Raw genomic sequence first — 112,828 nt, 5'->3', positions numbered from 1 at the left:
GCCAGGCCCGCGACCTCGTCGTTGACGTTCAGGAAGCGGGTGATGCGGCCGGTGGGCGGGGCGTCCATCACGACGGCGTCGTAGACGAACCGGCCGCGCTTGTCCTTGCGGCGCACCGCCTCGCACGCCTTGCCGGTCAGCAGGACGTCCCGCAGTCCGGGCGCGATGGTCGTGGCGAAGTCGATCGCGCCGAGCTTCTTCAGGGCGCGGCCCGCGCCGCCGAGTTTGTAGAACATCTGGAGGTAGTCCAGGAGCGCCCGCTCGGCGTCGATGGCGAGGGCGTACACACCTCCTCCGTCGGGCCCGGGGGCCACCGCGATCTTGCGCTCCTCGTACGGGAGCGCCTCGGTCTCGAACACCTGGGCAATGCCCTGCCGGCCCTCGACCTCGACCAGGAGGGTACGGCGTCCCTCGGTGGCCAGGGCGAGGGCGAGGGCAGCGGCGACCGTGGTCTTGCCGGTACCGCCCTTGCCGCTGACGACATGGAGCCTGCTCACGCCAAGGAGCCTAACCAGTCCGGTGGCGGGCTACGCACGGGACCGGCGTCGGGTTGTGCGCCGGGGGCGCGCGACCGGCGCGTACCGGCCGCGCGCCCGGGGCGCCCCGCCGCGTCCGCGCGCCACCGGTACAGGCATTACGCTCGGCCCCATGACCAAGTGGGAATACGTGACCGTGCCGCTGCTCGTGCACGCGACCAAGCAGATCCTGGACACCTGGGGCGAGGACGGCTGGGAGCTGGTCCAGGTCGTGCCGGGGCCCAACAACCCCGAGCAGTTGGTGGCCTACCTGAAGCGGGAGAAGCAGGCATGAGCGCGGTGGAGGACAGGCTCGCCGAGCTCGGCCTGAAGCTGCCGCAGGTCGTGCCGCCGCTGGCGGCGTACCAGCCCGCGGTGCGCTCGGGCGCGTACGTCCACACCTCCGGCCAGTTGCCGATGGTGGACGGCGCGCTGCCGGTCACCGGCAAGGTGGGCGCCGAGGTCAGCCCCGAGCAGGCCAAGGAACTGGCCGCGACCTGCGCGCTCAACGCGCTGGCCGCCGTGAAGTCCGTCGTCGGCGACCTCGACAAGATCGTGCGGGTCGTCAAGGTCGTCGGCTTCGTCGCCTCGGCCCCCGACTTCACCGGCCAGCCGGGCGTCGTCAACGGCGCCAGCGAGCTGCTGGGTGAGGTGCTGGGCGACAAGGGCGTGCACGCCCGTTCCGCGGTCGGTGTGGCCGTGCTGCCGATCGACGCGCCGGTCGAGGTCGAGATGCAGGTCGAGGTCGCGGACTGACGTTCCGCGCAGGGCTGCGTATGACCGCGCATGACTTCGTACGGGTCGCGTACGACCGGGTGTGACCGGATACGAACGGGGCGGGGCCGGGGAACCGGGCCCGCCCCGTTTCCGTGCCCGCGGCTCCGTATCCGCGGCCCCGTAGGACGACCCCGCACCCGGCCCCCGCGCACAGTGGCCGAAGAAGCGCCCCCTCGAACATCCGCGCGCCAGCGCATAACATCCGGCCATGTCGTCGACCCCCAATGGCCAGTGGTACCCGCCGGAATGGCCGGCCCGAATCCGGGCCCTCGCGCACGGCGAGCTGACCCCGGCGGCGCCCCGCCGGGCCGCGACCGTTCTGCTGCTGCGGGACACCGACGCGGGCGGTCCCGCCGTCCACATGCTGCGCAGACGTACCTCCATGGCCTTCGCCGGCGGCGCGTACGCCTACCCGGGCGGGTCCGTCGACCCGCGCGACGAGCGGCCGGTGGCCTGGGCCGGGCCCTCGCTCACCGAGTGGGCCGGGCGGCTCGGCTTCGGGGCGGGCGAGGAGGCCGCGGCGCAGGCCGTGGTCTGCGCGGCCGTCCGGGAGACCTTCGAGGAGGCGGGCGTACTGCTCGCCGGCACCTCCGCCGGGACCGTGGTCGCCGACACCACCGGCGACGACTGGGACGCGGACCGCGCGGCGCTGGTCGCCCACGAACTGTCCTTCGCGGACTTCCTGGACCGCCGCGGCCTGGTCCTGCGCAGCGACCTCCTGGGGGCGTGGGCCCGCTGGATCACCCCGGAGTTCGAACCCCGCCGCTACGACACCTGGTTCTTCGCGGCGGTGCTGCCCGAGGGCCAGCGCACCCGGAACGTCTCCACGGAGGCCGACCGTACGGTGTGGATCCGCCCCGCCGAGGCCGCCGCGGGCTACGACCGCGGCGAGCTCTTGATGATGCCGCCGACGATCTCGACGCTGCGCGGCCTGGAGGCGTACGGGACGGCCGCCGAAGCCCTCGCGGCGGCCGCCGGCCGGGACCTGACGCCGGTGCTCGCGCGGGCGGAGCTGAAGGACGGGGAGATCGTCCTGAGCTGGCCGGGGCACGAGGAGTTCACCAAGCACCTCACCCGGCCGCCGCGCCCGCGCCCGGAAGTTCCGCCGCCGGACCGTCCGCGACCGGGAGCCCGGCCGCCACGCCGCCCCCGAGCCCGCCCACGACCACGGGAGAGTCCACCGCATGACGTACGCAGCCGCCCTGCCCGGCCGGCCCCGCGCCGGGGACATCGCCGGACCCGCCACCGACCGCGCCCGGTGCGTGCTCGCCCCGAACCCGTCCCCGATGACCCTGGACGGCACCAACACCTGGATCGTCGCCGAGCCGGACGCCGACGTGGCCGTCGTCATCGACCCCGGGCCGCTGGACGAGACCCACCTCAAGGCGGTCGTGGACGCCGCCGAGCAGGCCGGGAAGCGGGTCGCCCTCACCCTGCTGACGCACGGTCACCCGGACCACGCCGAGGGAGCGGAACGTTTCGCCGAGCTGACCGGCTCCCCGGTACGGGCCCTGGACCCGGCGCTGCGCCTGGGCGACGAGGGGCTGGCCGCCGGGGACGTGATCACCACCGGTGGCCTGGAGCTGCGGGTCGTACCGACCCCCGGGCACACCGCCGACTCGCTCTCCTTCCACCTCCCGGCCGACGCCGCCGTGCTGACCGGCGACACGATCCTGGGCCGCGGGACCACCGTCGTCGCGCACCCGGACGGCCGGCTGGGCGACTACCTGGACTCGCTGCGGCGGCTGCGGTCCCTGACCGTCGACGACGGCGTCACGACCGTCCTCCCCGGCCACGGGCCCGTACTGAGCGACGCCCAGGGCGCGATCGAGTTCTACCTCGCGCACCGCGCCAACCGGCTGGCGCAGGTCGAGACGGCGGTCGAGGCGGGGTACCGCACGCCCTCGGAGGTCGTCGCGAGCGTGTACGCGGACGTGGACCGCATGCTGTGGCCCGCGGCCGAGCTGTCCGTACGGGCGCAGTTGGACTGTCTCGGGGAGCACGGGCTGATCGAGGGCTGATTCGGGGGAGCCCGGTTCAGGGGGCGATCCAGGGGGCCGGTCCAGAGGAGTACGGGCCCGGGGGCGGTGCCCGGCCCCCGGGCCGCTGCCGCCTCAGTCCGTTTCCGCCGCCGGGCCCAGTTCGCGTTCGATGCCGCCGCGCAACAGCTCGCGGGCGCGCTCCAAGGGGACCGAGCCGCTGAGCCAGCGCGTGCTGAGCCCTTCCACCAGCGCGGTCAGCCGCTCGGCGGCGTCGGCCGCCGGGACGTTCCGGTCGGCCGTACCGGCGGCCTGCGCCTCCCGTACGAGGTCGGCCACGTCGTCCGTCCACTGCCGGGTCGCCTCGCGCAGTTGCTCCCGCAGTCCGGGGTCGAAGACGGCGCTGGACTGGAACTCGCCCCAGGCGGTGCTGTTCTCCACCAGCTCCGGGGTGCCCTGGAGCTCGCGCAGCAGCATCTCCTCCAACTGCGCGCGCGGGCCCGCCGTGCGGACGGTCTCCGGGTCCGGCGCCGTGCAGCGTTCGGCGCGTTCGCCGATGAAGTCCAGGGTGCGGCGGAGCAGCTCGGCCCGGCCGCCGAAGTGGTAGTAGATCAGCCCGGTGGAGACGCCGGCCGCGGCCGCGATCTCCTCCACCCGCAGGCCGCGTACGCCGCTCCGCGCGATGGTGCGGGTCGCGGCTTCCAGGATCTGCAGTCGGCGCTCGGACACAGTCGCCCACCGTACTCCGTACCCGGTCGCGGCCGGGCCCGCCCGGTGCTACCGTCGGAAAGTGGCTGACTGAAATTTCAGTCAGGAATGGAGGAGCGATCGGCCATGCGCATGCCTGCCGAATGGGAGCCGCACGACGGCATATATCTCGCGTGGCCGCCCTCGGGCTCCCTCTGGGGCGACCTGGCGCCCGCCGTGCAGCGCGACATCGCGCGGCTGGCACGCACCCTCGCCGAGTACGAGCCGGTCGTCCTGCTGGCCGGCCCCGAGGAGGAGGTACGGGCCCGCCGGGCCTGCGGTACGTCGGTCGGGATCGTGCCGGTGCCGGTCGACGACCTGTGGATACGGGACACCGGGCCGGTCTTCGTGACCCGGCCGGACGCGCCGGAGGGCGCCGCCGCCCGGATGGGCGTCGACTTCCACTTCAACGGCTGGGGCGGCAAGCAGCGCCACCCGAACGACGCGCTCGTCGCCCGGAACCTGCTGCGCCACGAGGGCATCCCCCGGGTCGACGCCGCCCTCACGGCCGAGGGCGGCTCCTTCGAGGTGGACGGCGAAGGCACGCTGCTCGCCGCCGAGAGTTCCCTGGTCAACCCCAACCGCAACCCCGGCAGCACCCGGGCGGGGATCGAGCGCGAGCTGCGCCGCGTGCTGGGCGTCTCCCGGGTGATCTGGGTCGACGGCGTACGGGGCGAAGACGTCACGGACTGCCACATCGACGGTCTCGCGCGCTTCGCGGCACCCGGTGTCGTGCTGCTGAACCGTCCTTGGCACGGGGACGGCCCGGATGTCTGGACCCGGGCGTACGAGCAGGCCCGCGGCGTCCTGGCGGAGGCCCGCGACGCCCGGGGCAGGCGCCTGGAGATCGTCGAGATCGCGGAGCCCGACCCGTACGCCATCGGGGAGCGCGGCCCGGAGTTCCTCACCTCGTACCTGAACCACGTCGTGGCGAACGGCGTGGTGGTCCTGCCGCGGTTCGGTGACCGCCGGGCCGACGACCGGGCGGCCGGGGTGCTGCGCGACCTGCACCCGGGCCGCGACATCCGGCAGATCCCGATCGACGCGGCCGGTGAGGGCGGGGGCGGCATCCACTGCGCCACGCAGCAGCGGCCGAGGGTGCCGTAGGGCCGTTCGGCCGGTTTCACGCGAAAGGGTCCCGCTCCCGCAGGAGAAGGACCCTTTCGTGCTGCCCTGTGCTGTGCAGCCGGTACGCGTCAGCGCGAGCGCTTCGCCAGGCGCTCCACGTCCAGCAGGATCACCGCGCGCGCCTCCAGGCGCAGCCAGCCGCGGCCCGCGAAGTCCGCGAGGGCCTTGTTGACCGTCTCGCGCGAGGCGCCGACGAGCTGGGCCAGCTCCTCCTGCGTGAGGTCGTGCACGACGTGGATGCCCTCCTCGGACTGCACGCCGAAGCGGCGCGACAGGTCCAGGAGCGCGCGGGCCACGCGGCCCGGCACGTCGGAGAAGACCAGGTCGGACATCTGGTCGTTGGTCTTGCGCAGGCGGCGCGCGACGGCGCGCAGCAGCGCCGTGGCGACCTCCGGGCGGGCGTTGAGCCAGGGCTGCAGGTCGCCGTGGCCCAGGCCCAGCAGTTTGACCTCGGTCAGTGCGGTGGCGGTGGCGGTACGCGGGCCCGGGTCGAACAGGGAGAGCTCGCCGATCAGCTCACCGGGGCCGAGCACCGCGAGCATGTTCTCCCGTCCGTCCGGGGAGGTGCGGTGCAGCTTCACCTTGCCCTCGGTGACCACGTACAGGCGGTCGCCCGGGTCCCCTTCGTGGAACAGGGCGTCGCCGCGGGCGAGCGTGACCTCTCCCATCGAGGCGCGCAGCTCGGCCGCCTGCTCATCGTCGAGCGCCGCGAAGAGCGGTGCGCGCCGCAGAACGTCGTCCACGAGATCTCTCCTTGTCGACATGCTCAAAGGGACCTTGGTCCCCATCATGCCGGAATGCAAAACAGTGCGATCAATCACAAGGATGCCGGACCCGTGGCGCAAGCCATACGGCAGGGGGCCGATTGGACCCACGGGCACCGGTGATCGGACCGGATGTCAGTGGGTGGCCTTAGTCTGGCCGAGTGTCCAATACGCCGGTGAGAGCACAGGACAAGGGGGCTGAGCGAGTGAGCGCGGGCCGTGATTCCGCTGTGGGCGAACAGGCGCCCGCCGAAGCCGCGAAAGCGGTGAAATCCGGGGAAAAGGTGCGTAAGGCGACGACGCGGAAGAAGTCCGCCGACACGGCCGCAACCGGGACCTCTGCCGCGAAGAAGACCACGGCGAAGACGGCCGCCGCCAAGAAGACCACCGCGGCGAAGTCCGCGGCGAAGAAGACCACGGCCAAGAAGGCCACGGCCGGGGGCACCACGGCCAAGAAGACCGCCGCGGCCCCAAAGACCGCCGCCCCGAAGACCCCCGCCAAGAAATCAGCCACCAAGGCCCCCGCCAAAACGGCCGGAACCACCCCCGCCAAGGCAACCACCGCCCCCACCCGCGCCTTCAAGGACGAGTCCCGTACCGCCATGGTGCGCCGCGCCCGCCGGATGAACCGCGAGCTGGCCGAGGTGTATCCGTACGCCCACCCCGAGCTGGATTTCCGCAACTCCTTCGAGCTGCTCTGCGCCACGGTGCTGTCCGCGCAGACCACCGACCTGCGGGTCAACCAGACCACCCCGGCGCTGTTCGCGGCCTACCCCACCCCGGAGGACATGGCCGCCGCCGATCCGGAGCGGCTGGAGGAGCTGATCCGGCCGACCGGCTTCTTCCGGGCCAAGGCGAAGTCGCTGCTGGGCCTCTCGACGGCGCTACGGGACCGTTTCGACGGCGAGGTGCCCGGCCGCCTGGAGGACCTGGTGACGCTGCCGGGCGTCGGCCGCAAGACCGCCAACGTCGTCCTGGGCAATGCCTTCGGCGTACCGGGCATCACGGTCGACACCCACTTCGGCCGGCTGGTCCGGCGCTTCGGCTGGACGGAGCAGACGGACCCGGAGAAGGTCGAGGCCGAGATCGCCGAGATCTTCCCGAAGAGCGAGTGGACGATGCTCTCGCACCGCGTCGTCTTCCACGGCCGCCGCGTCTGCCACTCCCGCAAGCCCGCCTGCGGCGCCTGCCCCATTGCGCACGACTGCCCTTCGTACGGTGAGGGCGAGCTGGACCCGGAGAAGGCGAAGAAGCTGCTCAAGTACGAGATGGGCGGTCAGCCGGGCCAGCGGCTGCGGCCCCGGCCGACTATCCGGGACAGCCCGCGCCGCCGCTGGCGGGCCGTTGAACGCCGCCCGTGTCCGGTGCCCGCGGCCCCGGCCCGCCGGCGCCCGTTCCGCCTGCGCCGCCCCGCGCGGGACGAAAGCGTCACACCCCGGAAGGGAACCGGACCGCCCGCTGCCGGACTCACCCCCAAGAGGACCGGCCACGGCCGCATGACCATCGATCCCACCGATCCAAGGGCCTGAGGGGGCGCGTATGACGAGCGCACGGGAGCAGTACGGCAAGACCGCGGCGTACGGGACGGACGTCAGCTCCGACGGCCTGCCGGACTGGCTGGCGCCGGTCGCGCGCGCCGCCGCCACGATCGAGCCCCATCAGCTCAGCAGATTCCTGCCGCCCGAGAGCGGCGGCCGGCAGTCCGCCGTCCTGGTCCTCTTCGGGCACGGCGACCGCGGCCCGGAGCTGCTGCTCATGGAGCGCGCGGGCACCCTGCGCTCGCACGCCGGCCAGCCCTCGTTCCCCGGCGGCGCCCTCGACCCGGAGGACGGCGATCCGGAGAGGGAGGGTCCGGTGCGTGCCGCGCTGCGCGAGGCGTGGGAGGAGACCGGTCTGGACCCGTCGGGTGTGCAGGTCTTCGGTGTGCTGCCGCGGCTGTACATCCCCGTGAGCGGCTTCGTCGTCACGCCCGTCCTGGGCTGGTGGCGGGAGCCGAGCCCGGTGGGGCCGGTGGACGCGGCGGAGACCGCCCGGGTCTTCACGGTTCCCGTGGCGGACCTCACGGACCCCGCGCACCGGGTGACGGCCCGCCACCCCAGCGGTCACGTGGGCCCCGCCTTCCTCGTCGAGGATGCCCTGGTCTGGGGTTTCACGGCCGGGGTGATTGACCGGATCCTGCACTACGCGGGGTGGGAACGGCCGTGGGACCGCACCGAGCAGGTCCCGCTCGACCGGCGTGCGTGAGACGGTGGCGGGCGTGAACGTGCTGGACATCGTGTTGCTGCTCGCGGCGGTGTGGTTCGCCGTCGTCGGCTACCGCCAAGGCTTCGTCGTCGGCATCCTGTCCGTGATCGGCTTCCTCGGCGGCGGCCTGGTCGCGGTCTATGTGCTGCCCGTGATCTGGAACCAGGTCACCGACGACGCCACACCGGGCACCTTCGCGGTGATCGCGGCGGTCGCCGTCGTGGTGGTGTGCGCGTCCGTGGGGCAGGCGCTGACCACCCATCTGGGCAACAAGCTGCGGCGCTACATCACCTGGTCACCGGCGCGCGCCCTGGACGCCACCGGCGGCGCGCTGGTCAACGTCCTGGCGATGCTGCTGGTCGCCTGGCTGATCGGCTCCGCGCTGGCGCGCACCTCCCTGCCGACGCTGGGCAAGGAGGTCCGCAACTCCAAGGTGCTGCTCGGTGTCTCCCAGGTGATGCCGGAACAGGCGAACACCTGGTTCCAGGACTTCTCCTCGGTGCTTGCGCAGAACGGCTTCCCGCAGGTCTTCACGCCGTTCTCGAACGAGCCGATCCACTCGGTGCCCGCGCCCGACCCGAAGCTGGCCGGCAGCCCGGTCGCGGCCCAGGCCCGCAAGAGCATCGTCAAGGTCGTCGGTACGGCCCCGAGCTGCGGCAAGGTCCTCGAAGGCAGCGGCTTCGTCTTCGCGCGGCACCGGGTCATGACCAACGCCCACGTGGTGGGCGGCGTCAAGGAGCCGACCGTCCAGATAGGCGGCGAGGGCCGGACGTACGACGCGAAGGTCGTCCTGTACGACTGGGAGCGCGACATCGCGGTGCTCGACGTGCCGTCGCTGCCCGCGCCCGCGCTGCGCTTCGCGGCGGACGACGCGAGCACCGGCAAGGGCGCCATCGTCGCCGGCTTCCCGGAGAACGGCGGCTACGACGTCCGCGCGGCCCGTATCCGCAGCCGCATCCAGGCCAACGGCCCGGACATCTACCACCGCGGCACGGTCGGCCGTGATGTGTACTCCCTGTACGCCACGGTCCGGCAGGGCAACTCCGGCGGACCGCTGCTCACGCCGGGCGGCGAGGTGTACGGAGTGGTCTTCGCCAAGTCCCTGGACGACGCCCACACCGGCTACGCGCTGACCGCCGACGAGATCCGCGAGGACATCACCAAGGGGCGTACCGCCGAGCGGGCGGTCGACAGTCAGGGGTGCGCGATGTGACCGGACGCCGGACCGGGCGGGGGCGGCGGCCGCTCCCTGGCCCGGGGCCCCGGCGGAGGTCAGGTCCGTGGATGCTTGAGGCGCGCGGTCATCCAGCGCGCGCGGCGGCGCAGGATGTGCGGAATGCCCAGCGGGTGGGCGAACCCGGGAGACTCACCGGACACAAGGTCCGAGGAACCCCTCTCCTGAGTGCCCACGGCAGCGGCGTTGCTGCGGCGGTTGCGTGCCACGTCACGGTAGTCGTGCGTCCAGCCCATACCCACGACTCTGCCCGGGCCCCGGGCTCCGTAACCGCCCGGCGGCCCGTCAATTGGCCTATGCGGGCGGCAATTGGCTGTTCGTCATACGCGCGTTCGGATCCGGTCGGCGTGTCGCCCCGTCCGGCCCTTGCGTCCCGCCCCGCCCGGACCTCGCCGGCCCGGTCTACCGGTCCGGTTCCGGGTCCTTCAGCCAGTTGATCAGTTCGGTGGAGAACGCCACCGGGTCCTCCTCGTGCGGGAAGTGCCCGAGCCCGTCGAAGAGCCGCCAGCGGTACGGGGCCTCCACGTACTCGCCGGAACCGGCCGCGCTGCGGGCGCGCATCACGGGGTCGAGCGAGCCGTGCAGATGCAGCGTCGGCACCCGTACGGGCCACTTCATGCGCCGGTTGAACTGGATGCCGTCCGGCCGGGCCATCGACCGGACCATCCAGCGGTACGGCTCGATCGCGCAGTGCGCCGTCGAGGGGATGCTCATCGCCCGCCGGTAGACCTCGACGTCCTCGTCCTCGGGCAGCCGCGGCCCGGACCAGTCCCGGATCAGGCGGCCCACCAGGGCGGCGTCGTCCGCCACCAGCCGGCGCTCGGGCAGCCAGGGCCGCTGGAAGTTCCATACGTAGGAGCTCTGCCGGCTCTGCTTGAAGTCGGCCAGCATGGCCGCGCGCCAGCGGCGGGGGTGCGGCATCGAGGACACCGCCAGCCGCCGGACCAGCTTCGGCCGCATCACGGCCGCGGTCCACGCCAGGTAGCCGCCGAGGTCGTGCCCGACGATCGCGGCGTCCGGCTCGCCCAGGGACCGTACGACCCCGGTGATGTCCAGGGCCAGGTTGGCCGGATCGTAGCCGCGGGGCGTGCGGTCGCTGCCGCCCACGCCCCGCAGGTCCATCGCCACCGCACGGAAACCCGCTCCGGCGAGCGCCGGGAGCTGGTGGCGCCAGGTCCACCAGAACTGCGGGAAGCCGTGCAGCAACAGCACCAGCGGGCCGTCACCCATCTCGGTGATGTGGAAACGCGCACCGTTGGCCGCCACGTCCCGGTGGGTCCAGGGACCTTCGGGACGTACGACCGAGTCGGAACTGTCGGTAGCCGTCATACGGAGGAGCGTGTCACAGACTCCAGGACCGGGTGGTCCTCGGGGACCGCCCGCGGATGCGGCTTGACGTTCCCCAGTACGGCCGCCGTCTCCTTGGCCGAACTGATGGTCTTCTCGGGCTTCTTGATCTTCTTGAGCTTGCTGACCGCGATCAGGACCAGCAGCAGGGCGACGACCAGGAAGGCACCGCCCACGATCAGGAAGGACCAGGCGAGGCCGAGGCCGAGGTTGTGGATGCCGTAGGCGGCGGCGAAGCTCAGGACCGGCAGCGCGAACAGCGCCAGCGCGCCGGCCACCAGGAACGCGGCGCTGCCGATGCCGGCCCGCTTGGCGTCCTGCCGCAGCTCGGCCTTGGCCAGTGCGATTTCGTCGTGCACCAGTGCGGACATCTCGGCGGTGGCCGTGGCCACCAGTTGCCCGAGGCTGCGGTCCGCGCCGTCGTCGGCTGTGCTCATCGACGTCTCCCTCTTGTCTTCTCCCGGATGCAAAGCCTCTCAGATCATGCCGGACCATCGTCCCCGGCGTTCGCGCCGGAGGCCACTTCGGCAAGGCGGCGGTGTTCCGCGGCCTTCGCTTCGAGAAGTTTCGCCATCCGCAGGTGGTACTCCGGGTTGCCCAGCTCGTACACGTCCGGGATGCCGTCCTGGTCCTCGTCGCGGTCCTCGTCCTCGCACAGCTTCTTGTACTTGGCGTTACGTATCTTCAGCAGGATTCCGGACAGCACGGCGGCGATCAGCGAGCCCGTCAGCACGGCGGCCTTGATCTCGTCGGTCAGCAGCGGGTCGTCGGTGAAGGCCAGCTCGCCGATGAGCAGCGAGACCGTGAAGCCGATGCCGGCGAGTGAGGCGACGGCGAAGAGGTCCGGCCATTTGAGGTCGGGGTTCAGCTCCGCTCTGGTGAAGCGGGCCGCGCACCAGGTACCGCCGAAGATGCCGAGGGCCTTGCCGACGACCAGACCGAGCACGACGCCGAGCGTTTCCGGCTTGGTGAACACGTCGTGCAGCGCGCTGCCGGAGATCGACACGCCCGCCGAGAAGAGGGCGAACAGCGGCACCGCGAGACCGGCCGAGACGGGCCGCACCAGGTGCTCGATGTGCTCGCCGGGAGACTGCTCCTCGCCGTCGCGGCGGTGGCAGCGCAGCATCAGGCCCATGGCGACGCCCGCGATGGTGGCGTGCACGCCGCTGTTGTACATCAGGCCCCAGATGACCAGGGCGAGCGGTACGTAGATGTACCAGCCGCGGACGCCCTTGCGCAGCAGCAGGTAGAAGACGGCGAGGCCGGCGACGGCGAAGCCGAGCGCCAGGAAGTTGAGCTGCGAGGTGAAGAAGACCGCGATGATCAGGATCGCGAAGAGGTCGTCGACGACGGCGAGGGTGAGCAGGAAGGCGCGCAGCGCGGACGGCAGGGACGTGCCGATGACGGCGAGCACGGCCAGCGCGAAGGCGATGTCGGTGGCGGTCGGCACCGCCCAGCCGTCCATCGAGCCGCCGCCGACGGTGTTGACCACGAAGTAGACGAGGGCGGGCATCGCCATGCCGCACAGCGCGGCGACCACCGGGAGCGCGGCCTTCTTGGGTTCGCGCAGGTCACCCGCGACCAGCTCGCGCTTGAGCTCGATACCGGCGACGAAGAAGAAGACGGCGAGCAGGCCGTCGGCGGCCCAGTGCTGGAGGGAGAGGTCCAGTCCGATGGAGCCGATGCCGAGGTGGAAACCCCGTACCGACTCGTAGCTGTCCCCGAGGACGTTGGCCCAGAGGAGGGCCACGACGGCGGCGACGAGCAGCAGGACGCCGCCCACGGTCTCGGCGCGCAGGGCTTCCGCGATGAAGTTCCGCTCGGGCAGGGACATCCGCCCGAGGAATATGGATCGGCGGTTGTGGGGCGCGCTCACGCGAGGACCTCCGGTGTTTCGGCAGCTGGATACGGCTGTTGCAGTTGCCGACCAGACTTCCCGGCGCACCTTTGGTATTTGTCGCGTTCTTGACGCGATCCCTACTGTACCCGGGCTGCGAGGGGAACATTCCGGCGATCTTCACCTTACGGGCAAATGGTGCGATCGGCCGCCCGGCGAGGGGTGCGGGGCGCCCGGAACAGGCAAAGGGCACCCGGCCGGTCTGCGGACGGGTGCCCCTCGGAGTGGCGGTCACTCATCGGCACACGCGTGCGAACGCGCGGTGCTGGGTGCGACCGCCCGGTCAGTCCTCGCTGGCCGCGGCGGGCAGCTTCGCCTGGATCAGGTCCATCACGCCGAAGTCGGTGAGCGTCGAGACGTCGCCCAGGTCGCGGTTCTCGGCGACATCGCGCAGCAGCCGGCGCATGATCTTGCCGGAGCGGGTCTTCGGCAGCTCGGCCACCGGCAGGACACGCTTGGGCTTGGCGATCGGGCCGAGCTGCTTGCCGACGTGCGCCCGCAGCTCCTCCACCAGCCCCTCGTCCTCCGCCGCGGTGCCGCGCAGGATCACGAAGGCGCAGATCGACTGGGTCGTCTGCGGGTCGGTCGCGCCGACCACGGCGGCCTCGGCGACCTTCGGGTGCGAGACCAGCGCCGACTCGACCTCGGTGGTGGAGATGTTGTGGCCGGACACCAGCATCACGTCGTCCACCCGGCCCAGCAGCCAGATGTCGCCGTCCTCGTCCTTCTTCGCGCCGTCACCGGCGAAGTACTTGCCCTCGAAGCGCGACCAGTAGGTGTCCAGGTAGCGCTGGTCGTCGCCCCAGATCGTGCGGAGCATGGACGGCCACGGCTCGGTCAGGACCAGGTAGCCGCCGCCCCCGTCCGGCACCTCGCGGGCCTCGTCGTCCACGACCGTCGCCGCGATGCCGGGCAGCGGGCGCTGCGCGGAGCCGGGCTTGGTCTCCGTGACGCCCGGCAGCGGGCTGAGCATCATGCCGCCGGTCTCCGTCTGCCACCAGGTGTCCACGATCGGGGCCTGGTCGGCGCCGATGTGCTTGCGGTACCACATCCACGCCTCCGGGTTGATGGGCTCGCCCACCGAACCGAGGACCCGCAGCGAGGACAGGTCGTACTTCGCGGGGATGTCGTCGCCCCACTTCATGCAGGCGCGGATCGCGGTCGGCGCGGTGTAGAGGATCGTGACCCCGTACTTCTGCACGATCTCCCACCAGCGGCCCTGGTGCGGGGTGTCGGGCGTGCCCTCGTAGAGCACCTCGGTCGCGCCGTTGGCCAGCGGCCCGTAGGTGATGTACGAGTGGCCGGTGACCCAGCCGACGTCGGCGGTGCACCAGTAGACGTCGGTCTCCGGCTTGAGGTCGAAGACGGCGTGGTGGGTGTAGGCCACCTGGGTGAGGTAGCCGCCGGTGGTGTGCAGGATGCCCTTGGGCTTACCGGTGGTGCCGGAGGTGTAGAGGATGAACAGGGGGTGCTCGGCGTCGAACGCCTCCGGGGTGTGGGTCTCGCTCTGCCGCCCGACGATGTCGTGCCACCACACGTCGCGGCCCTCGGTCCAGGCCACGTCCTCCTGGCCGGTACGGCGGACCACCAGCACGCTGCGCACGTTCTCCGTGCCGGGCCTGGTCAGCGCCTCGTCGACGGCGGGCTTGAGGGCGGACGGCTTGCCGCGGCGGTAGCCGCCGTCCGCGGTGATCACCACGCGGGCGTCGGCGTCGTTGATACGGGTCGCCAGCGCGTCCGCGGAGAAGCCGCCGAAGACGACCGAGTGCGGCGCGCCCAGGCGGGCGCAGGCCAGCATGGAGATGACGGCCTCGGGGATCATCGGCAGGTAGATCGCGACCCGGTCGCCGGCCGTGACGCCCAGCTCGGTCAGCGCGTTGGCGGCCTGGGAGACCTCGCGCTGCAACTGCGCGTAGGTGATCGAGCGGGTGTCGCCGGGCTCGCCCTCGAAGTGGATGGCGACCCGGTCGCCGAGCCCGTTCTCCACATGCCGGTCCACGCAGTTGTACGCGACGTTGAGCTTGCCGTCGGCGAACCACTTGGCGAACGGCGGGTTGGACCAGTCGAGCGTCTCGGTCGGCTCGGTCGCCCAGGTCAGGCGCTTGGCCTGGGTGGCCCAGAAGCCCAGCCGGTCCGCCGCGGCCCGTTCGTACGCCTCGGCGGTGACGTTGGCGTTCGCGGCCAGTTCGGCGGGCGGCGCGAACCGCCGCTCCTCCTTGAGAAGATTGGCCAGGCTTTCGTTGCTCACGTCATCTCCCATTCAGGGCGTGCGATGTCTCTCCCGGCCCTAGCTCATCAGCCCATCACCCGCCCTGACAAGGGTTGACGCCAAAAATTGGTGTAGACCTTTACTGATGCGCAGGTCAAGTGGCGTTTACGGGTGGGTTTATGGGGCCCTCGGGAGGGGTGAAGAACGGGTCCCCGGCTGACGGCGGGTCATGGAGCGGCGAGGCGGTACGGGCGCCCGGCCGGAGCCGCGTCGCCGGTTCCTAGGCCCCGGCCACCCGCACGCTCCGCCCGCCCGCCGCCGCCTCCGGCCGTACCGCGCGGAACCGGCCCGTGCCGCGGTCGAGGACGTACGCCTGGGCCTCGGCCACGTGGAAGTACATGCCGTGCAGGGTGAGGGCGCCCTCGGCGACGCGGTGGGCGACGCACGGGTACGACATCAGGTGGTCGAGCTGCTGGACGACGTTGACCAGCGCGAGCCGCTCCACGTCGTCGGCGACCGGGCGTTCGGCGAGCGCGACTTCACCGCGGCCCAGCCGGCCGATCCGCTGCATCCGCGCCAGGCTCGGGCGGCCGTGCCGCAGCCAGCGCGCGAGCGGGGTCTGCGCGCCCGGCTCGTGGTCCGCGCCGAGCAGCGCCTGCATCGCGCCGCACCCCGAATGCCCGCAGACGGTCAGCGAACCGACCTTCAGCACCTCGACCGCGTACTCGATGGCCGCGCCCACCGAGTCGCACGCGGCGTCCGTGCCGGGCGGCGGCATCAGATTGCCGACATTGCGGACGGTGAACAGGTCACCCGGGCCGCTGGCGGTGATCATGCTGGTGACCAGCCGGGAGTCGGCGCAGGTCAGGAAGAGCTGGGTGGGCCGCTGCCCCTCGTGCGCCAGCCGGGCCAGTTCGTCCCGTACCAGTGGCGCCGTGTGGCGCTGGAACGCGCTCACGCCGACGAGCAGTTGATCGCCGCTGGTCCGCGGGACGGCCGCGGTCTCCTCGGGCGGGCGGGTGCAGTGGTGGTTGCGCCACGGCGTCCACGGGCGGCAGTGGTGGGCGCTCGCGGGCTCAGCGATCGGGCTCCCGGCGCGGCCCCCGAGGGTCACCCAGCCGCCGCCCGCGCGATGCCCGTCGGACCAGGCGCGCAGGGCCTCGTACGCGGCGTGGTCCATGAACGAGCCTCCCAGCTCGACGACGGTGTCCGCGCCGGCGGGCACCTGGGCGAGCGCCCGGGTCAGCCTCGGTACCGCGAGGAAGGTCAACTGCCCGTTGACCCGCACCCGGTGGCGGCCGTCCTCGGCGCCGACCGTGACCCGGGTGTGGGTCAGCCGCCGCAGCGACAGGAAGACCGCGATCCCGACGCCCAGGGCCACTCCCTGGAGGACGCCGAACAGCACCACACCGCCCAGGGTGACCGCGTAGACCGGGAACTCCCGGTGCCGCTGCACATGTTTGATGTGCGCAAAGCTCACCATCCGTACGCCCATGACCATCACCAGTGCGGCGAGGGCGGCCAGCGGGATCAGCTCCAGCGCCGTGGCGAGCAGACCGGCGCAGAGCACCACCCAGGCGCCGTGCAGCACGGTGGCACGCCGGCTGACGGCGCCCGCCCGCACACTCGCCGAGCCGCGCATCGCGCCGCCCGCCACCGGGAGCCCGCCCAGCAGCCCGGACACCACGTTGGCGACGCCCTGGCCCGTCAGTTCGCGGTTCAGGTTCGTACCGGACGTGGTGACGCCGCGGTCGGCGGCGAGGCGGTCCACCGCGACCGCCGACAGCAGGGACTCCATGCTGGCGACGAGGGTGACGGTCAGGACGGCGGCGACGATCCCCGGCACCGGCCCGTCCGGGAGGGCGGGCAGGGCCTGGAGCGACCACTCGGGCAGGGCGACGCGCGGCACCGGCACCGGCACGGCCGCGCTCACGGTCGTCGCGGCGGCCACGGCCGCCAGTGGGGCCGGGACCGTCCGCAGCGCCCGGCCGGCCCGCCCGGGCAGCCGCGGCCAGCCGGCGAGCACCGCGACCGTGACGGCACCGATGAGCAGGGCGGCGGTGTGCGGGTGCGCCAACTGGCCGGGCAGCGCGGCGACGTTGTCGACGGCCGAGCTGTCGGGGCTGCCGCCGAGCACCACGTGCAGTTGTCCGACGGCGATCGTGACGCCGATGCCCGCGAGCATGGCGTGCACGATCGCGGGGCTGATCGCGAGCGCGCCCCGGGCCACCCGTACGGCGCCGAGCGCGAGTTGGGCCAGCCCGGCGAGGACCGTGATGGCACAGGTGGCCCGCCAGCCGTACCGCTGCACCAGCTCGGCCGTGACCACGAGGAGGCTCGTCGCCGCGCCGCTGACCTGGAGGGGTGCGCCGCCGAGCAGCCCGGCGACGATGCCGCCGACGGCCGCGGCGACCAGGCCCGCCTGGAGGGGCGCCCCGGTGGCCAGGGCGAGGCCCAGCGAGAGCGGGACGGCGATCAGGAAGACGACGACCGAGGCGGACAGGTCGCCGCGCCGGGCCGCGGCCCGGTCTGCGGGCGGCGGGGGCTGGGTGCGGGGCGTGCTCGGAGCACCGGTCGGTCCCGGCGGCCCTGGCGGCTTCTGTAGCTGCGACATTCCCGTCTCCTCCGGGGCGGCGCGGTCACGCGGGGCGCGATCGTGGGCGGCGGTGTACTGCGGCGGGACGCGAGCCGGCCGGCTGGTGTCACGATTCGTGACGGCCCGGTGACTCTCAAGCATCGGTAAACGAAGCGTAATGACGCGTAAAGGCGGCAGAGAAGCCTTTTCCGGCATTCGGGTCCGTCGTTCCGTCTTTCGAGTGAACACAGCGCCGAGTCGCTTGCACCTTACGGCCCATTCCATGGCTTATGCGGGCTTAAAAACGGTTAATCACTTTTTCTGATGTTTCCGTTTGGCAGTTCGCAGCTCAGGGAGTGAGGTGGCTGATGGCAGCCGCAGCAAGGGTCACGGCCGGGTGGGTCACGACGATGGCGCTGGCGGCGGTCGCCGGCTGTGCCGGGGGGAACGGGGGCGGGCCGGGCGGCGCCCAGGGTGGCCAGGCCGCACCGCAGCGCACCGCCCAGCAGGTCAAGCTGATCGGCGACGGCTCGACCGCGTACACCGGGGCGCAGCCGATGCAGCCGAAGGCCGAACGCCTGAAACCCGGTGAGCGGCCGCCGCAGTTCGTGGTCTTCTCCTGGGACGGCGCCGGCGAGGACAGCCAGAAGCTGTTCTCGCACTTCCGCGCGGTCGGCAAGAAGTACGACGCCCGGATGACGTACTTCCTCAGCGGTGTCTACCTGCTCCCGGGCAACAGGAAGGACGCCTACCACCCGCCCAAGCACAGCCCCGGCGCCTCCGACATCGGCTTCAACGACGTCAAGGGCGTCCGGGCCACCGTGGAACAGATCCGCGGCGCCTGGATGGACGGCAACGAGATCGGTACGCACTTCAACGGCCACTTCTGCGGCCCGAACGGCGGCGTCGGCACCTGGTCGCCGGAGGAGTGGCAGAGCGAGATCCGGCAGGCCGAGGCGTTCGTCAAGTCCTGGAAGACGCACACCGGGCTGCGGACCGAGAAGCCGCTGCCGTTCGACTACAGCAAGGAACTCGTCGGCGGCCGCGCCCCCTGCCTCGAAGGACAGCGCAACCTCATCCCCGCCGCCAAGGCCATGGGCTTCCGCTACGACTCCAGCTCCGTCGGCGGACGGCAGCTCTGGCCGAAGCAGATCGACGGCATCTGGGACTTCCCCCTCCAGCAGATCCCCGTGCCCGGCCGGGCCTTCGAGACGCTCTCGATGGACTACAACTTCCTCGCCAACCAGTCCGGTACGACCAGGGGCGACCCGGCGATGCACGCTACCTGGGGCAAGCAGATGCGGGACGGCCTGATCGCCGCGTTCGAGCGGGCCGAGAAGGGCAACCGGGCACCGCTCATCGTCGGCAACCACTTCGAGTCCTGGAACGGCGGCACGTACATGCGCGCCGTCGAGGACGCCATCAAGACCATCTGCCCCCGCCGGGGCGTGCGCTGCGTGACCTTCAAGCAACTGGCCGACTGGCTGGACGCGCAGGACTCGCAGGTGCTGGAGAAGATGCGCGCGCTGCCGGTGGGCGGCGCCCCGAAGGGCGGGTGGGCGAGGTACCTGGCGACCCCGTCCGCGAAGCCGGGCGCGCCTGCCGGTTCGGCCGGGCCGGCGGAACCGGCTCGGCGGGAGGCGGAGTAGGGGTAGGCGCCTTGGGCGAGGTCCATGGGGCTCCGGGCCTCGACGGTGTTTCTGGTCTCGGCGGCGTTCCTGGTCCCGGTGGCGCTCCTGGGTGCCGCGCCGCTCCGGAGACCCCGGGGCGCCCCTGACCTCAGGTGTCAGGCCGGTTGCGGGGCTCCTGACGGCTCGGCGAGGACGAAGGCGGGGTCGACCTGGGCCGCCAGGTCGGCGCCCGTCTTCGCGTTCGCCCAACTCTCCGCGTTCTTCAGGTGGAAGTGCACCATCTGGCGGGTGTAGCGCTCCCAGTCGCGCTGCTCGTACGTTTCGTCAGCGGCGGCGTGCAGCTCCTTCAACGCCTGCCGCTGGTCGGCCTCCAGCAGGTCGAAGCGGCGCGGCCGGCCCTTCTCCATGGCCCGCACCCACGCCGAGTCCCCCACCGTGAGCAGCAGGTCCTCACCCACCTCGTCGGCCAGGAAGGCGGCGTCGTCCGGGCCCTGGACCTTGTTGCCGACGACCTTGAGGGCGATGCCGTAGTCGCGCGCGTAGTCCTTGTACTGGCGGTAGACCGCGACGCCCTTACGGGTGGGCTCGGCGACCAGGAAGGTCAGGTCGAAGCGGGTGAACATCCCGGAGGCGAACGAGTCGGAGCCGGCCGTCATGTCGACGACGACGTACTCCTCACGGCCGTCCACGAGGTGGTTCAGGCACAGTTCGACCGCGCCGGTCTTGGAGTGGTAGCAGGCCACCCCCAGGTCGGACTCGGCGAACGGGCCGGTCGCCATCAGGCGTACCGGTTCGCCCTCCAGGAGGACGGGCCGGGCGCACGCCGCGTACACCGGGTTGTCCTCGACGACCCGCAGCAGCCGGGAGCCCTCACCGGGCGGTGTCGTCTTGATCATTGTCTCGGCGGACGCGATACGCGGGTTGGTGCCGCGCAGGTAGTCCTTGACCAGCGGCAGCCGGGCACCGAGGGCCGGCAGCGCGGCGGCCTCCGCCTCGTCCATGCCGAGGGCGGTGGCCAGATGCTGGTTGATGTCGGCGTCCACCGCGATCACGGGGACGCGGGCGGCGGCGAGGTGGCGGATGAACAGGGAGGACAGCGTGGTCTTCCCACTGCCGCCCTTGCCCACGAACGCGATCTTCATGGTCACGAAGCGTAAGCGCCGAGTTGCCCCGGGTGAGAGGTTCGGGTGAAGAAGACCACTCCTTCGAGCGGTTGGGCCTTGCGGCCTACGGGGTGCGTAGGGTCGTACCCATGAGTACGACAGCCGATCCGCTCGCGACCCTGGCCTCGCTCCCGGGCGTCGCCGACTCCGTGGACTCCGTGCGCACCAGCGTGGACCGGGTCTACGGGCACCGGATCATGCGACGGCGCAGCAACGAGATCACCTCCGAGGCGGCGCTGCGCGGAGCACGGGCCTCCGCCGCGCTGGCCGGAGCCGACTGGGCGCTGGAGGAGGTGCGGCGGCGGTCCGACTTCGGCGTCGAGGGCGAGCCGCGGACGGTCGGCGCGGCCCTGCGGCTGACCGCCGAGGCCGGGCAACTGCTCAGCGTGTGGCGGCAGTCGCCGCTGCGGGTGCTGGCGCGGTTGCACCTGGTGGCGGCGAGCGGCGACGCCCGGCGGGAGTCGGTGGGACGGCCCCGGCTGGCGGGCGAGCCGGTCGACGAGCCCCTGGTGGAGCTGACGCTGCCGGACGCCGACGAGGTCGCCGGGCGTCTGGACGGGCTGGCGCGGCTGCTGCTGGCGGGCAGCGAGGCGCCGGCGCTGGTGGTGGCGGCCGTGGTGCACGGCGAGCTGCTGGCGCTACGCCCCTTCGGCTCGTACAACGGGCTGGTCGCGCGGGCCGCCGAGCGCATCGTGCTGGTCGGCAGCGGGCTGGACCCGAAGTCGGTCTGCCCGGCGGAGGTCGGGCACGCGGAACAGGACCGGGCCGCGTACGTGGCGGCGCTGGAAGGTTATGTGTCCGGCACCCCGGAGGGCGTGGCGGCGTGGATCGCGCACTGCGGCCGAGCGGTGGAGCTGGGGGCGCGGGAGAGCACGGCGGTGTGCGAGGCGATGCAGCGCGGGGCGGCCTGACGGGGGCGTCAAGGGGGCTGCGTCCGGGCGCTTACGGGGCTGCGGGGGAGAGCCGCCTTCGGCTACCGGCCGGCCGGGCCCCGGACAAAGGGTTGCGGCGGTACCCAGTCGTTCCGGTACCGCCGCTGGCACGTCCACCGGGTTACCAAGCGCGCTCCGGATGTGCCGATCAGGTCGGAGACTTGGTCCGTCACCTGGTACGGCTGGCCCGTAATCGACGGGTCGGCGTCGCGTGGGTGCCCGGTTTCCGTGCTTCGGTCCGTGGGGCCTTGCTGCGTAGAAGGTCTTCCTCTCGGATGTCCTCGGTCTCGCGGGCCGTTACGTCCTTTGTACTCCTGCCGCGGGGGAAGCGGAACCCCTCGCCACAGTTCTTTACTTTTCCCTTCAAACTCGGGTGATACGGGCAAAAACCGGGCGCCGCCGGCTCGCGTACCAGACGAGGCCCGCGGTCGCGGCGGCCGCACCCACGGCGGCCACCGTGGCGAGCACCGGACGCGACGGCATGCCCAGGGAGGGCAGCCGCTGCTTGAGCTGGACCGGCCGGGTGAACGACAGAACCGGCCATCCCCGGCTCGCGGCCTCGCGGCGCAGCGCGCGGTCCGGATTGACGGCGTACGGATGGCCGACCGCCTCCAGCATCGGCACATCGGTCGCCGAATCGCTGTAGGCGTAGCAGCGCGCCAGGTCGTAGCCCTCCGACGCGGCGAGGTCCCGTACCGCTTGTGCCTTGGTCGGGCCATAGGCGTAGTACTCCACCTCGCCCGTGAAGCGGCCGTCCGCGCCGACGACCATCCGGGTGGCCACCACGCGGTCGGCGCCGAGCAGGGCGCCGATCGGTTCGACCACCTCGGCGCCCGAGGTGGAGACGATCACGACGTCGCGGCCCGCCGTGTGATGCTCCTCGATGAGCGAGGCGGCCTCGTCGTAGATGAGCGGGTCGATCAGCTCGTGGAGGGTCTCCGCGATGATCTCCCGGACCTGGGCCACGTCCCAGCCCCGGCAGAGTGCCGACAGGTAGGCGCGCATCCGTTCCATCTGGTCGTGGTCGGCGCCGCCCGCGAGGAAGACGAACTGGGCATAGGCGGTGCGCAGAACGGCCCGGCGATTGATCAGGCCGCCTTGGTAGAACGACTTGCTGAAGGTCAGCGTGCTCGACTTAGCAATGACTGTCTTGTCCAGGTCGAAGAACGCGGCTGTCCGGGGTGTCGAGTGAGTCGCCGAGTGGGGCACGGAGTGGTTTTCCACGGGGCGAGCATAGGCGCCCACCATTCGGCGTAAGGTGTGGCGCGTGGGTTTGCCTGAGAAGGCTCTCGGGTACACCATGGAAGTCACGGATCGTTCGCGACCGTGCTAACCCGGTCCGACTCCTCCCCCCCGAGTCGGCCGTGGGGACGACCCCCGCTCTCCCCCCGGCGGGGGTCGTCGCATGTCCGGACGCGTTTTTGCCCGTCCGAGGCGGATCGGCCGCTTCCTCTTCATCGCCCGGCCCCGCGCTCTCCGACGCCCGCCGTTCGTCACTCAGGGTAGCCGTGGCGCTGCTCTAAGGGAGCCTTCAAGGTCGCCGGTATAGGTGACTGGGATATTCACAGCCTTTGAGTTGTCCACAGTTTTGGACCAAGATCCACGGGATTTTCCGGATCGCCGCACAGTGAAACTCCGCGAGTTCGCGGATGTGTGAGTTGTGTAGCGATAGGGGAACGGAACGTGGCCGGACGTATGACTCCCGATCAATCACCCGGACCCGCCGGAGGGCGCGGCGGACCGCTGGTCGTCACCGAGGACGAGGACCTTCTCGACGACGTCCTGAGACTCTGCGCGGCAGCCGGCGCGACACCGGAAGTGGCCCACGGCGTCGCCCGTGGCCGCAGTCCGGGCTGGGCCTCGGCGCCCCTGGTGATCGTCGGCGCCGACTGCGCACCCCGCCTGTGCGGAGCGGGCCGCCGGGACGGGGTGGTGCTCGTCGCCCGCGGCGCGGACGACCGGCAACTGTGGCGGCTGGCCGTCGCCCTCGGGGCGGAACGGGTGCTGGTGCTCCCCGGCGGCGAGAGCTGGCTGGTGGACCGGATCGCCGACGCGGTGGAGGGCGTCGGGCCCGCGGCCGTGACAGTGGGGGTGATCGGCGGCAGCGGCGGCGCCGGCGCGAGCACCCTCGCCTGTGCCCTGGCCCTGACGGCGGCCCGCGCGGGCCACCGGACCGTCCTGGTCGACGCGGACCCGCTGGGCGGCGGACTCGACGTACTGCTGGGCGGCGAGAAGGAGGAAGGGCTGCGCTGGCCCGCCTTCGCCGAATCGCGCGGACGGGTGGGCGGCGACGCCCTGGAGGAAGCGCTGCCGAGGCTGCACTCTTTACGCGTACTGAGCTGGGACCGGGGCGACGCGGTGGCGATCCCGCCGCAGGCGATGCGCGCGGTCATGGCAGCGGCGCGCAGACGGGGCGGCGCCGTGGTGGTGGACCTGCCGCGCAGGCTGGACGAAGCGGTCGTGGAAGCGCTGGCCCAGGTCGATGTCGGGCTGCTGGTCGTCCCCACCGAACTGCGGGCGCTGGCGGCGGCCCGGCGCGTGGCGGCCCTGATCCGTACGGTCCTGCCGGACGTACGGGTGGTGACACGCGCCAGCCCAGGCCCGGGCAGCGGCCGCGCCGCGGAGCTGGCGCCGGAGGAGGCCGCCCGGCTGCTCGGCCTTCCCTTGGCCGGAGAGCTGGGGTGGGAGGCCGGCCTCCCGGGAGAACTGGCGCGGGGGGCGCCGCCGGGGGCGAACGCCCGGGGAGCGTTGCGGCACTTCGGTACGGCTTTTTGGGGGCGGGTGTTGCCGGGGGGTGCGGGGGCGGGGATCGCGGGGTCGGGGGCTGCGGAGTCGAGAGGCGACGGGCCGGTGGGCGGTGGTCCGGAGGTCGGTGGGCGGCGCGGGTGGCTCGGTGAGGGCGTAGGGGGTGGTCCGGGTGAGGGCTGAGAGTCCCCGGACGGGCGGGTTGCGGGTTGGCGGGCCACAGGTGTTCGGTCCGCAGGGGCCCGGGGCGCAGGGGTCCGGACCGCAGGGGGCCGGGCTGTGGGTGTCCGGCGGGCAGTCCGGCGCCGGAGCCCACACCGACGCCCACACCGACGCCCACGCTGACGCCCGCGTCGACGCTCACGGCGCACCCCGTGCGGGCCGTACGGGCATCGGCGCCGGGCTTCTGGAGGCGGTGCGGGGGCGGCTGGCCCAGGCGGGTGCCGAGCCGACGCCCGCGCGGGTGGCGATGGCACTGCGCGCCGAGGGCCGCCTGCTCGGTGACGCGGAGGTGCTGGGAGTCGTCTCGGCGCTGCGGTCGGAGCTGGTCGGCTGCGGCCCTCTCGAACCGCTCGTCGCCGCACCGGAGGTGACCGATGTGCTGGTCAGCGCGCCGGACGAGGTGTGGGTGGACCGAGGTGGCGGCCTGGAGCGCACCTCGGTGCGCTTCGCCGACGAGGCCGCGGTACGGCGGCTCGCCCAGCGGCTGGCCTCGGTGGCCGGACGGCGGCTGGACGACGCCCACCCCTGGGTGGACGCGCGGTTGCCCGACGGCACCCGTCTGCACGCCGTACTGCCTCCGGTGGCGGTCGCGGGCACCTGCCTGTCGCTGCGCGTCCTGCGCCCCCGCGCCTTCACCCTCGCGGAACTGGTCGCGGCGGGCACGGTCCCGCCGGACGGCGACCGTCTGCTGCGGGCCGTGCTGGACGCCCGGCTCTCCTTCCTCATCAGCGGCGGGACCGGCTCCGGGAAGACCACGCTGCTCAGCTCACTGCTGAGCCTGGCAGGCCCGGCCGAACGGCTCGTTCTGGCCGAGGACTCCGCGGAACTGAGGCCGGACCACCCCCACGTCGTACGGCTGGAGACCCGGCCCGCGAACCAGGAGGGCGTCGGCCGCGTCACCCTGCGGGACCTGGTGCGACAGGCGCTGCGGATGCGGCCGGACCGGCTGGTGGTCGGCGAGGTGCGCGGCGCCGAGGTCACGGACCTGCTGGCGGCGCTGAACACGGGCCACGAGGGCGGCTGCGGCACGGTCCACGCAAACGCCCCCGGCGACGTACCGGCGCGCTTGGAGGCCCTCGGCTCGACGGCCGGTCTCGACCGGGCGGCACTGCACAGCCAGGTGGCCGCCGCCCTGTCGGTGCTGCTGCACCTCGTACGGGACCGGGACGGCCGACGGCGGCTCGCCCGGGTGGACGTTCTGGAGCGGGGCCGGGACGGCTTCGTGATGACCGTACCGGCAGCCGTGTGGGCACCGGCGGGGTTCCAAGAGGCGGCCGGCTGGCCGCGATTGACGGAATTGTGCGAGCGGGGGAGGGATGCGCGATGAGTGATGTCGGTGTCGGTGTCGGTGTGGCGGCGGTGCCGGTGTGCGCGGCCGTGCTGTGCGCGGGGGTGGCGGTCTGGCTGTCCGGCGGGCGGAGCGGTGACGTACGACGGGCTCGACTGCTGTTGGTGGACGGGGAGAGAGCAGGCCCGGAGGGGTGGGCACGCGAACCGGTCGCTGACGAAGCCGAGTTCACGCCCCGGCGGGCGTTGCGGCAGGTGGTGCATTGGGCCACGTGGGCCGCGTACCGAGCCTCCCGACTGGGCGGTGGCAGGCGGAACGCCTGCCGGGATCCTCGGCGGAGCGGAGAAAGCCGGCCCGGGGCCACCCGCTCCCCGCGAGAGCTGTGGTGCCTGCCGGCCGGTCTCGTGCTCGGTGTCATGACCGGTTCGGTGCTGCCCGTGATCGCCGCCGTGGTGGCGTCGGTCCTGGTGCGGCGATGGCTCCGGACCCGTGAACGGGTGCGGGAGCGGGAGCGTCGGGGCGCGGCGGTGATCGAGCTGTGCGAGGCGGTGGCGGGCGAGTTGCGGGCCGGACGGCAGCCGGGGCCGGCCCTGACGGCGGTCGGGGCCGCGAGTTTCGGCGAGGCGGGCGCGGCGGTCACGGCGGCGGCCCGGTTCGGCGGGGACGTACCGGCGGCCCTGCGGGCGGCGGGGCGGCTGCCGGGCGCGGAGGGGCTGGCCGGTGTGGCGGCGTGCTGGCAGGTCGCCGTCGACGGCGGAGCCGGGCTGGCCGCCGGGCTGGAACGGATCGCGACGGCTCTCCGGGCGGAACGCGACCAGCGCGACGACCTGCGCGCCCAGTTGGCGGGCCCGAGGGCGACCGCCCTGATGCTCGCGCTCCTCCCGGCCGGAGGGCTGGCGATGGGCAGCGCCCTCGGCGCCGACCCGATCCGAGTGCTGCTGCACACCCCCGCCGGATGGGCGTGCCTGCTGGTCGGCGGCCTGTTGGAGTGGTGCGGCATCGTCTGGACGGCGCGGATCATCACGGCTGCCGAAGGGGGCGGTCATGTCCGCTGACGTCGGTCAAGGCGGCATCCCAGAAGTTGTCCACACCCTGGGGACAGTTTTCCTGGTCCTGGCCACCGTGGCCGGCGCGTTGACCACGGCCGGGGATGTGCGCGGCGTACGGACTGTCCGACGGCGGGCGGGAACGGTCCTCGGCAAGGCCGTACGGCACCCCGACGGCACCGGTCGGCGCCTGGGACCGAAGCTGAAGCGCGGCCGGAGACGTCGATGGCCCCGAGCCGTCCGGGAACGGGCCGGGCCCGCCGTGATCGCGGGCGCCGTGGCCATTCTCGTCGGCGGAGTGACCGGTGGCGTACTGGGACTCGCCGTGGCCTACGGAGCCGGACGGTGGCGACGCCGTACACAGGCACAGGCCGTGCGGCAGGCGGCCGAGAACGGTCTGCGGGCGGCGCTGGCACCGGCCGCGGGCCTGCTCGCGGCCTGCCTGGCGGCGGGCGCCGGGCCACGCGAGTCCGCCGAGGCGGTGGGGCGGTCGCTCGGCGGAACCGTCGGCGAGCAGTTGTGGCGTGTGGCCGCGGAACTCCGGCTCGGCAGCGACCCCGCGACGGCATGGCGGCGATTCGGGGCACTCCCCGGCGCCCGGGGACTGGCCCGGTGCATGGAACGGGCGGGCATATCGGGGGTCCCGGCCGTGGAGGGCGTCTCCCGGATCGCGGCGGAACTGCGGGCGCAGGAGACCCGCTCCGCGGCCGAACGAGCCCGCCGGGCCGGGGTGCTGGTCACGATGCCGCTGGCGGCGTGCTTCCTGCCCGCCTTCCTGACGCTCGGCGTCGTACCGGTCCTGGTCGGCCTGGCCACAGCGCTCCTGCGGAACTCATGACGGCGCACGACCGACCCGAGCCGTATGCATATGCCGGCTCTCAGACAGCAGAAGCGATCTCAAGTTCGAGGGGGAAGAGATGTTCGTACGAAGGTGGCTGGAGCGACGCGTTGCGGCCGTACGGGAGAGGGCCTGCGCAGACCGGGGCATGACCACGGCCGAGTACGCCCTGGGAACCCTGGCGGCGTGTGCGGCTGCGGCCGTGCTCTACAAGGTGCTGTCGGGCGACGCGGTGGAAGCGGCGCTGCGCGCGGTGATCGGGAAGGCCCTCGGTGTCCAGGTCTGACGACGGCTACGGCCGTCACCGTGATCGCAGCCGCGGACGTGATCGCACTCGCGACCGCGACCGGGGCTATGTGACGGCGGAGACGGCCCTGGCAATCCCGGCGTTGGTGCTGTTCACGGGGTTGCTCCTATGGGGGCTGGCGGCCGCCTGCGCGCAGATCCAGTGCGTGGACGCGGCACGTGCCGGGGCCCGGGCGGCAGCCCGGTCGGAACCACCGGCGGCCGTCGGCGCGGTGGCCCGCGACGCGGCCCCGAAGGGCGCGCGGGTGACGCTGGATAGGCGAGGTGATCTGGTGCGCGTACGGGTCGAGGCGGCGTCACCCGGCGTCGGCCCGTTGACGCTGACGCTTCGAGGGGAGGCGACGGCTCTTGCGGAGGAGACGGTGGGGTGATGAGGGATCGGCCACGGTGTGGGCGGTGTTCGCGGCGATGGCGCTGTGCACGGTGTTCGCGGTGGTGATCGCCATGGCCCAGGTGGTCGTGACACGCCATCGCGCGGGCGCCGCAGCGGATTTGGCGGCCTTGGCGGCGGCGGACACCGCACTCCAGGGCGCCCCGGCCGCCTGCCGAGCCGCCCGGGAGGTGGCGGCCGCGCAAGACGCTCACCTGGTGCGCTGCACCGTTCGGGGCGACATCGCGGACGTCACGGCCCGGGCCCGTGGCGGACCGTTCGCCCCGGACATCCGCTCCCGGGCGGGCCCGGCGGCGACAACGGGCCGGGCCGCCGAACCGATACCCGAACGGGCCGACCCTGCACGGCAGTAGTGCCTGGCAGCAGTGGCCGGCGCCGCCCCGGGAGGCATGCCGTGAAGGCGATCGACGTATGGGAAACGGCGGCCGCGCTGCCGGAAGCGTGGGGTTCCTGCATCCTGGGGAAGGTGGGCGCGGCCCGCGTGAAGGTGCTGCACATGGACGAGTTGCCGGGGGAAGGAAGCGCACGGGACGGACGAGGCGCTGTTCGCGCTCGACGGGCGGCTGGAGCTGTCGGTGGGCGGCGTGGACGTCTCGGTGGGGCCGGGAGAGCTGTACCTGGTCCCGGCGGACGTGACACACGCGGTCCGCGCGGGAAGCCGCGGCAGGTTGGTGATCCTCGACACGTAGACGGGGACGGGACGGAGGCGAATACGGGGACGGAGGTGGAGGAGGCGGGGGTGGGGTGGGGGGAGGGGAGGGGGAAGTAAGCCCGGCAACAACCTCCGGCCCCGTCCCCAAGCCCACCCCCGCCGCCCCCTGCCTAGCCCTCCCCCCCAGCCCAGCCCTCGCCCCTGCCCTACCCCTCCAACCCCACCCCCTCATAGCCGTACACACGCAGCGGATCGAGGTGCAGTTCGTACGGGCCCATGCAGTCGGCCGCGAGAGTGGCGATGAGGGTCCCGCAGGTGCACGCCATGTTGCGGCCGCCCGTGCCCAACGGGCCGCAGCAGCCGTGGTGGCCGGCGGGGACGGCGGTCCGGCGGAGGTCAGGTGTGTCGTCCGGGTGGACGATCACTGTGTTCCGGGGGGCCGGCGGAGACCATGTCGTCCATACCGGGCGGCATGAGCAGGGCACGATCGTCCATGACGCGACCGCCACCACCACCGCCCCCGCGACCGCCCCCGGCAGGCTCGAACGGAGCGCCCCACGGCTCAGGGTCGATCGCATAGTGGCCCGGCGGCACGGTGGAGGGGGCGAGCCCCGTCTCCCTGTCGCGGTCCTTGTCGTGCGTCGACACGTCGGGGACGGCGGGCAGCCGCCGCAGGTCCGGGGTGAGGGTGTGGCCGCACTTGGCACAGAGGAAAACGGTCATGAGGTGATTCTTCGGGCTTTCAGGGAGCCGGCTTCGGCGCGTTCTTGAGGAGTTCGGTCAGGAGGCGTACGGCGCCTCGTTTGTGGAGCGGGTCGTTGCCGTTGCCGCACTTGGGCGACTGGATGCAGGACGGGCAGCCGGCCTCGCACTCGCAGGAGGCGATGGCCTTGCGGGTGGCCGCGAGCCACTCCGGGGCGGTGTGGAAGGCGCGTTCGGCGAAGCCCGCGCCGCCCGGGTGGCCGTCGTAGACGAAGACGGTGGGCAGGAGGGTGTCGGGGTGCAGGGGGAGGGACACGCCGCCGATGTCCCAGCGGTCGCAGGTGGCGAAGAGCGGCAGCAGGCCGATGGAGGCGTGTTCGGCGGCGTGCAGGGCGCCGCCGAGCTGCTCGGGATTGACCCGGGCCGCGTCGAGCTGGTCCTCGGTGACGGTCCACCACACGGCCCGGGTGCGCAGCGTACGGGGCGGCAGGTCCAGCTTGGTCTCGCCCAGCACCTCGCCCGTGATCAGCCGGCGGCGCAGGTAGGAGACGACCTGGTTGGTGACCTCCACCGAGCCGAAGCACAGGCGCGCGTCGCCCCACGGGACCTCCGTCTCGGTCTCCAGGACGGCGATGGCGGTGGTGTCGCGCGCGGTCGTCGAATACGGCGGGTTCGCCTCCTGGACGAGGGCCACGTCGTCCTCCAGGTCCAGGTGCTCGACCAGATACGTACGGCCCTGGTGGAGGTGTACGGCGCCGGTGTGGACGGTGGTGTGCGCGGCGGCCGCGTCCACCGTGCCCAGCAGACGGCCGGTGCCTGACTCCACGACCTGTACGGGCGAGCCGCCCTGCCCGCGGATGTCGGCGAGGTCGGCGGCCCGCTCGCGACGGGTCCAGTGCCACGCCTTGGCGCGGCGGCGCAGCAGCTTGCGGGCCTCCAGGGACGGGAGGAGGCCCGGGGCGGCGGGGCCGAACAGGGAGAAGTCGTCCTCGGTGAGCGGAAGTTCCGCGGCGGCCGCGCACAGGTGCGGGGCGAGCACGTACGGATTGTCCGGGTCCAGCACGGTGGACTCGACGGGCTGGTCGAAGAGCGCCTCCGGATGGTGCACCAGGTAGGTGTCCAGCGGGTCGTCCCGGGCGACGAGGACGGCGAGCGCGCCCTGCCCGGCCCGCCCCGCGCGCCCGGCCTGCTGCCACAGGGAGGCGCGGGTGCCCGGGTATCCGGCGATCAGTACGGCGTCCAGCCCGGAGACGTCCACGCCCAGCTCCAGGGCCGTGGTGGCGGCCAGGCCGAGCAGGTCGCCGGTGTGCAGCGCGCGCTCCAGCGCCCGCCGTTCCTCGGGCAGGTAGCCACCCCGGTAGGCGGCCACCCGCTGGGCCAGGGCCCGTGCGACCGTCCCCAGCCGCTCCTGCGCGATGAGGGCGATCAGTTCGGCGCCGCGCCTCGACCGTACGAAGGCGACGGTGCGGACTTCCTGGAGGGCGAGGTCGGTCAGCAGGTCGGCGGTTTCGGCGGTGGCGGTACGGCGTACAGGGGCGCCCTGCTCGCCGTGCAGCTCCGTCAGCGGCGGCTCCCACAGCGCGAAGACCACCTCGCCGCGCGGCGAGGCGTCCTCCGTGACTTCGGCCACAGGCAGGCCCGTCAGCCGCCCGGCCGCCCGCGCCGGTTCGGCGGCGGTGGCCGAGGCCAGCAGGAAGACCGGTTCGGAGCCGTACCGGGCACAGACACGCCGGAGGCGGCGGACGACCTGGGCCACGTGCGAGCCGAAGACGCCCCGGTAGCTGTGGCACTCGTCGATGACGACGTAGCGCAGGGCGCGCAGGAAGGAGGACCAGCGGGGGTGGGCCGGGAGGATGCCCAGGTGGAGCATGTCGGGGTTGGTCAGGACGTAGTTGCCGTACTGGCGCACCCATTCGCGTTCCTCGACCGGCGTGTCGCCGTCATACACGGCCGGCCGTACCGCGGTACCGAGCGGCGCGGCGAGTTCGCCGACGGCGCGCCGCTGATCGGCGGCGAGCGCCTTGGTGGGCGCGAGGTACAGGGCCGTGGCGCCGCGTCCGTTCGGCGCCTCGGAGCCGTCCAGGAGCCCGGACAGCACCGGGACCAGGTAGGCGAGCGACTTCCCGGACGCCGTGCCGGTGGCGATGACCACCGATTCGCCCCGCAGGGCGTGCTCGGCGGTACGTGCCTGATGGGTCCACGGGTGGGCGATCCCGGCGGCGCGGACGGCCTCCAGCACCTCCGGACGGATCCGTGCGGGCCATTCCGCATGGCTGCCGATGCGTGGGGGCAAGTGCTCCGTATGAGTGATGCGCGTAGCGCGGGACGCCCCCTGGGTGAGACGGTCCAGGACCGTGCGCGGGGAGGGGCTGGTGCCCCCGTCCGGGGGCAGCTGATTGGAGGCCATCGGCACCGAGTGTGTCACCGGTGTGACGGACAATGCGCACAAGGCGTCGTGCACGCCTGCTGGTAAGTGATTGAATGCCATCGCGGCTGCCGATCCATGGGGGGCGACCGCTCGATAGCAAGGTGCTGGAGGATCCGTGGACCTGTCCCTGTCGACCCGGACCGTTGGCGACCGTACGGTCGTCGAGGTCGGTGGCGAGATTGATGTATACACCGCGCCCAAGCTGCGGGAGCAGCTGGTCGAGCTCGTGAACGACGGAAGCTACCACCTCGTGGTGGACATGGAGCGTGTCGACTTCCTGGACTCCACGGGGCTCGGCGTTCTGGTCGGCGGGCTCAAGCGGGTGCGTGCCCACGAGGGCTCGCTGCGCCTGGTCTGCAACCAGGAGCGCATTTTGAAGATCTTCCGTATCACCGGACTGACCAAGGTGTTCCCGATTCACACCTCGGTCGACGAAGCCGTCGCAGCCACCGACTGACGGCTTGCCGGTCCCCGCGCCGCGGCGCGGGGGTTGGAAGCAGTGGGGGGAACCGGGCTTGGCGGTCCGGCCCCCTGCGTTGCACGCCCGCATACCGAGGGGGATGGCATGGCCACCGTCGAACTCCGCTTCAGCGCCCTTCCCGAGCACGTCCGCACCGCGCGACTGGTCGCGGCTGCCGTGGCGAGGCGGGCCGGCGTGGACGAGGCCGTGCTGGACGAGGTCCGGCTCGCCGTCGGTGAGGCGTGCACCCGTGCGGTGGGGCTGCACCGCACCAACAACATCACGGCCCCGGTACGGGTCGCCCTGGTCGAGGACGAGAAGAAGTTCTCCATCGAGGTGGGCGACGAGGTCCCGGGGAGCCCGGCGGGTGCCGGGGCGGTGCCCGGCGTCCGCGGTCTGGACGGGGAGCCGCTGCCCGGCGCTCCCGTCTCGGACAACGGCGACGCGGCCGAGAGCGACGACGAGATGGGCCTCGCGGTCATCAGCGGGCTGGTCGACGACGTCGAGGTGACCTCCGGCGAGACCGGCGGCCTCATCCGCATGAGCTGGCCCACGACGCCGGCGCCGGTGCTTCCGTAGACGCCCGGCCTGCCGTACGGGTCGGCTGCCGTACGGGCTGTCCTGCCGTCGGGATCGGCGGTCCCGTCACCGTGCTGCCCACGCCCACGCCCCCGTAGCGGGCGGCGCGCGCCGTAGCGCCTGCGGGCTGCCGCGACGCACTACGGGCTCACGTGTGGCGGCCCCTCACCCCCGCCCGCCCCACCCGCCCCACAGAAAAACCGGCTCCGCCCTCTCGCGCCCTTTCACACCCCTTCCGTGCGCTCCCTCACCCCCGCACGCCCCATTCAGCCGTACGCGCCCCAACTCTTTCGTGCGGCCTGCCGTGACCGGGGCTCACCATCCGGCCACCCGGGGGCCGGTCACCCCCACCCCTCTCTTCAGGCCACATCCGCCCGCTCGTGCCCAGCGGGCTCCCCGCACCCACCGGCCCCGCGCGCCCGGCTCCTCCGCCTCCCCACCCGGCCGTACCGGACGTACGGTCCGCCGTCGTCCCAGGGCCGCGCGGCCCCTACCGGAGTGCGTACTTCCGTGGCGGTACGGAGGCACCGGCGCCGCCCGGCGCCCACCGTCCCCGTACCGCCGCCGGACCCTGCCAGCGGCGCCACCGGCACCCCGCAGGACGGCCGGGCGCACCGCCGCCTCCTCACGGGGCTCCGCGCCGTCCGGCGCCCGCCGCCCCGGCCCCGGCCCGACGGCGGTCCGGACGGGCCACGCGGCGCTCGTTCCCGGCGCCGTGAGCAGCGGCGTTAGGTAGGACCCTGAGATCATCATTCGGTTGTCAGCAAATTATTCACATTCATTCGTCCAGGCGAATTGCGGCGGCCCGGCTACGGCCCCGGAATTTTCGATCTTCGCTGCTTCTTCGCCTGATCTCTGTCCGGTCTCCGTCCGTTCTTCGAACGATCTCGGCCGCCACCGGCGAATTCCCTTTGAGGCGCCCTGTTTTGATCTGGTGCCGCTACCTACAATCCGTCCACAACTTTGCTCAGGACGCCTGAGCGTGCATCCGCGCGCCCATGTGCCAAACGTCAAGGAGGACGAATGGCGGGGCCTTACACCCCTCAGTTGCTGGAACACCCCTCTTACCTGGCCGAGCCATCGCTGACGTCGGGCAACCGCGGCATGGTGCTGGTGATCGCCGTCGTGGCGCTCGCGGCACTGGCCGTCGCGGCGGTACTGGTGCGGCAAGTGCTCGCCGCCGGTGAGGGCACCGACAGCATGAAGAAGATCGCCGCCGCCGTGCAGGAAGGCGCGAATGCCTATCTCGCCCGGCAGTTGCGCACCCTCGGCGTATTCGCCGTGGTGGTGTTCTTCCTGCTCATGCTGCTTCCCGCGGACAACTGGACGCAGCGCGCCGGGCGCAGCGTCTTCTTCTTGATCGGCGCCGGTTTCTCGGCCGCCACCGGCTATATCGGGATGTGGCTGGCGGTGCGCAGCAATGTGCGCGTCGCCGCTGCCGCCCGGGAAGCCACGCCGGGCGAGGGCGAGGCGAAAAAGGATCTCACCGCCGTCTCGCACAAGGCCATGAAGATCGCTTTCCGTACGGGCGGCGTGGTCGGCATGTTCACCGTGGGGCTCGGCCTGCTCGGCGCGTCCTGTGTGGTGCTCGTCTACGCGGTCGACGCGCCCAAGGTCCTGGAGGGCTTCGGACTCGGCGCCGCGCTGATCGCGATGTTCATGCGGGTCGGCGGCGGCATCTTCACCAAGGCCGCGGACGTCGGCGCCGACCTCGTCGGCAAGGTCGAGCAGGGCATCCCCGAGGACGACCCGCGCAACGCCGCGACCATCGCGGACAACGTGGGCGACAACGTCGGCGACTGCGCCGGCATGGCCGCCGACCTGTTCGAGTCGTACGCCGTGACGCTGGTCGCCGCCCTCATCCTGGGCATGGCCGCCTTCGGCGACTCGGGCCTGGCCTTCCCGCTGCTGGTCCCGGCCATCGGTGTGGTCACCGCCATGATCGGCATCTTCGTGGTGGCGCCCCGGCGCTCCGACCGCAGCGGCATGACCGCCATCAACCGCGGCTTCTTCATCTCCGCGGCCATCTCGCTGGTCCTGGTGGCGGTCGCGGTCTTCACGTACCTGCCGTCCTCGTACGCCGACCTGTCCGGCGTCACGGACCCCGCCATCCTGGCCCGCAGCGGCGACCCGCGGCTGCTGGCCCTGGTGGCGGTCGCCATCGGCATCGTGCTGGCCGCGCTCATCCAGCAGCTCACCGGCTACTTCACGGAGACCAGCCGGCGGCCCGTACGGGACATCGGCAAGACCTCCCTGACCGGCCCGGCGACGGTGGTGCTCTCCGGGATCTCCATCGGTCTGGAGTCCGCGGTCTACTCCGCGGTCCTGATCGGCCTGTCCGTGTACGGCGCGTTCCTGCTGGGCGGCACGTCCATCATGCTGGCCCTGTTCGCGGTGGCGCTGGCCGGCACCGGCCTGCTGACCACCGTCGGCGTGATCGTCGCGATGGACACCTTCGGCCCGGTCTCCGACAACGCCCAGGGCATCGCCGAGATGTCCGGCGACGTCACCGGCGACGGCGCGCAGGTCCTCACCGACCTGGACGCCGTCGGCAACACCACCAAGGCCATCACCAAGGGCATCGCCATCGCCACGGCCGTCCTGGCCGCGGCCGCGCTGTTCGGCTCGTACCGGGACGCGATCGCCACGGCCGTACGGGACGTCGGCGACGCCGCCCGGGGCATGGGCCTGAGCCTGGACATCTCGCAGCCGAACAACCTGGTCGGCCTGGTGCTGGGCGCCTCCGTCGTCTTCCTCTTCTCGGGGCTGGCGATCAACGCGGTGTCCCGGTCGGCCGGCGCGGTCGTCTTCGAGGTGCGGCGGCAGTTCCGTGAGAAGCCCGGGATCATGGACTACACGGAGCAGCCGGAGTACGGGCGTGTCGTGGACATCTGCACCAAGGACGCGCTGCGCGAGCTGGCCACCCCCGGCCTGCTGGCGGTGCTCACGCCGATCGCCGTGGGCTTCTCGCTCGGCGTCGGCGCGCTCGGCTCGTTCCTCGCGGGCGCCATCGGCACCGGCACCCTGATGGCGGTCTTCCTCGCCAACTCGGGCGGCGCCTGGGACAACGCGAAGAAGCTGGTCGAGGACGGCCACCACGGCGGCAAGGGCAGCGAGGCGCACGCCGCGACCGTCATCGGCGACACGGTCGGCGACCCGTTCAAGGACACCGCGGGCCCCGCGATCAACCCGCTGCTGAAGGTCATGAACCTGGTGGCGCTGCTGATCGCGCCGGCCGTCGTGAAGTTCAGCTACGGCGCGGACAAGAGCATCGGCGTACGGATCGTGGTCGCCGCACTGGCCATCGCGGTCATCGTCGGCGCGGTGTACGTCTCCAAGCGCCGCGGCATCGCGGTGGGTGACGAAGACAACAACTCGGGGAAGGTGGCGCAGACCGCCGACCCGGCGGTGGTCTCCTAGCGGGCGGGGCGTCCGCGCCGCTCAACGGGCGGGCGGAGGGCGTGCTTTGAGCGCGCGCTCCGCCCGCACTGCTGTGCGCCCGGCCGCGTCACAGGGCTTGGTGCAAATGGCTGCAATGAGGGGCGTACGGACCGACCGGCTCATGGCCGGGGGCCCTCGGACGTGTATGTTCCGGGGCCGAGAGCCATGGAAGGGACCAATCCGGTGAAGAAGAAGCTTGTGGCCGCGCTGTCCGGCGGCGCGGCACTGATGCTCGCGCTGACCGGCTGCAGCGACGACGGTGACAATAAGCTCGACGCCTGGGCCAAGAAGTTCTGCGACCCCGCCCAGGCCCAGTTCAAGAAGATCCAGGACGCCAACACGTCCATGCAGACGGCCGACAGCGGCGGCACCGACTCCAAGAAGGTCCAGGAGGCCGACTCCAAGGCGTTCCAGCAGATCTCCGACGCCTACGCGTCGCTGGCGAAGTCGCTCGACCAGGCCGGCGCGCCGCCCGCCGACGGCGGCGAGGAGTCCCAGAAGAACGCGGTCAAGGAGCTCAACGACCTCTCCAAGGGCTACGCCGACCTCAAGAAGCAGGTCGACGGCCTGGACACCGGGGACAAGGGCAAGTTCGCGGACGGCCTGCGGTCGCTGTCCGACGGCATCAACAAGCTCAACAAGAAGAGCGAGCAGGCGTTCAGCAAGCTGGAGTCCGGCGACGTCAAGAAGGCGATGGCCGGGCAGTCCGGCTGCCAGAACCAGAAGGCCACCGAGGGCGGCGGGTCGGCCGCGCCGAAGAAGTAGCCGAGAGGCGCGACGGCCGCACGTTGCGGACGGCCGTCGCGCGGGGTCGGCGGGCTCGGCCACCATGGGTGCCCACGAGCGTCCCGGGCGCGGCCGACACGCCGTCAGGCGCGGCCGGACCGCAGGCGACACGCCGTGGGACACGGCGGGCCCGTGCCCGGGCCCGTGGCCGACACGCCGTCGGGCTCCGTCGGCCGCGCCCGCCCCGTCGTCGACCGCCCGCCCCGCTGCCCGCCGCGCCGTCCACCGCCCGCCGTGACCCGGTGGCCCTGACCCGTTGGCCGCGGCGCGGCCGGGCCGTGGCCGTTTGTCAGTGGTTGGCCTGACAATGGGACCGTGAGTACGCACCTCCCCACCGCAGACCTTCGAGACCCCGATTCCGCCGCCCGCACGGCCCGGCTGCGCGACGCGCTGCGCGCCGCCGCGTTCACCGCCGACGGCCTGCTGGAGCTGCTCGGCGCGCCCGCCTACGCCGCGCTGGCCCGCAGCGAGACCGTCCCGGCGCTCCGCGCGACCCGGGGGACGGCCCGCTGGCCACCCTGGTGCGGCTCTTCCTGCTCCAGCGCCCGGTGCCGTACGGCCGGGCCGCCGCCGCGCTGCCGGTGGACGACTGCCTCGCCGACGGCTGGCTGGTGCGCGACGGCGACGAGGTCCGGGCGAGCGTCGACGTGCGTCCGTACGGCGGCCCCGACGGCCAGGACTGGTGGATCGTCTCCGACCTCGGGTGCGCGGTCGGCGGCGCGGGCGGCGTCCGGGCCGCCGAGGAGGCCGCCGGCGTGGACCGCGCCCAGTTGGTGCTCGGGGTCGGCGGCGCGTCCACGACCCTGGCCGGCCTCACGGTCCGCACCCCCGTCGCCAAGGCCCTCGACCTCGGCACCGGCTCCGGCATCCAGGCGCTGCACGCCTCCCCGTACGCGACCGAGGTCACGGCCACGGACCTGAACCCGCGGGCACTGCGGATCGCCGGGCTGACGCTGGCGCTGTCCGGCGCGCCCGCCGCCGACCTGCGGGAGGGCTCGCTGTTCGACCCGGTGGGCGAGGAGACGTACGACCTGATCGTCTCCAACCCGCCCTTCGTGATCTCGCCGGGCGCCCGGCTGACCTACCGGGACGGCGGCATGGGCGGCGACGACCTGTGCCGCACCATCGTCCAGCAGGCCGCTGACCACCTGAACGACGGCGGGTACTGCCAGCTCCTCGCCAACTGGCAGCACGTCGAGGGCGAGGACTGGCGCGACCGGCTGCGCTCCTGGGTGCCGCGCGGCTGCGACGCGTGGATCGTGCAGCGCGAGGTCCAGGACGTGACGCAGTACGCGGAGCTGTGGCTGCGGGACGCCGGCGACCACCGTACGGGCCCCGAGGAGTACGCGGCGCGCTACGACGCCTGGCTGGAGGAGTTCGAGGCCCGGCGGACCAAGGCCGTCGGCTTCGGGTGGATCACCCTGCGCAAGTCCGGCGCGGCGGACCCGTCGATCACGGTCGAGGAGTGGCCGCACCCGGTCGAGCAGCCGCTGGGCAGCGCGGTCGTCGAGCATTTCGAACGCCAGGACTACCTGCGCGCCACGGACGACGCGGCCCTGCTGGCCGGCCATTTCCGGCTCGCCGACGAGGTCGTGCAGGAGCAGGTCGGGCTGCCCGGCGCCGAGGACCCGGAGCACGTGGTCCTGCGGCAGAACCGCGGTATGCGGCGCGCCACGAAAGTGGACACGGTCGGCGCGGGCTTCGCCGGGGTCTGCGACGGCTCGCTGCCCGCCGGACGCATCCTCGACGCGATCGCGCAACTGGTCGGCGAGGACCCGGTGTTGCTGCGCGACCGTACGCCGGACGCGATCCGGACCCTGGTCGAGCAGGGCTTCCTGGAGCCGGTGGAGACCGGGAAGGACTGAGGGCGCGGGCCGGCGGGGCGACGGGGGCCTGGCCGAGAGGGCTCCACAGAGGCCCCGCCCGGCCCGCCCCCGCCCGGCCCGCCCCCGCCCGGCCCGCCCCCGGCCGGCCCGGCGGCGGCGATGCCGTACGGGCGGCATTCACCCGGGGTTCGCCGCCGCGCCGCCCGGGAGTGCCACGCTGCCCGCATGGAGAGTGGTCCCGAGGCGTTCGCCGGGGTGGCCTTCGCGCTGTTCGGCGCCGGCCTGCTGGTGTGGACGGGCGTGTGCGTACGGGCCGGGGAGCCGGTCGCCGACGGGGTGAGCCGGTCGGCGGGTACGACGCTGGCGCTGCTCTTCGGCGTGCTGTTCCTGGGGACGGGGTGCTGGCTGCTGCTGTAGACACGGACGGGACGGGCCACCCCGGGCGCATCCGTAAGCCCCCGAGGGAACGCGCCGCCCTCCCTTGCCGTCTTCACCAGAAGCGCCCGTCGCCCGGCCCGCCACCCTTTTCGTTGTGCGCTCAACTGCATTGCACCCACAGGCTGTTCACTCACACCCCACCAGAAAAAACACGCGCAAAACCACTCGCCCGTGAAGCAACCGGAACGGCCATCTGCCCGTGTTCCTGAGTGAAGGCCATCAACCGGCCCAACAGGGAGGAACACGTCATGAACCGTGCATACCGCCTCGCCGCCGCAGGTGTTCTCAGCGCCGCGCTCGTCGCCGGGACCGCGGCCGCCGCCTCCGCGGCCCCCGCGTCCCCGGCCGCCCACTCCGTGGCCGCCAAGGCCACGCAGAAGGCCGCGCTCACCGCCAAGGCCAGCACCAACTCGGTCAAGGCGTGGCAGGAGTTCCGGATCTCCGGCACCTCCACCGGCATCAAGGCCGGCACCAAGGTCACCGTCCAGCAGAAGCAGGGCGCCAAGTGGGTCGCGCTGCCCGCGAGCGTCACCACCAACAAGACCGGCGCCTACTCGCTCCGCGTCAAGCTGGGCATCAAGGGCGTCAACCAACTGCGGATCGCCGGCGGCGGCACGGTCTCCCCGGTGATCACGGTCACGGTGCGCTGAAGCGGGCCGTAGGGCACCACCAGGACGCACGGTACGCCGGGCGCGCCGCTTCCCCCGCGGCGCGCCCGGCGGCCGTTCGCGTACGGGCGGCGCCCACGGGGGCGGAACGTCCGCTCAGCCCGTGAGATTGCGCACCAGCATCCAGACGGCGGCGACGCCGAGGACGACGGCGTTGCCGCGCGCCCCGAGGCGGGCCCGGAACCGGCGCCCGCGCAGCCCCGCGTACAGCCATCGGCCGGTCATGTACGCGACGGCCGGCACGCCCAGGACCAGCAGGACGGCGTTGTCGTGGAAGGCCGTCACGAGGTCGCCGTGCATCAGGTCGTACGCCATCCGGGTCCCGCCGCACGCCGGGCAGAGCAGCCCGGTCGCCCAGCGGAACGGACACGGAAGCAGTAGCTGCCCCGGTTCGTGCGGATCGGTGTGCCAGAGATACACCGCGCCGAGGGCGCCGACGCCGACGGCGACCGCCGCGCGGCGCAGCGTCGCGTTCCGTACGGCCGTGGGGGAGGAGGGGGTGCTCACGGCGTGCTCACCGTGCCGGGGCCCGGTTCGACGACCTGGCGTAGTTGCCCTGATTCAGGACAAAAACGCTTTGCCCGGGCCATGGCTCCTGCCCCACGAAGACCCACCAGCCACTCCAGACATCCCAGCTACCGTCCCGGCTGCTCAAGCCGCCCCCGTCACCTCATGCGCACCGGCGACTTCACGCCCCGCTCCGGCCAGGACGGCGGCACGGGGTGAGAGGACACGGTCGAGAGGGGACAGTACGGGGTGAGAACGGATACGGCCACCGGCCGCCCGGTCGGCGCCGCCTGCGGGCCGACCGGCCAGGGGCCGGGTCCGCACCGGCCTCGGCACCGCCTCCGGCACCGGCCCGTGTCCGGTCCGGGCGGCATGAAGGCATGTAGTCGGGTTACCGTTCGAGTGGCGTTGCGGGGTTTTTCCGTTTGACACGAGGGCGGGATGTACCGTCACACTCCGCAGCGTCAAGCGTCACCGCAGTGTCCCCCAGAGCTCCGGCCCGGGGGTTACCCCCAGCGTCGACCGGAGAGAAGAGCGAAGTTGTCCCCGACCAGCGAGACCGCACAGGGCGGCGGCCGCCGACTCGTCATCGTCGAGTCGCCTGCCAAGGCGAAGACGATCAAGGGCTACCTCGGCCCCGGCTACGTGGTCGAGGCCAGCGTCGGGCACATCCGCGACCTCCCGAACGGCGCGGCGGAGGTCCCGGCGAAGTACAAGGGCGAGCCCTGGGCCCGCCTCGGCGTGAACGTCGACGCCGACTTCCAGCCGATCTACGTCGTCAACAGTGACAAGAAGGACCAGGTCAAGAAGCTCAAGGAGCTGCTGGCCGAGTCCGACGAACTCTTCCTCGCCACCGATGAGGACCGCGAGGGCGAGGCCATCGCCTGGCATCTCCAGGAGATCCTCAAGCCCAAGGTCCCGGTCCACCGGATGGTCTTCCACGAGATCACCAAGGACGCGATCCGGGCCGCCGTCGCCAACCCGCGCGAGCTGAACCAGAAGCTGGTCGACGCCCAGGAGACCCGCCGCATCCTCGACCGCCTCTACGGCTACGAGGTCTCGCCGGTCCTCTGGAAGAAGGTCATGCCGCGGCTGTCGGCCGGCCGTGTGCAGTCGGTGGCCACCCGCCTCGTCGTCGAGCGGGAGCGCGAGCGCATCGCCTTCCGCTCCGCCGAGTACTGGGACCTGACCGGCACGTTCTCCACCGGCCGGGTCGGCGACGCGAGCGATCCGTCCACCCTGGCCGCGCGCCTGTCGTCGGTCGACGGCCGCCGCGTCGCCCAGGGCCGTGACTTCGGCCCCAACGGCCAGTTGAAGAACGCCGACGTCCTGCACCTGGACGAGGCCAATGCCCGCGCGCTGGCCGCCGCCCTGGAGAACACCGACTTCGCGGTCCGCTCGGTCGAGTCCAAGCCGTACCGCCGCTCCCCGTACGCCCCGTTCCGTACGACCACGCTCCAGCAGGAGGCCAGCCGCAAGCTGGGCTTCGGCGCGAAGTCCACCATGCAGGTGGCGCAGAAGCTGTACGAGAACGGCTTCATCACCTATATGCGTACGGACTCCACGACCCTCTCGGACACCGCGATCTCCGCGGCCCGCGCCCAGGTCACGCAGCTTTACGGCGCCGCGTACCTGCCGGACAAGCCGCGCTCGTACGCCGGCAAGGTCAAGAACGCGCAGGAGGCGCACGAGGCGATCCGGCCTTCGGGTGATCGTTTCCGCACCCCGGCGGAGACCGGTCTGACCGGTGACCAGTTCAAGCTGTACGAGCTGATCTGGAAGCGCACCGTCGCCTCCCAGATGAAGGACGCCACCGGCAACTCCGTCACCGTCAAGATCGGCGGCCGGTCGGCCGACGGCCGGGACGCCGAGTTCAGCGCCTCCGGCAAGACCATCACCTTCCACGGCTTCCTCAAGGCGTACGTGGAAGGCGCCGACGACCCGAACGCCGAGCTGGACGACCGCGAGCGCCGCCTGCCGCAGGTCGCCGAGGGCGACCCGCTGACCGCGCGGGAGATCACCGCGGACGGCCACGCCACCAAGCCCCCGGCCCGCTACACCGAGGCCACGCTGGTCAAGGAGCTGGAAGAGCGCGAGATCGGCCGCCCGTCGACCTACGCGTCGATCATCGGCACCATCCTGGACCGCGGCTACGTCTTCAAGAAGGGCACCGCCCTGGTGCCGTCCTTCCTGAGCTTCGCCGTGGTCAACCTCCTGGAGAAGCACTTCGGGCGGCTCGTCGACTACGACTTCACCGCCAAGATGGAGGACGACCTCGACCGCATCGCCCGCGGCGAGGCCCAGTCCGTGCCGTGGCTGCGCCGCTTCTACTTCGGCGAGGGCGAGGCGGCCGGCGCCGCCTCCGAGGCGGGCAACGGCGACGGCGACCACCTCGGCGGCCTGAAGGAACTGGTCACCGACCTCGGCGCGATCGACGCCCGGGAGATCTCCTCCTTCCCGGTCGGCGACGGCATCATGCTCCGGGTCGGCCGCTACGGCCCGTACGTGGAGCGCGGCGAGAAGGACGCCGAGGGCCACCAGCGCGCCGACGTGCCGGAGGACCTGGCGCCCGACGAGCTGACCGTCGAGTACGCGGAGGAGCTGCTCGCCAAGCCGAGCGGCGACTTCGAGCTGGGCATGGACCCGGAGAGCGGCAACCAGATCGTCGCCAAGGACGGCCGCTACGGCCCGTACGTCACCGAGATCCTGCCCGAGGGCACCCCGAAGACCGGCAAGAACGCGGTCAAGCCGCGCACCGCCTCGCTCTTCAAGTCGATGTCCCTGGACACCGTCACCCTCGCCGACGCGCTCAAGCTGATGTCGCTGCCGCGCGTCGTCGGCAAGGACCCCGAGGGCGTCGAGATCACCGCGCAGAACGGCCGCTACGGCCCGTACCTGAAGAAGGGCACCGACTCGCGCTCCCTGGAGAGCGAGGACCAGATCTTCAACATCACGCTGGAGCAGGCCCTCGCCATCTACGCGCAGCCCAAGCAGCGCGGCCGGGCCGCCGCCAAGCCGCCGCTGAAGGAGCTGGGCACCGACCCGGTCAGCGAGCGCCCGGTGGTCGTCAAGGACGGCCGCTTCGGCCCGTACGTCACCGACGGCGAGACCAACGCGACGCTGCGGCGGGACGACGACGTCGAGACGATCACGCCGGAGCGCGGGTACGAGCTGCTCGCCGAGAAGCGCGCGAAGGGCCCGGCGAAGAAGAAGACCGCCAAGAAGGCCCCGGCCAAGAAGACGACGGCGAAGAAGACCGCCGCGAAGAAGGCCCCGGCGAAGAAGACCGCCGCGAAGAAGGCCCCGGCGAAGAAGACGGCCGCCAAGAAGACGACGGCTGCGAAGAAGACCACGACGGCCAAGAAGACGACGGCCGCCAAGAAGACCACGGCTGCGGCTGCCAAGAAGACGGCGGCGGCCACGGAGAGCGCGGAGTAGCCGAGCAGGGGGAGCGCCATGGCGTACCGCGTCACCTACACCGTCGAGGCGAAGGCGACGGCGGACGCCATGGCTCCCGAGCGGCGGGATCTGTTCGAACGCGGGCTGACCAGGCTCGCGCTCGATCCGTACCACCGGGCCACGGCTCATGTCGGCACGCACGAGGACAACCGGAAGGCCCAGGTGGCACCGGGCCTCCTCGTCGAATACGTCCTGGCGCGCGGCCTGCTCGTCGTCGTAATGATCGAAATCTTCGACGCCGTACTGCTCGACGGCTGACCGTTCGACGCCGTACCGCACGAGGGCTGACCGCTCGGCGACCGAGCCGTGCCGTTCGACAGCCGGCACGAATCTTCGGGACCGGCCGGGCGCCACGACCCGGCCGAACCGCACCGACACGCTCCCAAACCACCCGCCCGTGTGTTCGGGTGGAAGCTGGACCTGTCATATCCGGCCGATAGGCTGGCGGGATGACGCGTGCCGAGCTCCCTACGGTCGTGACCCCCACATCCGGCGCCCTCGTCGCGGACTCCCGCGAGCGCGCCGTGCGAGCCCTGCTCCGCTTCCCCCCACTGAAGCGGCTCTGGAGCGCACAGTTCGTCGGGGCGATCGGCGATGCCCTAGCCCTGTTGGTGCTCGTACTGCTGACGCTGCAAGCGGCGGTGTACGTACCCTTCGGCGGCCAGGCGGCCTTCGGCGGCGGCTACCGCGGCGCGGCCCTGGCCGTCGCCGCCGTCTTCGCGGCCCGGATGCTGGCCACCCTGCTCTCCGGGGCGGTGCTGCTGGGCCCGCTGTCCGCGCTGACCGCGCCGTCCGGCCCGCTGGACCGCCGCTGGACCATGATCGGCGCGGACGGGGTGCGGCTGGCGCTGCTGGTCGTGGCCCCGCTGTGGATCGACTGGACCCCTGACACGGCGCTGATCTGGCTGCTGGTGACGGTCTTCGTCGGCGGCGTGGCCGAGCGCTTCTGGACCGTCGCGCGGGAGAGCGCGGCGCCCGGACTGCTCCCCGCCCCGCCCCCGGCTCCGGCCCCGTCCTCATCAGACCGGGGGGACCGCGCCGAAGGCCCGTCCGTCCGCCCGCTGCCGGACAACCTGGACGCGCTCCGCCGCCTGTCGCTGCGCACCGCCTTCGTCTCGCTGCCGCTGGCTGCCGCGGGCTTGATCGTCGTCGCGCTGGTCAGCAGGCTGCTGGCCAACGGCATCGGCTGGTTCGCCGACCACCAGGCCGCGCTCGCCTCGTACGTGGCCTCCGGCCTCTTCGCCGCCTCCATCTCGATCCTGTACTTCCTCGAACTCCCCGGTACGCAGACCCCGCGCCCGCGCTCCCCCCTGGAGGGCCTGCGCCGCCCCAAGGGTGACGGCGGCGTCGACCGCGGCCGTACGAACGCCGTACCGCTGCTGGTCCTGGCCTGCGCGGCGGTGGCCGGCGCGATCGCCGCGGCCGTCTCCGTCGCCGTCCTGCACGCCGGTGATCTCGGCGGCGGACCGGTCGCCTTCGGGCTGCTGGTCCTCGGCCTGAGCGGCGGCCCGGTCGCGGGCATCCGCGGCGCGCGCAAGGTGCTGCCCGCGCTGTCCCGGCGCCGTCTGCTGGCCCTCGCCGTGGCCGTCACGGGCCTGGCCCTGCTGGCGGCCGGGCTGGTACCGGACACCACCACCGTCGTCCTGCTGACGCTGCTCGCCGGAGTGGCGGCGGGCGTCGCGGCCAACACCGGCCACACGCTCCTGGACCAGGAGACCGAAGCGTCCCGCTCGGCCCGTACGACCGATCACCTGCACGCGGTCGTCCGACTCGTGGTCGCGCTGGCCGTCATCGTCGCGCCGCTGCTCGCCGGGGCCATCGGCCCGCACCACCTGGCAGGCGACAAGAACGTCTTCTCGCACGGTGGCGCGGCCTTCACCCTGATGCTGGTCGGCGCGCTGCTGCTGCCGGTCGCCGCCTGGGTGCTCGGCAAGGTCGACGACCGGCAGGGCGTCCCCCTCGGACGCGACCTGCGCGAGGCGCTGCGCGGCGGCGACCCCGACCAGGCCCCGGCCCCCACCGGCTTCTTCATCGCCCTGGAGGGCGGCGACGGCGCCGGGAAGTCGACCCAGGTCGAGGCGCTCGCCGCCTGGATCCGCGGCAAGGGCCACGAGGTCGTGGTGACCCGCGAGCCGGGCGCCACCGCCATCGGCAAGCGGCTGCGCTCGATCATCCTGGACGTGTCCACCTCGGGCCTCTCCGACCGCGCCGAGGCGCTGATGTTCGCCGCCGACCGCGCCGAGCACGTCAACAGCGTGATCCGCCCCGCCCTCGAACGGGGCGCGGTCGTCATCACCGACCGGTACATCGACTCCTCCGTCGCCTACCAGGGCGCGGGCCGCAACCTCGCCCCCACCGAGATCGCCCGCATCTCCCGCTGGGCCACCGACGGCCTCGTACCGCATCTGACCGTGCTCCTCGACGTCTCCCCGGAGACCGCCCGCGAGCGCTTCACCGAGGCGCCGGACCGGATGGAGTCCGAGCCGGCCGAGTTCCACCAGCGCGTCCGCTCCGGCTTCCTGACCCTGGCCGCCGCCGACCCGGCGCGCTACCTGGTCGTGGACGCCGGCCAGGATCCGGAGGACGTCACCACCGTCGTACGCCACCGCCTCGACCAGGTGCTCCCGCTGTCCGAGGCCGAGGTCAAGGCCCAGGAAGAGGCCCGCAAGGCCGCCGAGGAGGAAGCCCGCCGCAAGGCCGAGGAAGAGGCCGCGCGCAAGGCCGAGGAGGAGCGCAAGGAGCGCGAACGGCAGGAGCAGCTCGCCAAGCTCCGCGCCGAGGAGGAAGAGCGCAAGCGCCGCGAGATCGAAGAGGCCAAGGCCCGCGAAGCCGCCCGCCAGGCCGAAGAAGCCCGCAAGCGCGCCGAGGAGGCCCGCCAGGCCGCCGAGGAGGAGCGCCAGCGCCGCGAGGCCGAAGAGCGCGCGCGCCAGGCCGAACAGGAACGCCTGCGCAAGCGGGCCGAGGAAGAGGCCCGGCTGCGCGCGGAGGCCGAGGAACGCCGCAGGGAGAAGCAGCGCAAGGCCGAAGAGGCACTGCTGCGCGCCGAGCAGGCTCGCCTGGCAGCCGCGGCCGAGGCAGAAGCCAAGGCCAAGGCCGAGGCGGAAGCCCGGGCCGAGGAGGAGGCCGAGGCCGCGCGCAAGGCCCGGGAAGAGGCGGCCAGGGCGGCGGAGGCCGCGGAGGCGCCGACGACGGAGACGCCGATGGCGGGGCTGGAGCGGCACGGGCGTACGGAGCGGGAGCAGTACGGCCGTACGGAGCGGGATACGCCGCCCCGCTCGTCCGCGTCCTCTTCCTCCTCCGCGTCCTCCTCCCCGTCCTCGGACGCCGAGGAGACCACCGTCCTCCCGCAGCACCGGGACGACGCCCCGGGTGCCGCCGACGAGACCGCGGTGCTGCCGCCCGTACGCCCCGAGGCGGACCACGGCTGGCAGGAGCGCGAGGAGGCACGGCGCGGGGACGACCCGGCGGACCGGGTGCCCGAGTGGATGTTCCGCAAGGAGCACGACGGCCGTACGGGGGAGCGGGGCGCGTCCGGTGGCCCAGGAGGCCACGGCACTTCCCGCGCCTCCCACACTTCCCACGTCTCCGGTGTGGAACGCACGAGGGAACTCCCGCAGATCGACCCGGCGACCGGCGAACCGGTCCAGCCCGCACCGCGCCGCCGCCCGGCCTGGGCGGAGGAGACCCCGCTGGACGACCTGCCGACACTGGCCGACGAACTCCTCGGCCCGCGCGAGGACGAGGACGAACAGCAGGGACGCGGCCGACGGGGACGCCGGGGCTGAGACCGGCAGCCGGGCGACGGCCCGTGAACAGGTGAGCCCCTGGCAGCAGCCGCCTCCCGGCTGCCACCAGGGGCTCACCCCTTCCTCGTAACCGCTCCCCGCCTCCTCTCCTCCCCTCAGTCCCCGCTGTCAGTGGGAGGCCCCACAATGGAACGAGCGCGGGGCGCGGCGCGACGGCGCGGAAGACCGGGCGTCGCCGGGGCAGCGCGACGGCACGGGCAGGACGGACAGGAACGGCGGGCAGCGACATGGCTGTGTGGGACGACGTGGTCGGGCAGGAACGCCTGACGGAGCAGCTTGCCGCTGCCGCACGCGACGCAGACGCGCTGGTCACCGCCGAGGGCGCGGCCGCGAGCGGCGCGGACCCCATAGCGCAGTCCGGCGCGTCCAAGATGACCCACGCCTGGCTGTTCACCGGCCCGCCCGGCTCCGGCCGGGCCACCGCCGCCCGCGCCTTCGCCGCCGCCCTCCAGTGCGTCAGCCCGGACCGCGCGCTCGGCGGGGCCCCCGGCTGCGGCTTCTGCGACGGCTGCCACACGAGCCTGGTGGGCACCCACGCCGACGTCGAGGTGGTCCGTACGGACCTGCTCTCGATCGGCGTCAAGGAGACCCGTGACCTGGTCCGCCGCTCCTCCATGTCCCCGTCCGGCGGCCGCTGGCAGGTCATCGTCCTGGAGGACGCCGACCGCCTCACCGAAGGCGCGGGCAACGTCCTCCTCAAGGCCGTCGAGGAGCCCGCCCCCCGTACGGTCTGGCTGCTGTGCGCGCCCTCCATCGAGGACGTCCTGCCCACGATCCGCTCCCGCTGCCGGCACGTCACCCTGCGCACGCCGCCGGTGGCCGCCGTCGCCGACGTCCTGATCCGCCGGGACGGCATCGACCCCGACGCCGCGGCGGCCGCCGCCCGCGCCACCCAAGGACACATCGGCCGGGCCCGCCGCCTGGCCACCGACGAGCGCGCCCGCGCCCGCCGTGCCGCCGTCCTCAAACTCCCCCTGCGCGTCGACGACATCGGCGGCTGCCTCAAGGGCGCCCAGGAACTGATCGACGCCGCGACGGAGGACGCCAAGCAGGTCGCGGAGGACGTCGACGCCAAGGAGACGGAGGAGCTGCGCGCCGCCCTCGGCGCCGCCGCCGGCACGGGCGGCCGGCTGCCGCGCGGTACGGCGGGCGCCATGAAGGAACTCCAGGACAAGCAGAAGCGCCGCTCCACCCGTACCCAGCGCGACAGCCTCGACCTCGCCCTGACCGACCTCACCGGCTTCTACCGCGACGTCCTGGCCGTCCAGTTGAACGCCACGGTCCCGCTCGCCAACGACGAGGTCCGCGACAGCATCCGGCGGATCGCCGCCTCCTCGTCCCCGGAGCGCACCCTGCGCCGGATAGAGGCGGTCATCGCCTGCCGCCAGGCCCTCGACCGCAACGTGGCGCCCCTCCTGGCCGTAGAGGCGATGACAGCGGCCCTCCGCAAGGGCTGAACCCCACCAGCCTCTCCGCAGCCACACCCCTCACCCGTACGAGCGTACCCACTCACCCCCACGGAACGTCCCGACCCGGATACGCTCCGTCCACCACCCCGACCGACAAGCCACCCCCCACCCCACCCTCCCACCCCCTCCCACTCTTCCCCCCCCTTCCATCCCCTTCCATCCCTTCCTCTCCTCGGGACCGAGGGACCGCCATGGCCACCAACCGCCTGCTCCGCACCGCCGGTACCGTCCTGACAGCCACCGCGCTGCTCCTCTCCGGCTGCTCCTCGGGGGATTCCTCACCCGGCGCCGCTGCCTCCGGGCAGCCGACGAACGGCCGTAAGGGCTCCGCCGACGCCATGCCCGAAGCGGCGACGGCCACCCTCAAACCGCTCCCCACCACCGTCCCGGCCACCCTCCGCCCGTACTACGACCAGAAACTCACCTGGCGCGAGTGCGGCATCGTCGGCTTCGAGTGCACGACGATGAAGGCCCCCCTCGACTACGCGAAGCCCAGCACCGCCACCGACCTGAAACTGGCCGTCTCCCGCAAGAAGGCCACCGGCCCGGGCAGCCGCATCGGCTCCCTCATGGTCAACCCGGGCGGCCCGGGCGGCTCGGCGATCGACTACCTCCAGCAGTACGCGCCGCAGCCCGACTCCGTCCGGGCCCGCTACGACATGGTCGCCATGGACCCGCGCGGCGTGGCCCGCAGCGAGCCGGTCACCTGCCTGTCCAATGCCCAGATGGACGGGTACACCCGCGTCGACCAGACCCCCGACTCGGACGCCGAGGTCGACCGCCTCACCAGCGCCCTGCGCGACTTCACCCGGGGGTGCCGCGCCCGCACCGGAGCCCGCCTCGGCCATGTCTCGACCGCCGAATCGGCCCGCGACATGGACGTTCTGCGCGCCGTCCTCGGTGACGACAAGCTCACCTACGTCGGCGCCTCCTACGGGACCTTCCTCGGCGCGACCTACGCCGGCCTCTTCCCCACCCGGGTCGGCCGCCTCGTACTCGACGGCGCCACGGACCCCTCCCTGCCCGCCCGGACGATGAACCGCGACCAGACCGCCGGCTTCAACACCGCCTTCACCGCCTTCGCCAAGGACTGCGCCAAGCAACGCGACTGCCCCCTGGGCACCGGCGGCCCCGAAGAGGCCGGCCGCCGCCTGAGCGCCCTCTTCAAACAGCTCGACGCCCACCCCGCCCCCACCGGCGGCCCTCGCACCCTCACCGAATCCCTCGCCACCAGCGGCGTGACGGCCGCGATGTACGACGAGGGCGCCTGGCCGGTGCTGCGCGACTACCTCGCCAAGGCCCAGAAAGGCGACGGCAGCGGCCTGCTGGCCCTCTCCGACTCCTACTACGAACGCGACCCCGACGGCACCTACGCCAACCAGATGTTCGCCAACCCCGCCGTGAACTGCCTCGACCTCCCCGGCGCCTTCTCCGGCCCCGACGAGGTACGGGCCGCCCTGCCCGCCTTCCGCAAGGCCTCCCCGGTCTTCGGCGAAAGCTTCGCCTGGGCCGCCCTGAACTGCGCGTACTGGCCGGTCAAGCCCACCGGCGAACCCCACCGCATCACCGCCGAGGGCGCCGCCCCGATCCTGGTCGTCGGCACCACCCGTGACCCGGCCACCCCATACCCCTGGGCCCGCTCCCTGGCCTCCCAGCTCTCCTCCGCCACCCTCCTCACCTACGAGGGCGACGGCCACACCGCCTACGGCCGCGGCAGCGACTGCATCGACACCACCATCAACACCTACCTCCTGGAAGGCACACCCCCACCCCCCGACAAACACTGCACCTGACCCGGTTCGGACCACCCCCATCCGATGTGTAGACTGGGCTCCGCACCACGCCGCCTTAGCTCAGTCGGCCAGAGCGACGCACTCGTAATGCGTAGGTCGGGGGTTCGACTCCCCCAGGCGGCTCCAACGGAGGCCAGGTCACGTAAGACGTGACCTGGCCTCTTTGTTGTTACCTGGAAGCCGACGGCTGCTGACGCGAGAAAGTCAGTGACGTGGATTACGCCGATCAGCCCCGATAGTCCCGCCGCGAGATCCAGAAAGCCCGAACACGGCATCCTTCACCCGATCGAGTGACGCCACAAAGGGAGATGCCTTGGATCTCCCCGGATCGCCATACTCGGCTGCGAATGGACAGTGAAGGCGGGAGAGCGAGTAATGCCAGATGTCTTCGACTGCATCGAACGGAAGGTGCGGAAGATCTTCGGAGAAGCGCCGGTGTGCGTGCACGTGGGAGATGTAAAGGAGTGCGAGATCAAGCGTCATCCCACCTATCCGAAGTTCCGCGCCGAGGCGATATCGTCCGGAGTCCGGTCGGCTCCGAGTTCCCGGCTGTGGGAATCCATGATTGCCATGGGCAGGTTGTCCGACCTGGATGGCGACAACACATGGCGACTGGTCATACTCGACTGCATCGTCCCTTGTTTCCGTTCGATATCCAGTAAAATCTCCCGGGACTTCCGGGCCGAGCGTGAAGAGATACGCTCGGCCATGGTGGCGACCGCTTTGGAGGTGTGGGCGGATACCGCCATGGGCGTACCGCCTCGTCACGTCAGAGACCGAATGGTGAAGGCGGCCTTCGATGCGGCCTTCCGGTTTGCGGATGCCACCTCGTCGGAGTGGTCGATGGACGACATCGAGATATTCGCGCGGCCGGAAATATCCGCTCAGGGATCTACGCTGCGGGCGTCGTCGATCATCGATGTGGACAGCATCCGCGATGCTGACGTCGCAGAACAGATCCGGGGTGAGCGGCTCGGCGCGCTGTATCAGCGGCTGGGGCACTTCGACGCCGTACGGAGCTTCCATGACCAACTTCGCTCCGGTAGCCGTTCGGGCTCGGTCAGCCAGGCGGTGCGTTCCTTCGGGCTGCTCCGGTCCAGAATTTCCAACCCGAACCTTTACTACTACGCCTCGGACCTCTACCCCTCATTCATCGGCCTCCGAGAAGCCGCCGGCGTGATGGGCATTGCGGAATCCGCCGCGCACCGTCTCATCAGGGCAGGACAGTTCCCGTTCCCCGTGGCGAGGGCGGGTCGCAGCTACAAGGTGTCCGTCAAAGCGTTGATGCACTTCAAGGACATTCCGGACGCCATCGTCCACGTCGACGACATCGAAAGCGGCGCCCTGCACGCGGGTGGCGGGGTGCGGTGAGTCTAAGGGGCCACGTGTCCGCTGCCTGGCCAGCCGGCTTCCGCGGAGCCTGCACGACCGACCCCCGTCCCGGGGCGGTCTTCACTCGCGAGTTCTCGCAATCTCTCCAGCTCGACCACGTCGGGTCTGTCGTTCGCGCCGAGTCCGGCCAATTCCGCCAACGTCTGCGAGAGAGGCTCTTTGCAACAGGTAGTTGTTCGGCCGCCCGGCTGCGACGACCGGTGTCGTGATCACGCCACGTTGTACGGGCGGAATGCGTGGCGTGAGATCACGGTGGTCACGTGAGCGCGGCTTACGTGAGGTGTGGTGTCACGCGTCGAACTCGCCGCGCCAGGCGAAGTCCAGGAGGGCCTCGGGGAGATAGTCGGTCTCGACCTCGACCGGGACGCCGTTGGCTTTCGCCAGACAGGCGATCGCCAGCGGAGCAAGGGCCACGACCCCATGGATGTTCTGAGCGCGGTCCTCGTCGGCGGTCCAGTACTCCTTGTGCCAGCGGACGGCGTCGGCCAGGGCCTCGTTGAAGCCGGCGGCGTCATTGCGCAGGTAGCGGTAGAGCATCATGATCGGGGGGTAGCGGAGCTTGGTCATCGTCTCCGCGTCGACGACGCGGGCGTGCTCGGGAGCGCTCAGGTCCACGGCTCGCACCAGGTGCGTGCGCAGGTCGTCCCGGTGGAGCCAGAAGCTCTGGAGGGTCTCCACCCAGGAGTAGGTGTACTCGTCCAGTTCGCCACCGAAGTCGCGCAGCAGGGACATCGGAGTCCGGGCCAGCATGTCGAGGCGGGCTGCTTCACGGCAGATGACCGCGAGGTAGAAGGCGTTGAGCCAGGTGTTCGCATTGATGTAGGTCTGCGGTCCGGTGGCGACGAGGTGGCGCTCCTCCTGGCGGATCTTGCAGGTGACCGTTTCCCGGTCGGGAGCGGCGGCGGCGAAGACGGCCGAGTGCACCTGCATGGCCAGCAGCCAGGACTCCCAAGTCTCCAACATGACGGCACCGGGGTCACCGACACAGCGGACCAGGGCGACGTTCAGCGACCTCATGACTGCGCTCGACCTGGAGTTGTGCGAGGTCTCGATCTCCTCCAACGAATAGGCCAGCGACCCCTCCATGACGGGAACCACCGCTGCCATCTCGTCCTTGTCATAGTCCTGGCGCGGCACGATCACGGGCCCTGTCTCCCTTGTCAGATCTTGAAGAATTCGAGGACGGCTCCAGCGTACTTACTGCCGCCGTCTGTGGCTTTCACCATGGCGTATTCCAGGTTCTTGCTGTCCAAGGCTCTCGTGAGCTCATCGGCGAGCTCCGCGTTCGTCCATACCTTGCCCGAGGTATCGGTCACCTTCAGGTTCGGTCGGCGCTCCATCTCGGCGATGATGGTGCGCAGGTACGGCTCAGTGCCTTGCTTCACCATGAAGCCCTCGGCCGGGCCGGCGCCCTTGCGCCAGAGGAGGCTGGAAGAAGGCGCCTTCGCCTCGATGATCATCAACTTGCCGTCCGGACGGCGGTACAGCTGGTCGAACATGTTGGCGCCGTTGGACGTCTTGGGCAGTGGCTGCTCCGCCGAGCCGGGAAACCTTTCCGGGACGACGTGCAGCCGCGCCGCGTCCTCGCCCAGGCGTTCCGAGAACGAGGTGTTGTTGGAGGTGTTCTCGCCCCATCGTGGTGTCATGCGAGCCTCGAAACGCTCCTGCGCCTTCGCCAGGCCGTCGAGCGTTTCGGCGGTGGGCGTGGACTTGTGCATGCGCTCGGCGTTGGCGAGTTCCACGGAGACCCTGCGGTCCTTGGAGACATCGTCGAGATGGTCGATCGCGGGCAGGGTCTCGTCGCGGACGAATGGATCACGGCCGAACTTGGTCTCGGAGCCGGCGGAGGGAAGGCTGTCCTTGGGCATCCAGGCCCCGTCGCTGTCCTTCGCCAGGATCGGCAACTCGACATCGTCGATCTTGGTGTGGATGCTGAGGCGGTGCCCGTCCGACCGGTAGTACTGGTTGAACCAGGTTTTGTCGGGATCGTTGGCCTTCTGAACGAACTCGGCCTGCTTGGCCTTGACCTGTTCGGGCGTCAGCTGCTGCCCGGAAGTGGTGTGCGGCGGCTGGCCATCGTGACCGCTCGCTGGGGCCGGCCCGTGGCCCGCACGGTCCCCCTTGTCACCGAAGGCCGGGATGTCGTCGAAGCCGCCGGGCCCGTGGCCGCCCAGCGGGTTGTGAGTGCCGCCGGTGCTCAGCGTGTCCGTGTGGCTGCCTCCGGTTGTGGGGGCTTGGTCGCCGGTGCGGCCTGTTCCGCCCGTCCCGTCGTCCACGTTGTTCGTGGGCAAATGGCTGCCCGCGCTGCCGTCACCCGCGCGTCCCGCGGGGGAGGTGTCGTCTGGACCGGTCCCGCTGTGCCCCGCCTTACCGCTCGTGTGCACCGGACCTGAGACGTCCGAGCCGATGCGTACGGCATCGTCCCCCCGCCCGCCCACACCGGCCAGGACCGGCTGTTCCTGGTGGGCCGGAGTCTCGACGCGCGGGTGGTCCGCGCTAGTGGTGGGTGAGGCGGGTTTGCCCTGGGGGCGTTCTTGGCGTCTTGGAGGAGGGTGCCGTCCTTGCCGTAGAGGTTGCCGGCGCCGTCCGCGAAGTTTCCGGTGAACGGGTCCTTCACCGTGTGCGGGGGAAGGGTGACCGTGTCTTCCGGCAGCTTGATTCTGCGGTCGGGGAGTACGGTTGCCCCTTCTGGGATGGCGGCATCCTTGGGGAGTCGGATCGTGCCGTCCGGCAGCTTGGCGGCGCCTTCGGGCAGGCTGTAGGCGCCCTCGGAAATCTTCGGGATCTCTACGTGCCCGAGGCCCTTGAGGTGGCCGATGACATCGCCGACCTTCGACAGCCCCAGCCCCGCCCCCTTGAACACATACGTCATCGGGTCGATGACCTGGCCCGCCTTGCCGGCGAAGGAGAGGGCCTTGGCGGCAGCGCCCGCTTTGCCGGCGCCCGATACGGCCGCGCTGCCGCCGCGGGTGAAGAGGGCGGTCAGGACGTTGAAGGTGACGGCGCCCGCGGCGCGGGAGTTGTTCGTGCCCCACTGGTCCCAGGCCAGCATCGCCTTGCCGGTGTCGACCATCGCCTTCCGGGAGTCACGCAGCCAGGAAGGGAGCATGTTGCCGGGCATGGTCAGGTAGGCGGCGCCCAGGCCGGGGATGGCGGCGATGGTGATGGCGGTGGAGAGCTTGGCCAGGTTGACCCATGCCTCGCCGGCGGCGTCCCAGCCGTCCACGCCGACGAGGGTGCCCAGGCCCCTGACGGTGCCCCACAGGCCGTCGACAATGAGTCCCTTGCCGAAGTCGTAGACGTGCTCCCACACCTGCCAGGCGGGGACCGACTCCTCGACCGCGTCTCCCCAGGGGAGGCTCTTGGACTGTTTGAGGGCTTCGGCGTCGTAGCCGTACATGCCCTTCTGGTCGGTGCCGTCGTTCGTCTTGAGCGCGGTGCCGCCGACCAGGGCGACGATCTTCGCGTGGCAGTCGCGTTCGGCCGACTGGAAGGCGGCCCAGACTTCGGCAATCTTGTTACGGCGGGCGAGGTTCTCCTCGACCAGGTCGCCGTCCTCGTTCCAGTCGTCCTCGGCGGCGTCCTTGGCGCGGAAGTCGGCGGCTTCCTGTCTGAGCCGGTTCAGTTGGTCGACCAGCGGGGTGATCTCCTGGGCGTAGGTGCCCAGGGCCTTGGAGACCGTCTGCATCTCGTCGCCGAGGGTCCGTGCGGTGCGCGCCACCGGCTCGGTGACGGCGAACAACTGCTCGGCCTCGGGTGCGTGGTAGAAGGCGGACAGGCCGCCGAAGGACGTGTGGACGTCCGAGCCGGCGGTCTTGACCTTGGTGCCGCCCTGGGCCAGCGACGTCACCTTGGCCTGGAGGCTGCCCAGGTCACCGGTGTAGACCGGCACCTCTGCCGGGTCGACCGGCGCGTTGCTCACTGCTTCCCCCCGAAGGTCTTCAGCGCGTCCAGCCGCACGGCCCGGGCGGCGTTCTGGGCGTTCCTGGCCGCTTCCAGGTCGCCCTCGACGTACTCATTGGTGGCCTGGGCGGCGCCCAGTACGGCGGCCTGGACGCGGTCGGCCATCGCCTTGATGTCCCCCTTGCGTCGGGACGCGTACTCGACCAGCGCGGCGGCGACCGGGCCCGTCGCCTTCTGCGGCAGCCGGTCGGGGGCGACCGGGCCCACCGGCTTGGCCGTCGTCAGTACCGGTGCCCCGCCCGGCAGCGTCGTGGCCTGCGAGCCCGGCACGGCCGTGCCGGCCGCCCGGGCCGCCTCCTGGAGGTCCGTGAGCAGCGTGTTGAGGGCCGAACCCAGGTCTTCTGAGTGCGCGCCGACGGCCTTCAACTGGCCTTGGACTCCCTGCGGTTGAATGTCCCATGACGCCATGTATGCCCCCCTGGCTGCACATCCGTAGCGCCGCCGCACGCACCGTGCGGCGGCGCCGTCACCCCGTGGTCTCCCAGCCGTCGACGCGTTACGGAGAAGTGCGTCCCTCCTGGCGCGCCGGGCCGGTTCAGCCGATGTTGTCGACCGCGGCCTTGGCGCGGGCGAGCGTCTGGTGTGCGGTCCCGTCGTTCTTCTCCAGCGTCGTCCGCAGGAGCTGGATGATGCTCCTGACCTCCTGGGACGCGCGGTTCCAGCGCAGTTCCTTGCCGTGGTACTCGTCCGCGACGCCGTCCGCCGTGAAGTCGGCCATGGCGGCCTTCACCTGCGCGTCGCGCTCCGTGATCACCTGTTCCAGGCGCGCGATCACGGCCTGGATGTTGCCCTGTGCCTCCGCCGAGGCGCCCGTGTCGTATGAACGGCGGTCCATGCCGGCAGCCATGTCGATCCCCCTGAGGTTTCCGGTTACTTCTGCGGCGGTCGGCCGTCAGCGGCCGGAGAAGCGCGCCGCGTCGAAGTTCGCCGCCGCCATCTGCGACCGGGCGTTGTCGGCCTGCTCCTGGTCACCGGAGCCGAACGCCGAATCCATGCCCGCCTGGCCGCCGACGATCGCGGACAGCGCGCTGTTCAGGGCCGCCGTGATCTCGTCGGCGCGCGACTTGAACGAGTCGAACGCGGCCTTGCCCGAGCCGTTGAACTTGCTCTCCAGCGGCTGTGCCGCCTGTACGAGCTGATGGATCAGAGCCCCCAGCTCCGAACCCGAACCCTGGGACTGCGACCTCAGGGTCGAGAGCGTCTGTGCCCCCATGTCGAACTTCATCGGGCCCCCCTGCCAGACGTGACCTTCACATGTACGTTCATCTCTATCAACTCGGGCATCAGTGGTGCAATCAGTAATGGCGGTGCTGTGACACGCTCATGACGTTCGGGCGTCGGGTGATGCCTCGTGGACGCAGCAGGTGCCTCGCGGGCACCCCTAAGAGGTTTCGCCGGCGCCTTTCAGATGGCTCATCAGGAGCTCGAAGTCCCGCCAGCCCGACACGTCCGACGGGTCACCGGGCAGCGGGTAGTACAGCGCCGGTCTGGTCTTGCGGCCGAGGCGGACCGGCGCTTCGGCCAGCGGGGTACGGAAGGCGCGGTCGCCGGGCATTGCGTGAACTTCTTCCGCGCCGAGCACGAACGCCACGGGCACGCCCGGGCCTTCGAAGCGGGGCGGTACCGCGAGGTCGCGGCGGGCCTTGCGGATCTGTACGAGCATCGACCGGAGGCCGTGACGGGTTGCCAGCACCTCCGCGACCCGGGGCAGGGACTCGACCGGCGGCTCCTCGACGGCTCCGTAGCCGAACATCAGCCTGACGTCTTCCTCCACGCCCGCCTTCGTACGGCTGATGCGCACCGTGGCGAGGCCGGGACGGGCCGGGCTGCCGACCACCACGAACCAGGTGGGCTCGGGCGCTCTGGCGTAGGCGAGGTCGGTCAGGTGGCGGGGTGACCAGGGGAGGCCGGCGGGTTCGGCGGTTCCCCATCCGGCGGGCGGTTCGCCGGTCAGCTCGCGCCATACGGCCTCCAACGCGCCGCCGAGGACCAGCCCTTCATGTGCGGGGTGGACGGTGCGGAAGGTGACGGCCAGTTGCCGCTCGCCGGTGGGCGCGGCCTCCTGGAAGGCGGCGGCCAGGGTGGCGCGCGGGTCGTCCGGGGTCGCGTCGGCGGCCGTGAGCGGCGCGAACATCTCGCCCTGCCAGCGCAGTACGGCCCCGGTCAGCCCGTCGTAGTAGCCGTCCCGCTCGTCCCGTACGACCCAGCGGGACGGCCAGGTGCCGAGGTTGTCCCGGACGGCGGGGGAGAGGGTGGTGCCCGCCGGGGTGACGATCTGGAGCCCCAGCTCGGCGAGGGCGGCGGAACGGAAGGCGTCGGAGAGCCAGGCGGTCATGGCGACCACCGGCCGGTCCTGGATCACGACGGCGGCCTTGTCCGTGAGGACGTCGACGGCGGGCCGGTCGGTGGCGGGTGCGGGTACGACACCCTCGTCGTCGGATGGCACCACGGCCAGGCTGCGCGCGGCCTCCGGGGGCCAGGCGGTGCCGCCGGACAGCGAGGCCAGCCGGGCCGCGAAGGTGCCCGCGAGCCGCTCGGCCTGCTCGACGCCGGTGGTGGCACGGGCCTCCGTCCACCAGTAGGGGAGCGAGGGCGCCGTGGCACCGAGCAGCCGCTCGGCCTCGCCGGCGACCTGGATGAGCAGGGGCGCCTCCACCGAGACGAGCGGGCGCCCCGCCGGGTCGCAGAGGCGCAGGAGCGCGCCCTCTCCCGCCGTGTCGAGGAGTTTGTCGGGGCCCCCGGAGAGCAGGCCCGCGAGCAGGCCCCAGGGGTCGGGCATACGTGCCGTGAGGGCGATGACGTCCTTGGTCATGGGGTCGTCCGGTCCTTCGTCGTTCGTGGCTCGGCCGCCGCGGTCCGGGTGGACCGTCTGCGCGCGGCAGCGGTCGGGCGGGTCACTCGGGGGCGTACACGGTCTGGATGAGGCGGTGGGGGCGGCCCCTGCGGACGAGTACGCCGCGGCCGGCGGGCTGCTGGGACGCGTACAGGCCGGGGAACAACTGGCCCTCGCCGCGGTCGCCCGCCATGAGCAGCGCCGTGGCCCCCGATTCGCGCAGGCTCTGCACGAGGGGCTCGTACATGCCGCGTGAGGCGCCTGCCACGCGGCGCGTCAGGACGAAGTGCAGGCCGATGTCCGCGGCGGCCGGGATGTAGGGCAGGAACGGCGCCAGTGGCGCCTGGCCCGCGGTGGTCAGGACGTCGTAGTCGTCCACGAGGACCACGATCCGCGGGCCGCCGCCCCAGCTCCCGGGCTCCAGCTCTTCGAGGCGCGCGGTGTCGTCGGGCAGCCGCTGCTCCAGTACGGTCGCGATGCCGTTGGCGAGGCCCGCGCACAGCTTGGCGTTGTACGCGTAGCCGCCGTTGAACTCTTCGGGGATCACGCCGCGCAGGCTGCGTCGCGGGTCCATGACGGCGAAGACCAGCTCGTCCTCGCCGTAGCGGTCGACGAGGCCGGTGGCGACGGCCTTCAGGAGGTTCGTCTTGCCGCACTCGCTGTCGCCGAGGACCAGCAGATGCTGGTCGTGGGCGAACAGGTCGAGCAGGACGGGTTCGAGTGCCGCCTGGTCCAGGCCGATCGGCACCCGGGTGGGTTCGGCTGCCGGGCCGGGCAGGAACTGCGGCTCCAGGAGGTGCGGGAGGACCCGTACCGGCTGGGCGGTCTCGCCGCTCCAGGACGCGCGGACGGTGCGGGCCGTCCGCTCCAGGACCGCGCCCAGCTCCGAGGTGTCAGCGAGGCCGTCCGTACGGGGCAGCGCGGCCTGCGCGAAGAGCCGTCCGTCGGTGAGGACGCGGCCGGGTTCGTCCGGCGCGAGGGTGGCGGCGAGCTTGTGGTCGATGCAGGACTCGCCGGGATCGTTCAGCCGCAGTTCGACGCGGGTGCCGAAGTTCGACTGGACGGCGATGCGCGCGTCGTTCCAGCGGAGCATGGCGGCGACGACATGGACGCCGTAACCGCCGCCGCGCCGGAGGATGTCGGCGACGTCGTCGTCCAGTTCCTCGAAGTCGTCGCGCAGGCCGCCGAACCCGTCGATGACCAGCACGATCTCGGCGGAGGCCAGCTCGGGCAGCCGGCCGGCCGCGTGCAGGTCACGCAGTTGGCCGAGGGAGTCGATGCCGTGCTCACGGAAGAGCTCCTCGCGGGCCGTGAGCATGGTCCGTACCTCTTCGACGGTCCGTGCCGCGCGCTCCCGGTCGGCACGTCCCGCGACACCGCCGACGTGCGGCAGGGCCGAAAGGGCCTGGAGGCCGCCGCCGACCAGGTCGAGACCGTAGACGCCGACCTCTTGCGGGGTGTGGGTCAGCGCGAGCGAGAGGACGAAGGTGCGCAGGAGGGTCGTCTTGCCGGACTGCGGGCCGCCGATGACCGCGGCGTGACCGCCGGCCACGGTGAGGTCCAGGTACCACTGGCCCTGCCACTGTCTGGCCGGGTCGTCGAGCAGGCCGAGCGGCACCCGGAGCGGGGTCCGGTCCCGGACCGTGCCCCGTATGCCGTCCGTCGAGGAGCCTCCCGGGGCGCGTCCCCTCGTGTCCAGGAGCTGGAGCCCGCGCCTTCCCACGTCCAGCGGCCCGGCGACGGTGTCCAGGGCGATCGCGCCGGGCAGCGGCGGCAGCCAGATCCGGCGTACTGTCCCGAGGGCCTGCGCCAGTTGCCCGACCATGACGCTCAGTTCGGTCGGTCCGGTCTCACGGCGGCGTACGGCCGGTTCCTCCACGTCCGGGCCCTGCCCGTCGCTTGTGGTGTTGAAGGCGTCGTAGCGGAGGGCGCGGGGCCCGGTGGTCTCCTCGTCCGAGCGGGGTGCGGGGCCTCGGTAGGGCCCCGACACGTAGCTCGCCTTGAAGCGGTCGTAGTGGCTGGTGTCGACCTTGAGGTAGCCGAATCCGGGCAGCGGCGGCAGGTGGAAGGCGTCCGTGGTGTCCAGGACCGTACGTGACTCGTCGGCGGAGAAGGTGCGCAGGCCGAGCCGGTACGAGAGGTAGGTGTCCAGCCCTTTGAGGTTGCCGCCCTCGATGCGCTGGCTGGAGAGCAGCAGATGGACGCCGATGGAGCGGCCGATGCGGCCTATGGACAGGAACAGGTCGATGAAGTCCGGCCTGGCCGTGAGCAGTTCGCCGAACTCGTCGATGACGACGAACAGGTGCGGCAGCGGCTCCAGGTCGGGCCGCCGGCTGCCGCGCAGCGCCGCGTAGTCACCGATGTCGGCGATGTTCCCGGCGTCCTTGAGGAGCTGCTGGCGTCGCTTGACCTCGCCGGCGAGCGAGGCGTGGACGCGTTCGACCAGGCCGGCCTGGTTCTCCAAGTTGGTGATGACACCGGCGACGTGCGGCAGGTCCGCGAACGGCGCGAAGGTCGCGCCGCCCTTGTAGTCGACGAGGACCAGGGCGAGATCCTCCGGCGGGTGCGTGGTCGCCAGGGCGAGGACAAGGGTGCGCAGCAGCTCCGACTTCCCGGAGCCGGTGGCGCCGACGCACAGGCCGTGCGGACCCATGCCCAGCTCCGAGGACTCCTTCAGGTCCAGCAGCACCGGCTCGTGGAGGTCGTTGACGCCGATCGGTACGCGCAGGAAAGCGCGCTCGCCGCGCGGGGCCCACAGGCGCGGTACGTCGAGCCGTGCCACGTCGTCGATGCCGAGGAGGCCGGCGAACCCGACCGGCCCGGACAGGGGCGCGTCGGCCGGCGACTCGGCGGACAGCCGCAGCGGCGCCAGCATCCGCGCCAGCCCTTCGGCGAACGGGATGCTCACCTCGTCCACGGTGCCGTGCGCGCTGACCGGTTCCGGTTCGCGCAGGTCTTCGACGGCCACCTGATCACCGTCGACGGTGATCCGGACGCTGACCTGACCCGGCTCCTGAACCCGCCGGTCGAGCAGGTGCAGGACGGTGACGGCCATCTCCCGCAGGTCCACCGCCTCGTCGGGACGCGGGAGTTCGACGGCGTCCTCCCCGTGTCCGTCGGCGACGACGAGCAGCCGGGACGTCAGGGCCAGGGCATCCTTGCCGGAGAGACCACGCCGCACCTCCGCCGCGTACGAGGCGCGCCGGCGCAGTTCGGGGCCGAGCTGCCGGGCGAGCTGCGGCGCGGAGGGCGCGATACGCCGAGCGGCGACGGGACCGTCGTACTGCTCCGTGTCGAGCAGGTGCGGCAGCCACTTGGCCCACTCCCAGTCCGCCAGCCGGTGGCCGGGCACGGCGAGCGCCATGCCCACGTCGTCGGGGGCGTGCAGAGCGGCCGCCTGGACGAGCAGGGCGCGCGCGAGGCGCAGGCAGTCCTCACGAGGGCCGATGACGCTGACGTTGCCGACGCGGTCGAGCGGAACGGTGAGCGGGAGACCGGTGCCGGTACGGAAGCGCGCCAGCAGGGCCGACGCCTCGTTGAGCATGAAGCGGTCGGGCGGGGTGAGGACGGAAGAGCCCTGCTGGGTGATCCGCAGATCGCGTACGGGCATCTCGCCGGTGCCGGCGCGGACGCGCAGGAAGTCGCGGTCGGCGCGCCGGCGCTCCCAGAGGCGGGCGGGGTCGCGGACCATGTCGTACAGGGCGGGCGGCGGCGGATCGAGGACGTCGGCGCGGCTGCGCCGCTCGCGCTCCTCGGCGGCGAGCTCCTCGCGCAGGTCCTCCAGGTAGGTGAGGTACGCCTCGCGCTGGGTGCGCCGGGTGCGCTGGGCCTTGCCGCGCTGCGAGAGGACGAGCACGACCGAGCCGATGACGGTGACGACCAGGATGATCGCACCCAGCGCGGCGAACTGGCTGTTGCGCACGACGGTCATCATCACCACGGACGACATGACGCCCGCGACCGGCAGCAGCGACATCGCGACGTTGCCCGCCTTGCCCTCCGGGAGGTTGGGCGGGGCCTCGACGAGGCGCGGCTCGGGGGCGGCCGGGGGTTGGGCGGTCCTGGCCGGGCGGTGGATCAGTCGGGTACTCATCGTCGTCCGTCGTTCACGTTCGGGTTCGGCATCCGGTTCAGTGCCGCTGCTGGGCGAGGCGGAAGACCTCGGCGGCGAGGCGGGCGGCGGCTTTCCTGGTGGGGTGGGCGAGCGAGGCGGTGCGGATCGGGCCGCCGGACGCCAGATGGCGGTCGTACGGCAGGGTGCGGACGGCGGCCCCGGTGGACCGGAGCTGCCGGGTAGCCGCGTCGAGGTCGATGCCCGGGTGGGGCGTCAGTTCGGTGAGGACGACGACGGTGCCGGGGAGCAGGCGGCGCGGCAGTCCCCGCATCCACCGGAGCACCGCGTACGTACTGCTGACGCCTTCCGGCGTGGCGGGGCTGGTCAGTACGCGGCTGTGGGCCGCGGCGAGTGCGACCCGGCCGACCTCGGCGGGCAGCGTCTCGCAATCGATGACTATCACGCCGAAGTAGCGGCGCAGCGCGACCACCGCCCGCTCGTACGCCCGGCTGTCCAGGCTCGTACCGACCTGCCCCGACTCGCGGGCAGCAGCCAGGCGTTGTCGGGGAGCGGGACCAGATGACCGGTGACGTCGGGCAGCGTCATGTCGGGGGTGACCAGGTCGGCGAGGTCGCCGGTGGTCCAGCGCACCGTCTCGGCGCCGAGGCGCAGCGGCAGCGAGCCGAGCGCCGGGTCAGCCTCCAGGAAAAGGACCGGGTCCTGCCGGTAGTGCGCGTACGCGGTGCCGAGCAGGGCGGCGACCGTGGACTTGCCGGAGCCGCCCCGGATGGAGGTGACGGCGATCTGCCGGCCGGTCGTCACCGGACGCTGGAGCAATTCGGCGGTACGGGTGGCGTCGGCGACTTCACGGGTGGCCGACGCGTAGACCGTACGGCGCAGGGCGCGTACGGCTCGCGCGGCGACGGACTCGCCGTGCCGCGGCGTGCGGTCCAGCGCGACGGACGGTCCGTCGCCCATGACCGGGCGGGCCTCGGGAGCGCTTCGGGGTGCGGGAGCCGGGACTTCGCCGGTCACTTCTGGCGGTGTGTGGCCCAGGTGTTGCCGGCCGGATTGCTCGAAGGCGCCGCCCCCGTGGGCAGGGGCCGGCTCCTGAACGGGCTCCACGCGGCGCTTCTGGCCGATGGGGGAAACGCTGTGGTCCGGCTCGGCTGTGCTCCGCGCATCCTGGTGAGGAACACCTCTCAGGTCCCGCAGGACATCACTCTGCCAGTCGCCTCCGTTCGGCATACCCGCCCTTCTCCCCCCAAGCTGCTGCCCCGCCCGGAGCACCCGCGAAACGACTCAGAACCGGTTGAGCAGTTGCCCGTACACACCGAACACCCCGAAGGCGAGCGGGAAGAGCGCCACCATGCCGATGGACTCGGCCAGGTCGGCCACGCGCCGCAGGCGCACCTGCACATGCTCGGGGAACTGCACCGCCAGCACGAGCAGGGGCAGCGCCGCGGCCGCGCACAGTACGGTGAGCGGCCCGGTAGCCCCGGTGTGCTCCATCCACACCACGACGAGCCGTACGACGACGCACGACGCGGCGGCGAACAGCGCGACGACCTCGGCGACCAGCGGGAAGGCCCGTGCCTTCGACATCAGCACCACGACGATGAGCGAGGCGAGCGCCACGGTCCACACGGAGGCCTGTGCCGCCAGGGTGAGCAGCCAGCCCGCGGCCGCCGCCGATATCGCGGTGACCGTCGTCGACATGGCCAGGCCGCGGTGCGTCACCGCGAGCGCGGTACCCACCTGGTGGCGGCTGACCGAGGCACCGGCCGAGCGCCGGTCGTCGAGCGCGGTGAGCCCGGACGCCATCAGGGCGAGCCGCGGCAGCAGGCCGAGCAGCATCAGGGAGACGACGGCCATGACCGCGCCGAGCCGGGCCGGTTCGCCCTGTACGGCGGCGACCGCCTCCCATCCGGCGGTGAGCGCGCCGGTGGTCACGGCACCGACGAGGCCGCCCTTGCCCAGCGGCGAGAAGTACCCGAGGAACACCAGCGTCAGGACCAGCGCGCCCGCGACGGCGGCGAGCCGCGCCGGGCCCGGCCAGGCGTACGCGTCGGCGGCCGTCCACGCGTCGAGCACGCCGAGCCCGCCGGCGATGGCCAGCAGGGCGGTCGCCAGGCCCCGGTTGCCGCGCCCGAGCCTGGCGACCAGCGCGCCGGCCGGCAGCAGGACCAGCGCGACGGCCGACAGCACACCGGCCAGGGTGCCGAGCGCGACCTCACGGCGGGCGAGCAGCGCGGCGGCCACCGCGAAGCCCACGGACGCCGCGCCCGCGCCGGCCCTGCGCGCGGCGGGCCGCCAGCGCCAGGCCCGTACGTCGAGGTCGTCGGCCACCTGGTCGGTGACGTCGTGCACGACGGGAGCGGGCGGCGCGGAGTGCGTACGGACGAGCCGGAGCACCGCGCCGTCGGCGATCCCGGCGGACGCCAGGGTGCTGTCGTGCGGCAGCGCGGACCCGTCGGACGTGATCAACTGCCGGGACATCGGGCGCGGCCCGGGCCGGTCGTCCAGCAACGTCAGGATGTCCGGGATGAGCTGACCGATCGGAGTGTCGGAAAGCAGCACGATGTCGGCCCGGCGCCGCTCGCCGACCAGCGTCACCCGGCTCAGTTGCGCCTGCGAAGTCGTCGTTCCGCTCACCACGTGCCGGAACCTACCATCGGGGCACCGGCGCATTCCCGGGCCGGCTGAACCTGTCGGTGTTCCCGGTCCCCGCTCGTCGCGGATTCAGGAAAAGCCCCCGCACCAGGGCAAGTTCTTTGCGTGTGTCCCCGGAATGCCGCAAAGCCCGCCCGGACCTGTTCCGTGGGTTTCCGCGATTCCGTCGGCTTCGCGGACTTCGGCGGCTGTTCGTACTGCCGCGTCCGGCGTTGCTGTTCTTCCTGCTCGGCCTTCTGCTGGGCCAGTGTGTGCTGCAGGAACGACCATGCGACGCATCCCGCGCACAGGACGGCTGCGACGACGACCCCGGCGAATATCTTCCCGAGCCGCTCGTCCAGTGTGCGCCGCCCCCGCTGGGCGCCGAAGAGCAAAGCGTCCCGCATCCTGCGCCGGCGGACCGCCACCGACTCCAGCAGTTGACTGTCATAATCCCGCGCCATTTCGGCCCCCCTACCGTGCCTCTGCAACATAGGGCATGGGTGTGACAGTGGCGTGCGGGGGCGCCGCTTTTGGCTGGAGCTCGCTGCTGTCCAGCGCTGACGCAAATAATTCGCGTTAAGGTGGAGAGGTGACTGGCAGGGTGAATGAGGGTTCCGGGTCCGGGGCCAAGGGGAGCAGGAAAGTCGCTGCTCGGCCCGGTGGGCGTAGTGCGCGGGTGCAGGAGTCGGTGCACCGGGCCGTTCAGGAGCTGATGGCCGAGCTGGGGCGGGACGGGCTGACGGTGCCGCTGGTCGCGGCGCGGGCCGGGGTGACGCCGTCGACCGTGTACCGGCGGTGGGGTGATCTGCAGGAACTGCTGTCGGACGTGGCGGTGGAGCGGCTGCGGCCGGAGGGGGCGCCGGAGGATCACGGGTCGCTGCGGGCCGATCTCGGGGCCTGGGCCGAGCAGTTCCTGGAGGAGATGGCGTCCGCTGCCGGGCGTGCGTACACGCGGGACGCGCTGGCGGGTGATCCGGACGGCGGCAATGCCGGGCAGTGTTCCGAGTACGCGGCCGAGCAGGTGCGGATCCTGCTGGGGCGGGCGGCCGGGCGGGGGGAAGCCGTGCCGGAGCTGGAAGAGGTCATGGATCTGGTCGTGGCGCCGATGATGTACCGGATCCTGTTCCGGCCGGGGCCCGAGACGATGGTGGGGGAGAAGAAGGCGGGGGAGGCCGGGGCAGCCGGCTCCGGGGCCGTTGCCGACTATGCGAGGCGGCTGGTGGAGCGGCTGCTGCCCGGCTGACGGGTGCTGATGCGTGCTGACCGGTGCTGACGGTCAGGCCGGGGCTATCCGCGGCACCGGGCGGTGGGCGGTCTCGTAGGCGTGCCCGAGTTGCAGGAGGGTGGCTTCGCCCAGCGGGCGGCCGATCAACTGCATCCCGATGGGCAGGCCCTGGTCGTCGAAGCCGACGGGGAGGGAGAGGGCGGGGAAGCCGGTGATGTTGGCGGGGGCGGAGAGGCGTACATAGGCGTCGGAGACGCTTTCGGTGGAGCCGTCGGGCCAGGTGAAGGTCGTCTGGTCGGTGCGGGCGGCGGTGGCGGGGACGGTGGGGGCGGCGAGTACGTCGATGCCGTCGAAGAGGTGGAGCCAGGACCGGTGCATCAGGGTCCGGGTGCGCTGGGCGCGGATGTAGTCGGTGGCCGGGAAGAACTCGCCGACTTCGAGGAGCATCCGTACGTCGTCGGAGTACAGGTCGGGGACGGCCCGCAGTGTGTCCTGGTGGTACGCGGTGGCCTCGGGGACCATGTGCCCCCACTGCACGGCGTGGACGTACTCCGTCATCGGGACGTGTACGGGTATGGCGGTTGCGCCCAGCGCGGTCAGCGCGTCGACGGCGGCGCGGACCGCGGCCGCCACCTGGGGCTGTACACGGTCGAAGTAGTAGTTGGCGGGGACGCCGATGCGCAGGCCGGTGAGCGGTTCGCCGAGGGCGCGGGTGTAGTCCTCGTGCGGGCGGTCCAGGGACGCCGGGTCGCGCGGGTCGTGTCCGGCGAGCGCCTGGAGGACGAGGGCCGCGTCGCCGGCCGTACGGGTGATCGGGCCCACGTGGTCCAGCGACCACGACAGGGAGGTCACGCCGTGCCGGGAGATCAGGCCGTAGGTCGGTTTCAGGCCGACGACGTGATTGAGGGCGGCGGGTACGCGGATCGAGCCGCCGGTGTCGGTGCCGAGGGCGAAGGTGGCCGTGCCGGTGGCGACGGCGGCCGCGGAACCGCCGCTGGAGCCCCCGGCCACGTGCTCGGGTGACCAGGCGTTACGGGTCTGCGGCGTGGTCAGGCCGTACGCGAACTCGTGGGTGTGGGTCTTGCCGGTCAGCACCGCGCCGGCGGCCCGGAGCCGTTCCGTGACGGCGGCGTCCGCGTCCGGCGTGTGACCGTCCCGGACCCGGGAGCTCGCCGTGGTCGGTACGCCGGCCACGTCGATCAGGTCCTTCAGCGCCACGGGGATGCCGTGCAGCGGCCCGCGGTGGCGCCCGGCGGCGATCTCCCGTTCGGCCTCGGCGGCGGAGTCGAGGGCCGCTTCGGCGGTCACCGTCACGTAGGCGCCTGCCTTCTCCTCCACGGCGGCGATTCGGTCGAGGACGGAGGTGGTGAGTTCGACCGGGGAGAGGGCGCGGTCCTCGATGAGGCGGGCGGCTTCGGTGAGGGAGAGGTGGTGGGGGAGAGGAGTGAAGGGGGAGGTGGGGGCGGGTGTGGGCGAGGGGGCGTGCGTCATGAGGTCTTCCCGGGGGAGTGGGTGGTGCGAGGGGCGGCGGTGAAGACGGGGGCGGGTGGTGTGTCGCCCAAGGGGAGGGCGCGCAGGGCGCTGAGGACGGAGTCGATGGTGTTCACGGTGGCCGCGACGCCGGTCAGGCGGTCTTCGGGGAGGGGGAGGCCGGCCCGCCGGGCCAGGTGGGCGATGTCCTCGGGGGTGAGGGTGGGGGAGGGGCGGGAGGGGGGCATGGGGTCTCCGTGTGGGGAAGAGGGGTGGCGGGAAGGGGAGGGGCTGGCTTTAAAGCTAAGGCTTTGCGTTTGGTGAGCCTAGGGGGCTAGGCTCGGTTAAGGCAAATATTTAGCTTTTGGTCGTGGCGCGGGAGGTTCCTGCTGCCGATCCCCTGGTCCTGGCTCTGGTCCCGGCCCTGGTCCCGGTTCCGGCTTCTCCTGCTCCGCTCCCCACCCGTACGGAGGCCCCATGTCCCCCCGCCCCGCGCACACCTGGCACGTCGGCGACATCACCGTGCACCGCGTCGACGAAGTGGCGCTGCCGCCCGAGACCGGCGCCTGGCTGCTGCCCGGGGCGACGCCGGACCTCGTGGCCGGAGTGCCCTGGCTCGCACCGGAGTTCGCGCGCCCCGACGGCACGCTCCGCGCCGCCGTGCACACCTTCGCGCTGGAGGTCGACGGTTTGCGCGTACTGGTCGACACGGGCATCGGCAACGGCAAGACGCGCGCCAACCCCGCCTGGCATCAGCTCGACACGCCGTACCTCGACCGGCTCACCGCCGCCGGTTTCCCGCCGGAGCAGATCGACTACGTGATCCTCACGCACCTCCACGCGGACCACGTCGGCTGGAACACCCGCCTTGCCCCCGACGGCAGTTGGCAGCCGACCTTCCCGCGCGCCCGCTATCTCACCTCCCGGGCGGAGTACGCCTATTGGTCCGGCGTCGAGATGGAGGAGAGCCGCCGCCAGATGTTCCGCGACTCGGTCGAACCCGTACGGGAGCACGGCCTGCTGGACCTGGTCGACGTCGCCGCGCCCGGCGTCGAGATCCTGCCCGGCGTCACGCTCGTCCCGACGCCCGGCCACACGCCCGGCCAGAGCGCGGTCGCCCTGCGCAGCCAGGGGCAGTCGGCCGTCATCACCGGCGACTGCGTGCATCACCCCGTACAACTGGCGCACCCTCAGTTGTGCAGCAGCGTCGACATCGACCCGGAGGAAGCCGTACGGACGCGGCGGTGGCTGTTCGACGAGGTGGCGCGGAGCGGCGCGCTGATGCTCGGGAGCCACTTCGCGGCGCCGACCGGCGGGCTGGTGCGGCGGGAGGGGGACGGGCCGGCGGGAGCCGGAGCCGGAGTCGAGGGTGGTACGGGCATGGAGCGGTACCGGCTGGAGACCGTCGGCGGCGAGTGACGGCCCCTCAGCGCCGCCCAGGATGGCGCCGACCCGTACCGGGGGCGTCCGACCCCTCCCGGGGGGCGCCCGCCCCCACCGCACGCCAGCGCGCACGCCCCGCAGCGTGCGCGCGTCCCCGCATGGCGGCATTCTTGAATGCTTAAGGGCATATCGGGGCAAGGCTGTCGCTGTCGTTGCTGTCTGCGGTGGGCGTGCCCGGGAGGCCCTGATGAACCAGAGATCGTTCCGTCTCGCGGCGGCCACCGGATGCGCACTGCTGGTCACCGGCCTGACGCCCGTCTGCGCGGGCGGCGCGCAGGCCAGTCCGGGAGCCGCCGGCCGGGTGACGGCTCCGCTCGCCGACGCTGTGAGCATTCCCTGGCTCTCCGGCCCGGTCGTCGTCGCGCACCGTGGAGCTTCCCAGGTGGCGCCGGAGAACACCCTCGCCGCCGTGGACGCGGCGGACCGGCAGGGCTTCAAGTGGGTCGAGAACGACGTTCAGCAGACCCGCGACGGGAAGCTGGTGGTGATGCACGACACCACGCTGGCGCGGACCACCGACGCCCGGCGCGTGTTCCCCAGGCGGGCGCCCTGGCGGGTACGGGACTTCACGGCCGCCGAGATCGCGCGGCTGGACGCCGGGAGCTGGTTCAACAAGCGCTTCGCACGTGAACGGGTGCCGACGCTCGCGGAGTTCCTGCGGCGGATGGAGGACCACGAACTGCGGCTGCTGCTGGAGATCAAGAGCCCGCAGCTCTACCCGGGCATCGAGGCGCGCATCGTCAAGGAGCTTGCGGGCGCGGGCTGGCTCGACCGGAGCCACGCGCGCCGCCGGCTGGTGATCCAGAGTTTCAACGCGGGCAGCATGCAGACGGTGCACCGCCTGGTGCCGAATGTCCGTACCGGGTTCCTGGGCAACCCGCCGCTGGACGCGCTCGTTTCGTACACCCGCTACGTCGACCAGATCAACCCCCAGCTCTCCAAGGTGAACGCGCAGTACGTGGCCGCCGTCCACCGGCTGCGCGGAGCGCACGGCCGCCGGATGGAGGTCTTCGCCTGGGACGTGCCGCTGCGGGACCACGCGCGCATCGCTTCCGCTTACGGCCTCGACGGCGTCATCGTCTGAGGGAGGTCATAAGGGCGGCGGGGGAAGACGTCCCACCGCTCCCGGTCCGCCCCCACCCCACCCACCCCCGGCCGTCTCGTAAGGTCGCAGGGGCGGCGCGCCGCCGACCGCAGGTGAGCAGCCGCCCCGGGATGTGGCCCGGGGCACAGAAGGAGCAGGAACCGGCCATGACCGACAGCATCTGGAGCGGGGACCACCTGGACCTCGACGCCTACCTCGCACGGATCGGGTACGAGGGCGAGCGCACGCCGACGGCCGGCACCCTGCGGGAGCTGCACGCCCGGCACGCCGCCGCCTTCGCCTTCGAGAACCTGGAGATCATCCTGGGGCGGCCGGTCCTCCTGGACCTGAAGTCCCTCCAGGAGAAGATGGTCGGCCGCCGCCGCGGCGGCTACTGCTACGAGCAGAACCTGCTGTACGCCGCCGCGCTGGAACGTTTCGGCTTCCAGGTCTCCGGGCTGGGCGCCCGGATCCGCATGGGGGAGACCAAGATCCGGCCGGTCACCCACGCCCTCCTCAAGGTGCGGCTGGACGGCGCGGACTGGATCACCGATGTGGGCTTCGGCGGGGAGGCGCTGCTGGAGCCGGTCCCGCTGCGCGACGGTGTCGAGGTCCGGCAGGGCGGCTGGACGTTCGGCCTCGTGCGGGAGGGGGAGGACGACACCTGGGTGCTGCGCTCGCGGCACGCGGACGGCTGGTTCGACCTGTACGCGTTCGGCCCGGAGGCCCGCCACCCGGCCGACTACGGCGTCTTCAACTACTACATCTCCACCCACCCGCGCTCGCCGTTCACCGGCCGTACGGTGGTCCAGCAGCCCGGCCCTGACCTGCGGCGCACCCTGATCGGTACGGAGCTGACGCTGACCCGCCCGGACTGGTCCCGCGAGGTGCGGCAGGTGCCGGCCGAGGAGATCCCGGCCGTACTGGAGACGGACTTCGGGCTCGTACTGGACGGGCGGGACGCGGCCGACCTGGTGGCCCTGCACCGGGAACAGCCGGTGGCCTGACGCGTACGGGCGGCTTGCCGCCCCCTCCGGCTTCACACCTCCGCCAGCCCTTACCGGACGACCGCGACCCCTTCGATCTCCACCAACGCCGCCTCGTCCCACAACCGCGTCGCCCCGATCACCGCCATCGCCGGATAGTCGGCGCCGACCAGCCGCTTCCACACCCGGCCGATCGCGGCCGCGTTGCGGCGGTAGTCGGCCACGTCCACGGCGAAGACGGTCAGCTTGGCGAGGTCGCCGGGGCCCGCACCGGCGGCTCGTGCCGTGGCCAGCAGGTTGGTCAGCGCCCGTTCGAACTGCTCGACGACGCCGGTACCGACGATGCGGCCCGTCCCGTCGAGGGCGGTCTGGCCGGCCAGGAACACCAGGGTGCCGGGCGCGGCCCGTACGGCATGGCTGAAACCCGTCGGCGGCGACAGCTCGGGCGGGTTCACCCGTTCGAAGCCACCGGCTGCCACAGGTGGCTGCTCGCCGCCCGGTACCCGTTCGCCACTCACGTCCCGTGCACCTGCGTCACCCACGCCCGATCCGCCCCCTCCGCCGCTCACGCCCGATGCGCCCCCTCCGTCGCCAACTCGTACCGTACTCCCAGTGATTGCAGCGCGTCCCGCTCCTCCTGCGGAAGCTGCTCGTCGGAGATGACGAGGTCGAAGTCGGCCAGCGGCGCCAGCGAATACAGCGCCTGGCGGCCGAACTTGGAGTGGTCCACCAGCAGCACCTTGCGCCGCGCCGCGGCCATCAGCGCCCGCTTGACCAGGACGTTCTCCTGGGCCTGGTGGTAGCAGTGGCCGTTGTCGACGGCGGAGGTGGACAGGAAGGCGACATCGGCGCGGAAGCTGCGGGCGATGTCGGCCGTGGACATGCCGAGGAAGGCGTTGAAGGCGGCGTGGTACTCGCCGCCCAGCGCGATCACCCGGATGTCGGGTTCCTCGGCCAGCTCGTTGATCACCTGGAGCGAGTTGGTGATCACCGTGTACGCGCCGCGCGAGGCGAGCGAGCGGGCCAGCGGCAGCGCCGTACTGGAGTCGTCGATGATGACGGCCTGGCCGGGCTCGGCGATGGCCAGCGCGGCCGCGCAGATCGCCTCCTTCGCCGCCACCTGCTCGTTGCCGCGCCAGCGCGCGTTGGACTCGAACAGCGCGTTGGGCGCGGCGGTCGCGCCGCCGCGCACCTTGCGCAGCCAGCCCTGGTGCTCCAGGGAGTCCAGGTCGCGGTGGACCGTCATCTGGCTGACGCCCAGCTCCTGCACCAGGTCCTCGATGCTGACCTGCCCCTCGGCCAGCACCCGGTCCGCGATCCGCTTGCGGCGGTCCTTGGGGCCCAGCTTGGTCTCGGGCGCCGTCGCCGGCGCCGGGGTCCCGGCCGGTGCCGAGGCGTCTGGAGTCCCTCCGGTGTCGGCCAACGCTGATCCCTTTCCGTACGTACGCGGCTGTCCGCCGAGTCTATGGCGTGGTCACGCCGGGGTCGCCGCCCCGGAGGACGGGGGCCCGCCGGGCGTTCCGGCCACCGCGTACGGCCGGAAACGGGCGCCGCCGCACCCGTCGAGCGGCTTCTGCACGGCGAGGGCGACCTGCTCACCCGCCTCGCGGCGATGGCGCGGATCACGCGCGGGCCGGCGGCGACGGCGTCCGGCTGAGCGGGGCGCGGTCCCCGTGGAGCGCGGCGCGCAGCAGGCCCGTCCAGCGGGCCGTCGTCTCCCGTGCGAGGCGGGAGTCCGGGGCGAACATCTCGAAACCGTGCCAGGCCCCCGGTACGTGGTGCAGCGCGACCCGTACCCCGGCGTCCCGCAGCCGGCGGGCGTAGGCGAGCCCGGTGTCCCGCAGCGGGTCGAGGCCGCAGACGACGACGCAGGCGGCGGGCAGGCCGCGCAGATCGGTGGCGCGGGCCGCGGCGGCGTACGGGTACGCGGCGGCCCCCTCCGGCGCGTAGTGCCGCCAGCCCTGCTGGATGAACGCGCCGTCCGGCAGTCGCGGGTCGCCGTTCGCGGGCGTCGGCCCCGTACCCGCCGTGTCGTCCAGATCGGGTACGACCAGCGACTGGTGGACGAGGGCCGGGCCGCCCCGGTCACGCGCCATCAGCGCGACGGCGGCGGCGAGCCCGCCCCCGGCGGACTGCCCGCCGACCGCGAGGCGCGCGGCGTCGACACCGAGCGCCGCGGCCTGCCCGGCCGTCCACTCCAGGGCGAGGTAGCAGTCCTCGACCGCCGCCGGGCACGGGTGCTCCGGGGCGAGGCGGTACTCCACCGAGACCACCGCCGCCCGCACCTCGCGGACCAGCCCGATCGCCGTACGGTCCTCACCGGGCGGCGCCTGCCCGAACGTGTAACCGCCGCCGTGGAAGTGCAGCACCGCGGGCAGCGGGCCCGGCACGTCCGCCGGCCGGTAGACCTCCACGGCCAGCCGCGAACCATCCGGCCGCGGCACCGCGAACCGCTCGCTCGTCACCCCGTAGCGGTCCGCGGGGAAGTGGCGGGCGAGGGCGTGCATCCCCGTGCGGGTGCCCTCGATGTCGGCGTACGGGTCGAGAAGCGGAGGCAATTGCTCCAGTACGGGCGCAAGCTCAGGATCGACATGCACAGCAGGCACGCACTCCTCTCTCTGCACTCCACACTCTGTTCCCCACCGTCCCGTCTACCCCGCCGCCTCACTTCGCATCGGCGTAACACTCCACCACCGCCGTACTGAACGGGAACCGCACCGGCGTCACACCGAACGCCGTGCGCCCCGCCAGCTCGGCGGCCTCCGCGACGGCCGCCGCCACCGTCCCGGCCTCCTCCTCGGGGGCGTGCACGATCACCTCGTCGTGCTGGAAGAAGACCAGCTCCGCCCGGAGCGGTGCCAGCGACCGGCGCAGCGCGGCCAGCATCAGCAGCGCCCAGTCGGCGGCGCTGCCCTGCACCACGAAGTTACGGGTGAACCGGCCACGGGCCCGGGCGCTCGCCGTACTGCCGTATGCCGGAACGTTTTCCTCCTGCGGCAGCCCCGCCTCGTCGGGCGGCGCCACGGAGACCGGCGGGCAGGTGCGCCCCAGCCACGTCCGTACGAGCCGGCCCTCCTCGCCCGCGCGCGCCGCCGCGTCCACGTACTCCACCGCGTCCGGGTAGCGCCGCCGCAGATCCGCCATGTGCTTGAGGGCGTCCCCGGACGTCTGGCCGTAAATGGCGCCCAGCAGCCCCAGCTTCGCCTGCGCCCGGTCACCCCCGAAGGCCCGCGCCGCCAGGTCCGCGTACAGGTCGCGGCCGCTGCCCGCCACCTCCATCAGCCCCCGGTCCCGGGAGACCGCCGCCAGCACCCGGGGCTCCATCTGCTCGGCGTCCGCGACCACCAGCCGCCAGCCCGGATCGGCCACCACGGCCCTGCGGACCACCTTCGGGATCTGGAGCGCGCCGCCGCCGTTGGTCGTCCAGCGGCCCGAGACCGTCCCCCCGGGCAGGTACTCCGGACGGAACCGGCCCTCGTGCACCCACTGCTGCAGCCACGCCCAGCCGTGCGCCGTGTGCAGCCGGTACAGGCGCTTGTACTCCAGCAGCGGCGCCACCGCCGGATGCCGGATCTCCTGCAACTCCCACTTACGGGTCGACCGCAGCGTGATCCCGGCACCGGCGAACGCCTTGACGATCTCACCCGGCAGATCCGGGCGCACCCGTACGCCCTCCCCGAACGCCCGCGACACCTCCTCGGCCAGCCCCGCCATACGGCGCGGCTCCAGACCGCCCGGGTAGCGCTCGCCGAGCAGCTCGTCCAGCAGCTCCCGGTGCACGTCCGCCCGCCACGGCAGCCCGGCCCGCCGCATCTCCGCCGCCACCAGCATCCCGGCCGACTCGGCGGCCAGCAGCAGCCGCATCCGGCCCGGGTGCTCGGCCCGCTCCGTACGCTCCAGTTGCCCCGCGTACACCTCCAGCAGCGCCGTGAACTCGTCCACCCCCGGCGGCAGCGGCACCGGGCCCGGCTCGAACAGCGATGGCTGGGTCTCCGCCCCGCGCACCGGCGGATCGCCGGGCACCGGCAGCCGGTGCCGCCGCGCCCACGCCGCGGCCAGCGACCGCGGCTGGCCCGACTGGCCCTCCTCGTGCCCGATCAGCAGCGCCTCGGCCGCCTCGACGTCATAGCACCGCTCGACCCGGACGCCCGCCGCGAGCAGCTTCCGGTACGTCTCCGCGGTCGACCGCCACACCCACCGCTCCGCCTCCGGACACGCGCGTACGGCCTCCGCCACGCCCGCCGCCCGGACCGGCACCCCTACCGGGCGCCCGGCCGCGTCCACGGCGCACGCCACCACCCGCCCGTCGCCCGTTCCCCCGATCACCCACCGCATACGGGTACTTTCCCACCCTCCGCCCCACGCGGCCCGGCACCCGTGCTCCCCACGGCCCGCCGACCGGGCCCCGCGCCGCCGCCCGCCCGCGTCAAGGCGCGCCGTCAACACCGACGTTGGCCGGTTACCTCCCCTACCCGACCCGCCTGACTAGGGGGAGAATGCGCGCGCCGACCCAGGCCCGCACCCCGCCCCCACGCCCCGCACCAGCACCCCCGCCCACGGCAGACACGACGGCAGACAAGGGAGTCGCCCGTATGGCCATCGCGCACCGCGCCATCGGTTCAGGACCGCACCCGGTGATCGTTCTCCACGACTGGTTCGGCACCTCGGCCGGCTGGGGTTCCGTCCTGGACTTCCTGGACCGGACCGCCTTCACGTACGCCTTCCTGGACTGCCGCGGCTACGGCGACCGCAAGTACGTACCGGGCCGCTTCGACCTGCCGGAGATCGCCGGCGATGTGCTGGCCCTCGCCGACCAGCTCGGCTGGGAGCGGTTCTCCCTGGTGGGCCACTCGATGGGCGGCAAGGCGATGCAGCAGGTGCTGGTCGACGCGCCCCATCGGGTGAACCGGATGGTCGGCCTGGCGCCGGTCCCCGCCGGGGCGTACCCGATGGACGACGCGACGCACGAGCTGTTCTACGGGGCCTCGAAGGACCCGGCCAAGCGGCGCGCCATCATCGACCTGGTCACGGGCCACCGGGCGAGCCCGGTCTGGCTGGACCGCATGGTGCGCCACTCGCTCGACATCTCCCGCGAGGAGGCGCACGCGGCCTACCTCGCCAGCTGGCAGTCGCTCGATCTCTCGGAGGCGGTCGCGGACGCGGCGAAGCGGTACGCCGTCCCCGTACGGGTGGTCGTCGGGGCGTACGACCTCGCGCTGACGGCCGATCTGATGCGGGAGACCTGGCAGCGGTGGTACCCGCAGGCCGAGATCGTCACGATCGAGGGGTCGGGGCACTATCCGATGCACGAGACGCCGGTGGCGCTGGCCACCACGGTGGAGGAGTTCCTCCGCGCCTGATGCGCCTGATGCGCCTGATGCGCTGGTTCGGGGGCGGGCCTGCCGCGAACAGGCCCGTGCCCGCATCCTCTGTCAGCATGGCTACGTACCGCCCGTAACGCCGCAAACCGTGCGCAAGGCGGGTGTACCGCCCGCCACACGCCGTCCCGGCGGGCGTGACGGCCGACGGAGCGAGGTGCGGGCATGCGGGTGGCGCTGGCGCAGACGGACTGCGCGCTGGGCGAGGTCGACGCGAACCTCGCCACCGCGCGCGAGGAGGTCGAGAAGTCCGCCGAACAGGGCGCCGACCTCGTCGTCTTCCCCGAACTGAGCCTGCACGGATACCACCTGGGCGCCCTGCCCCGGGACGTCTCGGTCGAAGCACAGGACCCGCGGCTGCGCGACCTGAGCACCCTCGGCCCGGACGTCCTCGTGGGCTTCCACGAGCACACGGTTCTGCGCGCCTACAACACGGCCGCCTACTACGCCGGCGGCACGCTGCTGCACGCGCACCGCAAGCTCTACCTCCCGAACTACCTCTCCTGGGAGGAGCGCAAGCACGTCAGCCCGGGCCAGTCGCTCCGCGCGTACGGCCTGACGAAGTCCCCCAGTGGCGGCCGCGGCGCGACGCTGGTCTGCAACGACGCCTGGCAGCCGGTGCTGCCCTGGATCGCGGTGCAGGACGGCGCCGAGGTGCTGTTCGTCCCCACCAACAGCGCCGCCAGCCTCGACCCGGAGGCGATGGACACCGGCTCGTACTGGGACACGCTGCTCTCCTACACGGCACGGATGCTCCAGTGCTGGATCGTCTTCGTCAACCGCGTGGGCAACGAGCACGGCGCCGCCTTCTGGGGCGGCTCCCGGGTGGTGGACCCGCGCGGCACGGTGGTGGCGCAGGCCCCGAAATGGGAGACCGCGCTGGTCACGGTGGACATCGACCTGTCCGAGGCCCGCCGCCAGCGCCGCGCCGTCCCCCTGGTCGCGGAGGCCCGCCTGGGCCTCATCGACCGTGAGGTGCGGCGGTTGATCGACGAGGGCGGGGATAGCTGAAAGGGAGGGCACGCTCGTTCGGGTGAAGAATCACCCGAATGCCCGCTCGGTGTCGCTTACAGTGACAGTGTGGCACCGCACGAAGGAGGTCCCGTGGCATTGGCAGCCCCAGAGCGCGGTCCGTACGCGATCGGTGAGGAAGCCGATTGCGCGTCGGTCGAGGAAGCCTTCGAAGCGTTGAGCGCGGCATCTCCCGAGGGGTGGCGCGTGGAACTGATCGAAGGGGAGATCCGCGTGGTGCCACCCGCCAATGGCGAACACGAGGAAATTGTGGCCGAAGTCGCGGACCAGGTGGCCGGCCGCCGCAAGGACGCAAAGCTGCGCACGCGTACCGGGCTCGGCCTGAACGTACCGGGGGTCTCGATCACCGGAAAGGTCGTCCCTGACCTGGTGATCGCTCCGAAGGGGAGTTTCAGTGACAGGCTGGAGTACCACGATCCGTCGCCGGTGATGCTGGTGGGCGAGGTCACCTCGAAATCCACCGCGGAGCAGGACCGCGGCCCCAAGCTGCGCGGTTACGCCCGTGCCGGCATCCCCTTCTACCTGCTGGTGGACCGGGAAGCGGAGCAGGTCACGCTTTACTCCGAACCGAAGGGCGACAGGTACACCCGTCTGTCGGCCGTCGCCCTTTCCAAGACGATCGCCCTTCCGGCTCCGTTCGACTTCGAGATCGACACAGGCGAGTTCTGAACCCACGTCGGCCACGGGCCCGGGCTTCGAGCTCGGGTCCGTGGCCGCCCCGTCCCCCTACCAGCTCGACTTCCGCACCCCCGGCAGGAACCCCGCGTGCGCCTGCTCGCGGAGCTTGACCCGGGAGAGGCCGAAGGCGCGGAAGTAGCCGCGCGGGCGGCCGTCGACGCTGTCGCGGTTGCGTACGCGGGTGGCGCTCGCGTCGCGCGGCTGGCGGGCGAGTTCGTGCTGGGCGGCCAGCCGCTCCTGCTCCGGGGTGTGCGGATTGCGGATGACGGACTTCAGCAGGGCCCGCCGGGCGGCGTAGCGGGCCACCGTCGCGCGCCGCTTCTCGTTCTTCGCGATCTTGCTCTTCTTGGCCATCAGACCTTCTCCCCTCGTGCGCGGATCCGGGCGACGGCCGCCTCGATCCCGATCGTGTCCACGGTCTTGATCCCCTTCGCGCTGAGCGTGAGGCGCACATGCCGGCCCTCGCTCGCCAGCCAGTAGCGCTTGCGCTGGATGTTGGGGTCGAAGCGCCGGGACGTGCGGCGGTGCGAGTGCGAGACGGATTTGCCGAAGCCGGGCCGGCGGCCGGTGAGCTGGCAGTGGGCGGACACGGTCAGAACCTCCTAATGAAAATGGAAACCATTTCTGTATAGTAGCGCCCATGGCCCGCAACGAACTACGACCCGTGATCAAACTCCGGTCCACCGCCGGCACCGGCTACACCTACGTCACCCGCAAGAACCGCCGGAACAACCCGGACCGGCTGGTGCTGAAGAAGTACGACCCGGTCGCCGGCCGCCACGTCGACTTCCGAGAGGAGCGCTGAGCAGCGTCATGAAGCCTGGAATCCACCCGCCGTACGGGCCCGTCGTCTTCCGTGACCGGGCCGCCGACTACGCCTTCCTGACCCGGTCGACCGCGACCAGCGACAAGACGGTCGAGTGGGAGGACGGCAACACGTACCCGGTCATCGACGTGGAGATCTCCTCGGCGAGCCATCCCTTCTACACGGGGACGGCGCGGGTACTGGACACCGCGGGCCGCGTCGAGCGGTTCGAGCGCCGGTACGGGAAGCGCGGGGCCCGCTGATGGGCGGCCCGTCGCGGGAGGGCGCCGCCGCCGGCCCCGGAGGCGGCGGGGACCGGCTGCCCGTGGTGATCGTCGGCGGGCTGCACGCGGATGCCCGCCGGACCGCGGTGGAGCGCTTGCTGCACGCCGTACCCGGCAGTGTCGCGCTCCACCACGACCTCGCCTCCGCCGCTGAAGGAACGGTTCGCCGGACCGTGCGGGACGCCGGCGGGGTGCTCGACACGGGCGAGGCGCCGCTGGTCAACGACTGCGCCTGCTGCGCCCTCCGCGAGGACCTGGTTCCCGAGTTGGAGCGGCTGGCCGCCGGACGCACCTGCCGGCTGGCCGTCGTCGAACTGTGGGACTCCGTGGAGCCCAAGGCCATGGCCGAGGTCGTCACCGCCTGCGGCGGCGAGGAACTCGCGCTGACCGGCGTCCTCACCGCCGTGGACCCGGCGCTGCTGCTGCCGTACCTGGGCTGCGGCGACGACCTGGCCGAGGCCGGGCTCGCCGCGGCCGCCTCCGACCAGCGGACCGTCGCGGACACCTGGGCCCGGCAACTGGAGTACCCGCCGGTGCTCGTCCTCGTGCCGGGTGAGGAGGAGGGGGACGCCGCCGACCTGGCGTTGCTCGCCCAACTGCATCCGACGGCGCGGGTCGTGGACGTCGGCTCCCCGGGGGAGCTGGCCGCGGCGGCCTTCGCCGGATTCGACGTGGAGGCGGCCGCCGCGCGGCAGCACCCGGCGTGCGCGCTGCTCCCCCAGGAGGCCGACGCGGACGGCGTCGGGACGCTCGTCTGGCATCGCACCCGGCCCTTCCACCCGGCCCGGCTGTACGCGGCGCTGGAGGACCTGACCTGTGTGGCGGCCCGCAGCCGTGGCCGGTTCTGGCTGGCGGACCGGCCGGACACCCTGCTGTCCTGGGACGCGGCGGGCGGTGCCCTGTGCGTCGAGAACGCCGGGCCGTGGCTGGCCGCGCTGCCGGACGCCGCCTGGGACCTGGTGCCGCCGGTACGCCGCGCCGCGGCCGCCCTGGACTGGCACCCCGAGCACGGAGACCGCGCGCAGCACCTGGTCTTCACCTCGCCGGGGCTGGACCGCGACGGGCTGACGTCGCTGCTGGAGTCCTGCCTGCTCACGGACGAGGAGTACGCGGGCGGGCCGGGGGCGTGGAAGCGGCTGGCCCCTGCGTTCGACGAACTCCTCGACCCTGTCCCGTAACCCCTTCTGCCCCGCTGCTGTCGGTCATCCGCACCCGCACCCGCACCCGCACCCGCCTTCGCCCCCGCCGACCGCGCCCGACCCCGTACCGCCCTCAGGAGCCCCGATGCCCCGTCGCCACGACCCCCGCAAGAAGACCGCGCCCCGCCCCAACCCGCTGGACGCGGCGCGGATCACCTACATCGACTACAAGGACACCGACCTGCTGCGGAAGTTCATCTCCGACCGCGGCAAGATCCGCAGCCGCCGGGTCACGCGGGTGAGCGCGCGGCAGCAGCGGCAACTGGCCCGTGCGATCAAGAACGCCCGGGAGATGGCGCTGCTGCCGTACACGTCGAAGTGAGGACCGCGCGGCCGCCCGCGGCCGTTTGCCGGGTTGCCGCCGCTCACGGAGGGGCCCGGTCCGCTGCCGGCCTTCCGGAACACCGTGCGGTGTTGCGGAGGGCCGGTTCTCTTGTTGCGGGGAACTCTGTCGTCCGCTGATACGTCCCGTGAGCATGGAGTGGGACGTGCTGTGACCAGGGCGCCACGGGCCGTCGTGCACGTGCATCCGACCATGCATCGGCATATGAACGCAGCTATGATCCCCACCAGTTGCAGTTGACACCGGTTACCGCTGTGCGGACTGCTGCTGACAGCCCATCACCGACCGCTCAGCGCGCCACGACCCGTCACCGCTGACCACCGCATCCACCGGGAGACACCTGTGCCCGACGCATACAACGGCATGGCCGCTACGGATCTCCACGGTGTGACCTGGCAGAAGAGCCGGCACAGCAACTCGCAGGGGTCCTGCGTGGAGTTCGCACGGCTGCCGGGCGGGGAGATCGCCGTACGCAACTCCCGGTTCCCGGAGGGGCCGGCGCTCGTCTACACGCCGGCCGAGGTCGAGGCGATGATCGCGGGCGTCAAGGACGGCGAGTTCGACCACCTGGTCCGGGACTGACGGTCCGGGACCGACGGTCCGGCCCGGCCCGGTACGGACCGGCTGCGCGCCTGCCCGGACGGTCCCGGCCGTCCGGGCAGGCCGGCGAAGGCTCCGTGGCCCCCGGGCCCCGTGCCCCCGAGGCCCCGGAGCCTTCGCCGCTCAGGGCAGCCGGAACTGCGCCCACACGATCTTTCCGTGCGGTGCGCCGGCCAGCGGGTGCCAGCCCCAGCCGTCGCTGAAGGAGTCGACCAGGTACAGGCCGCGTCCCGACTCCGCGCCGGCGTCGGCCGTCCCGGCCTCCGGGGACGCGTCGCTGGAGTCGCGTACCGCGCACACCAGCCGCGACGACCACCGCATCAGGTGCAGCCGGGCGGGCAGGGCGTCCGGGTCGGCGGGCGGCTCGTACGGGGCGGGCGCGGGTTCGTACGCACCGGCGGCACCGGTCGTGGCGGCGTGCCGCAGGGCGTTGGTGACCAGTTCGGAGACGACCAGGGCGACGCTGTCGAAGACCTCCTCCAGGTCCCACCGGTGCAGCGTCTCGCGGGTGAACTGCCGCGCGCCGCGCACCGATTCGAAGCGCGGGGCCAGCGAGTAGGAGACGGAACCGGAGACGGCCAGGGGGTCGACGGGAGGAAAGCCCTGCCATAACGGCTGGAGCATGGTCAAAACCTTGGTCCCCATGCGAGGCACTCCTGGCGTTCGCGGACGTCATGACCCTGGCCGGGCAGCCGGATCTGGCGGTCTGGCGGATCTTTCCCGAGCGTGCATGCGTGCGCTGTCCATGGTTCCCAATGCGTACGCCAGATGCAAGGGCAGATGCACGTGCACGCGCCCCGTTTGGGGGCGGCCGCCCCGCTTCACGCGTATTTCTTCCTACGTGTTCTTGTGGAGCACCCGCCCGGGCCTCCCACATCCGTAACCGGATGAGCACTCAACGAAGCCCGGACGTGGCAGACTGCGGGCCACTGTTGGACGGGGTGGGCCATGGGAGGGTCACAAAGGTGTCCGCAAGTGAATCGAGCGGGTCCGTGGTGCGGCGCATCCTGCTGGGGGCACAGCTCCGCAGGCTGCGTGAATCCCGCGGGATCACCCGCGAGGCGGCCGGCTACTCCATCCGCGCGTCCGAGTCGAAGATCAGCCGGATGGAACTGGGCCGGGTCAGCTTCAAGGCACGGGACGTGGAGGACCTGCTCACGCTGTACGGCGTGAACGATCCGCAGGAGCGCGAGGCGCTGCTGGTGCTGGCCCGCGAGGCCAACGTCGCGGGCTGGTGGCACAGTTACGGCGATGTGCTGCCCGGCTGGTTCCAGACATATGTGGGGCTGGAAGGAGCCGCTTCGCTCATCCGCGCCTACGAGGTGCAGTTCGTGCACGGGCTTCTGCAGACGCAGGAGTACGCGCACGCGGTGGTGCACCGCGGGATGCCGGGGGCGAGTGCGGCGGAGATCGACCGTCGGGTCGCGCTGCGCCTGGAGCGGCAGAAGTTGCTGCTGGCGGAGCGCCCGCCGGAGTTCCACTGCGTGCTCGACGAGGCGGCGCTGCGCCGCCCGTACGGCGACCGGGAGGTGATGCGCGGGCAGTTGCGGCACCTGATCGAACTGTCCGAGCGGCCGAATGTGCGCTTGCAGGTGGTGCCGTTCAGCTTCGGCGGGCACGCGGGGGAGAGCGGCGCGTTCACCACGCTCAGCTTCCCGGAGCCCGGGCTGCCCGACGTCGTGTACCTGGAACAACTGACCAGCGCGCTCTATCTGGACAAGCGCGACGAGGTTGCCCAGTACGCGCGGGTCATGGACCGCCTCCAGGAGGACAGTCCGAATCCGGCCGAGACGAGAGACTTGATACGTGGTCTACTCCAACTGACTTAACCCGTAGGTAGCATGAGCTCCCATCAGGAGTCAGCACCCCCCCGGCCAGGGCGCTGTGACCGGCGCCCTGTCCTCCAGATTGGGAATTCGCATGTCCTACTTCGACGAGTTGGCGTACCAGTACATCGACGGCGAATGGCGGGCCGGCAGCGGCTCGTGGGACATCGTCGATTTCAATCCCTATGACGGGGAGAAGCTGGCCTCCATCACCGTGGCCACGGTCGACGAGATCGACCAGGCCTACCGTGCCGCCGAACGCGCACAGGGGGAGTGGGGGGCCACCAACCCGTACACCCGCCGGCTCGTCTTCGAACGCGCGCTGCGGATCATCGACGACCGGGAGCGGGAGCTGGGTGCCGCGATCATCGCCGAGGTCGGCGGCACCCACGCCAAGGTCGCTTTCGAACTCCATCTGGTACGGGAATTCCTGCGCGAGGCCATCCAGTTGTCACTGCGGGCCGAGGGCCGCATATTGCCGTCCCCGGTGGACGGCAAGGAGAACCGGCTCTACCGGCTCCCGGTCGGCGTCGTGGGGGTCATCAGCCCCTTCAATTTCCCCTTCCTGCTGTCGGTCAAGTCGGTGGCACCCGCGCTCGCGCTCGGCAACGCCGTGGTGCTCAAGCCCCACCAGAACACCCCGGTCTGCGGCGGCGGCCTGGTCGCGAAGGTCTTCGAGGAGGCCGGGCTGCCCGCGGGCCTGCTGAACGTCGTGGTCACCGACATCGCGGAGATCGGTGACGCTCTCATCGAACACCCGGTGCCGAAGGTCATCTCCTTCACCGGCTCCGAGAAGGTCGGCCGCCATGTCGCGACCGTCGCCGCCTCCCACTTCAAGCGCACGGTCCTGGAACTGGGCGGCAACAGCGCGCTGGTCGTCCTGGACGACGCCGACCTCGACTACGCGGTGGACGCCGCCGTCTTCAGCCGTTTCGTGCACCAGGGGCAGGTCTGCATGGCGGCTAACCGGGTGCTGGTCGACCGGGCGGTGGAGCGGGAGTTCACCGAGAAGTTCGTCGCCAAGGTCAAGACCCTGAAGGTCGGCGACCCGAGCGATCCGGCCACCCACATCGGCCCGCTGATCAACGAGGGGCAGGCGGAGGCCGTCGCCGCGGTGGTGGACCGCGCCGTCGCCGAGGGCGGCACCGCGCTGGTGCACGGCACGGTGCGGGGCACCCTGGTCGCCCCGACCGTGCTGGCCGGGCTGGCGGAGGACTCCGTGGCGCTCACCCAGGAGATGTTCGGGCCGGTCGTGGCGCTGGTGCCGTTCGACGGTGACGACGAGGCCGTACGGATCACCAACGCCACGCCGTACGGGCTCAGCGGGGCGGTGCACACCGCCGACATCGAGCGGGGCGTGCGGTTCGCCAAGCGCATCGAGACCGGCATGATCCACATCAATGACGGCACGGTGCACGACGAGCCGATCGTGCCCTTCGGCGGCGAGAAGGCGTCCGGGCTGGGGCGGCTGAACGGCGACGCGATGGTGGAGGCGTTCACCACCACCAAGTGGATCTCCATCCAGCACGGCCGGTCGCAATTCCCGTTCTAGCCGGCCGCCCCCGGCCGCACCGGAAAAAATCTCCGGTCGGCGGCCGGTTGAGGACAGTACCTGTCCTCAACGCTTCCTAACGTGCTTCGTGTCGGGCCGCGGCACCAGCGCCGCGGCCCCCACGAAAGGCGGACCCCATGCCCACTCACGTTCCTGCCGAGGCCCACGGTGACGAGCTCGGCGCGCTGCTGGCCTTCCTGGAGGCGCAGCGCGGCGGACTGCGCCGCTCCGTGCTCGGCCTCACCGACGAACAGGCCACGCGGAAGCCGTCCGCCAGCGAACTGTCCCTGGCCGGCCTGATCAAGCACGTCGCGGAGGTCGAGCAGGGCTGGGTGGAGACCGCCCAGGAGAAGCCCCACTCCATCGAACGGGACATGGACACCTGGCACCTGAGCTTCCAGTTGGAGGGCGACGAGACCGTCGCCTCGACGCTCGCCTTCTGGGACGAGGTGGCCCGCAAGACCGAGGAGTTCGTCCGCGCGCTGCCGGACCTGAACGTCACTTTCCCGCTGCCCGAGGCGCCCTGGTACCCGCCGAACGCGGTGCAGTCGATGCGCTGGCTCCTGCTGCACCTGATCGAGGAGACCGCCCGGCACGCCGGGCACGCGGACATCATCCGCGAGTCCCTGGACGGCAAGACGGCCTTCACGCTGGTGGACGAGGAGCGGGCGGCGCAGGGCTGATCCGGGGGCGCTCGGCGCGCCCCCGGCCGGGGGCTCCGGCCCCTCCCCGGGTGCCCTCAATCCTCCCCAGTCCGCAGGTCCGCCGCCCGGCTCAGAACATCGCGCGCGGACTCCCGCTCGGTGTCGTCGAGTTCGACCGCGTCCGCGCGGTCGAGCCAGGGGGCGGCCGCCTGCAAGCCGTCCAACTGGGCAGCCATCTCGGCACGCAGCACAAGGAGCTGTACGAGCTGGAGCGGGGTCGGCCCGGCGCCGTCGCCCGGCCCGGCCTCCGCGCCGGCCCTGTGTTCCAGGGCCGGTCGATGATCCGGGCCGCCGCGGCATGATCGCCCTTGGACTCGCCCATCAACGTCGCCTGGTGGAGGGCGCGCGCGTACCGCTCCTTGGGGACGGCCGCGTACTCGAAGCTGTCGGCGATCGGCTGGCCGATGCGTATGCAGTTGCCGCCGGGATCGGTCATCAGGAACTGCCGCACGCCGTACGTCATGTCCTTCAGCGCCCCGATCCGCGGCAGGCCGCGCGTCGGCACCTTGCCGAGCGCGGCCTTCAGGCCCGTACGGAAGGACGCGTAGAGCCCGTCCACATCGTCGGTCAGCACGTAGCAGGTGCTGTACGAGGTCGCCGGGTCGTGGCTCTTCATCCCGAAGAACTGCAGCTCGATGCCGCGCAGGCGGACACCGCAGTACGGATTCGGGCTCTTCTGGTAGGAGGTCACCTCGAATCCGAGGGCACGGTAGAAGTCGAGGAGGTCGTCGATGGACGGGCACGGAAGGATCGGAATCACAGTCTCGGCCATGCCGGCGAGCGTACGGCGCGCGGGCTCAGTACTCAAACTTGATTAGCGAATCCCGGCTAGGCTGGCCCCAGCGCGAGCGTGAACGATGCGAGGTGGCGATGTCGGCGATCCGGCTGTTGGTTCTGGGGGCCGTGCGCCAGCACGGGCGGGCGCACGGCTACCAGGTGCGCAACGACCTGGAGTACTGGGGCGCCCACGAGTGGTCCAACGCCAAACCGGGTTCGATCTACCACGCCCTCAAGCAGATGGCGAAGCAGGGCCTGATGCGCGCCCACGACATCGCCCCCAGCCCGGCCGGCGGCCCGCCCCGTACGGAGTACGAGCTGACCGAGGCGGGCACGGAGGAGTTCTTCAAGCTGCTGCGCGACTCCCTGTCCCAGTACGACCGCAAGGTCGACGAGCTGAGCGCGGCGATCGGCTTCATCGTCGACCTGCCACGCGAGGAGGCCGTGGCCCTCCTGAAGGAGCGGGTGCGCGGCCTGGAGGAGTGGCGGCTCTCGGTCACCGAGTACTACACCCCGGCGGACGGCCCGGAACAGCTCGGCCACATCGGCGAAATCATGAACATGTGGGTACACGCGGCGGACGGCGGCGCCGAGTGGACGCGCGGGCTGATCGAGCGGATCGAAGGCGGGGCGTATGTGTTCGCGGGGGAGGGGGAGCCGTTTGTGGGGGTGTTGGGGGAGGGGGAGGTTAATCCTTATGGGGCGGCGGAGCTGGGGCCGGAGTATGGGGAGGATGGTGGGGAAGTGCCGCCGCCCTCGGAGTGATCACGCCTCGATGAGTTCCTGGAGATCGATGTCCACGGGGAACGGGGCGCTGGTCACCAGCTTGCCGGTGTGCAGGGGACGCTCGGGACTGGGCGCGTAGACACCTGATTCATGGTGCAACCAGAACTCGTGCACCACCGGCAGGTCGTTCTCGTCGCGCTCGATGCGCCAGTGGGAGGCGATGCCGGCTGCGGCGTACAGGGCCGGCTTGGTGAAGCGGTCGGCGAGATGCGAGCCCTCGGATACCACCTCCACGGCGAGTGCGGCCTTCTCCACGGGAATCTGTTCCACCGTGCGGACATCGAGCCCCGCCTGGTCGAAGACCATCACGTCGGGCCGGGGGACGCTGCGTTCATCGATCACAACACATTGCTCGCAGTCGACGGCGAATGGCTCACGCCGGGCGCTCTGCAACTGGTAGTACAGCTTGTTCCGCACGCGGTTGTGCCACCAGACGGCCATTCCCCGGACCGCGATGTTCCCGTCCAGCAGTTCCCAGTCGAACGGCAGCTCCGCATCCTTCACCTGGTCATCCGTCCAGCCGCCCGGCGGCCGGTGCATCCAGTTCTCCGGGGCGGCCCGCTCTCCCCGCTCCCGCTCGGCTTCTGCGGCCATCGCTGTTCCCATGCGCCGATCGTCCACGTGTTCGTGGCTCCGCGTCCCTCGAACGGCCGTAGCGCCACTCGACCGAGTGACGCCGTGCGCCGCGCCCCCGCCGCCCTCAGTGATGGAACGCGGTGTCCTGCCCCGCCCGTCCCCCCAAAGGCCCGCCCTGCGCCCGAAGTTCCGGAAGCAACCGCTCAAGGTCGGCCACGAACAGATCGCTCAAATCGTGCGAGAACCCGTTACGGCAGACGATCCGCAGCACGGAGAGGTCGTCGCGGTCGGGCGGGAAGGTGTACGCGGGGACGAGCCAGCCGCGCTCGCGCATCCGGCGGGACACGTCGAAGACGTCGAAGCCCGACACGCCGTCGGCCGTGGTGAAGGCGAAGACCGGCAGTTCGTCGCCGCGGGTCAGCAGGCGGAAGTCGCCCAGTGCGCCGATGCGGTCGGCGAGTGAGCGGGCGACGTCACGGGTGGTTTGCTGGACGGCTCGGTAGCCGTCCCGGCCCAGCCGTAGGAACGTGTAGTACTGGGCGACGACTTGGGCGCCGGGCCGGGAGAAGTTGAGGGCGAAGGTCGGCATGTCACCTCCCAAGTAGTCGACGTGGAAGACCAGCTCCTCCGGCAGGGCTTGCCGGTCGCGCCACAGGGCCCAGCCCACGCCGGGGTAGACGAGCCCGTACTTGTGGCCCGAGGTGTTGACGGAGGCCACGCGCGGCAGCCGGAAGTCCCACACCAGGTCAGGGTCCAGGAATGGCGCGATCATGCCGCCGGAGGCCGCGTCCACGTGGACGGGGATGTCCAGGCCGGTGCGTTCCTGGAGGTCGTCCAGGGCCGAGCAGATTTCCGCCACCGGCTCGTACGAGCCGTCGAAGGTCGAGCCCAGGACGGCCACCACGCCGATGGTGTTCTCGTCACAGAGCGCGGCGGCGGACTCGCCGTCCAGATGGAAGCGGTCGCCGCGCATGGGCACCTGCCGGGCCTCCACCTCCCAGAACGTGCAGAACTTCTCCCAGCAGACCTGCACGTTCGCGCCCATGACCAGGTTGGGCCGGGCATGGGCCGGATAGCGGTCGGCGTTCGCCCGGGACCAGCGGCGCTTGAGGGCCATCCCGGCGAGCATGCACGCCTCACTGGAGCCGGTCGTCGAGCAGCCGACGGCGGCGGTCGGGTCGGGGGCGTGCCACAGGTCGGCGAGCATGGCCACGCACCGTTGCTCCAGGTCGGCGGTACGGGGGTACTCGTCCTTGTCGATCATGTTCTTGTCGCGGCACTCCGCCATCAGTACGTCGGCGTGCGGCTCCATCCAGGTGGTGACGAAAGTGGCCAGATTCAGCCGGGAATTGCCGTCCAGCATCAGTTCGTCGTGCACGAGCTGGTAGGCCGCGCGCGGGGCGGTGGGGCCGTCCGGCAGGGTGTGCCGGGGCGGGGCCGTGGCCATGCCCGCGACCGGGTCGGCCTCGCCGTAGAAGGGGTTGACCGACAGGTGCTCCCTGCCGTCCTTGGCGTCTGCTCCCTCGTGGAGTGGCATGGTGCGCGCGTACCCTCACCCGTCCGGGGATAGCCCCGCCTTCAGGGCGCGGGTGAACTTCACGACACGCCGCGCCTGGATGCCGGCGGCGGTCCGGGCCTCGTCGTCGAGGGGCGTCTCGGGGCCGCCGACGTGCGAGGTGCCGTACGGATTGCCGTCGGCGAACTTGGCGGGGTCGGTGTAACCGGGGGCCACGACGATGCCGCCGAAGTGGTGGATCGTGGTGTAGAGCGCGAGCAGGGTGGACTCCTGGCCGCCGTGCTTGGTGGCCGAGGCGGTGAAGCCGCTGTAGACCTTGTCGGCCAGCTTGCCCTCCTGCCAGAGCCCGCCCAGCGTGTCGATGAACTGCTTGAGCTGCGAGGCGATGTTGCCGTACCGGGTGGGGGAGCCGAAGATCACGGCATCCGCCCAGACCATGTCGTCGGGGGTCGCCTCGGCGATGTCGGCGGTCGCGCGGACGTTCTCGGCCCAGGCGGGGTTCGACTCGATGGCGGCCCGCGGCGCCAGCTCGGCGGCCTTACGGAGCCGCACCTCGGCGCCGGCCTTCTCGGCGGCGTCCGCGACGGCCTTGGCGAGTCCGGTGACCGTACCGGTCGAGGAGTAGTAGACGACGGCGAGACGGACAGTGGTGCGGTCGTTGGGCTCGGTCATGACGACACCTCCTACGGTGGCGACGATACGTGCATAAGGGGCATTCGGCGCGCCCGCCCTCGCACCCGATCGCGTGACACTCGGGAACGGCGGGCGCCCCGCCCCCACACTCCCCACCGTCGCGCGGCATGGGTGAACCGTCAACAACTACGCCCCGTGCCGCATGACGTGGGTATTGCGCCACCCCGTACAGGAACTTAGTTTTGCCTGACTTATCGCGCGGGACGGGGGACACGGATCCGCCTGCCCCGCCGTGCCGTCACCCGGCCACGGGTACGGCGCGGGAGCGGTGCCCGAGGCGACCCGAAGGAGCCGACGTGGAAGCGAACGAGGAACGGGCCACGCCGGCCCGCGAGGCCCGCGCCACCGTCTCCCGGCTGCTGTTCGGACAGTTGGCCACGTACGCCGTGGGTGCGGGCGTCCGGCTGGGTGTACTGGACCGTATCGGCGACGGCACCCGTACGGCGGCCGACGTGGCGGCTTCGTGCGGCACCGACCCGCAGGCCACCCTGCGCCTGCTGCGCGCCCTGGCCGCCCTGGACCTGCTCACCGAACACGAAGCGGGCGTCTTCGGGGCCACCGCCGCCGGGGCGCTGCTGCGCCGCGACACCCCCGACTCCATGGCCACCCTGGCCGGCGTCTTCTGCGAGCCGTTCATGACCCGCGCCCGGGAGCGGGTGGCGGACAGCGTGCGCAGCGGCGCGCCCGCCTTCGACGCGATCTTCGGTACGGACTTCTTCAGCCACCTCAAGGACGAACCGGAACTGTCGCGCGCGTTCAACGCCGCGATGGGCCAGCGCACCCACACCGCCGCCCAGCACGTGCCGCCGCACTACGACTTCGGCCGCTTCACCACCGTCGTCGACGTGGGAGGCGGCGACGGCACCCTCCTCGCCGCGATCCTGCGGGCCCACCCCGCACCGCGCGGCATGATCTACGACAGCCCCGAGGGCCTCGCCCAGGCCCCCGCGAAACTGGCCGCCGCGGGGGTCGCCGACCGCGTCACCCTGGAGCCCGGCGACTTCTTCGCGGCCGCACCGCCCGGCGGCGACCTGTACCTGCTCAAGAGCGTCCTCCACGACTGGAACGACGAGCAGTGCGCCGGCATCCTGGGCCACATCCGGCAGGTGCTGCCCCCGGACGGCCGACTGGTGATCATCGAACCGGTCCTCGGCGACACGGTACGGCCCGGCGCGACCGCCCTGCCCTACATGAGCGACCTCAACATGCTCGTCACTGTCGGCGGCCGGGAACGCACCCGCGCCGACTTCGAGGACCTGTGCGCCACGGCCGGCTTCAAAATCACCGGTCTCACTCCGCTGCCGACGGCGGATGCGTTGTTCGTGATCGAGGCTGCGGGGATCTGAGTCGGTACGGGTACGGGCCGGACGGGGCCCGCCACACAGGTCACCATGCCGGCTCCGCCCACACGATCTTCCCGAGTGGGCGGTCGGCCACGCCCCAACTGTTTGCGAGAGCTCCGACGACGAGCAGGCCACGACCTCTTCGGCGGGCTGGGTTACGGGGCTTGTGACGGGGGCGGCGCCGGACGGGATCGTGCACCTCGATCCGTACTCCGCTCAGGGAGGCGGTCACGGCCACGGTGATGCGGTCTCCCGGTTCGGTCCCCTAGCGGATGGCGTTGGCGACCAGTTCGCTGACGACAAGTTCGACATCGCGGACCGGTCCCTCGGCGATGCCGGGTACGGACCGTTCGGCGATCTGTCGCGCGTAGGTACGGGCGTGTGCGGCTGCGCGGCTGGTGCCGGGGAAAGTTGGGTGGGACGCGGGCGGAGACGTCTCCTGGGCGGGTGCGCCGCAGGACATCATGGGCATGGTTCGACCACCTCTCGTGGGGCGAGGGCCGACACCAGCGAACGTAGCTGTAACGCTGCGCGGGGAGCAATAGAGCTACTCGATGTGGGTGCCCGGTCGATTTCGCGTCAGATGCAAGAGCTCTCCTCACCAGGCAAGGCGAGGGGAGCGACGAGCGGGGTTGGCTAGATCGGGCGGTCGTATGCTCCCGCCTTGACGCGCAGAACGAAGTCGCGCAAATTTTCGGGAGCCGTCACTATGACCTCGGCGGGGTGGGCACTCTCTCGGATCTGGACGGCTTCAGCGCTGCGGCGAACTGCGATACATGAGTTCCCGGCCTGGCAGTACGTGGAGATCTGCCAATCATTCTGTGACATTTATGCCTCTCACAACTGTCCTGTGATGGTGTGGATGAAGGAGCGGGATTCGCCCACCGGCAACGCTTTGGCCTTCATGCGGTCCAGGAGCTTCCGGTAGTTCCGCAACTGTGTTGGGGAGTCGAGGAGTGAAATCCCGTGCGTAGCGTCAAGCTGCACCGTGTCGAGCTGTGCCACGTCCCCTTGCGCGTAGAAGATCGACTGGCCCGATCCGGCGAAACCTCCGGCGGTGAACGGGATCACCTGAATCGTGATGTGGTCGCGGTCGCCCATGGCGATCAGATGCTCAAGCTGTGCCTTGGCGGTCTTCGTGCCGCCGAACTGCATCCGTAGGGCAGCCTCGTGAATCACTGCCTCGTACTTTGGCGGCCATTCCTTTTCGAGTACGGCTTGACGTCGCACGCGGTGCTGTATGCGCCGGTCGAGATCTTCGCCCAGTAGAGGGGGATCGCACTCGGCGAAGATGGCTTTGATGTGGTCCTCGGTCTGAAGGAGGCCAGGGATGTGCGCGATCTGATACGTGCGCATTCCGCGTGCGTGGTGTTCGAGCTCCGCCAGGTCGAGGAAGTCGGCGGGCAGCGCCTCAGCGTATTCGAGCCACCAGCCTTTCGTGCGGTCCTCGGCGATGCTGATCAGTGCCTCGATGTGTGCTTGGTCATCGCAGCCGTACACGCAGGCGAGGGCGCGAATGCGGTCACCGCTGACGCCGAACCGGGCGGTCTCCATGTGGCTGACCTTGGTGTGGTCGATGCCGAGCAGGGCAGCGGCCTCGCGGCTGTTGTGGCCGGCGGCTTCCCTCAGACGTCGCAGTTCCGCACCGAGTCGTCGCTGACGAGCTGTGGTGACTGTCCTCGGTGGCATGGGCGTAAGTGTGCCCCTGACGGGTGAACTGGTCCACCGGATCAATGTAGCTACGCTACGGAGGTAGCTACGTTGATCCCTCCTGTCCTATGGTCCTGTCAGCGCGGCGCCGCGAGCCGAAAGGCCGAAGTGCGGGCACACGCGCACGACTTCGCGTACCCGCAGTGGCTGGATCCGCGGCGGCGGGCGGCGCGCACGACCGCGTTGGGAGATGCGGCAATGACCCTCGCACCATCACGACTCACCGAACTCCCCGAAGCACGACGTAGGTTCCGTTTCGAACTGCCCAGCGGCGATGCCGCCCCGAAGATTGCCCGGACCGTGGTCACCGACCTGCTCGCTCTGACGGGGCACACGGAAGTCATCGACGACGTGAGCGTGATGGTGAGCGAACTGGTCACCAACGTCTACCTGCACACATCGGCGCCTGTCGTGCGCCTGGACGTCTCCGTACAGCACAGCCGCGTACGCGTGGCCGTGTGGGACGACGCGCCGGACAGTGATCCGGCACGGCGGCTGACCGATCCGGGGGAGTCGGGTCGTGGTCTGTGCATGGTCGAGGCGCTCGCGACACGATGGGGTGTCTACCGGCCCAACGCCGAACGGCGGACGCGTAAGGGCGTGTGATTCGCGCTCGACCACAGGGGCCGGGCAGATGCCGTACCTGACCTGACCTGGGGGCCGTGAGAGGGAGGTACCGTGCGAGTGGGCATCACGGGGCACAGAGGGCTCTCCGCAGCCACGGAAGAGGCGGTGCGGGGCGAGATGCAGGCGCTCCTACGGCAGTACGAGCCTGCGGAACTGTGCGGTGTCTCGTGCCTCGCCGACGGCCCTGATGCGTGGTTCGCCGAGATCGTGCTCTTACTGGGAGGGCGTATCGAAGCTGTGGTGCCGGCAGAGGGTTACCGATCCGGACTTCCTGACGACCACCGCGCCACCTATGACGGTCTCCTCGGACGGGCAATGAAAGTGCACCGGACCGGCGCCCGGGAGTCCTGCCCGGAGGCTCACATGGCAGGGAGCGAGATCCTCGTGGGGCTCGTCGACCGGCTGCTGGCGGTGTGGGACGGCAAGGCGGCGCGCGGGTTCGGTGGGACGGCCGATGTGGTCGTCCACGCCCGGCGTACCGGGGTGCCGGTCGATGTCATCTGGCCGGCGGGTGCCACGCGGGATTAGCGGGCCGGGCCCGGCGGCCGTGGCAGGGCGGCTTGCCCGGCCGAGGCACCGGAGAGCAGGGTGCCCGAACCGGGCCGGGGCCCACGCGGCCATGTCTTTGTGTGTCAGCCCCCACTCGCCAGTGACAGCTTCGCCGCGAAGCCCAGGAATGCTGCGCCCGCGCCCGCCGACAGGCCGGCGGTGAGGCGTTTGCGGCGGCGGAAGGTGGCGGCGAGGTAGGTGCCGCTGAAGATGAGGACGGAGAGGTAGGTGAGGCTGAAGAGCTGGGCCCAGGCGCCGAGGGTGAGGAAGGAGAGGACGGGGTGGGCGTAGGTGGGGTCGACGAACTGGACGAAGAAGGAGATGAAGAAAAGGATGGCCTTGGGGTTGAGGAGGCTGATGACCAGGGCCCGGCGGTACGGGCGTTCGCGGGCCTCCTTGGGGGCAGGGGCTTCGTCGGAGGTGGCCTGCTTGCGCAGGGTCTTCGCGGTCTCCCGGTTGCGCCACAGGGCCCATGCGCCGCGCAGCATGCCCACGGCCAGCCAGGTGAGGTAGCCCGCGCCGGCGAATTTGACGATGGTGAAGAGGACCGGGCTGGCCTGGAGGAGTGAGGCCACGCCGCCCGCCGACAGGGTCATCAGGACGGTGTCGCCGCACAGGACGCCGGCCGCCGCGCGATAGGCGACGCGCGGGCCGCGGCGGGCGGCCACGGAGACGACGTACAGCGAGTTCGGGCCCGGCAGCAGAACGATGAGCGCGAGGCCCGCCAGGTAGGTCGGAAGATCGGTTATCCCCAGCATGGCGGCAGGATGCCACTCGTGCCCCATCCGTCCCACAGCTTTCCGGTATACGGACTTGCACCTCACGTGGCGTGAGGACTCATCGTGGAGTGCGTACCGAGAGGGAGGAGGGCGGGCAGGTGAGTTATTCGGTGGGGCAGGTCGCCGGGTTCGCCGGGGTGACGGTGCGTACGTTGCACCATTACGACGAGATCGGGCTGCTGGTGCCGGGGGAGCGCAGCCACGCGGGGCACCGGCGCTACGGCGACGCCGATCTCGACCGGCTCCAGCAGATCATGTTCTACCGGGAGCTCGGCTTCCCGCTCGACGAGGTGGCGGCCCTCCTGGACGACCCGGACGCCGACCCGCGGGAACACCTGCGGCGGCAGCACGCGCTGCTGAGCGCCCGGATCGGCAAGCTCCAGGCGATGGCCGCCGCCGTCGAACACGCGATGGAGGCACGCAAGATGGGCGTCAATCTCACCCCTGAGGAGAAGTTCGAGGTGTTCGGGGACTTCGACCCGGACGCGTATGCCGACGAGGTGCGCGAGCGCTGGGGGAGCAGCGAGGCGTACAAGGAGTCGCAGCGGCGGACGGCTTCTTACACGAAGGAGGACTGGAAGCGGCTGACGGAGGAGTTCGACGCCGTCCACCGGAAGATGGCCGAGGTGATGGCGAGCGGGCTGCCCGCGGACTCGGCCGAGGCGATGGACGTGGCCGAGGAGCACCGCCGGTTCATCTCGTCCGGTTACTACGACTGCTCGTACGAGATGCACACCTGTCTCGGGGAGATGTATGTCGCGGACGAGCGCTTCACCGCCACTTATGAGGCCATCCGGCCGGGGTTGGCGGTCTATATGCGGGACGCGATGCTGGCCAACGCCGTACGTAACAGTTGAGTCCGTACGGGGCAGGGGAGTGTGACCCCTGGCCCGTACGAGCCTGTCCGCGCGGGCCGGCGACCGGCACCGGCCGTTCCCGGTGCGGCCTCAGGCGTTCTTCGGGGCGATCACGACGGCGGTGCCGTACGCGCAGACCTCCGTGCCGACGTCGGCCGCCTCCGTCACGTCGAAGCGGAACATCAGCACCGCGTTGGCGCCGCGTACCCGCGCCTGTTCCACCAGCCGTTCCATCGCCTGGTTGCGGGTCTCCACGAGCGTCTTCGTCAGGCCCTTCAGCTCGCCGCCGATCATCGACTTCAGCCCGGCCCCGATCTGGCTGCCCAGGTGCCGGGAGCGCACCGTCAGGCCGAAGACCTCGCCGATGACCCGCTGCACCTCGTATCCGGGGACGTCGTTGGTCGTCACCACCAGCACGTCGGCCTGTGCGGCCTGGCCGCCGCCGAATTCCTCGATGCCCATCGTGTGTCCTGTCCCTCCGTACGGTGAGCCGCCCGGCCGGCGGGCTCCTGGCGGGGAGCGTCTCATGGGGGAGGGCCGGTTCGGGGGAAGCGGGGGGGCGGGGGAGACCGGGGCGGTGATGTCCGGCCGTGGAGGGGCCCGGCGCGGGGTGTGCGGGGCCGTGGCGGGCGGCTGGAACCATGGCTCGTCATCCGGCGTTGATAGCTTTGGGCCGCACACTGCGCCTGCATCCCGTCGCACCGCACGATCCGGCGCCCTCGACCCAGGAGCCTTCACCCCGTGAATACTCTCGCGCTCGGCCCCCAGTGGCTGGACCCGGACTATCTGATCGGCACGTTCGGGCTGATCGGCGTGCTGATCATCGTCTTCGCGGAGTCCGGCCTGCTGATCGGCTTCTTCCTGCCGGGCGACTCGCTCCTGTTCACCACCGGTCTGCTGGTGACGACCGACAAGCTGGACAAGCCGCTGTGGCTGGTGTGTCTGCTGATCGTGCTCGCGGCGGTCCTCGGTGACCAGGCCGGTTATCTCTTCGGCCGCAAGGTCGGGCCCTCGCTGTTCAAGCGCCCGGACTCCAAGCTCTTCAAGCAGGAGAACGTGGAGAAGGCGCACGAGTTCTTCGAGAAGCACGGGCCGAAGTCGCTGATCCTGGCCCGCTTCGTACCGATCGTCCGGACCTTCACGCCCATCATCGCGGGCGTGAGCAAGATGAACTACCGCTCGTTCATCACCTTCAACGTCATCGGCGGCACCCTGTGGGGCGCCGGTGTCACCCTGCTCGGCGCGTCCCTGGGCAACATCGAGTTCGTCCACAAGCACATCGAGCTGATCCTCGTCGCGATCGTGCTGATCTCGGTCGTCCCGATCGCCATCGAGTACCTGCGCGCCCGCGGCAAGAACAAGAAGGCCGCCGCCCAGGCGCCGTACGACCCCACGGGCGCCGTCCAGCCGCCCCGCCAGCCGGGCAACGACGGCCGCCGCGGCCGGCACGCCAAGCGCTGAGCCCGATCGGCGGTACCGCCGGCGGCCGGCGTACGGGACCCTGCGTACACGGCGGTGCCGGTGAGCCGCGTGCGGCGGTACCGGTGACCGCCGAGCGACGCCTATGGTGCCGCCGGGCCGGGATTCACGGGTTTCCCTTGGGAAGCAGGGGACACTCGCAGCTCATATGAACCTCAGTAAGGGCCCCGCCACGCGCGCCCCTGCCGACCATCAGGCATCGTGTCCTTGACGGTCGGCAGGAGGCGTACGAGGAGCGAAGAGACGTGGCGTCGGACGCACAGCGGGGCCAGCGCGGAACCAACGGCACGAACGGGAAGAACGGCGTGAACGGCGTCAGAGGCGCACAGGGCGTCAGCAATGGTACGAACGGTGGCAGCGATCAGCCCGAGGACCGTAAGCCCCTGTCGGACGAGGCGCGCAGTGCCTTCACCCCGCCGCCCGGCGTGCCGTACCCGCAGGTCCCGGAGGAGGAGCACCCCACCTCCGAGTTCGCCCTCCCCGAGGGCCTGAGGACCGAGGCGCCGGCCGAGCCGGAAGGCTCCGCCTTCACCCCGCCCGCCGGCACCAACAGCACCACCGGCCAGCACCAGCTTCCCGACCGGACGCCGGCGGGCTGGCCCGCCTTCACGCCGCCCCACGGCATCCCCGTCATCAGTCTGACCAAGCAGACGCCGTGGCAGGACCGGATGCGCACGATGCTGCGGATGCCGGTCGGCGAGCGGCCGGTCCCCGAGCGGGTGGAGCGCGCCGAGGAGAGCGGTCCGGCGGTGCCGCGCGTCCTCGACCTGACCCTGCGGATCGGCGAGATCCTGCTGGCCGGCGGTGAGGGCGCGGAGGACGTGGAAGCCGCGATGTTCGGCGTCGCCCACGCGTACGGGCTGGAGCGCGTCGAGCCCACCGTCACCTTCACGCTGCTGTCGATCTCCTACCAGCCGTCGCTGGTCGACGACCCGGTGACGGCCAGCCGCACGGTGCGCCGGCGCGGCGTGGACTACACCCGGCTCTCCGCGGTCTTCCGCCTGGTGGACGACATCACCTCGGACGGCATCACCCTGGAGGAGGCGTACCGCGGGCTGGCCGAGATCCGGCGCAACCGGCACCCCTTCCCGAGCTGGGCGCTCACCGTCGCCTCCGGGCTGCTGTCCGGCGCGGCGAGCATGCTGGTCGGCGGCGGGCCGATCGTCTTCATCGCGGCCATGGTCGGCTCGATGCTCGGCGACCGGCTGGCCTGGCTGGCGTCCAGCCGCGGGCTGCCGGAGTTCTACCAGTTCGTGGTCGCCGCCATGCCGCCGGCCGCCATAGGCGTCGCCCTCAGCTTCTCGCACGTCGCCGTGCAGGCGTCCGCGGTGATCACCGGTGGGCTGTTCGCGCTGATCCCGGGGCGGGCGCTGGTGGCCGCCGTGCAGGACGGCCTGACGGGGTACTACATCACCGCGTCGGCCCGATTGCTGGAGGTCGGCTACCTCATCGTCGGCATCGTCATCGGGGTGCTCGCCGCGCTCTACATCGGGCTCCAGCTCAACCCGGAGTACCTGTACCCGGCCGCCGGGTTCGCGTCGTTCAACGATCCGCCGGTCCAGATCGCGGCCGCGATGATGCTGGCGCTGGCGTTCTGCGTACTGCTGCAGCAGGAACGTCACACCGTGCTGCTCGCCACGCTCAACGGTGGCGTCGCGTGGGTCGTGTACGGGGCGCTCGCCAACGTCAGCGGCATGAACGCGGTACCCGCCACGGCCATCGCGGCCGGCCTCGTCGGCCTCTTCGGCCAGCTCCTCAGCCGCTACCGGTACGCGTCCGCGCTGCCGTACGTGACCGCCGCGATCGGGCCGCTGCTGCCCGGTAGCGCCACGTACTTCGGGCTGCTCAACTTCGCCCAGGGCGACATCGGCCCCGGCGTCTCGTCGCTCATCAAGGCCGCCTCCCTGGCCCTGGCCATCGCGGTCGGTGTGAACCTCGGCGGCGAGGTGGCCCGCCTCTTCATGAAGGCGCCCGGCGTCACCCAGGAGGAGCCGGGCGAGCGGCGCGCCGCGAAGCGGACGCGGGGCTTCTGACGCGAAGCGGACGCGGGGCTTCTGAGGGCCCGCCGGGCCGCCAATGCCGGGCCGCCAATAAAGCAATTAATCGAGGCCGGTCGCATAGGGCGGCTTCCCTCCCTGAAGGCATGCGTCGGGCAGAAAAGTAACGCATAACTTTACGGTGGGACGCCGTGTTACTTTCGGCCCTCCTGATGACCGGCCCCCACGAGGCAGGGACGTTCTCCCGGCCGCGCGTGCGGCGTGTCCGTCGTCCGATCGGGGGAGCACTCATGGCGAAACGTGCCGGGAACGCGGGACCGGCCGACGGGGCCGGAAGCGGCTCCGTAGCGGGCTCCGGAAGCGGCTCCGGGACGGCCTCCGGCGCGGTGGCGACCGTGTTCAAGCAGCACAGCACCCTGCTGATCGCGGGTGTGCTGCTCGGCCTGCTGGGCGTGGCCGCCTCGCTCACCCAGCCCTGGGCCATCGGAAAACTGATCGCGGCGGCGGGTTCGGGCGACCCGCTCGGCCTGCCCGTCGCCCGGCTCGTCGGCCTTTTCTGCGCGGGCGCGCTTTTCTCCTCGCTCCAGTCCTACGTGATCGGACGGGCCGGCGAGAATATCGTCCACAGCGTCCGGAAACTGGTGACGGAACGGCTGCTGCGGGCCGATCTCACCGCATTCGGAAAACGTCCGCAGGGCGATGTCCTCACGCGCGCGGTCACCGACACCTCGCTGGTGAAGATCGCCCTTTCGCAGAGCCTCGCGCAACTGATCACCAGCGGCGCCACCGTGGTCGGCGGTGTCGTCCTGATGTTCGTCATCGATCCGTGGCTGATGCTCATCACGATGAGCTGCCTCGGGGCCGCCGCCGTCGTCTCCCTGGCGCTCGCCCGCAAGCTGCGCAAGGCGGCGCTGCAGAACCGCGACGACACCGGCGCGTTCGGCAGCGACATGCAGCGTGTGCTCTCCGCGCTGCCCACGGTCAAGGCGTCCCGCGCCGAGTCGCGCGAGACCGCCCGTATCGGCGCTCTGGCCGGGAAGGCGCGGCGCTCGGGTATCCGGGTCAACGCCTACAACGCCCTGCTGGTCCCGTCGATGAACGTCGGTACGCAGGGCGCGCTCGCCGTCGTCGTGGGCGTCGGCATGACGTGGGTGGCGCGCGGCGAGATGAACATGGCCGTCCTGACCACGTTCATCATGTACCTGTTCCAGTTGGTGTCGCCGCTGGTGATGTTCTTCATGGCGGTGGGCCAGTTCGTGCAGGGCCGGGCCGCCATCCAGCGGGTCGACGAGCTGGTCGCGCTGCCCCAGGAGGGTGGCGGCGCGGCGGCCGCCACGGCGGTGCGGCGCCCGGCGCCCGGCGCGTGGCCGGGGGAGGACCCGCCGGCGGTCGAGTTCCGCGACGTACGTTTCGCCTACCGGCGCGGGCCGCAGGACGACCGGACGCAGGTCCTCCACGGCGTCTCCTTCAGCGTGCCCGCGCGCGGGCTGACGGCGGTGGTCGGGCCCTCGGGCGCGGGCAAGTCCACCCTGTTCCAGTTGATCGAGCGCTTCTACGCGACGGACGGCGGCCGCATCCTGCTCGGCGGCCAGCCGGTCGACGCGCTGCCGCTCGACACGGTCCGGGGCCTGGTCGGCTACGTCCAGCAGGACAGCGCGGCCATGCGCGGCACCGTGCGGGAGAACCTGACGTACGCCAATCCGCACGCCGGGGAGGACGACATCCGGGAGGCGGTGGAGATGGCCGGCCTCGCCACCGTGGTCGCCGGTCTTCCGCAGGGCCTGGACACCGAACTCGGCGACCAGGGCAGCGGACTGTCCGGCGGTCAGCGCCAGCGGCTGTGCATCGCCCGCACACTGTTGCAGAAGCCCGCCGTCATGCTGCTGGACGAAGCCACCTCCCATCTGGACTCGGACTCCGAACGCGACTTCCGCGACGTGCTGCGCCGGGTCTCCCGGCAGTGCGCGGTCGTCGCCATCGCCCACCGGATATCCACGGTGATCGACGCCGGGCAGATCGTGGTGCTGGAGGCGGGCAGCGTCCGGGCCACCGGCGCCCATCAGGAGCTGATGGAGCGCGACGAGCTCTACCGCAGGCTGGCGGGTTCGCAACTGCACGCGGGGCCCGGCCTGGCCGGCGCGGCGGCCGGTCCGGAGCGGGCCGAGCACTTCATGACGGGCGGCGGGTCCCCGGCGAACCGTTCCGGCATGCCTCCGGCGGCCCGCCCGGGCGAGCAGACGATGCGGCTCCAGCCTGTCCGGAGCGGCGAGCAGACGATGCGGCTGCGGCCCGTCGGCAGTGAGGAGCAGCGATGAGTTCTGTGAGCGGACCCGACGTCGCCATCGTGGGCACCGGGCCCAACGGTCTGGCGGCCGGGGTGGTCCTGGCCCGCGCGGGCCTGCGCGTGGAGCTGTACGAGGCGGCCGGGTCGATCGGGGGAGGGCTGCGTACCGCCTCCCTCTTCGACACCGATGTCGTGCACGACATCTGCTCCGCCGTCCACCCGATGGCCGCCGCTTCGCCGTTCTTCCGCGCGTTCGACCTGGCGGGCCGCGGGGTCGAGCTGCTGCAGCCGGAGGTCAGCTACGCCCACCCGCTGGACGGGGGCCGCGCCGCCCTGGCGCACCGGTCACTGGACGCCACCTGCGAGCACCTGGGCCCCGACGGTCCCCGCTGGCGGCGGCTGCTGGGTCCGCTGCTGGAGCACAGTGAAGCGGTCGTCGACCTGATGCTCTCCGGGCAGCGCAGCCTGCCGCGGGACCCTGCGGCCGCCCTGCTGCTGGCGAGCCGGGTGGCCCTGCACGGCAGTCCGCTGGGCGCGGCCCGCTTCCAGGGCGAGGAAGCGCCTGCCCTGCTCACCGGTGTCGCCGCGCACGCAGTCGGCAAGCTGCCGAGTCTCGCTTCCGGGGCCGTGGCCATGCTGCTCGGCCACTTGGCGCACGGGACGGGATGGCCGCTGCCGCGTGGCGGAAGTGGCCGGATAGCGGAGGCGATGGCCGAGGACATCGTCGGATATGGCGGCGTCTTCCATACAGGGCACCCTGTACGGGACCTGGCGGAGCTGCGCGGCGCGCGAGCGGTACTGCTCGACACCAGCCCCAAGGGCTTCCTGGCGCTCGCGGGCGGCCGGCTGCCCCGCGCTTACGCGCGCTCCCTGGAGCGCTTCCGCTACGGGCCGGGCGCCGCCAAGGTCGACTTCCTGGTCTCCGAGCCGATCCCCTGGTCCGAACCGGCCGTGGGCCGCGCCGGAACGGTGCACCTGGGCGGGACCCATGCCGAGATGGTCCGGCAGGAGACGAAGAACGCCCGTGGGGTACGTACCGAGGAACCGTTCGTCCTCGTCGTGGACCCGGCGGTGGCGGACCCGGGACGCGCGCTGCCCGGCAAGCGGCCGGTATGGGCGTACGCGCACGTACCGAACGGCGATCCCACCGACCCCTTCGACCGGATCTGTGCGCAGATCGAGCGCTACGCCCCCGGGTTCCGGGACACGGTCCTCGCGCACCGCTCCGTGCCCGCCGCCGCGTACGAGGACTACAACCCCAACTACGTCGGCGGCGACATCGGCTCCGGCGCGATGACGCTGTACCAGAGCATCGCGCGGCCCGCCCCGCGCATCGACCCGTACCGCACACCGCTGCCGGGCGTCTTCCTGTGCTCCTCGGCCACCCCACCGGGGCCCAGCGTGCACGGCATGTCCGGCTACCTGGCCGCGCTCTCCGCGCTCCGGCACCGCTTCGGCACGCGTGACGTACCCGGGCTGGCACCCCGGGACGCACCGGGCCCGGCGCCGGGCCCGGTGGCGGCCGGAGGCGTACCCGGCCGCTGACGGCTGCGGGCGCCCTGTCGATTTCTCCTTTTTCGTCGGTCACTTTCGCCTCTGTGCCCGTATAACGGGATTTCCCGCGCCCAGAGCGATGCGGTGTCGGCGAAGAGTCGCCCGGCGGCACGTCACGTCGTTTATGCGGTCCACACCTTGAGACATTCGCCCCAGAAGACACCCGCCCGCAAGAAAGACTTAATGCACGCCTAAACGGCGCGCATGTCCGTTTGATACGGTGACGAACGAAGCGCTGTCCCCCCACATGCGCCGTTGAGACGTTACCGCTGGACGTATGGCTCTGCTGGTCCGACTGCCGAGCAGTTGACTGTGGTTCCCCTGCAGTCGGCCTGGTCGGCGTATTTCCGTCGCGTCCCGTTCCGGCGCCCCTTGCGTCACGACGCTCCCATCGGCATGACAGTGGGGACATAGAGAAGGGGAAAACGGGTGGATAACGGGGTTGCGGACATCGGCTACGGCCGGCAGTTCGAGGGGTGGTACGACCGGCTGCTCCCGGACGACAGACTCACGGCCGAAGCGGTGGAAGGGCTGTTGGCCCGCCATCCCGCGCCGGAGGCGGGAACCATCGAATTCGGCGTCGGTACGGGACGGATAGCCATCCCGCTCGCACAGCGGATCGGCCGGGTGACCGGCGTGGACTCCTCGCCGGAAATGCTGGACGCGCTGCGCGTCAAACTGAAGGACCTGAAGGACGGCGGCGCCGTCACCCCGGTGCACGGGGACATCCGCACCTACACATCGGAATCCCGGTACGGGCTGGTGTACTGCGTCTGCGCCACCCTGTCGGTGCTGACCACACCGGAGGACCAGCAGCGGGCCGTGCGGCGCGCGGCCGACCTCCTGGTGCCCGGCGGCCGGCTGCTGATCGAGACGCACAACAAGCCCCCGGTCCTGGCACTGCACGAGGGACTGACCCGCACCACCTACTTCGTCCCGTACCCCGAGCCGGGCACGGGCGTCCAGACCCACTCGACGCTGCTCGCCGGCGACCTGTGGCACTGCTCGCACATCCTGTACCAGGCCGACGGCACCACCCGGGTGGGCAGCGAACTCACCCGGCTGACCACGCCGGACGAGGTCGACGGCTACGCCCGCGCGGCCGGACTGGAGCCCGAGGCCCGCATGGCGCGCTGGGACGGCACCCCCTACAGCGACCGCGCCCCGCTGTTCATCTGCAGCTACGTCAAGCCCTGAGGGCGGCAGCAGACCACGGGACGCGCAGGACAGAAGGGGGATCGATGTGGGACGTCCGCCGATATTGCCGACGGATCAGAAGTTCGCTCTGGTACTCAGGGTGCTCACCGGTGAACTGACCGCGGCGGAGGCCGCGCGCAACGCCGGGGTGTCCGAGCAGTCCGTATCAAATTGGCGCCGCCAGTTTATTGAGGGAGCCCGGGTCGGCCTTGCCGGTGAAGGCGGCAGGGACACCGAGGATGCCTCCCGGGTGGCCGAACTGACTCAAGAAAACGCGACGCTCAAAGCCACGATAGGAGAGCTGTACATAGAACTCCGCAAGTACGGCAGGAGTGCCGCCGGCCGCGGCCCGGTACGCGGAAGACAGGCGCACCCGGTCCCCAGATTCAAGTAACTCGTTAATTTATCCCGGTGCTGCGTGCTAGCTTTCCGGGCATCAGTCACTTCGCAGCACGGGGGAGGGAATGTGGCGTCTTTGGAGCGCCAGTTTGGCGTAGGTATGGCCGGACTGGCCGGCGCGAGTCTGCTGACCGGCGCGGTAATGCGGTGCAAAGGCAGACGAGAACGTGCGCGTCGCTACATGTTGCACGAAAGGCCCGACGGCAGCCTCGTAGAGGTCGATGTCCGTATTCCTCCGCAGGCCGAGCGCGTCGTCCTGCTCGACAACGGCCTGGGGACGCCCCACGAATACTGGGACTGGGTCTGCGAAGCCCTTCCCCCGGACCTGGGGTACGTGAAGTTCAACCGTCCCGGATACGGGCTCAGCTCGTCGCCCGCCGGTTACGGCCTGGAACACCACTTCGCGCTGCTCCAGGAACTGCGCGAGACCTTCACCGGCGGACTCCCGCTGGTGCTGGCCGGGCATTCCCTCGGCGGATATCTGGTCGCCGCCTACGCGTCGCGCCATCCCGGCGCGGCGCGGGGCGTGACCTCGGTGGTCATGGTCGACGCCACCGATGTGGCGCATCTGCGCAGCTCCCGGCGTTCCGAGGTCGACCGCTGGTCCCGGCAGTCGATGCTCATGGAGCGGGCGTACGCGATGGCCGGGGTGGCCGCCTTCCGGCCCGCCCTGAACAAGTTCGAGACCTACCGCCAGGACGTCAACCGGAGCTCCCGGGCGTTCCTGGCGGAACCCCGGACCTGGGCCATGGCCCACCGGGACTACCGGGACGCGATGACCTACCCGGAACTCACCTCCCTGGACCTGCCGCTGACCGTGGTCACGGCGGAGAACAACCAGGGCGACAACGACGCGCACCGCGTCGTCCAGTCCAGGATGGCCACCCTCTCGGAGCGGTCCCGGCACCGCTTCGTCGAGGGCTCCGACCACGAGACGATCCTCTCCGTGCGGGGCTTCGCCGAGCAGGTGGCGAAGGCGATCGCCGACGAGCCGCCGACCGGGCCGGCCGGTGCGGAGAGCGGACAGGCCGCGGACGACCGGCCGGCCGGCGGGAACGGCGGTACGGGAGAGGAGCTGACGTCAGCATGAACGTGAACGTGGAACGCGTGAAGACGGCCGCCGTCACGACCTCCCTCGCCGCCTGGCTCGTCGCGACGGCCGCGGCGCAACTGCCCGAGACGCGCTTCGACAACATCCTGTGGTGCGGCAAGCTGCGCATCCCGACGCCGAACTGGCGGTTCTTCGGACCGAATCCCGGAGTCAAGGACTGCCACCTGCTCTACCGGGACATCACGGACGGCGAGCCGGGCGAGTGGCAGGAGATCCCGGTCACCCGTGACCGGCCCTGGTACGCCCTCGCCTGGAACGCCCGCAACCGGTCCCCCAAGGCCCTGTTCGACGCGATCCAGGGCATCCGGTCCCGCGCCGCGGCCGCCGGGTCGGAGCTGGCGCCCGTGGTGTGGTCGCCCGGCTACCGGCTGCTCTCCGGATACATCCAGCACCATCTGCCGCATGCCGACGGTGCCTCGCACAGCCAGTTCCTGCTGATGCACTCGTATCTCACCGCGCCGGAACACCGGCAGATCGAGCCGTTCTTCGTGTCCGAGGAAATCTCGCTGCCCACCGCGGAAGCCACGAATCCGGAAACGCTTCCGCAGGCCGCCTAGAAGAGGGGCTCGGGGGTCCTCTCGGCTGGAAGCCGCGCACTCACTCGGCCGTACCGGGCCGCGTGAGTCCGTGCCCTCCCGCCGAACGGCTGGAGTTGCTCACTGTGCGAATCCGAGAGAAAGAAGAAAACATGTCCATCCTGGCTGACTTCGCCAACGCCGAGCTCACCGACGTGAAGCCGGGCCGTATCGGCGCCGACTCCACCCCGACCATGGTCACCCCGCTCGCCACCATCGCGACCCCGGAGGCCACGCCGGTCGGCTTCGCCGCGACCTCGGCGACCGCGGTGGCGCTCGACAAGGTCACCCACAACATCGGTTGACGGAACCCGGCAGGGGCACGGTAGGCACCTGCGCCTACCGTGCCCCTGCCCCGTGTCGGCCGTCGTACTCAAGTTCGATCCACAGGGGGCACCCACTCATGTTTCTCAGCGCTCCGCCCGAGGTCACGGCTCGCCGAGTGGCTTCGCTGGGCACGCTGGTCTCCGCACTGGAAATGCTGAGCCAGCACCGTAAGTTCGAGGACGGCGAGCTGCTGAGCGGCCAGTTGGGAAGCATGCGCCCCAAGCTGGCCAAACGTTTCCCCAGGCTGACCCGCGCCCTCAGCTCCAAGAAGGCGGCAGTCGCCCTGTACGGCGTCCAGGCGGGCGCTTCCGCCGCCACGCTGGTCTGGGGCCACAAGCGCGGCGTCCGCGCGGCGGGCAGCGCCGTCCTGGCGGCGACCGGCGCGGCCGGCCGGCTGCACACCCCCTTCGGCGGGGACGGCGCCGACCAGTTGCAACAGGTGATCAACGTCGTACTGGCCTCCACCGGCACCTTCAAGGACGACGAGAAGGCCCGCGACGTCGCCATGCGGGCCCTGGCCCTGGAGACGACCATCTCCTACGTCGCCTCCGGCGTGGTTAAGCTGGTGTCGCCGATGTGGCTCAGCGGCGAGGCGTTCAGCGGCGTCATCCGTACGCAGAACTACGGTGACCAGCGCGTCTTCAAGCTCGTGCACAAGTACCCGACCGTGGGCAAGCTCGTGACCTGGGGAACGGTCGCCGCCGAGGTCGGCTTTCCGCTGGTCTTCGTGCTGCCGAAGCCCGCGGCCAAGGCGTGGCTCGGCTCGATGACGCTGTTCCACCTGGGCATCGGCCAGTTCATGGGCCTCAACCGCTTCGTGCTGGCCTTCGGGGCCACCCACCCCGCACTCCTCTACGTCCTCGCCCAGGGCGACAAGCAGGCGGCGCTGCCCGGGCCCGGGAAGGCCCCCGAGGCGCTGACCGCCGCCGGGTAGCCCGCCGCCGCGAAGGCGGCCGGGACACGACGAAGGGCGGCACCCCACCGAAGGGGTGCCGCCCGTCCGCGTACGCGAAAAGAGCCGTGCGGCTCAGTGGTGGGCGCCGCCCTGCGCCTCCAGGCGCTTGAAGGACGCCTCGATCTCGGCCTCGGCCTCGGCGCGGCCGACCCAGTCGGCGCCCTCGACCGACTTGCCCGGCTCCAGGTCCTTGTAGACCTCGAAGAAGTGCTGGATCTCCAGGCGGTCGAACTCCGACACGTGGTGGATGTCGCGCAGGTGCTCCACCCGCGGGTCGGACGCCGGGACGCACAGCAGCTTGTCGTCGCCGCCGGCCTCGTCGGTCATCCGGAACATGCCGATGGCGCGGCACTTGATCAGGCATCCGGGGAACGTCGGCTCGTCCAGGATGACCAGCGCGTCCAGCGGGTCGCCGTCCTCGCCGAGGGTGTTCTCGACGAAGCCGTAGTCGGCCGGGTAGCTGGTCGAGGTGAAGAGTCGACGGTCCAGACGGATCCGTCCGGTCTCGTGGTCCACCTCGTACTTGTTCCGCGAACCCTTCGGGATCTCGATGGTGACGTCGAACTCCACGGGTGGCTCCTCCATGATCAACACATACGTCTGGTGATTAAGTGTCCCCCACGCAGGTGTGTGGTGGCGAAAGGGGCTGGTCCTAAGTGGCGGAGACCAGGTCGTGGCAGGTCAGGTGGCAGGCCGCGCAGCGGTTGGCGCAACGTTCCGCCCGGACGGCGACGGGCTCGGCGCGGTCGGCGGGTTCCGCCGCCGTGTCCATGACCCGTTCGGCGGCCGGGTCGGCGCGTTCGGCCTACCGGTCCGCCACGGATTCCGCCCGTACCGCCTGGTGGGCGGCGTCCAAGCAGCAGCGGCAGACCGTACGGCTGACGGCCAGCTCCACCGTCCTGGGCCTGCTGGTGGCGGCCGGAGCGGTGGTGGCGGCCGGTCCGTGGGACTCCGGCCAGCGTACGGCGGAGCGCGCCCGCGCCGCGGCGCCCGGCGGAACGCGTGGCGAGCATCACGTTCCGGACGGCCCCGCCGGCGCGCCGCCGGTCCTGGCCGCACTGGGCACCCCCGCGCCCCCGCCCGGCGCCGAGGGCCTGAAGAACGCCCTCGCGCCGCTCCTGAAGGACCCGGCGCTCGGCTCGCTGCGTACCGCCTCCGTCGTGGACGCCGCCACCGGCCGCGAACTCTTCGGCGCCGACTCCGGACGGAACGCCACCCCCGCCTCGACGGTCAAGCTGGCCGTCGCCACCGCCGCGCTCTCCGCGCTCGGCCCCGAGCACCGCATCGACACCACCGTCGTCGAGGGCGCGGACGGCGGCCTCGTCCTGGTCGGCGGCGGCGACCCCACCCTCACCGCCCGCGCCCCGGAGCAGGACACCCAGGACCCGCCCGCCAGCCTCCGCACCCTGGCCGACGACACGGCCCGCGCCCTCAAGGAGCGCGGTACCACCAAGATCCGCCTCGGCTACGACACCTCGGCCTATACGGGCCCCACCCTCCACCCCATAAGCCCCAACGAGAACATCGCCCCCGTCACCCCCCTCATGGCGGACGAGGGACGCCTCGACACCTCCCGCTCCGGCCCGGCCCCCCGCGACACCGACCCGGCAGCAGCCGCAGCCCGCACCTTCGCGAAAATGCTCACCGACCGCGGCGTGACGGTCGAGGACCCGCCCGCCGGAACCACCGCCCCCGCCAAGGCCCGCCGCCTCGCCACCACCCGCTCCCTGCCGCTCTCCGGCCTCGTCGAGCGGATGCTGACCCACAGCGACAACGACATCGCCGAAGCCCTGGCCCGCCAGACAGCCCTGGCCACCGGCGAACCGGCCAGCTTCGAGGGCGCGGGCCGGGCCGTCCACAAGACCCTGGCGAACCTGAAACTCCCGCTGACCGGCGCCGTCTTCGAGGACGGCAGCGGCCTGGACCGCGACGACAAGGTCTCCGCCACCCTCCTCACCCGCCTGCTCACCCTGGCCACGTCCCCCGGCCACCCCGAACTGCGCCCCGTCGTCACCGGCCTGCCGGTGGCCGGCTTCACCGGCACCCTCAGCGGCCGCTACACGGACGAAAAGGCGGGCGCCGGCACCGTACGCGCCAAAACAGGCACCCTCACCGGCGTGAACACCCTGGCCGGCACAGTCGTCGACACCGACGGCCGCCTCCTCCTGTTCGCCTTCATGACCAACAACACCACCGACCCCCAGGCCGCCCAACAGGCCCTGGACCATATGGCCACAGCGGTAGCCAACTGCGGTTGCCACTGAAACCACCCCACCAGCACCACACCACCCACACCAGCCCCCACCCACCTCCTCCTCCCCCCTTCCACGGAAGGGGGCGGGCCGGAGCGGCCTGCCGCGCAGGCCCGCCCCCGAACCTGACAGCCCCGCGCAGCGGCCACCGCCCGCCGCAGGCGCGAACAACGCCGCACCCGAAGGCGAACCGGCGCCCAGGAACCGGAAAGCCGCGCCAAAAGGGCGCAGCGCAGCGGCCACCGCCCGCCGCAGGCGCGAACAACGCCGCACCCGAAGGCGAACCGGCACCCAGGAACCGGAAAGCCGCGCCAGTAGGGCGCAGCGCAGCGGCCACCGCCCGCCGCAGGCGCGAACAACGCCGCACCCGAAGGCGAACCGGCACCGTCGAACCGGCCCAGCCCGCCGCAGGCGCACCGCGCCGCGCTACCCCAAGCGGGAGCGCCCACGTACCGTGAACCCATGACGAGCATCGGTGGTGTGGAGATGGTCGACTGGAACCTCGCGGTAGCGACCGCGACCCGGTTCGTACGGCCGGGACCAGAGGTGAGCCGGGACGAGGCGCGGGCGATCGTCGCCGAGTTGCGGCGGCACGCGAAGTCCTCCGAGGAGCACGTGCGCGCGTTCACCCGCATGGTGCGGCCGGAGACGGAGGGGGAGCCGGGCACGGAACAGGAACGCCAGGGGCAGGACACCCCGGTGCTGGTCGTGGACCGGGCGGGCTGGATCAAGGCCAACGTGGCCGGATTCCGGGCGGTGCTCAAGCCGCTGCTGCAGAAGATGGAGGAGCGCCGTTCCTCCGTACCGGGCGGCGCGGTGCTGGGGGCGGTCGGCGGCAAGGTGACCGGCGTGGAGCTGGGGATGCTGCTGTCGTTCCTGGCCTCGCGGGTCCTCGGGCAGTACGAGACGTTCGCGCCCGCGAGCCGGGACCTGCCCGCCGCGGCGCGGGGCGGCCGGCTGCTGCTGGTCGCGCCGAACATCGTGCACGTCGAGCGGGAGCTGGAGGTCGACCCGCACGACTTCCGCATGTGGGTCTGCCTGCACGAGGAGACGCACCGTACGCAGTTCACGGCCGTGCCCTGGCTGCGCGACCACATCGAGGGCGAGATCCAGTCCTTCCTCGGCGAGACCGAGATCGACCCGGGCACGCTGCTGGAGCGGCTGCGGGAGGCCGCCCAGTCGCTGACCGGCGGCAGTCCCGAGGGCGAGGAGGGCGACGAGGGCGGCCGCAGCTTCGTCGACCTGGTGCAGACCCCGGCCCAGCGGGAGATCCTGGCCAGGCTGACGGCCGTGATGTCGCTCCTGGAGGGCCACGCCGATTATGTGATGGACGGTGTCGGCCCGGAGGTGGTGCCGTCGGTCGCGGAGATCCGGGAGAAGTTCCAGAAGCGGCGGGCCAGCGGCGCGGGCCGCCTCGACCAGGCGCTGCGCAAGCTGCTGGGGCTGGACGCGAAGCTGCGCCAGTACCGGGACGGCGAGCGGTTCGTCCGGGCGGTGGTGGACGAGGTCGGCATGGACGGCTTCAACCGGGTGTGGACGTCGCCGAACACGCTGCCGACGAAACAGGAGATCGCCAAACCGGCGGACTGGGTCGCGCGGGTGCACCGGTAGGGGGCGGAGCCCGGCGGGGCGGAGTCGTGAGCCGGGCGCACCGCGAGGCCGGTGAACGCTCCCCTCAATCACTCTTCTGAGGGACCGTGACCGCAGGATAGGCGTGCAATGCTCGGGGAACTGCTCGTCTCTGTCACCATCTAGGCACTCTGTGTGACGAAAAAGTCGTAGACGGCCCCAGGCCCCCCAGCTGACGATTGGAAACGGACATGGGTCCCCATCCAGCGGTCGCCGCGATACGCGTGGCGGTCCGCCGCGTACTTCACGACGTACTGAACCACCACTCCTCGCACTCCCCGGCCCCCGCGTCCCCCGCGCAGCAGCCGGTCGCCGCGGGCCCCGCGCGGCCCGCCGGGGCGCCGCTGCCCTCCGCGCC

103 protein-coding genes, 1 tRNA gene and 4 pseudogenes (2 of these 108 cut by a window edge) are annotated in these 112,828 nt (G+C 71.8%); 65 read left to right on the top strand and 43 right to left on the bottom strand.

From position 1 onward, the window contains the following. Window positions 1–497, bottom strand: a pseudogene (locus EJG53_RS18730) (ArsA family ATPase); it reaches 498 nt to the left of the window's first position. Between the two features lie 151 nt (window positions 498–648). Between EJG53_RS18730 and EJG53_RS18725 the strand changes: the two are divergent. From EJG53_RS18725 to EJG53_RS18710, 4 genes and pseudogenes are all read left to right on the top strand, one after another. Beyond that, the gene (locus EJG53_RS18725) at window positions 649–810 is read left to right on the top strand and encodes a DUF4177 domain-containing protein (protein WP_003981536.1); all 162 of its coding nucleotides are present in this window, start codon (window positions 649–651) and stop codon (window positions 808–810) included. Then, window positions 807–1,271 carry a RidA family protein gene (locus EJG53_RS18720; RefSeq protein ID WP_125045806.1) on the top strand — a complete coding sequence of 155 codons (465 nt, stop codon included), beginning with the start codon at window positions 807–809 and terminating at the stop codon, window positions 1,269–1,271. Before EJG53_RS18725 ends, EJG53_RS18720 begins: the two co-directional genes overlap by 4 nt. Window positions 1,272–1,500: 229 nt before the next feature. Further along, a pseudogene (locus EJG53_RS42575) lies at window positions 1,501–2,382 on the top strand (NUDIX hydrolase); the annotation flags it as partial. 94 nt (window positions 2,383–2,476) lie between these two features. Continuing rightward, window positions 2,477–3,313 carry an MBL fold metallo-hydrolase gene (locus EJG53_RS18710; protein WP_125045805.1) on the top strand — a complete coding sequence of 279 codons (837 nt, stop codon included), beginning with the start codon at window positions 2,477–2,479 and terminating at the stop codon, window positions 3,311–3,313. 93 nt (window positions 3,314–3,406) lie between these two features. On the opposite strand, the gene EJG53_RS18705 is transcribed toward EJG53_RS18710, so the two are convergent. After that, complete coding sequence (locus tag EJG53_RS18705; protein ID WP_125045804.1) at window positions 3,407–4,000, bottom strand: TetR/AcrR family transcriptional regulator; 594 nt, start codon at window positions 3,998–4,000, stop codon at window positions 3,407–3,409. Between the two features lie 105 nt (window positions 4,001–4,105). Between EJG53_RS18705 and EJG53_RS18700 the strand changes: the two genes are divergently transcribed. Continuing rightward, window positions 4,106–5,125 (top strand): agmatine deiminase family protein, encoded by a 1,020-nt coding sequence (locus tag EJG53_RS18700; RefSeq protein ID WP_244955208.1) that lies wholly within the window; start codon window positions 4,106–4,108, stop codon window positions 5,123–5,125. An 89-nt stretch (window positions 5,126–5,214) separates the two neighbouring features. Here EJG53_RS18700 and EJG53_RS18695 read toward each other — a convergent pair whose 3' ends face one another. Beyond that, window positions 5,215–5,889: a Crp/Fnr family transcriptional regulator gene (locus EJG53_RS18695; protein WP_003981529.1), complete on the bottom strand. Its 675-nt coding sequence runs from the start codon at window positions 5,887–5,889 to the stop codon at window positions 5,215–5,217. A 251-nt stretch (window positions 5,890–6,140) separates the two neighbouring features. Here EJG53_RS18695 and nth point away from each other — a divergent pair. The 3 genes and pseudogenes from nth (at window position 6,141) to EJG53_RS18680 (ending at window position 9,367) form a co-directional block, all read left to right on the top strand. Continuing rightward, window positions 6,141–7,258: pseudogene (gene nth, locus EJG53_RS18690) on the top strand (endonuclease III). 191 nt (window positions 7,259–7,449) lie between these two features. Next, on the top strand, window positions 7,450–8,154 hold the full coding sequence (locus EJG53_RS18685; protein ID WP_125045801.1) for an NUDIX hydrolase: 705 nt from the start codon (window positions 7,450–7,452) through the stop codon (window positions 8,152–8,154). A 13-nt stretch (window positions 8,155–8,167) separates the two neighbouring features. Further along, window positions 8,168–9,367: a MarP family serine protease gene (locus EJG53_RS18680; protein WP_125045800.1), complete on the top strand. Its 1,200-nt coding sequence runs from the start codon at window positions 8,168–8,170 to the stop codon at window positions 9,365–9,367. Window positions 9,368–9,790: 423 nt separating this feature from the next. On the opposite strand, the gene EJG53_RS18670 is transcribed toward EJG53_RS18680, so the two are convergent. The 5 genes from EJG53_RS18670 to EJG53_RS18650 form a co-directional block, all read right to left on the bottom strand. Then, complete coding sequence (locus tag EJG53_RS18670; protein ID WP_125045799.1) at window positions 9,791–10,717, bottom strand: alpha/beta fold hydrolase; 927 nt, start codon at window positions 10,715–10,717, stop codon at window positions 9,791–9,793. Further along, complete coding sequence (locus tag EJG53_RS18665) at window positions 10,714–11,172, bottom strand: phage holin family protein (RefSeq protein ID WP_031010079.1); 459 nt, start codon at window positions 11,170–11,172, stop codon at window positions 10,714–10,716. Before EJG53_RS18665 ends, EJG53_RS18670 begins: the two co-directional genes overlap by 4 nt. Before the next feature lie 44 nt (window positions 11,173–11,216). After that, on the bottom strand, window positions 11,217–12,569 hold the full coding sequence (nhaA, locus tag EJG53_RS18660; RefSeq protein ID WP_371858803.1) for a Na+/H+ antiporter NhaA: 1,353 nt from the start codon (window positions 12,567–12,569) through the stop codon (window positions 11,217–11,219). A 346-nt stretch (window positions 12,570–12,915) separates the two neighbouring features. Next, window positions 12,916–14,880 carry an acetate--CoA ligase gene (gene acs, locus EJG53_RS18655; protein ID WP_125045797.1) on the bottom strand — a complete coding sequence of 655 codons (1,965 nt, stop codon included), beginning with the start codon at window positions 14,878–14,880 and terminating at the stop codon, window positions 12,916–12,918. 241 nt (window positions 14,881–15,121) lie between these two features. After that, a complete protein-coding gene (locus EJG53_RS18650; RefSeq protein WP_125045796.1) occupies window positions 15,122–17,455 on the bottom strand; it encodes a SulP family inorganic anion transporter in 2,334 nt (777 codons plus the stop codon). 329 nt (window positions 17,456–17,784) lie between these two features. Here EJG53_RS18650 and EJG53_RS18645 point away from each other — a divergent pair, with 329 nt between their 5' ends. Further along, window positions 17,785–19,065, top strand: a complete 1,281-nt coding sequence (locus EJG53_RS18645; protein ID WP_125045795.1) for a polysaccharide deacetylase family protein — start codon at window positions 17,785–17,787, stop codon at window positions 19,063–19,065. Between the two features lie 137 nt (window positions 19,066–19,202). Here the strand turns inward: EJG53_RS18645 and EJG53_RS18640 are convergent, their stop codons facing one another. After that, the gene (locus EJG53_RS18640) at window positions 19,203–20,189 is read right to left on the bottom strand and encodes an ATP-binding protein (protein WP_125045794.1); all 987 of its coding nucleotides are present in this window, start codon (window positions 20,187–20,189) and stop codon (window positions 19,203–19,205) included. A 110-nt stretch (window positions 20,190–20,299) separates the two neighbouring features. Between EJG53_RS18640 and EJG53_RS18635 the strand changes: the two genes are divergently transcribed. Beyond that, the gene (locus EJG53_RS18635; protein WP_125045793.1) at window positions 20,300–21,121 is read left to right on the top strand and encodes a Fic family protein; all 822 of its coding nucleotides are present in this window, start codon (window positions 20,300–20,302) and stop codon (window positions 21,119–21,121) included. A gap of 384 nt (window positions 21,122–21,505) precedes the next feature. Here EJG53_RS18635 and EJG53_RS18630 read toward each other — a convergent pair whose 3' ends face one another. Further along, window positions 21,506–22,390, bottom strand: coding sequence for an HAD family hydrolase (locus EJG53_RS18630; RefSeq protein WP_032928049.1), 885 nt, complete (start codon window positions 22,388–22,390; stop codon window positions 21,506–21,508). 435 nt (window positions 22,391–22,825) lie between these two features. Here EJG53_RS18630 and ssd point away from each other — a divergent pair, with 435 nt between their 5' ends. The 8 genes from ssd to EJG53_RS43635 all read left to right on the top strand — a co-directional run bounded on the left by ssd (window position 22,826) and on the right by EJG53_RS43635 (window position 28,667). Next, complete coding sequence (gene ssd / locus EJG53_RS18625) at window positions 22,826–24,070, top strand: septum site-determining protein Ssd (protein ID WP_125045792.1); 1,245 nt, start codon at window positions 22,826–22,828, stop codon at window positions 24,068–24,070. Between the two features lie 208 nt (window positions 24,071–24,278). After that, on the top strand, window positions 24,279–25,436 hold the full coding sequence (locus EJG53_RS18620; RefSeq protein ID WP_125049441.1) for a TadA family conjugal transfer-associated ATPase: 1,158 nt from the start codon (window positions 24,279–24,281) through the stop codon (window positions 25,434–25,436). Further along, window positions 25,433–26,452 (top strand): type II secretion system F family protein, encoded by a 1,020-nt coding sequence (locus EJG53_RS18615; protein WP_244955207.1) that lies wholly within the window; start codon window positions 25,433–25,435, stop codon window positions 26,450–26,452. The genes EJG53_RS18620 and EJG53_RS18615 overlap by 4 nt, the downstream gene beginning before the upstream one ends. Next, entirely contained in the window at window positions 26,442–27,281 is an 840-nt protein-coding gene (locus EJG53_RS18610) for a type II secretion system F family protein (protein ID WP_125045791.1), read from the top strand. The genes EJG53_RS18615 and EJG53_RS18610 overlap by 11 nt, the downstream gene beginning before the upstream one ends. Window positions 27,282–27,378: 97 nt before the next feature. Continuing rightward, window positions 27,379–27,567, top strand: coding sequence for a DUF4244 domain-containing protein (locus tag EJG53_RS18605; RefSeq protein ID WP_371858802.1), 189 nt, complete (start codon window positions 27,379–27,381; stop codon window positions 27,565–27,567). Between the two features lie 70 nt (window positions 27,568–27,637). After that, window positions 27,638–27,958 carry a TadE family type IV pilus minor pilin gene (locus EJG53_RS18600; protein ID WP_280526776.1) on the top strand — a complete coding sequence of 107 codons (321 nt, stop codon included), beginning with the start codon at window positions 27,638–27,640 and terminating at the stop codon, window positions 27,956–27,958. Beyond that, window positions 27,936–28,331, top strand: coding sequence for an Rv3654c family TadE-like protein (locus EJG53_RS18595; protein WP_125045789.1), 396 nt, complete (start codon window positions 27,936–27,938; stop codon window positions 28,329–28,331). Before EJG53_RS18600 ends, EJG53_RS18595 begins: the two co-directional genes overlap by 23 nt. A 222-nt stretch (window positions 28,332–28,553) precedes the next feature. Then, window positions 28,554–28,667: a cupin domain-containing protein gene (locus tag EJG53_RS43635; RefSeq protein ID WP_307721691.1), complete on the top strand. Its 114-nt coding sequence runs from the start codon at window positions 28,554–28,556 to the stop codon at window positions 28,665–28,667. Window positions 28,668–29,026: 359 nt separating this feature from the next. On the opposite strand, the gene EJG53_RS42565 is transcribed toward EJG53_RS43635, so the two are convergent. Together EJG53_RS42565 and EJG53_RS18580 are read right to left on the bottom strand one after the other, a co-directional pair. Further along, complete coding sequence (locus EJG53_RS42565; RefSeq protein ID WP_244955205.1) at window positions 29,027–29,353, bottom strand: hypothetical protein; 327 nt, start codon at window positions 29,351–29,353, stop codon at window positions 29,027–29,029. Window positions 29,354–29,372: 19 nt separating this feature from the next. Then, the gene (locus EJG53_RS18580) at window positions 29,373–31,820 is read right to left on the bottom strand and encodes a DEAD/DEAH box helicase (RefSeq protein WP_125045788.1); all 2,448 of its coding nucleotides are present in this window, start codon (window positions 31,818–31,820) and stop codon (window positions 29,373–29,375) included. 55 nt (window positions 31,821–31,875) lie between these two features. Here EJG53_RS18580 and bldG point away from each other — a divergent pair, with 55 nt between their 5' ends. The 7 genes and pseudogenes from bldG to EJG53_RS18540 all read left to right on the top strand — a co-directional run bounded on the left by bldG (window position 31,876) and on the right by EJG53_RS18540 (window position 39,940). Further along, entirely contained in the window at window positions 31,876–32,217 is a 342-nt protein-coding gene (gene bldG / locus EJG53_RS18575; RefSeq protein ID WP_004571875.1) for an anti-sigma factor antagonist BldG, read from the top strand. 108 nt (window positions 32,218–32,325) lie between these two features. Then, window positions 32,326–32,799: an ATP-binding protein gene (locus EJG53_RS18570; RefSeq protein WP_125045787.1), complete on the top strand. Its 474-nt coding sequence runs from the start codon at window positions 32,326–32,328 to the stop codon at window positions 32,797–32,799. A gap of 1,023 nt (window positions 32,800–33,822) precedes the next feature. Next, a complete protein-coding gene (locus EJG53_RS18560; protein WP_125045785.1) occupies window positions 33,823–36,219 on the top strand; it encodes a sodium-translocating pyrophosphatase in 2,397 nt (798 codons plus the stop codon). A gap of 204 nt (window positions 36,220–36,423) precedes the next feature. Beyond that, entirely contained in the window at window positions 36,424–37,005 is a 582-nt protein-coding gene (locus EJG53_RS18555) for a hypothetical protein (RefSeq protein WP_032928534.1), read from the top strand. A gap of 336 nt (window positions 37,006–37,341) precedes the next feature. Then, window positions 37,342–38,891 (top strand): annotated as a pseudogene (locus EJG53_RS18550) (DUF7059 domain-containing protein). Window positions 38,892–39,077: 186 nt separating this feature from the next. Then, window positions 39,078–39,269 (top strand): hypothetical protein, encoded by a 192-nt coding sequence (locus EJG53_RS18545; protein WP_125045784.1) that lies wholly within the window; start codon window positions 39,078–39,080, stop codon window positions 39,267–39,269. Between the two features lie 269 nt (window positions 39,270–39,538). After that, window positions 39,539–39,940, top strand: a complete 402-nt coding sequence (locus EJG53_RS18540) for a hypothetical protein (protein WP_125045783.1) — start codon at window positions 39,539–39,541, stop codon at window positions 39,938–39,940. A gap of 114 nt (window positions 39,941–40,054) precedes the next feature. Here the strand turns inward: EJG53_RS18540 and EJG53_RS18535 are convergent, their stop codons facing one another. Beyond that, window positions 40,055–40,465, bottom strand: coding sequence for a DUF2752 domain-containing protein (locus EJG53_RS18535; RefSeq protein ID WP_174856423.1), 411 nt, complete (start codon window positions 40,463–40,465; stop codon window positions 40,055–40,057). A gap of 540 nt (window positions 40,466–41,005) precedes the next feature. On the opposite strand from EJG53_RS18535, the gene topA reads away from it, so the two are divergent. The 7 genes from topA (at window position 41,006) to EJG53_RS18495 (ending at window position 52,363) form a co-directional block, all read left to right on the top strand. Further along, window positions 41,006–43,903: a type I DNA topoisomerase gene (topA, locus tag EJG53_RS18525; protein WP_125045781.1), complete on the top strand. Its 2,898-nt coding sequence runs from the start codon at window positions 41,006–41,008 to the stop codon at window positions 43,901–43,903. An 18-nt stretch (window positions 43,904–43,921) separates the two neighbouring features. Then, window positions 43,922–44,182 (top strand): hypothetical protein, encoded by a 261-nt coding sequence (locus EJG53_RS18520; protein WP_125045780.1) that lies wholly within the window; start codon window positions 43,922–43,924, stop codon window positions 44,180–44,182. 191 nt (window positions 44,183–44,373) lie between these two features. Continuing rightward, on the top strand, window positions 44,374–47,709 hold the full coding sequence (gene tmk / locus EJG53_RS18515; protein ID WP_125045779.1) for a dTMP kinase: 3,336 nt from the start codon (window positions 44,374–44,376) through the stop codon (window positions 47,707–47,709). Between the two features lie 248 nt (window positions 47,710–47,957). Continuing rightward, window positions 47,958–49,187 (top strand): DNA polymerase III subunit delta', encoded by a 1,230-nt coding sequence (locus EJG53_RS18510; RefSeq protein WP_125045778.1) that lies wholly within the window; start codon window positions 47,958–47,960, stop codon window positions 49,185–49,187. A gap of 203 nt (window positions 49,188–49,390) precedes the next feature. Further along, the gene (locus EJG53_RS18505) at window positions 49,391–50,992 is read left to right on the top strand and encodes an alpha/beta hydrolase (protein WP_125045777.1); all 1,602 of its coding nucleotides are present in this window, start codon (window positions 49,391–49,393) and stop codon (window positions 50,990–50,992) included. Between the two features lie 49 nt (window positions 50,993–51,041). After that, window positions 51,042–51,118: transfer RNA gene (locus EJG53_RS18500), tRNA-Thr, on the top strand. A 249-nt stretch (window positions 51,119–51,367) separates the two neighbouring features. Next, complete coding sequence (locus EJG53_RS18495) at window positions 51,368–52,363, top strand: helix-turn-helix transcriptional regulator (RefSeq protein ID WP_125045776.1); 996 nt, start codon at window positions 51,368–51,370, stop codon at window positions 52,361–52,363. Window positions 52,364–52,672: 309 nt separating this feature from the next. On the opposite strand, the gene EJG53_RS18490 is transcribed toward EJG53_RS18495, so the two are convergent. From EJG53_RS18490 to eccD, 11 genes are all read right to left on the bottom strand, one after another. Continuing rightward, the gene (locus EJG53_RS18490) at window positions 52,673–53,527 is read right to left on the bottom strand and encodes an immunity 49 family protein (protein WP_244955204.1); all 855 of its coding nucleotides are present in this window, start codon (window positions 53,525–53,527) and stop codon (window positions 52,673–52,675) included. A gap of 17 nt (window positions 53,528–53,544) precedes the next feature. Then, a complete protein-coding gene (locus tag EJG53_RS18485; RefSeq protein WP_125045775.1) occupies window positions 53,545–54,660 on the bottom strand; it encodes a hypothetical protein in 1,116 nt (371 codons plus the stop codon). Continuing rightward, the gene (locus tag EJG53_RS18480) at window positions 54,582–56,306 is read right to left on the bottom strand and encodes a hypothetical protein (protein WP_125045774.1); all 1,725 of its coding nucleotides are present in this window, start codon (window positions 56,304–56,306) and stop codon (window positions 54,582–54,584) included. The genes EJG53_RS18485 and EJG53_RS18480 overlap by 79 nt, the downstream gene beginning before the upstream one ends. Continuing rightward, complete coding sequence (locus tag EJG53_RS18475) at window positions 56,303–56,755, bottom strand: DUF6507 family protein (RefSeq protein ID WP_125045773.1); 453 nt, start codon at window positions 56,753–56,755, stop codon at window positions 56,303–56,305. Before EJG53_RS18475 ends, EJG53_RS18480 begins: the two co-directional genes overlap by 4 nt. Before the next feature lie 127 nt (window positions 56,756–56,882). Further along, window positions 56,883–57,194, bottom strand: coding sequence for a pore-forming ESAT-6 family protein (locus tag EJG53_RS18470; RefSeq protein ID WP_030019277.1), 312 nt, complete (start codon window positions 57,192–57,194; stop codon window positions 56,883–56,885). A gap of 45 nt (window positions 57,195–57,239) precedes the next feature. Next, window positions 57,240–57,572 (bottom strand): hypothetical protein, encoded by a 333-nt coding sequence (locus EJG53_RS18465; protein ID WP_125045772.1) that lies wholly within the window; start codon window positions 57,570–57,572, stop codon window positions 57,240–57,242. A gap of 156 nt (window positions 57,573–57,728) precedes the next feature. After that, entirely contained in the window at window positions 57,729–59,159 is a 1,431-nt protein-coding gene (locus EJG53_RS18460) for a DUF6177 family protein (protein WP_125045771.1), read from the bottom strand. A gap of 82 nt (window positions 59,160–59,241) precedes the next feature. Then, on the bottom strand, window positions 59,242–63,273 hold the full coding sequence (eccCa, locus tag EJG53_RS18455; protein WP_125045770.1) for a type VII secretion protein EccCa: 4,032 nt from the start codon (window positions 63,271–63,273) through the stop codon (window positions 59,242–59,244). 37 nt (window positions 63,274–63,310) lie between these two features. Continuing rightward, the gene (locus EJG53_RS43630; protein ID WP_307721690.1) at window positions 63,311–63,724 is read right to left on the bottom strand and encodes a MinD/ParA family ATP-binding protein; all 414 of its coding nucleotides are present in this window, start codon (window positions 63,722–63,724) and stop codon (window positions 63,311–63,313) included. Continuing rightward, window positions 63,694–64,269, bottom strand: coding sequence for a hypothetical protein (locus EJG53_RS43625; protein WP_307721689.1), 576 nt, complete (start codon window positions 64,267–64,269; stop codon window positions 63,694–63,696). The genes EJG53_RS43630 and EJG53_RS43625 overlap by 31 nt, the downstream gene beginning before the upstream one ends. A gap of 267 nt (window positions 64,270–64,536) precedes the next feature. After that, window positions 64,537–65,925: a type VII secretion integral membrane protein EccD gene (eccD, locus tag EJG53_RS18445; RefSeq protein ID WP_125045769.1), complete on the bottom strand. Its 1,389-nt coding sequence runs from the start codon at window positions 65,923–65,925 to the stop codon at window positions 64,537–64,539. 676 nt (window positions 65,926–66,601) lie between these two features. Here eccD and EJG53_RS18435 point away from each other — a divergent pair. Continuing rightward, window positions 66,602–67,132, top strand: a complete 531-nt coding sequence (locus tag EJG53_RS18435; protein WP_125049438.1) for a TetR/AcrR family transcriptional regulator — start codon at window positions 66,602–66,604, stop codon at window positions 67,130–67,132. Between the two features lie 33 nt (window positions 67,133–67,165). Here EJG53_RS18435 and EJG53_RS18430 read toward each other — a convergent pair whose 3' ends face one another. Next, complete coding sequence (locus EJG53_RS18430) at window positions 67,166–68,605, bottom strand: amidase (protein WP_125045768.1); 1,440 nt, start codon at window positions 68,603–68,605, stop codon at window positions 67,166–67,168. Further along, window positions 68,602–68,832, bottom strand: coding sequence for a hypothetical protein (locus EJG53_RS18425; RefSeq protein ID WP_125045767.1), 231 nt, complete (start codon window positions 68,830–68,832; stop codon window positions 68,602–68,604). Before EJG53_RS18425 ends, EJG53_RS18430 begins: the two co-directional genes overlap by 4 nt. 229 nt (window positions 68,833–69,061) lie before the next feature. Between EJG53_RS18425 and EJG53_RS18420 the strand changes: the two genes are divergently transcribed. From EJG53_RS18420 to EJG53_RS18410, 3 genes are all read left to right on the top strand, one after another. Then, a complete protein-coding gene (locus EJG53_RS18420; protein ID WP_125045766.1) occupies window positions 69,062–70,003 on the top strand; it encodes an MBL fold metallo-hydrolase in 942 nt (313 codons plus the stop codon). Window positions 70,004–70,214: 211 nt separating this feature from the next. Continuing rightward, window positions 70,215–71,111 (top strand): glycerophosphodiester phosphodiesterase, encoded by an 897-nt coding sequence (locus EJG53_RS18415; RefSeq protein ID WP_125045765.1) that lies wholly within the window; start codon window positions 70,215–70,217, stop codon window positions 71,109–71,111. A 167-nt stretch (window positions 71,112–71,278) separates the two neighbouring features. After that, entirely contained in the window at window positions 71,279–72,118 is an 840-nt protein-coding gene (locus EJG53_RS18410) for an arylamine N-acetyltransferase family protein (protein ID WP_125045764.1), read from the top strand. 50 nt (window positions 72,119–72,168) lie between these two features. Here the strand turns inward: EJG53_RS18410 and EJG53_RS18405 are convergent, their stop codons facing one another. The 4 genes from EJG53_RS18405 to EJG53_RS18390 form a co-directional block, all read right to left on the bottom strand. After that, the gene (locus EJG53_RS18405) at window positions 72,169–72,615 is read right to left on the bottom strand and encodes a RidA family protein (RefSeq protein WP_244955203.1); all 447 of its coding nucleotides are present in this window, start codon (window positions 72,613–72,615) and stop codon (window positions 72,169–72,171) included. 47 nt (window positions 72,616–72,662) lie between these two features. After that, window positions 72,663–73,520: a DeoR/GlpR family DNA-binding transcription regulator gene (locus EJG53_RS18400; protein WP_125045763.1), complete on the bottom strand. Its 858-nt coding sequence runs from the start codon at window positions 73,518–73,520 to the stop codon at window positions 72,663–72,665. A 199-nt stretch (window positions 73,521–73,719) separates the two neighbouring features. Then, window positions 73,720–74,703, bottom strand: coding sequence for an alpha/beta hydrolase (locus EJG53_RS18395; protein ID WP_125045762.1), 984 nt, complete (start codon window positions 74,701–74,703; stop codon window positions 73,720–73,722). Window positions 74,704–74,761: 58 nt separating this feature from the next. Beyond that, window positions 74,762–76,432, bottom strand: coding sequence for a bifunctional 3'-5' exonuclease/DNA polymerase (locus tag EJG53_RS18390; protein WP_125045761.1), 1,671 nt, complete (start codon window positions 76,430–76,432; stop codon window positions 74,762–74,764). Window positions 76,433–76,689: 257 nt separating this feature from the next. On the opposite strand from EJG53_RS18390, the gene EJG53_RS18385 reads away from it, so the two are divergent. The 3 genes from EJG53_RS18385 (at window position 76,690) to EJG53_RS18375 (ending at window position 79,176) form a co-directional block, all read left to right on the top strand. Beyond that, window positions 76,690–77,457 (top strand): alpha/beta fold hydrolase, encoded by a 768-nt coding sequence (locus EJG53_RS18385; RefSeq protein ID WP_125045760.1) that lies wholly within the window; start codon window positions 76,690–76,692, stop codon window positions 77,455–77,457. A gap of 183 nt (window positions 77,458–77,640) precedes the next feature. Beyond that, window positions 77,641–78,486 (top strand): nitrilase-related carbon-nitrogen hydrolase, encoded by an 846-nt coding sequence (locus EJG53_RS18380; protein ID WP_125045759.1) that lies wholly within the window; start codon window positions 77,641–77,643, stop codon window positions 78,484–78,486. Between the two features lie 93 nt (window positions 78,487–78,579). After that, on the top strand, window positions 78,580–79,176 hold the full coding sequence (locus tag EJG53_RS18375) for a Uma2 family endonuclease (protein ID WP_371858700.1): 597 nt from the start codon (window positions 78,580–78,582) through the stop codon (window positions 79,174–79,176). A gap of 57 nt (window positions 79,177–79,233) precedes the next feature. On the opposite strand, the gene rpsN is transcribed toward EJG53_RS18375, so the two are convergent. Both rpsN and rpmB read right to left on the bottom strand, forming a co-directional pair. Continuing rightward, window positions 79,234–79,539 carry a 30S ribosomal protein S14 gene (gene rpsN, locus EJG53_RS18370; protein WP_030019256.1) on the bottom strand — a complete coding sequence of 102 codons (306 nt, stop codon included), beginning with the start codon at window positions 79,537–79,539 and terminating at the stop codon, window positions 79,234–79,236. Then, window positions 79,539–79,775, bottom strand: a complete 237-nt coding sequence (gene rpmB, locus EJG53_RS18365) for a 50S ribosomal protein L28 (RefSeq protein WP_031012648.1) — start codon at window positions 79,773–79,775, stop codon at window positions 79,539–79,541. The genes rpsN and rpmB overlap by 1 nt, the downstream gene beginning before the upstream one ends. Before the next feature lie 50 nt (window positions 79,776–79,825). Between rpmB and rpmG the strand changes: the two genes are divergently transcribed. The 5 genes from rpmG (at window position 79,826) to EJG53_RS18340 (ending at window position 82,398) form a co-directional block, all read left to right on the top strand. Beyond that, entirely contained in the window at window positions 79,826–79,990 is a 165-nt protein-coding gene (rpmG, locus tag EJG53_RS18360) for a 50S ribosomal protein L33 (protein ID WP_030260286.1), read from the top strand. 8 nt (window positions 79,991–79,998) lie between these two features. Further along, window positions 79,999–80,253, top strand: coding sequence for a type B 50S ribosomal protein L31 (locus EJG53_RS18355; RefSeq protein WP_031012651.1), 255 nt, complete (start codon window positions 79,999–80,001; stop codon window positions 80,251–80,253). Then, window positions 80,253–81,452, top strand: a complete 1,200-nt coding sequence (locus EJG53_RS18350; RefSeq protein WP_125045758.1) for a CobW family GTP-binding protein — start codon at window positions 80,253–80,255, stop codon at window positions 81,450–81,452. Before EJG53_RS18355 ends, EJG53_RS18350 begins: the two co-directional genes overlap by 1 nt. Window positions 81,453–81,558: 106 nt before the next feature. Then, window positions 81,559–81,795, top strand: a complete 237-nt coding sequence (gene rpsR / locus EJG53_RS18345) for a 30S ribosomal protein S18 (RefSeq protein WP_031012655.1) — start codon at window positions 81,559–81,561, stop codon at window positions 81,793–81,795. A 363-nt stretch (window positions 81,796–82,158) separates the two neighbouring features. Next, on the top strand, window positions 82,159–82,398 hold the full coding sequence (locus EJG53_RS18340; protein WP_030019250.1) for a DUF397 domain-containing protein: 240 nt from the start codon (window positions 82,159–82,161) through the stop codon (window positions 82,396–82,398). A gap of 141 nt (window positions 82,399–82,539) precedes the next feature. On the opposite strand, the gene EJG53_RS18335 is transcribed toward EJG53_RS18340, so the two are convergent. Further along, complete coding sequence (locus tag EJG53_RS18335) at window positions 82,540–83,061, bottom strand: ATP-binding protein (RefSeq protein ID WP_125045757.1); 522 nt, start codon at window positions 83,059–83,061, stop codon at window positions 82,540–82,542. Between the two features lie 320 nt (window positions 83,062–83,381). Between EJG53_RS18335 and EJG53_RS18330 the strand changes: the two genes are divergently transcribed. The 3 genes from EJG53_RS18330 (at window position 83,382) to EJG53_RS18320 (ending at window position 86,477) form a co-directional block, all read left to right on the top strand. Beyond that, on the top strand, window positions 83,382–84,245 hold the full coding sequence (locus EJG53_RS18330; RefSeq protein ID WP_125045756.1) for a helix-turn-helix domain-containing protein: 864 nt from the start codon (window positions 83,382–83,384) through the stop codon (window positions 84,243–84,245). A gap of 91 nt (window positions 84,246–84,336) precedes the next feature. Continuing rightward, the gene (locus EJG53_RS18325; protein ID WP_125045755.1) at window positions 84,337–85,794 is read left to right on the top strand and encodes an aldehyde dehydrogenase family protein; all 1,458 of its coding nucleotides are present in this window, start codon (window positions 84,337–84,339) and stop codon (window positions 85,792–85,794) included. 137 nt (window positions 85,795–85,931) lie between these two features. Further along, the gene (locus tag EJG53_RS18320) at window positions 85,932–86,477 is read left to right on the top strand and encodes a DinB family protein (RefSeq protein ID WP_125045754.1); all 546 of its coding nucleotides are present in this window, start codon (window positions 85,932–85,934) and stop codon (window positions 86,475–86,477) included. Between the two features lie 91 nt (window positions 86,478–86,568). Here EJG53_RS18320 and EJG53_RS18315 read toward each other — a convergent pair whose 3' ends face one another. Next, on the bottom strand, window positions 86,569–87,270 hold the full coding sequence (locus EJG53_RS18315) for a bleomycin resistance protein (protein WP_307721688.1): 702 nt from the start codon (window positions 87,268–87,270) through the stop codon (window positions 86,569–86,571). Between the two features lie 98 nt (window positions 87,271–87,368). Here EJG53_RS18315 and EJG53_RS18310 point away from each other — a divergent pair, with 98 nt between their 5' ends. After that, window positions 87,369–88,040 carry a PadR family transcriptional regulator gene (locus EJG53_RS18310; RefSeq protein WP_125045753.1) on the top strand — a complete coding sequence of 224 codons (672 nt, stop codon included), beginning with the start codon at window positions 87,369–87,371 and terminating at the stop codon, window positions 88,038–88,040. Here EJG53_RS18310 and EJG53_RS18305 read toward each other — a convergent pair whose 3' ends face one another. From EJG53_RS18305 to wrbA, 3 genes are all read right to left on the bottom strand, one after another. Next, window positions 88,041–88,667, bottom strand: coding sequence for a Uma2 family endonuclease (locus tag EJG53_RS18305; RefSeq protein WP_244955202.1), 627 nt, complete (start codon window positions 88,665–88,667; stop codon window positions 88,041–88,043). A 94-nt stretch (window positions 88,668–88,761) separates the two neighbouring features. Further along, window positions 88,762–90,174, bottom strand: coding sequence for a glutamate decarboxylase (locus tag EJG53_RS18300; protein WP_125045752.1), 1,413 nt, complete (start codon window positions 90,172–90,174; stop codon window positions 88,762–88,764). A gap of 15 nt (window positions 90,175–90,189) precedes the next feature. Further along, window positions 90,190–90,825 carry an NAD(P)H:quinone oxidoreductase gene (gene wrbA, locus EJG53_RS18295; protein WP_125045751.1) on the bottom strand — a complete coding sequence of 212 codons (636 nt, stop codon included), beginning with the start codon at window positions 90,823–90,825 and terminating at the stop codon, window positions 90,190–90,192. Window positions 90,826–91,142: 317 nt separating this feature from the next. Here wrbA and EJG53_RS18290 point away from each other — a divergent pair, with 317 nt between their 5' ends. Continuing rightward, window positions 91,143–92,192 carry a methyltransferase gene (locus EJG53_RS18290; RefSeq protein ID WP_125045750.1) on the top strand — a complete coding sequence of 350 codons (1,050 nt, stop codon included), beginning with the start codon at window positions 91,143–91,145 and terminating at the stop codon, window positions 92,190–92,192. Window positions 92,193–92,454: 262 nt separating this feature from the next. On the opposite strand, the gene EJG53_RS42555 is transcribed toward EJG53_RS18290, so the two are convergent. The 3 genes from EJG53_RS42555 to EJG53_RS18275 all read right to left on the bottom strand — a co-directional run bounded on the left by EJG53_RS42555 (window position 92,455) and on the right by EJG53_RS18275 (window position 93,878). Further along, window positions 92,455–92,661 (bottom strand): ATP-binding protein, encoded by a 207-nt coding sequence (locus EJG53_RS42555; RefSeq protein WP_244955201.1) that lies wholly within the window; start codon window positions 92,659–92,661, stop codon window positions 92,455–92,457. Window positions 92,662–92,825: 164 nt separating this feature from the next. Next, window positions 92,826–93,017 carry a DUF397 domain-containing protein gene (locus EJG53_RS43915; protein ID WP_125045749.1) on the bottom strand — a complete coding sequence of 64 codons (192 nt, stop codon included), beginning with the start codon at window positions 93,015–93,017 and terminating at the stop codon, window positions 92,826–92,828. A gap of 9 nt (window positions 93,018–93,026) precedes the next feature. Continuing rightward, entirely contained in the window at window positions 93,027–93,878 is an 852-nt protein-coding gene (locus tag EJG53_RS18275) for a helix-turn-helix domain-containing protein (RefSeq protein ID WP_125045748.1), read from the bottom strand. Between the two features lie 219 nt (window positions 93,879–94,097). On the opposite strand from EJG53_RS18275, the gene EJG53_RS18270 reads away from it, so the two are divergent. Next, the gene (locus EJG53_RS18270) at window positions 94,098–94,505 is read left to right on the top strand and encodes an ATP-binding protein (protein WP_125045747.1); all 408 of its coding nucleotides are present in this window, start codon (window positions 94,098–94,100) and stop codon (window positions 94,503–94,505) included. 72 nt (window positions 94,506–94,577) lie between these two features. Then, a complete protein-coding gene (locus tag EJG53_RS18265) occupies window positions 94,578–95,054 on the top strand; it encodes a hypothetical protein (RefSeq protein WP_244955200.1) in 477 nt (158 codons plus the stop codon). 104 nt (window positions 95,055–95,158) lie between these two features. On the opposite strand, the gene leuE is transcribed toward EJG53_RS18265, so the two are convergent. Then, the gene (leuE, locus tag EJG53_RS18260; RefSeq protein ID WP_125045746.1) at window positions 95,159–95,833 is read right to left on the bottom strand and encodes a leucine efflux protein LeuE; all 675 of its coding nucleotides are present in this window, start codon (window positions 95,831–95,833) and stop codon (window positions 95,159–95,161) included. Between the two features lie 119 nt (window positions 95,834–95,952). Between leuE and EJG53_RS18255 the strand changes: the two genes are divergently transcribed. Next, window positions 95,953–96,711, top strand: a complete 759-nt coding sequence (locus EJG53_RS18255; RefSeq protein ID WP_125045745.1) for a MerR family transcriptional regulator — start codon at window positions 95,953–95,955, stop codon at window positions 96,709–96,711. A 90-nt stretch (window positions 96,712–96,801) separates the two neighbouring features. Here EJG53_RS18255 and EJG53_RS18250 read toward each other — a convergent pair whose 3' ends face one another. Then, complete coding sequence (locus tag EJG53_RS18250; protein ID WP_125045744.1) at window positions 96,802–97,173, bottom strand: YbjQ family protein; 372 nt, start codon at window positions 97,171–97,173, stop codon at window positions 96,802–96,804. 279 nt (window positions 97,174–97,452) lie between these two features. Here EJG53_RS18250 and EJG53_RS18245 point away from each other — a divergent pair, with 279 nt between their 5' ends. The 10 genes from EJG53_RS18245 (at window position 97,453) to EJG53_RS18200 (ending at window position 108,568) form a co-directional block, all read left to right on the top strand. After that, window positions 97,453–98,172, top strand: a complete 720-nt coding sequence (locus tag EJG53_RS18245; protein ID WP_125045743.1) for a DedA family protein — start codon at window positions 97,453–97,455, stop codon at window positions 98,170–98,172. A 263-nt stretch (window positions 98,173–98,435) separates the two neighbouring features. After that, window positions 98,436–100,223, top strand: a complete 1,788-nt coding sequence (locus EJG53_RS18240; RefSeq protein WP_125045742.1) for a threonine/serine exporter family protein — start codon at window positions 98,436–98,438, stop codon at window positions 100,221–100,223. A 254-nt stretch (window positions 100,224–100,477) separates the two neighbouring features. Next, window positions 100,478–102,502 (top strand): ABC transporter ATP-binding protein, encoded by a 2,025-nt coding sequence (locus EJG53_RS18235; protein ID WP_125045741.1) that lies wholly within the window; start codon window positions 100,478–100,480, stop codon window positions 102,500–102,502. Next, window positions 102,499–104,016, top strand: a complete 1,518-nt coding sequence (locus tag EJG53_RS18230; protein ID WP_125045740.1) for a phytoene desaturase family protein — start codon at window positions 102,499–102,501, stop codon at window positions 104,014–104,016. The genes EJG53_RS18235 and EJG53_RS18230 overlap by 4 nt, the downstream gene beginning before the upstream one ends. Window positions 104,017–104,454: 438 nt before the next feature. Then, the gene (locus EJG53_RS18225) at window positions 104,455–105,222 is read left to right on the top strand and encodes a class I SAM-dependent DNA methyltransferase (RefSeq protein WP_125045739.1); all 768 of its coding nucleotides are present in this window, start codon (window positions 104,455–104,457) and stop codon (window positions 105,220–105,222) included. Between the two features lie 46 nt (window positions 105,223–105,268). Further along, complete coding sequence (locus EJG53_RS18220; protein ID WP_125045738.1) at window positions 105,269–105,616, top strand: transposase; 348 nt, start codon at window positions 105,269–105,271, stop codon at window positions 105,614–105,616. A gap of 186 nt (window positions 105,617–105,802) precedes the next feature. Beyond that, a complete protein-coding gene (locus tag EJG53_RS18215; RefSeq protein WP_244955198.1) occupies window positions 105,803–106,711 on the top strand; it encodes an alpha/beta fold hydrolase in 909 nt (302 codons plus the stop codon). Then, the gene (locus EJG53_RS18210) at window positions 106,708–107,289 is read left to right on the top strand and encodes a hypothetical protein (RefSeq protein WP_244955197.1); all 582 of its coding nucleotides are present in this window, start codon (window positions 106,708–106,710) and stop codon (window positions 107,287–107,289) included. Before EJG53_RS18215 ends, EJG53_RS18210 begins: the two co-directional genes overlap by 4 nt. Window positions 107,290–107,420: 131 nt before the next feature. Then, window positions 107,421–107,612, top strand: coding sequence for a linaridin family RiPP (locus EJG53_RS18205; protein ID WP_031005572.1), 192 nt, complete (start codon window positions 107,421–107,423; stop codon window positions 107,610–107,612). Window positions 107,613–107,710: 98 nt separating this feature from the next. After that, window positions 107,711–108,568, top strand: a complete 858-nt coding sequence (locus EJG53_RS18200; protein WP_125045736.1) for a hypothetical protein — start codon at window positions 107,711–107,713, stop codon at window positions 108,566–108,568. A 93-nt stretch (window positions 108,569–108,661) separates the two neighbouring features. On the opposite strand, the gene EJG53_RS18195 is transcribed toward EJG53_RS18200, so the two are convergent. After that, window positions 108,662–109,159: an inorganic diphosphatase gene (locus EJG53_RS18195; RefSeq protein WP_004571927.1), complete on the bottom strand. Its 498-nt coding sequence runs from the start codon at window positions 109,157–109,159 to the stop codon at window positions 108,662–108,664. Between the two features lie 200 nt (window positions 109,160–109,359). On the opposite strand from EJG53_RS18195, the gene dacB reads away from it, so the two are divergent. The 3 genes from dacB to tilS form a co-directional block, all read left to right on the top strand. Then, window positions 109,360–110,853 (top strand): D-alanyl-D-alanine carboxypeptidase/D-alanyl-D-alanine endopeptidase, encoded by a 1,494-nt coding sequence (gene dacB, locus EJG53_RS18190; RefSeq protein ID WP_244955196.1) that lies wholly within the window; start codon window positions 109,360–109,362, stop codon window positions 110,851–110,853. Between the two features lie 450 nt (window positions 110,854–111,303). After that, a complete protein-coding gene (locus EJG53_RS18185; protein ID WP_125045735.1) occupies window positions 111,304–112,452 on the top strand; it encodes a zinc-dependent metalloprotease in 1,149 nt (382 codons plus the stop codon). Between the two features lie 209 nt (window positions 112,453–112,661). After that, on the top strand, window positions 112,662–112,828 hold the 5' portion of the coding sequence (gene tilS, locus EJG53_RS18180) for a tRNA lysidine(34) synthetase TilS (RefSeq protein ID WP_125045734.1). Its footprint extends 922 nt past the window's final position; 167 of the gene's 1,089 nt are visible here — the first part of the coding sequence; it begins with the start codon at window positions 112,662–112,664; its stop codon lies off the right edge, out of view.

Source organism: Streptomyces chrestomyceticus JCM 4735 (assembly GCF_003865135.1).
GTDB classification, from domain to species: domain Bacteria; phylum Actinomycetota; class Actinomycetes; order Streptomycetales; family Streptomycetaceae; genus Streptomyces; species Streptomyces chrestomyceticus.
This window is presented reverse-complemented; position numbering and strand designations above follow the sequence as displayed.

Bases quoted from the DNA above. Each gene is read 5' to 3' on its own strand.
- EJG53_RS18230 (WP_125045740.1), top strand. From the start codon at position 102,499: ATGAGTTCTGTGAGCGGACCCGACGTCGCCATCGTGGGCACCGGGCCC.
- rpmG (WP_030260286.1), top strand. From the start codon at position 79,826: ATGGCCCGCAACGAACTACGACCCGTGATCAAACTCCGGTCCACCGCC.
- eccCa (WP_125045770.1), bottom strand. From the start codon at position 63,273: ATGAGTACCCGACTGATCCACCGCCCGGCCAGGACCGCCCAACCCCCG.
- dacB (WP_244955196.1), top strand. From the start codon at position 109,360: ATGACCCGTTCGGCGGCCGGGTCGGCGCGTTCGGCCTACCGGTCCGCC.
- EJG53_RS18300 (WP_125045752.1), bottom strand. From the start codon at position 90,174: ATGCCACTCCACGAGGGAGCAGACGCCAAGGACGGCAGGGAGCACCTG.
- tmk (WP_125045779.1), top strand. From the start codon at position 44,374: ATGACGCGTGCCGAGCTCCCTACGGTCGTGACCCCCACATCCGGCGCC.
- EJG53_RS18645 (WP_125045795.1), top strand. From the start codon at position 17,785: ATGGCAGCCGCAGCAAGGGTCACGGCCGGGTGGGTCACGACGATGGCG.
- EJG53_RS18615 (WP_244955207.1), top strand. From the start codon at position 25,433: ATGAGTGATGTCGGTGTCGGTGTCGGTGTGGCGGCGGTGCCGGTGTGC.
- EJG53_RS18665 (WP_031010079.1), bottom strand. From the start codon at position 11,172: ATGAGCACAGCCGACGACGGCGCGGACCGCAGCCTCGGGCAACTGGTG.
- EJG53_RS18510 (WP_125045778.1), top strand. From the start codon at position 47,958: ATGGCTGTGTGGGACGACGTGGTCGGGCAGGAACGCCTGACGGAGCAG.
- EJG53_RS18560 (WP_125045785.1), top strand. From the start codon at position 33,823: ATGGCGGGGCCTTACACCCCTCAGTTGCTGGAACACCCCTCTTACCTG.
- EJG53_RS18320 (WP_125045754.1), top strand. From the start codon at position 85,932: ATGCCCACTCACGTTCCTGCCGAGGCCCACGGTGACGAGCTCGGCGCG.
- EJG53_RS18185 (WP_125045735.1), top strand. From the start codon at position 111,304: ATGACGAGCATCGGTGGTGTGGAGATGGTCGACTGGAACCTCGCGGTA.
- EJG53_RS18335 (WP_125045757.1), bottom strand. From the start codon at position 83,061: ATGGGGACCAAGGTTTTGACCATGCTCCAGCCGTTATGGCAGGGCTTT.
- EJG53_RS18385 (WP_125045760.1), top strand. From the start codon at position 76,690: ATGGCCATCGCGCACCGCGCCATCGGTTCAGGACCGCACCCGGTGATC.
- EJG53_RS18325 (WP_125045755.1), top strand. From the start codon at position 84,337: ATGTCCTACTTCGACGAGTTGGCGTACCAGTACATCGACGGCGAATGG.
- EJG53_RS18670 (WP_125045799.1), bottom strand. From the start codon at position 10,717: ATGACGGCTACCGACAGTTCCGACTCGGTCGTACGTCCCGAAGGTCCC.
- EJG53_RS18430 (WP_125045768.1), bottom strand. From the start codon at position 68,605: ATGACGCACGCCCCCTCGCCCACACCCGCCCCCACCTCCCCCTTCACT.
- EJG53_RS18630 (WP_032928049.1), bottom strand. From the start codon at position 22,390: ATGGTGGGCGCCTATGCTCGCCCCGTGGAAAACCACTCCGTGCCCCAC.
- EJG53_RS42555 (WP_244955201.1), bottom strand. From the start codon at position 92,661: ATGCCCATGATGTCCTGCGGCGCACCCGCCCAGGAGACGTCTCCGCCC.
- EJG53_RS18685 (WP_125045801.1), top strand. From the start codon at position 7,450: ATGACGAGCGCACGGGAGCAGTACGGCAAGACCGCGGCGTACGGGACG.
- EJG53_RS18540 (WP_125045783.1), top strand. From the start codon at position 39,539: ATGAACCGTGCATACCGCCTCGCCGCCGCAGGTGTTCTCAGCGCCGCG.
- EJG53_RS18310 (WP_125045753.1), top strand. From the start codon at position 87,369: ATGTCGGCGATCCGGCTGTTGGTTCTGGGGGCCGTGCGCCAGCACGGG.
- EJG53_RS18640 (WP_125045794.1), bottom strand. From the start codon at position 20,189: ATGAAGATCGCGTTCGTGGGCAAGGGCGGCAGTGGGAAGACCACGCTG.
- EJG53_RS18415 (WP_125045765.1), top strand. From the start codon at position 70,215: ATGAACCAGAGATCGTTCCGTCTCGCGGCGGCCACCGGATGCGCACTG.
- EJG53_RS18650 (WP_125045796.1), bottom strand. From the start codon at position 17,455: ATGTCGCAGCTACAGAAGCCGCCAGGGCCGCCGGGACCGACCGGTGCT.
- EJG53_RS18390 (WP_125045761.1), bottom strand. From the start codon at position 76,432: ATGCGGTGGGTGATCGGGGGAACGGGCGACGGGCGGGTGGTGGCGTGC.
- EJG53_RS18420 (WP_125045766.1), top strand. From the start codon at position 69,062: ATGTCCCCCCGCCCCGCGCACACCTGGCACGTCGGCGACATCACCGTG.
- EJG53_RS18410 (WP_125045764.1), top strand. From the start codon at position 71,279: ATGACCGACAGCATCTGGAGCGGGGACCACCTGGACCTCGACGCCTAC.
- wrbA (WP_125045751.1), bottom strand. From the start codon at position 90,825: ATGACCGAGCCCAACGACCGCACCACTGTCCGTCTCGCCGTCGTCTAC.
- EJG53_RS43915 (WP_125045749.1), bottom strand. From the start codon at position 93,017: ATGTCACAGAATGATTGGCAGATCTCCACGTACTGCCAGGCCGGGAAC.
- EJG53_RS42565 (WP_244955205.1), bottom strand. From the start codon at position 29,353: ATGACCGTTTTCCTCTGTGCCAAGTGCGGCCACACCCTCACCCCGGAC.
- EJG53_RS18475 (WP_125045773.1), bottom strand. From the start codon at position 56,755: ATGGCGTCATGGGACATTCAACCGCAGGGAGTCCAAGGCCAGTTGAAG.
- EJG53_RS18355 (WP_031012651.1), top strand. From the start codon at position 79,999: ATGAAGCCTGGAATCCACCCGCCGTACGGGCCCGTCGTCTTCCGTGAC.
- EJG53_RS18205 (WP_031005572.1), top strand. From the start codon at position 107,421: ATGTCCATCCTGGCTGACTTCGCCAACGCCGAGCTCACCGACGTGAAG.
- EJG53_RS18700 (WP_244955208.1), top strand. From the start codon at position 4,106: ATGCGCATGCCTGCCGAATGGGAGCCGCACGACGGCATATATCTCGCG.
- EJG53_RS18465 (WP_125045772.1), bottom strand. From the start codon at position 57,572: ATGAAGTTCGACATGGGGGCACAGACGCTCTCGACCCTGAGGTCGCAG.
- EJG53_RS18425 (WP_125045767.1), bottom strand. From the start codon at position 68,832: ATGCCCCCCTCCCGCCCCTCCCCCACCCTCACCCCCGAGGACATCGCC.
- EJG53_RS18200 (WP_125045736.1), top strand. From the start codon at position 107,711: ATGTTTCTCAGCGCTCCGCCCGAGGTCACGGCTCGCCGAGTGGCTTCG.
- EJG53_RS18520 (WP_125045780.1), top strand. From the start codon at position 43,922: ATGGCGTACCGCGTCACCTACACCGTCGAGGCGAAGGCGACGGCGGAC.
- EJG53_RS18725 (WP_003981536.1), top strand. From the start codon at position 649: ATGACCAAGTGGGAATACGTGACCGTGCCGCTGCTCGTGCACGCGACC.
- EJG53_RS18505 (WP_125045777.1), top strand. From the start codon at position 49,391: ATGGCCACCAACCGCCTGCTCCGCACCGCCGGTACCGTCCTGACAGCC.
- EJG53_RS18580 (WP_125045788.1), bottom strand. From the start codon at position 31,820: ATGGCATTCAATCACTTACCAGCAGGCGTGCACGACGCCTTGTGCGCA.
- leuE (WP_125045746.1), bottom strand. From the start codon at position 95,833: ATGCTGGGGATAACCGATCTTCCGACCTACCTGGCGGGCCTCGCGCTC.
- EJG53_RS18570 (WP_125045787.1), top strand. From the start codon at position 32,326: ATGGCCACCGTCGAACTCCGCTTCAGCGCCCTTCCCGAGCACGTCCGC.
- EJG53_RS18250 (WP_125045744.1), bottom strand. From the start codon at position 97,173: ATGGGCATCGAGGAATTCGGCGGCGGCCAGGCCGCACAGGCCGACGTG.
- EJG53_RS18305 (WP_244955202.1), bottom strand. From the start codon at position 88,667: ATGGGAACAGCGATGGCCGCAGAAGCCGAGCGGGAGCGGGGAGAGCGG.
- EJG53_RS18235 (WP_125045741.1), top strand. From the start codon at position 100,478: ATGGCGAAACGTGCCGGGAACGCGGGACCGGCCGACGGGGCCGGAAGC.
- EJG53_RS18350 (WP_125045758.1), top strand. From the start codon at position 80,253: ATGGGCGGCCCGTCGCGGGAGGGCGCCGCCGCCGGCCCCGGAGGCGGC.
- EJG53_RS18215 (WP_244955198.1), top strand. From the start codon at position 105,803: ATGTTGCACGAAAGGCCCGACGGCAGCCTCGTAGAGGTCGATGTCCGT.
- EJG53_RS18610 (WP_125045791.1), top strand. From the start codon at position 26,442: ATGTCCGCTGACGTCGGTCAAGGCGGCATCCCAGAAGTTGTCCACACC.
- rpsR (WP_031012655.1), top strand. From the start codon at position 81,559: ATGCCCCGTCGCCACGACCCCCGCAAGAAGACCGCGCCCCGCCCCAAC.
- EJG53_RS18210 (WP_244955197.1), top strand. From the start codon at position 106,708: ATGAACGTGAACGTGGAACGCGTGAAGACGGCCGCCGTCACGACCTCC.
- EJG53_RS18380 (WP_125045759.1), top strand. From the start codon at position 77,641: ATGCGGGTGGCGCTGGCGCAGACGGACTGCGCGCTGGGCGAGGTCGAC.
- rpsN (WP_030019256.1), bottom strand. From the start codon at position 79,539: ATGGCCAAGAAGAGCAAGATCGCGAAGAACGAGAAGCGGCGCGCGACG.
- EJG53_RS18470 (WP_030019277.1), bottom strand. From the start codon at position 57,194: ATGGCTGCCGGCATGGACCGCCGTTCATACGACACGGGCGCCTCGGCG.
- EJG53_RS18435 (WP_125049438.1), top strand. From the start codon at position 66,602: ATGGCCGAGCTGGGGCGGGACGGGCTGACGGTGCCGCTGGTCGCGGCG.
- EJG53_RS18495 (WP_125045776.1), top strand. From the start codon at position 51,368: ATGCCAGATGTCTTCGACTGCATCGAACGGAAGGTGCGGAAGATCTTC.
- nhaA (WP_371858803.1), bottom strand. From the start codon at position 12,569: ATGTCCCTGCCCGAGCGGAACTTCATCGCGGAAGCCCTGCGCGCCGAG.
- EJG53_RS18270 (WP_125045747.1), top strand. From the start codon at position 94,098: ATGACCCTCGCACCATCACGACTCACCGAACTCCCCGAAGCACGACGT.
- EJG53_RS18545 (WP_125045784.1), top strand. From the start codon at position 39,078: ATGGAGAGTGGTCCCGAGGCGTTCGCCGGGGTGGCCTTCGCGCTGTTC.
- EJG53_RS18275 (WP_125045748.1), bottom strand. From the start codon at position 93,878: ATGCCACCGAGGACAGTCACCACAGCTCGTCAGCGACGACTCGGTGCG.
- EJG53_RS18635 (WP_125045793.1), top strand. From the start codon at position 20,300: ATGAGTACGACAGCCGATCCGCTCGCGACCCTGGCCTCGCTCCCGGGC.
- EJG53_RS18720 (WP_125045806.1), top strand. From the start codon at position 807: ATGAGCGCGGTGGAGGACAGGCTCGCCGAGCTCGGCCTGAAGCTGCCG.
- EJG53_RS18460 (WP_125045771.1), bottom strand. From the start codon at position 59,159: ATGACCAAGGACGTCATCGCCCTCACGGCACGTATGCCCGACCCCTGG.
- EJG53_RS18315 (WP_307721688.1), bottom strand. From the start codon at position 87,270: ATGGCCGAGACTGTGATTCCGATCCTTCCGTGCCCGTCCATCGACGAC.
- EJG53_RS18710 (WP_125045805.1), top strand. From the start codon at position 2,477: ATGACGTACGCAGCCGCCCTGCCCGGCCGGCCCCGCGCCGGGGACATC.
- eccD (WP_125045769.1), bottom strand. From the start codon at position 65,925: ATGCGCCGGTGCCCCGATGGTAGGTTCCGGCACGTGGTGAGCGGAACG.